The 115,343-nt window shown below is 47.0% G+C and carries 53 protein-coding genes and 1 pseudogene (1 of these 54 running past the window's edge); 50 read left to right on the forward strand and 4 right to left on the reverse strand.

Annotated elements, in window-relative coordinates; translation table 11 throughout:
* The 16 genes from C7R91_RS04055 to C7R91_RS04130 all read left to right on the forward strand — a co-directional run.
* Nucleotides 1-5,813: non-ribosomal peptide synthetase (locus C7R91_RS04055; protein WP_146142140.1), on the forward strand; the 5,813-nt coding region annotated here is incomplete at its 5' end.
* Between the two features lie 4 nt (nucleotides 5,814-5,817).
* The gene (gene lgrC, locus C7R91_RS04060) at nucleotides 5,818-29,031 is read left to right on the forward strand and encodes a linear gramicidin non-ribosomal peptide synthetase LgrC (RefSeq protein WP_047069416.1); all 23,214 of its coding nucleotides are present in this window, start codon (nucleotides 5,818-5,820) and stop codon (nucleotides 29,029-29,031) included.
* A 74-nt stretch (nucleotides 29,032-29,105) separates the two neighbouring features.
* Entirely contained in the window at nucleotides 29,106-44,360 is a 15,255-nt protein-coding gene (lgrD, locus tag C7R91_RS04065) for a linear gramicidin non-ribosomal peptide synthetase LgrD (protein ID WP_047069527.1), read from the forward strand.
* A gap of 104 nt (nucleotides 44,361-44,464) precedes the next feature.
* Complete coding sequence (locus tag C7R91_RS04070) at nucleotides 44,465-44,659, forward strand: PLD nuclease N-terminal domain-containing protein (RefSeq protein WP_007729128.1); 195 nt, start codon at nucleotides 44,465-44,467, stop codon at nucleotides 44,657-44,659.
* Nucleotides 44,660-44,691: 32 nt separating this feature from the next.
* Complete coding sequence (locus tag C7R91_RS04075) at nucleotides 44,692-45,609, forward strand: ABC transporter ATP-binding protein (protein ID WP_047069417.1); 918 nt, start codon at nucleotides 44,692-44,694, stop codon at nucleotides 45,607-45,609.
* Nucleotides 45,609-46,394: an ABC transporter permease gene (locus tag C7R91_RS04080; RefSeq protein ID WP_047069418.1), complete on the forward strand. Its 786-nt coding sequence runs from the start codon at nucleotides 45,609-45,611 to the stop codon at nucleotides 46,392-46,394. Before C7R91_RS04075 ends, C7R91_RS04080 begins: the two co-directional genes overlap by 1 nt.
* 15 nt (nucleotides 46,395-46,409) lie before the next feature.
* Nucleotides 46,410-47,171, forward strand: coding sequence for a CPBP family glutamic-type intramembrane protease (locus C7R91_RS04085; RefSeq protein ID WP_106786167.1), 762 nt, complete (start codon nucleotides 46,410-46,412; stop codon nucleotides 47,169-47,171).
* A gap of 9 nt (nucleotides 47,172-47,180) precedes the next feature.
* Entirely contained in the window at nucleotides 47,181-47,498 is a 318-nt protein-coding gene (locus tag C7R91_RS04090) for a heavy metal-binding domain-containing protein (RefSeq protein WP_015891250.1), read from the forward strand.
* 3 nt (nucleotides 47,499-47,501) lie between these two features.
* Nucleotides 47,502-47,726: a hypothetical protein gene (locus C7R91_RS04095; RefSeq protein WP_047069419.1), complete on the forward strand. Its 225-nt coding sequence runs from the start codon at nucleotides 47,502-47,504 to the stop codon at nucleotides 47,724-47,726.
* A 182-nt stretch (nucleotides 47,727-47,908) separates the two neighbouring features.
* The gene (locus C7R91_RS04100) at nucleotides 47,909-48,583 is read left to right on the forward strand and encodes a response regulator transcription factor (RefSeq protein ID WP_047069420.1); all 675 of its coding nucleotides are present in this window, start codon (nucleotides 47,909-47,911) and stop codon (nucleotides 48,581-48,583) included.
* Nucleotides 48,580-50,400, forward strand: coding sequence for a sensor histidine kinase (locus C7R91_RS04105; RefSeq protein ID WP_047069421.1), 1,821 nt, complete (start codon nucleotides 48,580-48,582; stop codon nucleotides 50,398-50,400). Before C7R91_RS04100 ends, C7R91_RS04105 begins: the two co-directional genes overlap by 4 nt.
* A gap of 120 nt (nucleotides 50,401-50,520) precedes the next feature.
* On the forward strand, nucleotides 50,521-51,207 hold the full coding sequence (locus tag C7R91_RS04110) for a GDSL-type esterase/lipase family protein (protein WP_047069422.1): 687 nt from the start codon (nucleotides 50,521-50,523) through the stop codon (nucleotides 51,205-51,207).
* A 21-nt stretch (nucleotides 51,208-51,228) separates the two neighbouring features.
* Nucleotides 51,229-52,635, forward strand: a complete 1,407-nt coding sequence (locus C7R91_RS04115; protein ID WP_047069423.1) for an MBOAT family O-acyltransferase — start codon at nucleotides 51,229-51,231, stop codon at nucleotides 52,633-52,635.
* Nucleotides 52,636-52,650: 15 nt separating this feature from the next.
* Complete coding sequence (locus tag C7R91_RS04120) at nucleotides 52,651-53,790, forward strand: DHHW family protein (RefSeq protein WP_047069424.1); 1,140 nt, start codon at nucleotides 52,651-52,653, stop codon at nucleotides 53,788-53,790.
* A 5-nt stretch (nucleotides 53,791-53,795) separates the two neighbouring features.
* Nucleotides 53,796-54,269 (forward strand): DUF4358 domain-containing protein, encoded by a 474-nt coding sequence (locus C7R91_RS04125; RefSeq protein WP_047069425.1) that lies wholly within the window; start codon nucleotides 53,796-53,798, stop codon nucleotides 54,267-54,269.
* A 555-nt stretch (nucleotides 54,270-54,824) separates the two neighbouring features.
* A complete protein-coding gene (locus tag C7R91_RS04130) occupies nucleotides 54,825-56,780 on the forward strand; it encodes a GTP-binding protein (RefSeq protein WP_047069426.1) in 1,956 nt (651 codons plus the stop codon).
* Nucleotides 56,781-56,857: 77 nt separating this feature from the next.
* Here C7R91_RS04130 and C7R91_RS04135 read toward each other — a convergent pair whose 3' ends face one another.
* Together C7R91_RS04135 and C7R91_RS04140 are read right to left on the reverse strand one after the other, a co-directional pair.
* Nucleotides 56,858-57,490, reverse strand: a complete 633-nt coding sequence (locus C7R91_RS04135; RefSeq protein WP_047069427.1) for a Crp/Fnr family transcriptional regulator — start codon at nucleotides 57,488-57,490, stop codon at nucleotides 56,858-56,860.
* Between the two features lie 26 nt (nucleotides 57,491-57,516).
* A complete protein-coding gene (locus tag C7R91_RS04140) occupies nucleotides 57,517-58,164 on the reverse strand; it encodes a Crp/Fnr family transcriptional regulator (protein WP_047069528.1) in 648 nt (215 codons plus the stop codon).
* 336 nt (nucleotides 58,165-58,500) lie between these two features.
* Between C7R91_RS04140 and C7R91_RS04145 the strand changes: the two genes are divergently transcribed.
* Genes C7R91_RS04145 through C7R91_RS04185 form a run of 9 tightly spaced genes read left to right on the forward strand, consistent with a single transcriptional unit; the run spans nucleotide 58,501 to nucleotide 67,060 of the window.
* Nucleotides 58,501-59,988 carry a 4-hydroxyphenylacetate 3-hydroxylase family protein gene (locus C7R91_RS04145; RefSeq protein WP_047069428.1) on the forward strand — a complete coding sequence of 496 codons (1,488 nt, stop codon included), beginning with the start codon at nucleotides 58,501-58,503 and terminating at the stop codon, nucleotides 59,986-59,988.
* 28 nt (nucleotides 59,989-60,016) lie between these two features.
* A complete protein-coding gene (locus tag C7R91_RS04150; protein WP_047069429.1) occupies nucleotides 60,017-60,553 on the forward strand; it encodes a 3-hydroxyanthranilate 3,4-dioxygenase in 537 nt (178 codons plus the stop codon).
* Complete coding sequence (locus C7R91_RS04155; protein WP_047069529.1) at nucleotides 60,544-61,548, forward strand: amidohydrolase family protein; 1,005 nt, start codon at nucleotides 60,544-60,546, stop codon at nucleotides 61,546-61,548. Before C7R91_RS04150 ends, C7R91_RS04155 begins: the two co-directional genes overlap by 10 nt.
* The gene (locus tag C7R91_RS04160; protein WP_047069430.1) at nucleotides 61,545-62,006 is read left to right on the forward strand and encodes a RidA family protein; all 462 of its coding nucleotides are present in this window, start codon (nucleotides 61,545-61,547) and stop codon (nucleotides 62,004-62,006) included. The genes C7R91_RS04155 and C7R91_RS04160 overlap by 4 nt, the downstream gene beginning before the upstream one ends.
* 10 nt (nucleotides 62,007-62,016) lie before the next feature.
* On the forward strand, nucleotides 62,017-63,483 hold the full coding sequence (locus C7R91_RS04165) for an aldehyde dehydrogenase (protein WP_047069431.1): 1,467 nt from the start codon (nucleotides 62,017-62,019) through the stop codon (nucleotides 63,481-63,483).
* Nucleotides 63,484-63,515: 32 nt separating this feature from the next.
* Nucleotides 63,516-64,310: a 2-keto-4-pentenoate hydratase gene (locus tag C7R91_RS04170; RefSeq protein WP_047069432.1), complete on the forward strand. Its 795-nt coding sequence runs from the start codon at nucleotides 63,516-63,518 to the stop codon at nucleotides 64,308-64,310.
* A gap of 13 nt (nucleotides 64,311-64,323) precedes the next feature.
* Nucleotides 64,324-65,211: an acetaldehyde dehydrogenase (acetylating) gene (locus tag C7R91_RS04175; protein WP_047069433.1), complete on the forward strand. Its 888-nt coding sequence runs from the start codon at nucleotides 64,324-64,326 to the stop codon at nucleotides 65,209-65,211.
* Between the two features lie 24 nt (nucleotides 65,212-65,235).
* Entirely contained in the window at nucleotides 65,236-66,258 is a 1,023-nt protein-coding gene (gene dmpG, locus C7R91_RS04180; RefSeq protein ID WP_047069434.1) for a 4-hydroxy-2-oxovalerate aldolase, read from the forward strand.
* 13 nt (nucleotides 66,259-66,271) lie between these two features.
* Nucleotides 66,272-67,060, forward strand: coding sequence for a 2-keto-4-pentenoate hydratase (locus C7R91_RS04185; protein ID WP_047069435.1), 789 nt, complete (start codon nucleotides 66,272-66,274; stop codon nucleotides 67,058-67,060).
* 87 nt (nucleotides 67,061-67,147) lie between these two features.
* Here the strand turns inward: C7R91_RS04185 and C7R91_RS04190 are convergent, their stop codons facing one another.
* The gene (locus tag C7R91_RS04190) at nucleotides 67,148-67,402 is read right to left on the reverse strand and encodes a DUF1292 domain-containing protein (RefSeq protein WP_236697843.1); all 255 of its coding nucleotides are present in this window, start codon (nucleotides 67,400-67,402) and stop codon (nucleotides 67,148-67,150) included.
* An 84-nt stretch (nucleotides 67,403-67,486) separates the two neighbouring features.
* Here C7R91_RS04190 and C7R91_RS04195 point away from each other — a divergent pair, with 84 nt between their 5' ends.
* The 5 genes from C7R91_RS04195 to C7R91_RS04215 all read left to right on the forward strand — a co-directional run bounded on the left by C7R91_RS04195 (nucleotide 67,487) and on the right by C7R91_RS04215 (nucleotide 72,798).
* Nucleotides 67,487-67,945 carry a hypothetical protein gene (locus tag C7R91_RS04195; RefSeq protein ID WP_047069437.1) on the forward strand — a complete coding sequence of 153 codons (459 nt, stop codon included), beginning with the start codon at nucleotides 67,487-67,489 and terminating at the stop codon, nucleotides 67,943-67,945.
* Between the two features lie 679 nt (nucleotides 67,946-68,624).
* Complete coding sequence (locus C7R91_RS04200; RefSeq protein ID WP_047069438.1) at nucleotides 68,625-69,587, forward strand: proline dehydrogenase family protein; 963 nt, start codon at nucleotides 68,625-68,627, stop codon at nucleotides 69,585-69,587.
* Between the two features lie 121 nt (nucleotides 69,588-69,708).
* The gene (locus C7R91_RS04205) at nucleotides 69,709-70,560 is read left to right on the forward strand and encodes a helix-turn-helix domain-containing protein (RefSeq protein ID WP_047069439.1); all 852 of its coding nucleotides are present in this window, start codon (nucleotides 69,709-69,711) and stop codon (nucleotides 70,558-70,560) included.
* Between the two features lie 231 nt (nucleotides 70,561-70,791).
* Nucleotides 70,792-71,358: an SLOG family protein gene (locus C7R91_RS04210; RefSeq protein ID WP_047069440.1), complete on the forward strand. Its 567-nt coding sequence runs from the start codon at nucleotides 70,792-70,794 to the stop codon at nucleotides 71,356-71,358.
* A gap of 102 nt (nucleotides 71,359-71,460) precedes the next feature.
* A complete protein-coding gene (locus C7R91_RS04215; protein ID WP_047069441.1) occupies nucleotides 71,461-72,798 on the forward strand; it encodes a hypothetical protein in 1,338 nt (445 codons plus the stop codon).
* A gap of 105 nt (nucleotides 72,799-72,903) precedes the next feature.
* Here C7R91_RS04215 and C7R91_RS04220 read toward each other — a convergent pair whose 3' ends face one another.
* On the reverse strand, nucleotides 72,904-73,410 hold the full coding sequence (locus C7R91_RS04220) for a hypothetical protein (protein ID WP_047069442.1): 507 nt from the start codon (nucleotides 73,408-73,410) through the stop codon (nucleotides 72,904-72,906).
* 279 nt (nucleotides 73,411-73,689) lie between these two features.
* Here C7R91_RS04220 and C7R91_RS04225 point away from each other — a divergent pair, with 279 nt between their 5' ends.
* The 20 genes and pseudogenes from C7R91_RS04225 to C7R91_RS04315 form a co-directional block, all read left to right on the forward strand.
* Nucleotides 73,690-74,244, forward strand: coding sequence for a GNAT family N-acetyltransferase (locus tag C7R91_RS04225; protein WP_047069443.1), 555 nt, complete (start codon nucleotides 73,690-73,692; stop codon nucleotides 74,242-74,244).
* A gap of 208 nt (nucleotides 74,245-74,452) precedes the next feature.
* Nucleotides 74,453-74,613, forward strand: a pseudogene (locus C7R91_RS29640) (class I SAM-dependent methyltransferase); the annotation flags it as partial.
* A gap of 788 nt (nucleotides 74,614-75,401) precedes the next feature.
* Nucleotides 75,402-76,085, forward strand: coding sequence for an LCP family protein (locus C7R91_RS04230; RefSeq protein ID WP_236697844.1), 684 nt, complete (start codon nucleotides 75,402-75,404; stop codon nucleotides 76,083-76,085).
* Nucleotides 76,086-76,276: 191 nt separating this feature from the next.
* The gene (locus C7R91_RS04235) at nucleotides 76,277-77,485 is read left to right on the forward strand and encodes a DUF418 domain-containing protein (protein ID WP_047069444.1); all 1,209 of its coding nucleotides are present in this window, start codon (nucleotides 76,277-76,279) and stop codon (nucleotides 77,483-77,485) included.
* 612 nt (nucleotides 77,486-78,097) lie between these two features.
* Nucleotides 78,098-78,796: a winged helix-turn-helix domain-containing protein gene (locus C7R91_RS04240; protein ID WP_047069445.1), complete on the forward strand. Its 699-nt coding sequence runs from the start codon at nucleotides 78,098-78,100 to the stop codon at nucleotides 78,794-78,796.
* A gap of 2 nt (nucleotides 78,797-78,798) precedes the next feature.
* Complete coding sequence (locus tag C7R91_RS04245) at nucleotides 78,799-80,265, forward strand: HAMP domain-containing sensor histidine kinase (RefSeq protein ID WP_047069446.1); 1,467 nt, start codon at nucleotides 78,799-78,801, stop codon at nucleotides 80,263-80,265.
* Nucleotides 80,262-81,374, forward strand: a complete 1,113-nt coding sequence (locus C7R91_RS04250) for a WD40 repeat domain-containing protein (protein ID WP_047069447.1) — start codon at nucleotides 80,262-80,264, stop codon at nucleotides 81,372-81,374. Before C7R91_RS04245 ends, C7R91_RS04250 begins: the two co-directional genes overlap by 4 nt.
* A gap of 175 nt (nucleotides 81,375-81,549) precedes the next feature.
* Nucleotides 81,550-82,695 carry an acyltransferase family protein gene (locus C7R91_RS04255; RefSeq protein WP_236697845.1) on the forward strand — a complete coding sequence of 382 codons (1,146 nt, stop codon included), beginning with the start codon at nucleotides 81,550-81,552 and terminating at the stop codon, nucleotides 82,693-82,695.
* Between the two features lie 249 nt (nucleotides 82,696-82,944).
* Nucleotides 82,945-83,652, forward strand: a complete 708-nt coding sequence (locus C7R91_RS04260) for an SGNH/GDSL hydrolase family protein (RefSeq protein ID WP_047069449.1) — start codon at nucleotides 82,945-82,947, stop codon at nucleotides 83,650-83,652.
* A 1,142-nt stretch (nucleotides 83,653-84,794) separates the two neighbouring features.
* Nucleotides 84,795-85,127, forward strand: a complete 333-nt coding sequence (locus C7R91_RS04265) for a hypothetical protein (RefSeq protein WP_052773379.1) — start codon at nucleotides 84,795-84,797, stop codon at nucleotides 85,125-85,127.
* Nucleotides 85,128-85,879: 752 nt separating this feature from the next.
* Nucleotides 85,880-90,367: a non-ribosomal peptide synthetase gene (locus tag C7R91_RS04270; protein WP_047069450.1), complete on the forward strand. Its 4,488-nt coding sequence runs from the start codon at nucleotides 85,880-85,882 to the stop codon at nucleotides 90,365-90,367.
* 32 nt (nucleotides 90,368-90,399) lie between these two features.
* Nucleotides 90,400-93,486 carry a cyclic peptide export ABC transporter gene (locus C7R91_RS04275; protein WP_047069451.1) on the forward strand — a complete coding sequence of 1,029 codons (3,087 nt, stop codon included), beginning with the start codon at nucleotides 90,400-90,402 and terminating at the stop codon, nucleotides 93,484-93,486.
* Between the two features lie 109 nt (nucleotides 93,487-93,595).
* Complete coding sequence (locus C7R91_RS04280) at nucleotides 93,596-94,477, forward strand: 3-hydroxyacyl-CoA dehydrogenase family protein (RefSeq protein ID WP_047069452.1); 882 nt, start codon at nucleotides 93,596-93,598, stop codon at nucleotides 94,475-94,477.
* A 49-nt stretch (nucleotides 94,478-94,526) separates the two neighbouring features.
* Nucleotides 94,527-95,555, forward strand: a complete 1,029-nt coding sequence (locus C7R91_RS04285; protein ID WP_174769394.1) for an HAD-IIIC family phosphatase — start codon at nucleotides 94,527-94,529, stop codon at nucleotides 95,553-95,555.
* Nucleotides 95,556-95,591: 36 nt separating this feature from the next.
* The gene (locus C7R91_RS04290) at nucleotides 95,592-95,843 is read left to right on the forward strand and encodes a phosphopantetheine-binding protein (protein ID WP_047069454.1); all 252 of its coding nucleotides are present in this window, start codon (nucleotides 95,592-95,594) and stop codon (nucleotides 95,841-95,843) included.
* A 9-nt stretch (nucleotides 95,844-95,852) separates the two neighbouring features.
* Nucleotides 95,853-96,545: an SAM-dependent methyltransferase gene (locus C7R91_RS04295; protein WP_047069455.1), complete on the forward strand. Its 693-nt coding sequence runs from the start codon at nucleotides 95,853-95,855 to the stop codon at nucleotides 96,543-96,545.
* Nucleotides 96,546-96,624: 79 nt separating this feature from the next.
* A complete protein-coding gene (locus tag C7R91_RS04300; protein WP_047069532.1) occupies nucleotides 96,625-97,785 on the forward strand; it encodes an acyl-CoA dehydrogenase family protein in 1,161 nt (386 codons plus the stop codon).
* Nucleotides 97,782-110,309 (forward strand): hybrid non-ribosomal peptide synthetase/type I polyketide synthase, encoded by a 12,528-nt coding sequence (locus tag C7R91_RS04305; protein WP_106786169.1) that lies wholly within the window; start codon nucleotides 97,782-97,784, stop codon nucleotides 110,307-110,309. Before C7R91_RS04300 ends, C7R91_RS04305 begins: the two co-directional genes overlap by 4 nt.
* The gene (locus C7R91_RS04310) at nucleotides 110,302-114,936 is read left to right on the forward strand and encodes a type I polyketide synthase (RefSeq protein ID WP_047067160.1); all 4,635 of its coding nucleotides are present in this window, start codon (nucleotides 110,302-110,304) and stop codon (nucleotides 114,934-114,936) included. The genes C7R91_RS04305 and C7R91_RS04310 overlap by 8 nt, the downstream gene beginning before the upstream one ends.
* 62 nt (nucleotides 114,937-114,998) lie before the next feature.
* Nucleotides 114,999-115,343, forward strand: the start of a protein-coding gene (locus tag C7R91_RS04315) for a beta-sandwich domain-containing protein (RefSeq protein ID WP_047067161.1). 1,257 nt of this gene lie beyond the right edge of the window; 345 of the gene's 1,602 nt are visible here — the first part of the coding sequence; its start codon is at nucleotides 114,999-115,001; its stop codon lies off the right edge, out of view.

Raw genomic sequence — 115,343 nt, forward strand, 5'->3', positions numbered from 1 at the left:
CTGAAGAAATGAGTGGGGTGTTAGCATCCACTTCTATTTGCTTCGATCTGTCTGTCTATGAAATATTCGTGACCGTAAGCTACGGCGGGAAGGTTATCCTGGCTGACAACGCCTTGCATTTGCCGAGCCTGCCAGCAGTCAACGAAGTGACATTGATTAATACCGTTCCATCTGCCGCTAAAGAACTGGTGCGGATGAACGCGATCCCGTCGACGGTACGAGTGGTCAACCTGGCTGGAGAGCCACTGCCAAACACCTTGGCACAAAGTCTATACGCATTGGAGCATGTGGAAAAAGTCTTCAATCTCTATGGTCCGTCTGAAGATACGACGTACTCCACGTATGTACAGGTCACCAAAGGCGCCACGTCAGAACCGACGATTGGCCGTCCATTGTCCAACACGCAAGCGTATATCCTCGATGCCAACCTGCAGCCTGTACCGTTGGGCTTACCTGGGGAACTGTATCTTGGCGGTGAAGGATTGGCGCGCGGGTATCTGAATCGCCCCGAGCTGACAGCAGAACGATTCTTGTCCAATCCATTCCATGCTGACCCGCACGCACGGATGTACAGCACCGGCGACTTGGTCCGTTATCTCCCGGATGGACAAATCGAGTATTTGGGTCGGATTGACCATCAGGTGAAGATTCGCGGCTACCGGATCGAGTTGGGAGAGTTGGAGGCTGTCCTTCGCACCCATCCGACTGTGAAGGAAGCCGTGGTGATGGCAAGAGAAGACAAGCAGAGTGACAAACGTCTGGCGGCGTATGTGACGACAAAAGAAGAACATAGCGAAGATACTACTCACTTAGCGGTCTGGGCAAAAGCAAAACTGCCGGAGTTTATGGTTCCATCTGTCTTTGTCTGGCTGGACGCTATGCCGCTCACACCGAATGGCAAGATCGACCGGAAGCAGCTGCCAGAGCCCGAGTGGGGGCAGATGGCTTCTACCCAAGAGTATGTAGCGCCACGCAACCAAACGGAGGAGCTGGTCGCCACGATCTGGTCGCAAGTGCTCAGTATCGAAAAGGTCGGGATTCATGACAACTTCTTCGAGCTTGGCGGACATTCTCTCTTAGCGACACGGGTCATTTCCCGTCTTCGTGACACCTTTGCAGGAGAAGTACCGATCCGGACTCTTTTCGAAAACCCAACCATTGCAGAACTGTCCGAAGCACTCGGAAGCTTTTTGCAACACACAACAGGAGCTTCGATCGTACCTGTTTCGCGGGAAGGTCATCTGCCATTGTCCTTTGCGCAGCAGCGCCTGTGGTTCCTGGATCGACTGATGCCATACAGCGCCTTGTACAACATCCCGTCCGCGATGCGATTGCACGGGGATCTCGATATCGAGGCGTGGAACAAGAGCTTGCAGGTCCTGATCCAGCGCCACGAAAGCTTGCGGACAACCTTTGACCACGTGGATGGGCAAGCCGTGCAAATCGTTCACCCATACCAAGAGCAGTCGGTACGTGTAGTCGACTTGCGAGAGCTACCAGCGGACAAGAGCGAAGCAGAAACACAGCGTCTGGCAGGAATCGAGGCAGCTACGCCATTCAACCTGAGCGAAGGTCCGCTGTTCCGTACCACCTTGATTCGCATAAGCGAACAAGAAACGGTCTTCCTTTTGAACATGCATCACATCATCTCTGACGGCTGGTCAATGGGAGTATTCATTCGCGAATGGTTCACTTCCTACGAAGCGATTAGACAATACGACCTACCAGTTTTGGTTGATTTGCCTGTACAGTATGCTGACTACGCGGCATGGCAACGTGACTGGCTCCAAGGTTCGGTATTAGACGAACAGCTTTCTTACTGGAGTAAAAAATTAAGTGGTGCTGAACCGCTTCTCACCTTGCCGACTGACCGTTCACGACCTGCTGTACAAACGTACGAGGGAGCGATTTACTCAACGACACTCGCAGGTGAACTTCTCGACAAATTACAAGCACTTAGCCGTAAAGAAGAATCGACGCTGTTCATGACCTTGCTGGCTGCCTTCCAAACTTTGCTCTACCGCTACAGTGGACAGGAAGACATCCTCGTCGGAAGTCCTGTCGCAGGGCGAAATCGGGAGGAGATCGAGTCACTCATCGGTTTCTTCATTAATACATTGGTGCTCCGTACGAACATGTCAGGGGAACCGACATTCCATGACTTGCTGGCAAGAGTGAAGGAGACGGCGCTAGAAGCCTATGCCCATCAAGATCTTCCGTTTGAAAAATTGGTCGATGAACTGGCGTTGGAGCGTAGTCTCAGCTACTCGCCGCTGTTCCAAGTGATGTTTGTCCTCCAAAACTTCCAGCTAGATTTAGACGAACAGGCTGGTATTCGCGTATCGGAATTCGATATGGACAAACACCTCGTCACCGCCAAATACGACCTGACATTGACGATGGCAGAAAAACCAAACGGATTGATCGCAACATTTGAGTACAACACAGCGCTGTTTGATGAAACGACAATTGTGAGAATGTCACAGCACTTCCATCACTTACTCGAAGCCATCACTCAAATGCCGGAGCAGACCATTAGCCAATTGCCGTTTTTGCCTCAGGCAGAACGGGAGCAGCTGCTGGTGGAATGGAACGACACCACGACTGCTTACCCACGGGATCAACGCGTGGATCAATTGTTCCAGCAGACCGCGATACTTTATCCGAATCGCATTGCAGTCGTATCGGGAGATCAGACACTTACCTACTCCCAATTAGAGACACGAGCCAACCAAGTAGCCAACTACCTGCAAAAGCAAGGCGTTCGCTCGGGTTCACTCGTCGGTATCTGCGTAAAGCGTTCTCTCGAAATGCTGATCGGGGTGCTCGGGATTCTCAAAGCTGGTGGGGCTTATGTACCGCTCGATTCGGACTACCCGAAAGAACGTCTGGCATACATGATGGATGACGCTCACGTCACTGTTTTGCTTACGCAGGAGCAGCTTTTACCGTCACTCCCATCTGGAGAGCATACCGTGATTTGTCTGGATCGGGACTGGGCGATGATTGCCGATGAAAGTGAACAGGCACCTGACATTGACACCACAGCGGAAAGTCTCGCTTACGTGATCTACACCTCTGGCTCTACCGGGTTGCCAAAAGGAACGCTTGTCATCCATCGAGGCATTGTCCGTCTCGTCAAAGAAACCGACTACGTGACGATCACAGAGCAGGACGTTTTCCTGCAAGCATCGACCGTATCATTCGACGCGGCGACCTTTGAGATTTGGGGCAGCTTGCTGAATGGGGCGAAGCTGGTGCTGATGCCGCCTGATCTGCCTTCTCTGGAAGAACTGGGACAAGCCATTCAGACGCACAAGGTTACGACGCTTTGGCTGACGGCGGGACTGTTCACGCTAATGGTGGATCATCACAAAGAGTACCTGACGGGAGTTCGGCAACTGCTCGTTGGCGGAGATGTCGTCTCGGTTCCTCACGTAAGAAAAGCGTTGGAAATCGAAGGGATCACGATTATCAACGGGTACGGTCCAACGGAGAACACGACATTTACCTGCTGCTATCCGGTCACGGAGTTGCCAGAGACGATTAGTTCTTTCCCGATTGGCCGTCCTATCAAGAATACGACTGTGTACGTACTAGATAGCAACATGCAGCCCGTCCCGATTGGCGTAACAGGTGAACTGTACATCGGCGGAGATGGTCTGGCGCAAGGATATTTGCATCGTCCTGATTTGACGGAAGAACGCTTTGTACCAAACCCGTTCTCAACCGATCCGCAGGCACGGCTTTATCGGACGGGTGACCTGGTTCGTTACCTGCCAGATGGTCTTATCGAATTCATCGGCCGAATCGACAATCAGGTAAAAATCCGCGGATTCCGCATCGAGCTGAGTGAAGTAGAGGCAGTTTTAGCCAAGCATCCTGCTCTTGCCGCATCGGTTGTCATTGTCCGCGAAGATGAACCGGGCAAGAAACAGCTCGTCGCTTATGCGGTCAAGCAAGCCGAGCAAGATGTTGACACTGCCGAGCTTCGCCAACACTTCAAAGAACACGTTCCGGATTATATGGTGCCTTCCGCTTTTGTCATGCTGGATGAATTGCCGCTAACGCCAAACGGGAAAGTGGACAGAAAAGCACTTCCAGTCCCTGTCAATGATCGCAGCCAAGATGTTGATTCGTTTACAGAGGCTACCAACCTCATCGAACAAAAACTGGCGGAAATCTGGTGCGGCGTTCTGCGAATGGATCGCATCGGCATTCACGATAACTTCTTTGAGCTTGGGGGCGACTCCATCCTCAGCATTCAAATCGTTGCGCGTGCAAACAAAGCTGGCATCCATCTAACTCCGAAGAATCTTTTTGACCATCAAACGATTGCAGAGTTAGCAAAGGTTGCGGGCCAAAGCACGAAAATGGAAGCAGAACAAGGAATGGTAACAGGCGAAGCTCCACTATTGCCGATCCAAAAATGGTTCTTCGAGCAAGAGCAACCAACACCACATCACTGGAACCAATCGATGCTCCTGCAAGTGAGCGAACAATTGGACGAAGAGCATCTGGAGCAAGCCATTACCCATCTGCTCGCTCACCACGACGCGCTCCGCCTGCGTTATACCTACACAGATGGAGAGTGGAGGCAGACACACGCAGAAGTCGAATCGGAAGCTTTGCTCATCGTGGAGGATCTTAGCATGACCTCGCCAGCTCAGCACATGAGAAGGATCGAAAAACTTTCACACCAAGCACAAGCGAGCCTAGATTTGGAAAACGGACCGACCATGAAGATCGTCTATTTCGATCTCGGGTATGATCGACCGGGCCGTTTGCTGATTGTCATCCACCATTTGGCAGTAGACGGCGTTTCATGGCGAGTTCTGATCGAAGACTTGCAAACGGCATATAGGCAGGCTGCCGAGGGAACAGAGATTCAATTGCCAGCAAAAACAACCTCCTACAAGGCATGGGCAGTAAAAATGAATGAGTACGCATCTTCTGAACGCATTGCCGCTGAAAAGGAGTACTGGATAGCTGCAGCAGACGAGATGGTGTCAACTACACCGCCAATCCATGACGCTGAGTTGAACACAGAAGGAAACTGCCGGACGATTACGATTGCAATGGAGGAAGAAGAGACAGAAACCTTGCTGCAGAAAGTACCGTCCCGTTACCGCGTGCAAATCAATGATGTTCTATTGACCGCGCTAGGATTGGCACACGCCAAATGGACGGGAGAACAAGCCCTGTTAGTCAACCTGGAAGGTCACGGTCGTGAAGAATTGTTCTCGGAGGTAGATCTCTCCCGCACGGTCGGCTGGTTTACGTCCATGTATCCACTCCTGATTCGACTGGATCAGAACATGTCTCAGGAAAATGCGCTGGTAAGAGTCAAAGAGAAGCTTCAACAAATTCCGAACAAAGGCCTTGGATACGGCATTCTGCGCTACCTGACGAAAGATACCGAGGTGTCCGAAAAGCTAGCGGCGATTCCGCAACCACCGATTAGCTTTAACTATCTGGGACAATTCAACCAGGCGGGAGAAGGAGATTCCCTGTTTGGATTTGCGGAAGGAGAAAGAGGCTCCAACATCAGTCCGGATAACAGAAGGGCTCATCTGATTGATGTGGTAGGGGCTGTCACAGGTGGCAAGCTGAACCTCAGCTTCCTTTACAGCGAGACATTGCATAGCGAAGCGAGCATTGAGACTTTCGCTCGTCATTTCACGGAAATCCTGCGTTCACTGATACAAGCGGAGAAACAAAGCTATCGAGCCGAAGACTTCGAGGATGCAGACTTGAGTCAGGCGGCGTTAAACAAGGTTCTCTCCAAGCTGAAGAAAAGAAAGGGGAATTAATCCAATGGGGGATTTTACTGATCTATACACCTTATCCCCGCTGCAAGAAGGGATGTTGTTCCATTCGCTGTACTCTGAGGGTTCAGCCTATATGGTACAGAACATTGCCATTCTTACAGGCGAGCTTGACATCGTCAACTTTGAAAAAGCCTGGAACAAAGTGGTTCAAAGACATTCCATTTTGCGTACTGGATTCCTTTGGGAAGAAGTGGAGAAGCCACTTCAGGTGGTCTTCGAAAGTGTTCCTTTTTCCATACACCAGGAAGACTGGTCACATCACACCGATGAAGAGCAAAAAACCATGCTGACATCGTTCTTGCAAAAAGAAAAAGAGGTGGGCTTCGACTTGAGCGAAGCCCCACTCATGCGGGTGACGGTCATCAAAAAGGCCAAAGATGTGCACCAGTTCATCTGGACCTTTCACCATTTGCTCTTGGATGGATGGAGCAGCCCCATTCTTTTTCAGGAAGTCCTCGATTTCTATGAGGCGTACTGCCAAGGCAAGGACTTGAGACTTCCACAGCCAAAGCCATTCAAGGATTATATCTCCTGGCTTCGCCGTCAGGACAAAACGGAGTCTGAAAAGTTCTGGCGCAAGTTCCTAGCGTCCGTTGAGAGTCCCACACCTCTTCCTTTTGAATCTTATCCCTTGAGAGATTCAGAACAGGAAAAAGGCATTCATGAATCGACACGAGCCTTGACTGATGAAGTCTCGAAAGCTCTCTTAAAATTAGCTCGAACGTATAAGGTTACGATCAACACCATCATACAAGGGGCATGGGCCATTCTCCTCAGCCGTTTGAGCGGGGAAGAAAGCGTGGTATACGGCGTAACCGGTTCCGGGCGCCCGAGCGATCTGCCAGGTGTAGAGCAGATGGTTGGAATGTTTATCAACACGTTGCCGATGAAAACGAAAGTCGAGCCTGAGCAAACGTTGGATCAGTGGTTCAAAGAGTTACAGGATCAGCAATCTAGAGTCCGACAATATGAATACTCGCCATTGGTGGATATCCAGGGCTGGACGGATGTACCACGTGGACTACCACTGTTTGAAAGTATTTTCGTATTCGAGAACTATCCGCTGGGAGAAGGGGAAGAGAGGGAGTTCGGTTTTTCCATCTCTCATGTGGAGCACTTCCAAGAAGTAGATAATCCACTCACGATTGTCGGGATTCCAGGGGAACAGTTTCGCATCAAAATGATTTACAGGACAGACCGCTTTGAGCAAGCGGCAATCGAACGGACACTTGATCAAATGGCATCCATTCTAATGGCCATCGTGGAGAATCCGAAGCAACGCCTGTCCTCTATCTCTTTTCTCAGTCAAGAAGAAAGACAGCATCTACTTGTCGGGCTAAACGATACCGCGAGCGACTACCCTCGGGATAAAACCGTTCCACAACTGTTTGCCGAAACAGCGGCCCAATACCCAGATCGGATCGCCGTCGTTGCGGGGGAAGAACAGTTGACCTACGCCGAGCTGGAGGCAAAAGCCAACCAGCTTGCCAACTACTTGCAAAAGCAAGGAGTAGAAACAGGTACTTTTGTCGGACTATCCGTAGAGCGTTCGTCGGATATGCTCGTTGGTATGCTGGGGATTCTCAAAGCAGGTGGGGCGTATGTGCCACTCGATCCGGCGTATCCCCAAGAACGTCTAGCTTTCATGCTGGCAGATGCCCAGATTTCCATTTTATTGACACAGGAGCATTTGTCTGACAGGTGGCAAGGACAAGAGCTTACCATTCTCAATCTCGATCTTGCTGAGGAAAAGTGGACAGAAGAAAGCACAGTTGCTCCTCAAGTAGATATAAGCGCGGACAGTCTCGCCTACGTCATTTACACTTCGGGTTCAACAGGTACACCAAAAGGAGTGCTGGTCGTCCATCGCGGGATTGTTCGCCTGATCAAAAACACGAACTACGTGACCATTACGGAAGAGGACGTGTTCCTGCAAGCCTCTACCGTATCGTTTGATGCTGCTACCTTTGAAATTTGGGGTGCGTTATTAAACGGAGCGAAGCTAGTGTTGATGCCGCCACATCAGCCTTCACTCGATGAACTGGGAGAGACGATTCAGAATCAAAAGGTAACGACACTATGGCTGACGGCTGGTCTGTTCACGGTCATGGTTGACCACAAGGTGGAGTACTTGCGCGGCGTGCGCCAACTACTTGTCGGTGGGGATGTCGTCTCCGCATCCCATGTACGCAGGGTGCTTTCTCTTGGCGGTACCACGGTGATAAACGGCTATGGTCCGACGGAAAACACGACGTTTACTTGCTGCAATCCCGTCACGGAGCTTCCGGAAAGCGTCAACTCCTTCCCGATCGGCAGACCGATCAGCAATACCACCGTATACGTATTGGACAAACATCAACAACCTGTCCCTCTGGGTGCAGCAGGCGAATTATATATAGGCGGGGATGGTCTCGCGCTAGGTTATTTGAACAATCCAGAGTTAACCGCAGAGCGTTTTGTGGAGAATCCGTTTGACCCACAAGGAGGTTCTCGCCTGTATCGTACTGGTGACTTGGTACGTTATTTGCCTGATGGCACGATTGCGTTTATCGGTCGTATCGACAATCAGGTAAAAATCCGCGGCTTCCGCATCGAATTAGGTGAGGTGGAAGCAGCACTCAGCTTGCATCCGTCTGTGAACGAAGTTGTGGTCATGGTCCGTGAGATTAATCCGGGCGAGAAGCATATAACGGCGTATCTTACTGTTTCAGGAGAGAACACACTCGAAACTTCTGATATTCGTGCATGGACAAAAACGAAGCTGCCAGAATTCATGAGGCCATCATTTTATATTTTCCTTGATGCGATGCCTTTGACGGCAAATGGTAAAATCGACCGCAAACAATTGCCGGAGCCGGAATGGACAAATCCTGCTTCCGATAAAGGCTACATGGAGCCGCGCAATCAGGTAGAAGAGCTGATTGCTAACATATGGTCACAGGTGCTCGGAGTCGAAAAAGTGGGGATTCACGATAACTTTTTCGAGCTTGGCGGACATTCCCTTTTGGCGACACGAGTCATTTCACGCCTGAGAGAGGCGTTTGGAATAGAGCAGACGGTGCGCTCCATTTTTGAACATCCGACCATTGCAGCATGGAGTGAACAGGGAGCAGCACTTCATTTGGGAGAGAAAGAAGCAATTGGTGGATCGATCCAGCCTGTATCGAGACAGCGCAATCTGCCATTGTCTTTTGCTCAACAGCGATTGTGGTTCTTTGATCAATTCATGCCAGAAAGTCCGATGTACAACATCCCATCTGCTCTTCGCTTGCAAGGCGAACTCGACATAGTGGCATGGGAGAATAGTTTACAGGCGATCATTTTGCGTCACGAAAGCTTGCGTACCACGTTCCACGAAATAGATGGACAATCCATACAAGTGATTCATCCGCATCTCGACTGGAAAATGGACATTCTGGACTTGCGCGACCTATCAGCTGAAACGAAAGAAAAAAAGATAGAGCAATTGGCTGAAGCCGAAGCTGCCAGAGCATTTTCCCTCGGACAAGGACCGCTGATACGCGCGACGATGATCCAAACAGATGATCAATCATATGTCTTCTTGATCAACATGCACCACATCATCTCAGATGGTTGGTCGATGGGCATCTTCTATCGCGAGTTGCTTGCCAACTATGAAGCGTTCAGTAAACAAGAAACACCAGAGTTAGCAGACCTGCCGATTCAATATGCGGATTTTGCCACATGGCAGCGTGAGTGGCTGGACGGCGAAATCTTAGAGCAGCAGGTTGCTTATTGGAAAGAAAAACTGAGTGGAGCAGAACCGCTTCTAGCACTGCCGACAGACCGATCGCGCCCTGCGGTGCAATCCTATAAAGGAGCCATTTACACCAAGACCTTTTCTGCGGACTTGCTCGCCAAATTGAAAGTACTTAGCCAGGAGTCCAACTCTACCTTGTTTATGACGTTGCTGGCCGCATTCCAAACCCTTCTATACCGCTATAGTGGTCAAGAAGATATCGTTGTGGGAAGTCCGGTAGCTGGACGCAATCGGCAAGAAACCGAGAATTTGATTGGATTCTTCGTTAACACTTTGGCACTCCGAACGAACGTAACAGGAGATGTCACTTTTACAGAATTACTGGCACGCGTTCGCGAAACAGCGCTGGAGGCCTATGCACATCAAGATTTACCTTTTGAAAAATTGGTCGATGAGCTACAGCTGGAGCGTAGCCTCAGCTACTCGCAGTTGTTCCAGATCATGTTTGTCCTGCAAAACTTCCCGCTGGAGGAAGCAACAACGTCCGGCATTCAGCTCACACCTTTGGATTCTGAGCGACATTTGACGACGTCCAAGTTTGACCTCACATTGACAATGAGAGAGCAGGCAGATGGACTTGTGGCTTCCTTTGAATACAGCACAGATTTGTTTGACAGATCGACGATCGAGCGAATGACTGGACATTTGCAAAATCTGCTTGAGGCTATCATCGCCCAACCAGAGCAGTCGATTGAAAAACTGGATCTTCTAAGGGAGAGCGAACGAAATAAACAGGTAATAGAGCTTAACAACACAGCTAGCGACTACCCTCGGGACAAAACCGTTCCACAACTGTTTGCTGAAACAGCGGCCCAATACCCAAATCGTATCGCCGTCGTTGCGGGGGAAGAACAGTTGACCTACGCCGAGCTGGAGGCAAAAGCCAATCAGCTTGCCAACTACTTGCAAAAGCAAGGAGTAGAAAAGGGTACTTTTGTCGGGCTTTGCGTAGAGCGTTCGTCAGATATGCTCGTTGGTATGCTGGGAATTCTCAAAGCAGGTGGAGCGTATGTGCCACTCGATCCGGCGTATCCCCAAGAACGTCTGGCTTTCATGCTGGCAGATGCCCAGATTTCGATTTTATTGACACAGGAGCATTTGGCTGACAGGTGGCAAGGACAAGAGCTTTCCATTCTCAATCTCGATCTTGCTGAGGAAAAGTGGACAGAAGAAAGCACAGTTGCTCCTCAAGTAGATATGAGCGCGGACAGTCTCGCCTACGTCATTTACACATCAGGTTCTACAGGTACACCAAAAGGGGTGCTGGTCGTCCATCGCGGGATTGTTCGCCTGATCAAAAACACGAACTACGTGACCATTACGGAAGAGGACGTGTTCCTGCAAGCCTCTACCGTATCGTTTGATGCTGCTACCTTTGAAATTTGGGGTGCGTTGCTAAACGGAGCGAAGCTAGTGTTGATGCCGCCACATCAGCCTTCACTCGATGAACTGGGAGAGACGATTCAGAATCAAAAGGTAACGACACTATGGCTGACGGCTGGTCTGTTCACGGTCATGGTTGACCACAAGGTGGAGTACTTGCGCGGCGTGCGCCAACTACTTGTCGGTGGGGATGTCGTCTCCGCATCTCATGTACGCAGGGTGCTTTCTCTTGGCGGTACCACGGTGATAAACGGCTATGGTCCGACGGAAAACACGACGTTTACTTGCTGCAATCCCGTCACGGAGCTTCCGGAAAGCGTCAACTCCTTCCCGATCGGCAGACCGATCAGCAATACCACCGTATACGTATTGGACAAACATCAACAACCTGTCCCTATGGGTGCAGCAGGCGAATTATATATAGGCGGAGATGGTCTCGCTCTAGGTTATTTGAACAATCCGGAGTTAACCGCAGAGCGTTTTGTGGAGAATCCGTTTGACCCACAAGGAGGTTCTCGCCTGTATCGTACTGGTGACTTGGTTCGTTATTTGCCCGATGGCACGATTGCGTTTATCGGTCGTATCGACAATCAGGTAAAAATCCGCGGCTTCCGCATTGAACTAGATGAAATCGAGACGGTATTGCAGAGTCACCCGGCTGTAAAAGAAACAGTAATCATGGTAAGAGAGGATACTCTTGGAGACAAGCGCCTAGCCGCCTACCTCGTTTTTGCAGAAGAAAAAGAGGTTACTCACAACGAGATGCGATTTTATCTCAAGGATAAGCTGCCTGAGTACATGATCCCATCCGCCTTCGTGAAGTTGGACAGCTTCCCGCTGACACCAAACGGAAAAGTGGATCGCCGGGCACTACCAATCCCTGACTATTCTCGAAATGAGGCGGATAGCGGTTATGTAGCACCTACAACAGAAATGGAAATAAAATTGGCGGAAATCTGGAAAAGTGTGCTGGGTGTTGCAAACCTCGGTATCTACGACAACTTTTTCGAATTGGGCGGCGACTCCATTCTCAGTATCCAGATCGTCGCAAGAGCCAATCATTCCGGAATTCGCTTCACACCAAAGCAACTTTTTGAAAATCAAACCATTGCAGAATTACTGCGGGTTGTTACTGATTTTAGCCAAGCAACAGATACAAAATGGAAAAATGAACAGGGCACTGTTACTGGAAATGTGCCGCTTACTCCCATTCAAAAATGGTTCTTTGACTCCAATCAACCGTCGCTGCACCACTGGAATCAGTCGGTACTTCTGACTGTTCAGCAACCAGTAGACCTTGTTGTACTGGAGCAAACTATCAAGTGCCTATTGACTCATCATGATGCGTTGCGTATGCGTTTTTCATATCATGACAGCATGTGGACACAAATGATGAATGGTCTGGAAGAGAATGTTCCATTCCGTAGCGTGGACCTTTCTAAACTCCCTAAACAGGAACAGGAGTCCAGGCTGGAGGAAATCTCACAAGAAGTACAAGCGAGCCTAAATATCACGGAAGGTCACGTCGTACAAGCTGTGTACTTCAACATGGGCGAAGAGCAAGCTGGCCGACTGTTGCTCGTCATTCACCACTTAGTTGTTGACGGTGTCTCGTGGCGTATTTTGCTGGAGGATTTGCAAAATACCTATGATCAAATAGCGAACGGTCAAGACGTACAAATGCCAGCAAAGACGACTTCGTTCAAGATGTGGGCTGAGCAATTAGTCGCGTATGCCAATTCAGACGCCATCCAAAAAGAAAAAGAGTACTGGCTCAAACAAGATCATGAGGCAAGTCTGCTCCCGATTGATCACTTATATGAACCGAGTCAGAACACGGAAGCGACAACCAAACAAGTAACGTTCTCTTTAGATGCAGGAGAAACCCGTGCCCTGTTGCAGGAAACACTTTCTCCTTACCGGTTGAAAATAAACGATGTATTACTCGCTGCCTTAACGAAAGCGATGCACCGTTGGACAGGGAAGCAGACGTTATCTTTCCATCTCGAGGGACATGGACGAGAGGATATTTTGGAAGGAGCAGATTTATCCCGCACCGTTGGCTGGTTCACGAGCATGTATCCTGTACAGCTTACGCTTGACCAGACCAAACCGTGGAGCGAACTGCTGAAAGCGGTCAAAGAAGAGCTTCGAGCCATTCCGCAAAATGGAGTAGGCTATGGTATCCTGCACTACTTGAGTCAGGATGACGAGCTGAAAGAGCAGTTGAAATCTCGAATGAAGCCAGAGATCAGCTTCAACTACCTCGGCCAGTTTGATCAGGTAGTTTCATCTCACTCTAAGTTTGGCATGGCTTCGGAATCGAGAGGCTCGAATCTTGCACCTGATTCCATTCGCGCGCATTTAATCGATGTAAACAGCGTCATTTCCGGAGAACAACTGCATGTCACTTGGTTTTACAACGAAAACATCCACGAGAAAAGTACGGTAGAAGCAGTTGCTCGTGATTATATGGACGCCTTGCGTGAGATTATGGCACATTGCCGCTCCGAAGAAGCCGGGGGCTATACTCCTTCTGACTTCCCATTATCTCGTCTGGATCAGCGTACAATCGACACGTATGTGGGTAGAGATCACTCCATCGAGAACATCTATCCACTGACGCCGTTGCAGGAAGGTATGCTTTTCCATTCCCTGTACGAACAAGAGGGCGGAGACTATGTGGTTCAATTCTCCATGACGATCCATCATTTGCAAGTCGATGCACTCCAACAAGCATGGCAAAAAGTCATCGATCGTCATTCTATTCTGCGTACCTCCTTTATCTGGGATGGAGTAGTCAATCCGCACCAAATTGTCCGCAAGCAAGTACGGGTGGCAGTCGATGAAAGAGATCTGCGACATTTACCGACTGATAGGCAGAAAGCAGCGTTAGACGCATTTTTGGAAGAGGATCGCAAGCGGAACTTCTCAATTACAGAACCACCTCTCATGCGTTTGACTTTGTTCAGGCTTAGCAGCGAAGCGTATCGCTTTATCTGGAGCTTCCACCACGTTTTGCTGGATGGCTGGAGCCTGCCGCTTGTCCTGAAAGACTGGTTTGCCGCCTATCAAGCGCTGGCAGAGGGAAGAGACATTCAGCTAGGGGCTGTACAGCCTTTTTCCCAGTATGTTGCATGGATTCAGCGTCAAGACATGCAAGCTGCGGAACGCTTCTGGCGCAACCATTTGAAAGGGATATACGGGCCGACACCAATCAATCTCGGACAGGCTCTCCAATCCATTGGAGAACCCAAAACCTACGACGAGCGCTTTATCCGATTCTCGGCCGAGTTTACAGAACATCTGCAATCCTTTGCCCGTCAGCATCAGGTAACGCTGAACACCATCATACAAAGTGCGTGGGGCATGATCCTCGGAGCTTACAGTGGTGAAGCAGATGTCGTATTCGGGGCAACTGGTTCAGGTCGTCCAGCCGATTTGCATGGCGTAGAAAATATGGTTGGTCTGTTCATCAATACGCTTCCGGTTCGAATCACGCTAGATCCAACTAAAACCGTTCGGGTATGGCTGCGTGAATTGCAAGAAATGCAATTGGAGATTCGCCAATATGAGTACACGCCGCTGGTTGACATCCAGAGTTGGAGCGAATTCGAGCGCAACACATCTCTGTTCGAAAGTATTTTTATCTTTGAGAACTACCCGATTGACGAATCTGTAAAAGAAGTGGACAACAGTATTCAGATTTCTGATGTAGACTCTGCGGAGCAAACGAACTATCCACTTACCGTAGTATGTGGCCCTGGCAAAGAATTTGTTCTCAAAATCGTTTTTGATCAAAACCGATTCGATCCTGTACGTATCGAACGTGTCCTAGAGCAAATGACTCTTCTGCTCCGATCGATGACAGCCAATCCGGATCAACCTCTGGCTGATGTGTGCATGATCAGCGAAAGCGAACAAGAGCAGGTTTTGGTCGAGTGGAACGAAACGAAGGTGGATTATCCGACGGGGCTTTGCATTCATCAAGCATTTGAACACCAAGTAAAAAAGACGCCAGATGCGATCGGGCTCATGTACAAAGAGATGGCAATGACGTATGCCGAACTGAACCAGCGAGCGAACCAATTGGCGCATCATCTTCTTGCCCAAGGCGTGAAACCAGATACACTCGTCGGTATTTGCATCGAGCGCTCTCCTGAGATGATCGTCGGGATACTCGGTGTGATGAAAGCAGGTGCCGCCTATGTTCCAATCGACCCGGCACATCCGCTAGAGCGTATTGCCTACATGATCGAGGATTCGCAGGCAAACATCGTGTTGACCCAGCAATCTCTGGCAAACCATTTGCTTACAACAAAGGCTCAGGTCATTTGCCTTGATAGTAATGCTCTGGACAATGAACCTGTTTACGATGTAGTGAGTGGGATTACAGAACAAAATCTTGCTTATGTCATTTACACATCTGGTTCCACTGGCTTGCCCAAAGGCGTAATGGTCGAACACCATAGTGCGATGAATATGGCTTATTACCTGATCGAGTTGTTCCAAGTCCAGCCGACTAGCCGCGTCTTGCAGTTATGTTCGTTCAGCTTCGACGTTTCTGTAGCAGAGATCGTCATGGCTTTGATTTCGGGTGCGACCTTAGTCATTGAGGATCGGGAAATGCTCTTGCCAGGCCCTGAACTCATCTCTGTCTTGCAAGAAAAACAAATCACAACGGTGATGACGGTGCCCGCTGTACTTGCGGCATTACCTGACGCCGATCTACCTGATCTGAAAACATTAGTGATCGGTGGCGAAGCACCAAGCTATGAGCTCATCGCTCGCTATGCAAATCATCGTCAATTTTTCAATTGCTACGGACCAACGGAGGCAACCGTTTGCACCACGCTGATGCTTATGGATACGAATCTGACGAACACGCCAATTGGCCGCCCTATCGCCAATGCGACCATCTACGTATTAGATGCCAATTTGAAGCCTGTCCCTATTGGCGTACCAGGTGAGCTGTACATTGGTGGAAAAGGCTTGGCACGCGGTTACTGGAATCGTCCAGAGCTTACAGCGGAACGCTTTATCACTCATCCGTTTGGAGCGGAAGGCGAACGTCTTTACCGCACAGGCGATCAGGTGCGCTACCTGCAAGACGGTAATCTCGAATTCCTCGGACGTATCGATAATCAGGTGAAAATTCGCGGCTTCCGCATCGAATTAGGTGAAATCGAAAACGCATTGAGAAAGCATTCTGCGATTCGGGAAGCTGTCATTACCGTACGCGACAATCGTTTGGCTGCTTATCTGATTGCCATGGGTGAAGAGAAGCCAGCAACAGAGGATATCGCTCTCTATCTGAAAGAGACATTGCCAGATTACATGATCCCAGCAGGCATCGTCTGGATGGAGGCTATTCCGCTTACGGTCAACGGAAAAGTAGACCACCGGGCACTGCCTACACCGGATTGGGGAATTTTGACCACACAACAAGAGTATGTCGCACCTCGCACTCCAACAGAAGAAATAGTGGCGAACATTTGGACACAGGTCCTTTCGGTTGGGCAAGTCGGGATTCACGATGATTTCTTTGAACGAGGGGGACATTCTCTCCTAGCCACCCAAGCGATTTCCCGTATGCGTCAAGCTTTTGGCGTCGACATGCCGCTTCGCATGCTGTTTGATTATCCGACAACGGCAGTAATCAGCGAAAAAATTACGGCGTTGTTACAAGGAGAAGCAAGTCTCACTGACATCCCGCTCGTGCCCGTGTCGCGTGACGAACACTTGCCGCTCTCGTTTGCACAGCAACGTTTGTGGTTCTTGGACAAGCTGTTGCCAGACAGCTCCGTCTACAACATCCCATCTGCTGTCCGTCTGATGGGTGAGCTAGATGTTGAAGCGTGGGATCGCAGCCTGAAGCTGATCATCCAACGTCATGAGAGCTTGCGTACAACTTTCTCCGATATCAATGGAGAAGCCGTTCAAGTCATTCACCCGAAGATCGAGTGGAATCTGGAACGAATCGACTTACGAGACTGGAACGAAGAGGAGCAAGAAACGGAAGCATTGCGTCTCGCCATAGAAGATGCAGAACAATCGTTTCATCTGAATCAAGGGCCGTTGTTACGCGCAAAACTGATTTGCATGGATGAACAAGCGCACGTATTTTTGCTCAATTTACACCACATTATTGCGGATGGCTGGTCCATGAGTGTATTCATGGGTGAGTTAGTCTCCATCTACGAAGCGTTATCTGCTGGGGAAACACCGCAGCTTGCCGAAATGCCTCTGCAATACGCAGACTATGCCACATGGCAACGCAATTGGCTACAAGGTGAGGTATTGGAGCAACAATTGGCGTACTGGAAAAAACAATTAGGCGATGCAGAACCACTTCTGAGATTGCCGACAGACCGTCCACGCCCTGCCGTTCAGAGCCATAATGGGGCGATGCATACGATTAGGCTCCCAGAAAAACTGCTTGCCGATCTAAAAACGCTCAGTCGTGAAGAGGGATCAACCTTATTCATGACCTTGCTAGCTGCCTTTCAGACCCTGCTCTATCGCTACAGTGGTCAAAAAGACATCCTCGTCGGAAGTCCGGTCGCAGGACGAAATAGACAGGAAATGGAGTCACTTATCGGTTTCTTCATTAACACCTTGGTAATGCGTACGGACATGTCTGGGGAACCAACCTTCCGAGACTTGCTAGCAAAAGTGCGAGAGACCGCCTTGGAAGCGTACGCGCATCAAGACCTGCCGTTTGAAAAACTGGTAGATGAGCTGGAGCTGGAACGAAGCCTGAGCTACTCACCGTTGTTCCAAGTGATGTTCGTACTGCAAAACATCCCGATGGACGTACAAGAATTGTCCCAGATTCGCATCGAGCCTTTCCACAGAGGTCAGGAAGGCGTAAGCGCCAAGTTTGACATCACCTTGACCACCGTAGAAGCACCTGATGGACTTATCGCAACATTCGAATACAACACCGATCTTTTTGATCCAGCAACGATCGAGCGCATGGGGAACCATTTCTCCAACCTGCTAGAGGCGATTTCAGTCAATCCGATGCAGCCGGTCACAGCCATACCTCTCCTGAGCGATACGGAAAAGGAGCAGCTTCTCCATCAGTGGAATGATACAAATGTACCGTTTGAACGCGAAACATGCGTGCATGAAAGGGTTGCACAGATTGCACAAGATCTGCCAGACCAATTAGCAGTTGTTTCCGAAGAAGGGCAGATCACCTATGCAGAACTGGACGCCAAAGCAAATCAGGTAGCGAACTACCTGCAAAAACAGGGAGTATCCTCCGAAACACTTGTCGGCATTTGCGTAGAACGTTCCATCGATATGCTCATCGGTCAACTGGGAATACTCAAAGCTGGCGGTGCTTATGTCCCTATGGACACAGCGTATCCGCAAGAACGTCTTGCTTTCATGATGAAAGATGCCAACATGCCAGTCGTATTAACCCAAGAACGACTGTTAGAGCGATTGCCGGAAGGAACGGCATCATTCATCTGCTTGGATCGTGATTGGACAATCATTTCAGAAGAGAGCAGCGAGACACCGAACATGGCAATGACAACAGAGAATCTGGCGTATGTCATCTATACGTCTGGCTCTACTGGAACGCCAAAAGGGGTAGAGATCGAGCACGCCGCCTTGCTAAATCTCATTTTCTGGCACCAACGGTCGTACAGTGTAGATTCAAATGATCGAGCTTCACAAATCGCAGGGACAGCCTTTGATGCATCTGTCTGGGAAATCTGGCCGTACCTGACAAAGGGAGCAACGCTTTATCTCCCATCTGAAGAAATTCGTCTGGTACCAGAGGAGCTCAGAGATTGGCTCGTTGCATCGGGTATCACGATTAGCTTTTTGCCAACGCCATTGGCGGAAAGGCTGCTTACCTTGGAATGGCCTACCGACACGCGGCTGCGCTATATGCTAACAGGGGGCGACAAGCTACACGATTACCCACCAGCAACCATGCCGTTTACTCTTGTGAACCAATACGGACCAACCGAAAACGCGGTTGTCGCCACAGCAGGTGTCGTTCCGACAGTAGCTACTCATGTTTTCGCACCATCAATCGGACGTCCAATAGACAATGTGCAGGTATACGTCCTTGATGAAAAGCGAAAACCTGTGCCGATTGGTGTAGCCGGAGAGCTCTATATCGCAGGAGACAGCTTGGCACGGGGCTATCTGAAGCGCCCTGATCTAACCAAAGAGCGGTTCGTAGCCAATCCATACTCACAAAAACCGGGAGCGCGCATGTACCGAACTGGTGACCTGGTTCGTTACCTGCCAGATGGAAACATCGATTTCATTGGCCGCGCTGACGATCAGGTGAGCATTCGAGGATTCCGGGTCGAACTGGGTGAAATTGAAACGGCTCTGTACACTCATCCGGCGGTAAAAGAAACCATCGTCCTCGTACGTGAGGATATTCCGGGCGTTAAACGACTCGCTGCCTACGTCGTCCTTGGAGAAAAACAAGAGATTCAAGCAAGTGACTTCCGTAGCTATCTGAAGGAAAAGCTGCCTGAGTACATGGTGCCAGCTGCATTCGTCATCATGGATAACCTGCCGCTGACTCCAAACGGTAAGGTAGACCGACAAGCATTGCCTGTACCTGATTTATTACGCAATGAAACAGAAGGCAGTTTTGCTACTCCGACAACTGCTATTGAGGCTGCGCTTGCAGATATATGGAAAAAAGTCCTAGGTATTGACAACGTTGGTATTTATGACAACTTTTTCGAGCTGGGTGGAGACTCCATCTTGAGTATCCAAATTGTTTCTCGAGCCAATCAGGCTGGAATTCGTTTAACACCGAAACAGCTCTTGAGAAATCAAACCATCGCGGAACTGGCAAGTGTCGTGACAGAGACTGGCGGCATACAAGCAATAAAAATCCAAGCAGAACAAGGCATCTTGACGGGAGAGGTTCCGCTCACGCCAATTCAATCGTGGTTCTTCACGACCGAACAACCGTCGATCCATCATTGGAACCAATCCTTGCTACTGACGGTTCAACACCCCGTTGACCTGACTGTTCTAGAGAATGTCATCGAGAATCTGCTCACGCATCACGACGCGTTACGTATGCGTTATGACCATACAGAGCGAGGCTGGACCCAACATATGGAGGGACGTCCTGAGACTATTCCATTCCGCAGTGTGGACCTGTCCGCTGTCCCAGAAGAAGAGCAAGCCGATCGACTTGAGCAAATCGCAAACGAGGTGCAATCAAGTCAACATGTAAGTGAGGGACCCGTTTTCCAAGCCGTTTACTTCCATCTTGGAGCAGACCAACCTGGTCGTCTGCTGATTGTTGCCCACCATTTGGTGATAGACGGTGTGTCCTGGCGCATTTTGCTAGAGGATCTGCAAACTGCTTACGAGCAACTGGTAAACGATCAACCGGTACAATTCCCAGCGAAAACGACTTCATTCAAGTCATGGGCTGAGCAATTGCAATCCTATGCGAATTCCGAAGCGATCGAGCCGGAAAAAGCGTTCTGGCTGGGCCAAAGTGATGAAGTGAGTCCACTTCCCATTGACCGTGCCTTCGAGCCAAGCCAAAACACAGATGCAACCTCCAAGCAAGTCAGTCTTGCGCTTACTATTGAAGAAACTCGCGCGTTGTTGCAGGATACGCTGTCGCCTTACCGCCTGCAAATCAATGATGTATTGCTTACCGCTTTCACCAAAGCAATGAATCGTTGGACAGGTGAAAAAATAGTAGCCGTTCATTTGGAAGGGCACGGACGCGAGGAAATTATCGAAGGAGCAGACTTATCCCGTACGGTTGGCTGGTTTACGAGCATGTACCCGGTACAGCTTTCGATTGACCCGTCGAAGCCGTGGGGTGACGCTTTGAAAGCGGTCAAGGAACAGCTTCGTAGCATTCCTAAGAAAGGTGTTGGCTACGGCATCCTCCAATACCTCAGTCAGGATGAGGAATTGAAAAAACTCCTGAGTGAAAAGCCGAAGCCTGAAATCAGCTTCAACTACCTCGGACAGTTTGATCAGATCGTTCAAGACGAATCTAGATTTGGTATGGCGCAAGAATCAAGAGGCTCCAATCTTGGAAAAGACACAATACGCCAGCATCTGATTGATGTAAACAGTGTCATTACCGGAGAACAACTCCATGTCACATGGATATATAGCGAAAACATTCACGAGGAAAGCACGATTCAAGAGCTTGCTTGCAACTATCTGGAAGCCTTGCGCGAGATCATTGCGCACTGCCAGTCCGAAGAAGCAGGGGGCTATACGCCATCTGACTTCCCACTAGCGCGAATGGATCAGCGGGCTATCGACAAGCATCTGGGACAGGATCGTCTGATCGAGAACGTCTATCCACTCAGTCCTTTGCAAGGTGGCATGCTGTTCCACTCCCTGTACGAGCAGGAGGGGGGAGACTATATTGTTCACTTTGCCATGACGATGGAGGGCTTGCGCGTCGATGCGTTTGAACAGGCGTGGCAAAAGGTAGTGGATCGCCATACGATTCTACGTACCTACTTTGTTTGGGAAGGTTCAGAGGCACACCAGATTGTACGCAAACAAGTAAAAGCATCTGTAGAAAAAATCGACCTTCGTCATCTGACTTCGGAGCAGCAAAAGACGGAACTGGCTCACTATCTAGAAGCTGACCGTAGACGTAATTTCGAGATTGCATCTCCACCGCTCATGCGCTGGACGCTGTTCCACTTACGTGAGGGAATTTATCGCTTTACGTGGAGCTTCCATCACGTATTGCTAGATGGCTGGAGCGTCCCGATTGTACTAAAAGACTGGTTTAGTGCTTATGTGGCCATAGCAGAAGATAGAGAGGTTTCGTACAGCTTTGTCCAACCATTCTCTGCGTACATCGATTGGGTACAGCGCCAAGACTTGAGTGCCGCCGAACATTTTTGGCGCGAACAGCTTAAAGGCTTCCACGAGGCTACACCATTAGCGATGAGTAACCACTCAGGCGGCCAGGAAAATATGCCGAAAGTGTACGAAGAGAAAGAAATTCGCTTATCGGCGGAAATGACCTCACGTTTGCAAGCCTTTGTCCGTACACATCAGTTGACGTTGAATACGCTTGTCCAAGGAGCATGGGCTCTCATCCTGAGCCGATACGGAGCAACGGATGATGTCGTCTTCGGTGCAACAGTTTCCGGTCGTCCGGCTGATCTGCCTACCGTAGAGGGCATGGTAGGTCTCTTCATCAACACCCTGCCGATTCGTGTTTGGATAGATGCGAACAAATCGGTGCGGGAATGGCTGCGCGAGATTCAAGAACATCAAGTGGAGCTTCGCCAGTTTGAGTTCACGCCGTTGGTTGACATCCAAGGCTGGAGTGAAATGGCGCGTAATGCTGCCCTGTTCGAGAGCATCTTCATTTTTGAGAACTACCCGATTGGTGAATCGGTAAAAGATGAACATAATCAGCTGCAATTATCTGACGTGGAGACGATGGAACAAACGAATTATCCAATCACCGTCGTCTGCGGTCCGGGTAAAGAGTTCATCCTTAAGATCAAATACGACCAAAGCCGATTCTCGTCCGAAAATATCGAACGTGTACTGCACCAGATGTCTTACTTGCTCGAATCCATGATGGCAAAACCTGAACAGTGCCTCGCAGAGGTGTCGATGATCAGTGAAAGCGAGCTCCAGCAGGTATTAGTCGAATGGAATGACACGAGCATGGATTATCCGACCCAGCTTTGCATACATCAGGCATTTGAGAAACAAGTGGAAAAGACACCTGATGCGATTGCACTCGTCTACAAAAAGACGGAGTTGACCTATGCCGAGCTAAACAAACGTGCAAACCAGCTGGCACACAGGCTGATTGCAATGGGTGTGCAACCGGATAAGCTAGTTGGCATTTGCGTCGAGCGCTCTTTCGAGATGATCATCGCTTTCCTCGGTGTGATGAAAGCAGGGGCAGCTTATGTGCCTATTGATCCGGCGCATCCGCAGGAGCGCATTGCCTACATGATCGAAGATTCGCAAGCGAACATTTTGCTGACGCAAGTATCGCTGAAAGACATGCTACCAGTTCCTGCTAAACAGGTCATTTGCCTCGATAGTGATGAACTGGCAGATGAACCTACCACAAACGTGGATAGTAGTGTCAATGAGCATCATCTCGCCTACGTCATCTATACTTCAGGATCAACCGGTTTGCCAAAAGGGGTAATGGTCGAGCACCACTCCGTTATCAATTTGACACATGCCCTGATCCATTCGTTCCAAATCGATGCGACGAGCCGAGTTTTGCAATTCACATCCTTTAGCTTTGATGTTTCTGTCTCCGAGATCGCTATGACCCTGCTCGCTGGTGCTACGCTTGTCATAGAGGATCGCGAATTGCTTTTACCTGGTCCGGAGTTGATCCAAGTCCTGCAAGAACAACGCATCACGATCGTGACAATGGCTGCCTCCGTAGTATCGGCCTTGCCACAAGCGGAATTGCCAGACCTGAAGACCCTGATTGTCGGCGGGGAAGCGTTAAGTCGTGAGCTTGTTGCCCGTCACGCCAAGGATCGCCAGTTCTTTAACTGCTACGGACCAACAGAAACAACCGTCACCGCAACTCTCACACGTTGTGAGAATAACGGCCAAAACCCATCAATCGGCCGACCCATCGCCAATGTAGAAGTGTATGTACTGGATGCATACCTCCAACCTGTCGCAATAGGTGTGCCAGGTGAGCTGTACATCGGCGGAAAAGGAATAGCCAGAGGGTACTGGAATCGTCCTGAGCTTACGAAAGAACGCTTTATCAATCATCCGTTCGGCAAGGAAGGAGAACGCCTCTACCGAACTGGGGACCTGGTTCGCTATACGGAAGACGGGCAGCTCGAATTCCTCGGACGAATCGACGACCAAGTCAAAATTCGCGGTTATCGAATCGAGCTGGGCGAAATCGAGAATAGACTCAGACAGCATCCAGCCGTTCAGAATGTGGTCGTTATCGCGCGTGAGGATCGAGAAGGAGACAAGCGTTTGGCAGCTTATCTCGTTGCAGCAAACGAACAACAACCGGGTGATGCTGAGCTTGTCCACTACCTGAAAGAGACCCTGCCGGAATACATGGTTCCTACAGGTTATGTATGGATGGCAGAGATTCCACTCACGGTCAACGGGAAAGTAAATCGCCGCGCCCTTCCAGCACCGGAATGGGGACAAGGGGAGACAGAGAAGGAATATGTGGCACCGCGTACACCAACAGAGGAAATCATTGCCCATATTTGGTCGCAGGTTCTTTCGGTTGAGGGAATTGGAATCTACGATGACTTCTTTCAGCTGGGTGGACATTCGCTCTTGGCTACCCAAACCGTTTCCCGCCTGAAAGAAACATTTGGTGTGGAAGTACCACTTCGTGCCTTGTTTGAAAATCCTAGCGTGGCACAAATGAGCGAAAAATTAACCGGACTACTGGAAGCCAAATCGAATGTTGCCAGCATTCCACTCGTACCCGTTTCTCGCGACCAGCATTTACCACTCTCCTTTGCACAGCAACGCTTGTGGTTCTTGGATCGCTTAATGCCGAACAGCGCCCTGTACAACATCCCGTCTGCCATGCGGATGCAAGGACACCTCAACATACATGCATGGGAACGCAGTCTGCAGATGATTATCGAGCGGCACGAGAGCTTGCGAACAACCTTCACTGACATCAACGGGGAAGCGATGCAAGTCATTCACCCAGAAATCGCGTGGAGCCTGGGCAAGATTGATTTGCGTGATCTACCAGAAGAAGCGCGTGACAATGAAGTACACCGCCTGGAGAGAGAAGAGGCAACCAAGCCATTTGACCTAAGTACAGGACCGTTACTGCGGGCCACGATCATCCAGATCGGCGAAGAGAATTTCGTCTTCCTGCTTAACATGCACCATATCGTATCTGACGGCTGGTCGATGAACATTTTCATACGAGAGCTGGTTGCGATTTATGAAGCGCTTTGTAAGGAAGAAACACCGCAACTCACCGACATGCCACTCCAATATGCAGACTTTGCAGCTTGGCAGCGTGAGTGGCTACAAGGAGAGGCGTTGGAGCAACAGCTTGCATACTGGAAAGCAAAACTGAGTGGCAGCGAACCGCTTTTGGCCTTACCGACAGATCGTCCGCGTCCGCCTGTACAGACATATAACGGAGCTTTATACACGACGAGCTTCCCGACTGAGCTTGTGGAAAAATTACACGCGCTCAGCCGACAAGAAGGCGCCACGCTCTTTATGACCTTGCTCGCTGCATTCCAAATCCTGCTTCATCGCTACAGCGGTCAAGACGACATTATTGTCGGTAGTCCGGTTGCTGGGCGCAATAGACAAGAAACGGAGTCATTAATTGGCTTCTTCATTAACACACTGGCGATGAGAACCGATATGTCTGGCGCTCCAACCTTCCGTGAACTGCTTGCAAGAGTGCGCGAGTCAGCACTGGAAGCATATACCCATCAAGACCTGCCCTTTGAAAAGTTGATAGATGAGCTGGAATTGGAACGTAGTCTAAGTTATTCGCCGCTCTACCAAGTCATGTTCGCTCTGCAAAACTTCGAAATGCAGACTCATGAGCTTGAGGGCATCCGGATTGCTCCGTTTGAAAGCAAGAGCCAAGAAGTGATGTCCAAATACGACATCAGCTTGACAATGGCAGAAATACCAAACGGCCTGATCGCTACGTTTGATTACAATACGGATTTGTTCGACCAAACAACGATGGAGCGAATGGTGAACCATTTCCATCATTTACTGGAGGGTATCGTCGCCCAACCTGATCGATCGATCCTGACGTTACCACTGCTTCGTCCGGATGAACGTGAACAGCTTATACTCACGTGGAACAACACAGCTGCCAATTACACGTATGAGAAGACAGTACACGAGCTAGTCGCCGAAATGACAAGGAAAATGCCGAACCAACTGGCAGTCGTCTCCAAGGAAGGCTCGCTTACCTACGCAGAACTTGATTCGAAAGCGAATCAACTGGCGAACTACTTGCAACAACAGGGGGTTACGACAGAGACTCTCGTTGGCATCTGCGTCGAACGCTCCGTCGAGATGCTGATCGGCCAATTAGGGATTCTCAAAGCGGGAGGCGCGTTTGTTCCGATGGACCCATCTTATCCAAAGGAGCGCCTTGCTTTTATGATGGATGACACGAACATGCCGATCGTATTGACCCAAGAACGTTTACTTGAAGCATTGCCAACAGGTGATGCAACGTTTATTTGTCTCGATATCGATTGGGATTTGATTGCCACTGAGAGCACAGAATCACCCGAAATCACGACGACAACAAACAATCTCGCCTATGTCATTTACACCTCTGGTTCTACCGGAACACCAAAAGGTGTGGAAATCGAGCAACGAGCTCTATTGAATCTCATCTATTGGCACCAGCAAGCTTACAATGTTACGCCAGAAGATAAAGCATCACAAATTGCTGGAACGGCCTTTGACGCCGCTGTCTGGGAAATCTGGCCTTATCTGACGGCAGGAGCCACCCTGTATCTGCCACATGAAGAGATTCGTCTCGTACCGGAAAAACTGCGTGATTGGCTCGTCGACTCAGGCATCACGATCAGCTTCCTGCCAACGCCGTTAGCAGAGAGCTTGATGTCTATTGAATGGCCGTCCGATTCAGATTTGCGCTACATGCTGACAGGCGGTGACAAACTGCATCACTATCCATCGGCTCATCTGCCATTTACATTGGTAAATCAGTACGGGCCAACGGAAAATGCCGTCGTAGCTACAGCAGGCATCGTCCCTGTACAGGCTGGTCAGATCGCTGCACCAACAATCGGACGCCCAATCGACAATGTGCAAGTATACGTTCTTGATGCAAAGCTGCAACCTGTACCGATCGGTGTTGCAGGCGAACTGTACATCGCAGGGAACAGCTTGGGTCGCGGGTATCTAAAACGTCCTGATCTGACACAAGAACGCTTCGTCGAAAATCCGTTCGCTCACATTCGAGGAGCAAAAATGTACCGCACAGGAGACCTTGTCCGCTACCTGCAGGACGGCAACATCGAGTTTATCGGTCGTGCCGACGATCAGGTGAGTATCCGTGGTTTCCGTGTCGAGTTGGGCGAGATTGAAACCGCCCTGTACAATCACCCTTCTGTCAAAGAAACGATAGTTCTTGCCCGCGAAGATATGCCAGGTGTAAAACGACTGGCCGCGTATGTCGTGCTTGAGGAAGGGGAAGAGGACCAAGCAGGCAACTTCGACAGCTACCTCAAAGAAATACTGCCGGAGTACATGGTACCAGCCGCATTCGTCATCATGGATGCTCTGCCACTTACTCCAAATGGCAAAGTAGACCGTCGTGCACTACCTGTACCAGAGTACAAGGTGAGTAATGGAGAATTCGTTGCTCCAGAGACGTTTGTCGAGAGAGTATTGGCAGAAATATGGAAAAAGGTTCTAGGAGTAGAGCAAGTCGGCATTCACGATAACTTCTTCGAACTCGGTGGTGATTCGATTCTAAGCATTCAGATCGTGGCCCGCGCAGCCCAATCTGGAATTCGCTTGTCACCGAAGCTCTTGTTCGAAAATCAGTCGATTGCCGAGCTGACACATGCGATCGGGGAGTCGGTAAACATTTTCGCCGAGCAAGGCATCGTCACAGGAGAAGTGCCACTCCTGCCGATTCAGCGCTGGTTCTTCGAGCAAAAATTGGCAGATCGCAACCACTGGAACCAATCTGTACTTTTAACGGTCAAACCGATCGATCCAGAAATTTTAAGACAAGCTTTCTATCACTTGCTCGGACATCATGACGCGCTCCGCCTTCGCTTCTACCATCAGGATGGAGAATGGAAGCAAATCAACGAGGATTGGACAGATATCATTCCATTTACCGTAGAGGAATTGGGGCATTTGCCGTATGAAGAGCAAGTAAAACGAATCGGGGATATTTCTGAGGAAGCTCAGGCTAGCTTGCATCTCTCGGAAGGTCCGTTGCTCCGTGCCGTCTACTTCGATTTGGGCAGAGACCAGGAGGGCCGCTTGCTAATCGTCATTCACCACTTGGCAGTCGATGGTGTGTCCTGGCGCATCATCACCGAAGACTTGAATAAGGCCAGCACCCAACTGCTACAAGGCAAGCAGGTGCAACTGCCGCCAAAGACCAGCTCCTACAAGTATTGGGCTGAAAAATTGACAGAGCACGCTCAATCGGACAGCCTGCGAGCGGAAGCGGATTATTGGTTAAGCAGCCTCGATACAGAAGTAAACGCTCTGCCAAAAGATTATGAGAACGGAAAGAACCGAGAGCTTACTGCCAAGATGGTTTCTGTTGCACTTACGCAAGAAGAAACCAAAGTGCTCTTACAGGAATTGCCTTCGATCTACCAAACTCAGATCAATGACGTTTTGCTAACTGCATTGGCAGAAGCCATCTTCGTCTGGACTGGAAATCAAACCTCCCTCGTCCATTTGGAAGGGCACGGACGTGAAGAGCTCTTCGACGATGTCGATCTCTCCCGTACCTTGGGGTGGTTCACGAGCATGTATACCATCCTTTTGGACACGAGGGGAACTACCTCACTCAAAGAAGCGCTACAAACGACCAAAGATCAGCTGCGTAGCATTCCGAACAAGGGGATCGGCTATGGAATTCTCCGTTACCTGAACGAGGAAATGACTGATAAGTTCAAGTCTTTGCCAAAAGCAGAGATTAGCTTCAACTACCTCGGTCAGCTTGATCAGGCAGTCGATGATGCAGAATCCTTGTTTGGCTTTGCAAATGAAGCAAGAGGCGACAACTTCAATCGCAACTCAGAACGTCAGCACCTGCTGGATTTCGGCAGCTCTGTCGTTGGGGGACAATTGATTGTAACGATCGCCTTCAGTGAAGAGATTTATCGCAAAGAAACCATCAAAGATTTGGCGGATTACTATGTCAACGCGCTACGACAATTGATCGAGCTAGGTCAGACGGAGACGACCGCATCACAAACAACTAGTGATCTGTCCGAATTCGGTTGGGATGATGAAGAGATTGCCGACTTACTTGATCTCATCCAAGACAAGTAATGAATACCAACTGCATAGAGGCGTCAAACATGGCGCCTCTATGGCAAATTTTTTATGGGAGTGGGCAGGAGAAGATGAATAACATTGAAACGTATTATCCCGTTACTCCTTTGCAGCAAGGTCTCATTTTCCACAGCTTGTTGGAACCAGAGTCCGGAGCCTATATCGTACAGATGGGGTTGAAGCTGCAAGGTCCCTTGAACATTCCGTTATTCGAACAGGCATGGCAATGCCTCGTAGACAGACACGCTATTTTTCGCACCCGATTTGTTGGCGGTAAAGTAAAAGAATACGTCCAGGTTGTCTTGAAAGAGCTGAAGGTTTCCCTGGTGGAACATGACATTATTCATCTTTCCTCCTCCGAGCAAGAGTCGTTTCTTCATACCTTTGCCAAAGATGATCGCAAACGTGGTTTCAATATCGAAGAAGCGCCGTTGATGAGATTAAATCTGTTCCGTTTGAGTAGTAATACCTTTCATTTTTCGTGGACTCTTCACCACGTGCTGATAGACGGATGGAGTATGCCGCTAGTCTTCGGGGAAGTGTTTGCGGCGTACAACATGCTATGCAAAGGGCAGCCTGTACAACTTCCTCCGGTTAAATCTTACCGCGACTACATCGTCTGGCTGAAAAAGCAGGACTTGAAGCAAGCGGAGGCGTTTTGGCGCACGTATCTACAAGGATTTACGGAAACCACGCCACTTTCATTCGGTCGAGCTTATAAAAATCCGTACCTTGATCAGAAAAATTACCGGGAGCTAGATCTGACCGTTTCCGAGACAATTTCCAAATCATTACAGACATTGGCTCGTCAACATCGCCTAACGGTTAACACGATTGTGCAAGGCGCATGGGCACTGCTGTTGAATCGCTACAGTGGACAGGACGACATTATTTTCGGCGCCACTGTATCCGGACGTCCTGCCGATTTGCCTGGGGTCGAGACGATGATTGGTCTGTTTATTAATACACTCCCTGTCCGCGTGCAGGTAAAAGCGGAGGAGAGCGTAATCAATTGGCTCAAATCTCTGCAACAACAGCAAGCCGACTTCCGCCAGTACGAATATACCCCACTCGTGGAAATCCAAGGCTGGAGCGACTTGCCGCGTGGACAATCCCTGTTTGAGAGCATTCTCGTCTTTGAAAATACTCCTGTCGGAAATGCTAGCGGCGGCGGTGGAGAGAGTGAGCTTTCGATCGTGGATGTACATTCCGAGGAGCAAACCAATTATCCATTTACTCTGGTTGCGGCGTCAGGCAAAACAATAGACATCAAAGTCAAATTTGATGAGAGTCAGTTTGAGCTTTCATCTATTGAGCGGGTTCTGGACCAGCTTCATTCCCTCCTGATCTCTATCGCCAAAAACGCCAAGCAACGGATTGCCGACCTTTCGATGATCAGCGAAAACGAGCGTGAACAGGTTCTCGTCCAGTGGAACCAGACGGCGAAGGAATTTCCGAGCGGCCTGTGCGTTCATCAGGCGTTTGAACAACAAGTGGAAAAATCACCAGATGCGATTGCCGTTACCTATAAAAACGTGGAGCTAACCTACAAGGAACTAAACGAGCGAGCAAACCAACTGGCCCATCAGCTCGTAAGCAAAGGGGTAAAACCGGATACACTTGTCGGCATATGCGTGCATCGTTCCCCTGAGATGATCATCGGCATACTCGGCGTTTTAAAATCGGGAGCTGCCTACGTACCGATTGACCCGGCTTACCCGCAAGAACGCATCGCCTATATGATCGAGGATTCTCAAACAAATGTGTTGTTGACCCAGCAGTCTCTCATGGACATCTTGCCAGCAATACAGGCGAATGTCATTTGTTTAGACAGCAATCCGCTAACGAATGAACCTATCGCCAACGTTGCTTGCAAGGTCACAGAGCATAATCTTGCCTACGTCATCTATACTTCTGGTTCAACAGGGCAGCCAAAAGGGGTAATGGTAGAGCACCACAGTGTGATAAACATGGCTCATGCCTTGATCGATGCTTTTGATATTCAGCCAACCAGTCGTGTTCTGCAATTTACTTCGTTTAGCTTTGACGTATCGGTGTCCGAGATTGTGATGGCCTTACTCGCTGGTGCGACCCTAGTCATCGAGGATCGAGAATCCCTTTTGCCGGGCCCTGAGCTGATCCACGTTTTGCAAGAACAACGCATTACCACCGTATCCATGGTTTCTTCCGTATTGGCAGCACTGCCTGAAGCTGACCTGCCTGATCTAAGAACCTTGATTGTAGGCGGAGAAGCTCCGAGCCGTGAACTTGTGGCACGCTATGCAGCGAACCGCCAGTTCTTCAACTGCTACGGTCCAACGGAAGCAACGGTCTGCTCCACTATGATGCGTTGCGAAGCTGGAATGAGCAATCCGCCTATCGGTCGGCCAATTGCCAACGCGACTATGTTCGTTTTGGATGCAAATAGGCAGCCTGTGCCTATCGGCGTACCAGGTGAACTGTATATCGGAGGAAAAGGCTTGGCTCGCGGCTACTGGAATCGTCCGGAACAAACAGAAGAGCGCTTTATCACGCATCCGTTTGGCAAAGAAGGGGAGCTACTCTATCGGACGGGCGACTTGGTTCGCTATCTGGAAGACGGCAATCTCGAATTCCTTGGACGCATGGATGATCAAGTCAAGATTCGCGGGTACCGCATTGAATTGGGTGAGATTGAGAATTCGCTCAGACAGCATCCTGCGGTCCATGAAGCTGTGGTCATCGTTCGTGAAGAAAAGGCGGGAGGCAAACGCTTGGCCGCTTATCTGGTAGCAACGGGAGACACGCCAACCACGGAGGAGCTCGCTCTTTTCCTGAAAGAATCGTTGCCTGAATACATGATACCAGCAGGCTTTGTCTGGCTAGAGACGATACCACTCACGGTTAATGGAAAAGTAGACCGACGGGCACTGCCAGTACCAGATTGGGGACAACTTTCCACGCAGCGTAATTATGTTGCCCCTCGCACTCCAACAGAGGAGCTGGTAGCCAACATCTGGTCGCAGGTTCTCTCGGTAGAACGAGTTGGCAGCTACGACGATTTCTTTGAGCTTGGAGGCCATTCTCTTTTGGCTACGCAAACCATCTCCCGCATAAAAGAAGCGTTTAGCGTTGATTTACCGCTCCGTGCTCTATTTGAATATTCGACAGTCAACCGACTCAGCGAATTGATTGTATCCATGAACGAGGACGAATCTGGACTCTCCAGCATTCCGCTCGTACCTGTTTCACGTGATCGACATTTGCCGCTTTCGTTTGCACAGCAGCGCTTATGGTTCTTTGACCGCTTGATGCCAAACAGTTCGCTCTACAACATCCCAACTGCCGTTCGCTTGCAAGGGGAGCTAAACATCGAAGCGCTCGAGCAGAGTTTGCAAACGATTATCTGCCGTCATGAGAGCTTGCGTACAACGTTCTCCGACATCAACGGGGAAGCCGTTCAGGTGATTCATCCAGAGATTGATTGGAAACTCAGCAAAATGGATATTCGGTCTCTGCCAGATGATAGACGTGATGACGAAGGACAACGCTTGACCAAAGAAGATGCGAACAAGCCGTTTGACCTTGTCACAGGACCGCTCATGCGTGCGACGATTATTCAAACAGGAGAGCAGGATTTCATCTTCCTGCTAAACGTGCACCATATCATCGCCGATGGCTGGTCAGCGGGCGTTTTACTCAGCGAATTATTTACCTGCTATCAGGCATTTAGCAAATCAGAAGTACCGCAACTTACCAACCTGCCTATACAATATGCCGATTATGCAGCATGGCAGCGCGAATGGCTTACAGGAGATGTATTGGAAAAACAACTTTCATACTGGCGGGCAAAGCTGGGTGGAGCAGAACCGCTTCTCGCCTTGCCGACAGATCGTCCCCGTCCTGCTGTTCAGTCCTATGAAGGAAACAGCATCACCCTGATGTATGACAAAGAATTGATGACGAATCTGCTTTCCTTGAGCAAGCGCGAAGGTACGACGTTGTTTATGACGTTGCTCGCCGCATTCCAAGTATTTCTGTATCGATATACAGGCCAAGACGACATCCTCGTCGGTACTCCTGTAGCAGGACGCAGTCACCAAGAGACAGAAGCACTCATTGGATTTTTCATCAACACATTGGCGATGCGAACAGATTTGTCAGGTGATCCGAGCTTCAGGGAGGTACTTAGCCGTGTACGGGAAACAGCCTTGGGAGCTTATTCCCATCAAGATCTACCCTTTGAAAAGCTAGTAGACGAGCTGCAATTAGAACGCAGTCTCAGTTACTCGCCATTGTTCCAAGTGATGTTCGTTCTGCAAAATATTCCGGTTCAGGTAGAAGCACTTGAAGGGATTCGCATTTTGCCGCCAAAAGGTAGTCAACAGGTAGAGACAACCAAGTTTGATCTCACCTTGACGATGGCAGAGACGGCAGACGGTCTGTCCGCTACATTCGAGTACAACACCTCTCTCTTTAACCAAGATACAGTAGAACGAATGATCGAACACTTTACTCAGCTGCTAAAAGCCGTTGCTGCCAACGCAAATCAAGCCATTACCGCTCTCCAACTGATGGGAGAAGAGGAGCAGCAGCAGGTCGTATCTGAATGGAACAACACCGTAGTTGCCTATTCCAAGGATCATTGCGTACATGAACTGGTCGATCAGGTCGCTCGTGAAATGCCCAACCAGCCGGCTGTTCTCACAGGCAACGAATCCATTACCTATGCGGAATTGAATGCCAAAGCGAATCAACTGGCGCATTATCTGCAGAAACAGGGAATCGGCCAGGAAAATTTGGTAGGAATCTGCGTCGAGCGCTCTATCGAGATGCTAATCGGTCAACTGGCTATCATGAAAGCCGGCGGTGCCTATGTACCAATGGACCCAGCGTATCCCAAGGATCGTCTCGCCTTCATGATGCAGGATGCAGGTATGTCGATTGTACTTACACAAGCCAGACTCGCAGAAAAACTCCCTGCTGGCACGAGCCAATTGATTTGCCTGGACTCAGACTGGGAGTCGATCTCTCAAGAAAGTACGACGACTCCAATAAACTTGACTACGACGAACCAGCTTGCTTACGTCATCTACACATCTGGTTCGACAGGTACGCCAAAAGGGGTTGAGATCGAGCACGCGGCTCTACTTAATTTAATTTCTTGGCATCAACGCGTATATCATGTCACGTCCGAAGATCGCGCATCACAGATCTCCGGGACGGCATTTGACGCATCTGTATGGGAAATTTGGCCTTATTTAACAAAAGGAGCCACGCTTTATTTGCCAGAAGAGGAAATTCGACTCGTACCGGAAAAACTTCGTGATTGGCTCATCCATTCTGAGATCAATATCAGCTTTTTGCCGACGCCTTTGACAGAGAGCATGCTGGCTCTGGACTGGCCAAGCCATACCAAGCTTCGTTACATGCTGACAGGAGGAGACAAGCTCCATCACTATCCAAGTGCGAATCTGCCGTTTACCTTGGTGAACCAATACGGTCCAACCGAAAACGCAGTCGTTGCAACAGCTGGGATCGTTCCGATAGGGACGGGACAAAGCTTTGCACCAACCATTGGACGTCCGATTGACAACGTGCAAGTCTATGTTCTCGATACGCATATGCAGCCTGTTCCCGTAGGAGTCACAGGTGAGCTATACATTGGTGGAAGTTCCTTGGCGCGTGGCTACCTGAACCGTCCCGAACTGACACAAGAGCGTTTTGTCCCTCATCCTTTTAGCGAAATAGAAGGAGCGCGTCTCTACCGTACAGGGGACTTGGTGCGCTACCTGGCGGACAGCAATATTGAGTTCATCGGTCGCGCAGATGATCAGACCAGTATTCGCGGATTCCGCGTCGAACTGGGGGAAGTAGAAACAGCCATTCTCGCTCACCCTGCGGTAAAAGAAGCGGTGGTCACTGTCTGCACGGATCATCAAGGAACGAAGCGTCTTGCTTCCTACTTGGTTTTAGAAGAGGACACGGAGCTTGCCACAAGTGACATCCGCAAAGCGCTAAAGGAAGTGCTGCCTGATTACATGGTTCCTGCGTTTTTCATCCCGTTAGCATATCTGCCGCTCACACCTAACGGAAAGGTAGATCGTAAAAATTTGCCTGCACCTGATTTCAATCGTCCTGAGTTGGAGGGGAAATTTGTCTCACCAACAACGGAGAAAGAGCAACACCTTGCCGCGATATGGAAAGAGGTTCTCGGTATTGACCAAATTGGCATACACGATAATTTCTTCGAGCTGGGCGGAGATTCGATTCTCAGTATCCAGATTGTGTCACGCGCCAATCAATCAGGTCTAAGGCTCACACCGAAGCAATTATTCGAGTACCAAACCATCGCTGAATTAGCAGAGGTTGTAGAGGAAAAAGAAGCGATCCTTGCTGAACAGGGGCCTATTATCGGCGAATTGCCACTCTTGCCGATTCAGAAGTGGTTCTTCCAGCTACCGTTGAAGAACAGACATCACTGGAATCAATCCGTGCTGCTCTCCATCCAGGCAGGCATTGATCAGGAAGCACTGAAACAAGCGGTAGGGCATTTACTCTATCAGCACGATGCTTTACGCATGCGCTATACACAGACAGAGCTCGGCTGGAAGCAAGAGATGGATGCGCCAAGTGATACGATTCCATTCCGGATTGAAGTTTTGTCACACCTTACACCAGATGAACAATTCAAGGCCATCGAAAAGATTGCAGATGAGACGCAGGCAAGTCTGAATTTGTTTGAAGGGCATGTAGTTCAGTTCATTTATTTTGATTTGGGTCAAAATCAACCGAATCGTCTGTTGATCGTCGCCCATCACTTAGTCATAGACGGGGTATCATGGCGCATCATTCTCGAGGACTTGCAAAACGCCTACCAACAAATTGCCGCAGGGCAAGAGGTGAAGCTACCAGCGAAAACGACATCCTACAAAGAATGGGCGGATGAACTGGAGCGCTATGCGAATTCAGATGCTTTGGAAAACGAAAAAAGATACTGGTTGACCAAATCCTCTGTCGATTCAGCAAAGCTACCAGTAGACGTAACAGATGCTGGGGAAAATACAGAAGCAACGACAAAGTCCGTCAGCGCTGCATTGACTAGCGAAGAAACCAAAGCACTACTGCAAAACGTCCCGCAGGCTTACCGCACCCAGATCAATGACGTCCTGCTAACCGCTTTGGCGAAGTCACTTACTCGATGGACGGGTAATCGATCTGTATTCGTAAACGTAGAAGGGCATGGCCGTGAAGAATTGTCAGAGAGAATCGATTTGTCCCGTACCATCGGCTGGTTCACCAGCATGTATCCGGTGCACCTTCAATGGGACGAAACATTCTCCGTAGGAAAAGCACTTTTGACGACCAAAGAAGAACTGCGTGCGATCCCGAACAAAGGGCTTGGTTATGGCGTTCTTCGTTACCTCCATGCGGATCAGAATATTGTCGATGAAATTTCCCGGATTCAAGCACAAGTGCTGTTCAACTACATGGGCAAGATCGATCAGATTGTCGATGGCGATTCCTTATTTGGCTGGGCACCTGAGTCCAGCGGTTCCAACCTTAGCCCGGTCGCGGGGCGACACCACTTGATCGACGTAAATAGTGTGGTCGCAGGGGATCAACTGCATGTGACATGGCGATACAGTGAGAAGATTCATCTAGAGAGCACGATTACAGCAGTCGCCAAGGACTTTATGGATGCGCTTCGTGAGATTATTGCCCATTGTGCGACAGAGGAAGCTGGCGGTTACTCACCATCCGATTTTCCTCTGGCTCTATTGGATCAGAAGAACATTGACAAACACATCGGTTCTGACCGAAATATCGAGGATATCTATACACTTTCTCCGCTTCAACAGGGGATGCTGTTCCACTCCCTATATGCAAGCGACAGCGGGGATTACGTCGTCCAATTTGCCATGCATTTCAAGAACCTGAATGTGCCGGTATTCGAGCAAGCATGGCAAAAAGTGATGGACCGCCATTCCATTCTTAGAACGTACTTCGTCTGGGAAGGTTTGGATCAAGCACACCAAATTGTCCGCAAAGAGGTAAACGTATCCCTCCGTCAGGAAGATTGGCGCCATTTGCATACGGATGTACAGGATGAGATGTTTACGGCTTTTCTGGAGGAAGACCGCAGACGAAGCTTCGATATTACACATGCACCTTTGTCACGCTGGGTTGTCTTCCGAACAGGAGAAGAAAGCTATCGCTTCGTGTGGAGCTTCCATCACGTTCTCCTTGATGGTTGGAGTGTTCCTTTGGTACTGAATGAACTGTTTGCCTATTATGCCTCGATCAGCGAAGGACAAGAAGTTAAGCTTGGACATCCGCAGCCGTTTTCCCAGTACATTGCTTGGTTGAAACGTCAGGATATGCAGGAGGCCAAGCTCTTCTGGGTAAACCAGCTAAAAGGCTTCCACGAACCAACCAGCTTGGGAATGAGCAAAGCAGTAGTCACCGCGGGACCGAAGCAATACAAAGAGAAGAGCATCCTCATGGCAGAAGAAACGAGCGAGCACTTGCAAAAATTCGTACGCGAACACCAGTTAACACTCAATACTTTGGTACAAGCGGCTTGGGGCTGGATTCTGGGAAGCTACAGCGGGGAAGAGGAAGTCATTTTTGGTGCGACAGGTTCAGGTCGTCCGGCAGACCTGTCTCATGTTGAGACGATCATAGGCTCCTTCATCAACACCTTACCTGTCCGGATATCCTTGCAGACGAACGCGACCGTGCTAGAGTGGCTGAGAGACTTGCAGCACAGGCAGTTAGAGATACGCCAATATGAATACACCCCGCTGTTCGACATCCAAGGGTGGAGCGAACTGCCGCGTGGATCTGCCCTGTTTGAATCAATACTTGTATTTGAGAACTATCCGGCTGTACAAGCAGGAGGGCAAGAAACAGACGAGTCCAATTCAGCTTCGTCCAGTGTTTCTTTGGAAATTCACGACGTAGCAGCTGTCGAACAAACGAATTATCCACTTACCTTGGTGGCAGCACCAGGCAAGCAAGTGGCCATCAAACTCAAGTACGAACAAAACCGTTTTGATGACGTGATGATCGATCGGGTCTTGAACCAAATTACCCAACTCATGCTCACTATGATCAAGTCTCCGGAGATGCATCTGAGTGACGTCACATTGATAGACGATGTCGAACGCGAGCAGGTTCTCATCGAATGGAATCGTACGGAGAAGGAGTATCCACGCGATCTTTGCATCCATCAGGCATTCGAACAACAAGTCGCGAAAACTCCTGAAAATATTGCACTCGAGTATAAACAACAAGCCATGACTTATGCGGAGCTGAACCAAAAAGCCAACCAATTAGCGCATGTGCTTCTCGCTCAAGGCGTGCAGCCTGATACGACTGTTGCGATTTGTGTAGAACGCTCCATGGAAATGATCATTGGCATTCTTGGTGTGTTAAAAGCGGGGGCAGCCTATGTGCCGGTTGATCCAGCTCATCCCGAAGAAAGAATGATCTTCATTCTGGAAGATTCACAAGCAGCTGTCGTACTGACACAAGCGAGACTTGCAGAGCCGTTCACAAAAACGGAAGCGAACGTCATCTGCCTGGATGAAGAACTTTTCTACGAGCAGATGTCCGTAGAAAACGCACAAAGCGCTGTAGTATCAACCAATCTCGCCTATGTCATCTACACATCCGGTACCACGGGATTGCCGAAAGGGGTAGCTGTTGAGCATCGCAGTGTGATGAATATGGTGCAGGCCTACATGAATTACTTCGAAATAAACGAATCCAGCCGTGTCCTGCAATTTACGTCATTTGGCTTTGACGTTTCCGTTTCTGAGATTTTACAGGCGCTGCTCTCTGGAGGAACGTTAGTCATCGAAGATCGTGAGTCTCTGTTACCAGGCCCAGACCTCGTTCGCACCCTTCGTGAACGTCGCATCACCAAGGTATCGATGGCATCTTCGGTACTCGCGTCACTACCTGTTGAAGAGTACCCGGATCTGATCTGCCTTGAGGTCGGAGGAGACGCATGCAGCCGTGAACTGGTTGCCCACTATGCAAAAGGACGAAAATTTTATAACTGCTACGGACCGACGGAAGCAACAGTTGGTACGGTCATCGCTCGATTAACGGATGCTGACAATGCCCCAACGATTGGTCGTCCATTCCCGAATACCAAGCTGTACGTGTTAGATCGAAATCTTCAGCCAGTCCCTATCGGTGTTCCGGGAGAGCTGTACATTGGTGGTGAGAGTCTTTCGCGTGGTTATTGGAATCGTCCAGAGCTTACAGCAGAGCGTTTTATTCCGAATCCATTCGGTCAACCGGGAGAACGACTCTATCGAACAGGCGACCTCGTTCGTTATCTGCCATATGGCAACATAGATTACATCGGTCGTGTCGACGATCAGGTAAAAATCCGTGGGTTCCGTATCGAGTTAGGGGAAATAGCAGAGGCCTTGAGACAACATGAAGCCATAAAAGAAGCAGTCGTTATTGCGCGAGAAGCTAGACCCGGTGACAAACGATTGGTAGCCTATCTAACCAATGCTTTGGAGCAGGAGACGTCCATAGACGAAATCAAGCTCTGGCTCAAAGAGAAACTTCCCGAGTACATGATTCCGTCGCATTTCATGTGGCTTCCGGAAATTCGACTTACAGTCAACGGAAAAATTGACCGCAAAGCATTACCTACGCCAGATTGGGGCCAGCTAACAGCCGTATATGTCGCTCCGCGTAGCCCCGTGGAAGAAATGGTCGCCAACGTCTTTACTGAAATCCTCTCCTTAGAGAAGGTGGGCGTACATGACAACTTTTTCGAATTAGGCGGACACTCCCTGCTCGCGACGCAGACCGTTTCTCGCCTCCGGGAAATCTTTGGGGTAGAGTTGCAAATTCGTACGTTGTTTGAATACCCAACAGTCGAAGGGCTTAGTGAACAGCTGGTTATGCTCACCAAGCAAACATCCATTAAGATGGCTCCACCGATTGTAAAAGTATCGCGTAAAGAACCGCTCCCATTGTCATTTACCCAGCAACGTTTGTGGTTCCTGGAGCAGTTCACGCAAGGAAGCTCAGTCAACAATATTCCATCCTTCCTACGGATTCAGGGAGACCTCAGCATATCCGCTTGGGAAGAAAGCTTGAAAGCCATCATACAGCGTCATGAGAGCTTGCGTACTCGCTTTGAGGTTCGTGACGGACGACCAGTTCAAGTGATTCACCCAGAGGACGATTGGGTAATGAACCAAACGGATCTGCGGGCTTTGGATCCTGCGAAACGGGAAGCAGAAGTCAAACGCCTTGCTGAAGAGGCCACACTCGAGCCATTTGACCTGACGAAAGGTCCGTTGCTCCGTGCCAATCTGGTTCAGCTCGACGAAAAGGACTTTGTGTTCCTGTTCGTGATGCACCACATTGCTGCAGACGGTTGGTCGATGGGAATTTTGATGAGCGAATTAATGACCAATTACAAAGCATTTAGTCAAGGAGAGGCATCGCCACTTACGGAATTGCCAATCCAATACGCAGATTTTGCCGTCTGGCAGCGTGAATGGTTAAGTGGAGAGGTTCTTGATGGACAGCTTGAGTACTGGAGAGAAAAACTCAAGGGCAGCGAACCATTACTGCAACTGCCAACGGATCGACCGCGCCCACCAGTACAGACATACGAAGGAGAAAAGCTCTCCGTTCAGTTTGGAGCCGACCTCTTGGAAGAATTGCGTAATCTGAGCGGAAAAGAAACGACTACACTCTTCATGACATTGGTTGCCGCCTTCCAAACTCTGTTGTACCGCTATACGAATCAAGAAGATATTCTCGTCGGAACTCCGATTGCCGGACGTAACAAGCAAGAGACGGAGCAATTGATCGGTTACTTCATCAATACACTCGTTTTACGCACAGATATGTCAGGTCAACCAAGCTTCCGCGAATTGCTTGCACGCGTTCGTGAAACAGCTCTGGGGGCATATGCAAACCAAGATGTTCCGTTTGAAAAATTGTTAGATGAGCTGCAGCTGGAGCGTAGCATGAGCTACTCGCCATTATTCCAGGTGATGTTTATTCTGCAAAATATCCCGATGCAGGTAGATCCTGTGGATGATATTCAGATAAGCAGCTTTGACGTCGGTGCTGAGGCCGTCACCTCGAAGTTTGATTTGACGGTGACCATGTTGGAGACATCAGACGGTCTCATTGCTACCTTGGAGTACAACAAGGCGTTGTTTGATCACAGTACGATCGTTCGAATGGTTGATCATTTCCACAAGCTTCTGGAAGAAATCATTGCCAACCCGGATCAGTCAATCACCTTGCTACCGCTCATGCGTGAGGAAGAGGAACAACGACTCATTACTGAATGGAACCGTACAGAAGCGCCATACCCGAAAGAAAAATGCGTTTATGAAATGATTGAGGACATGGTTGCGAAAGCACCGGACAACATCGCTCTCATCGTAGGAGATCAAACGACTACCTACAGAGAGTTGAACACTCAAGCGAACAAGCTGGCTCATTATTTACGCAAGCAAGGAGTAGGACCCGAAGTGCTAGTCGGTGTTTGCGCACAGCGGACAACCGAGATGATGATTGGACTTTTGGCCATTATGAAAGCCGGCGGAGCCTATGTGCCAATCGACCCAAGCTATCCAGCCGACCGCATCGCCTACATCATCGAACACTCACAGGTTCCAGTCCTTTTAACGCAAGAAAATCTGCTGCCAACTCTGCCTGAGCACCAGGCCAAAGTGATCTGCCTAGACAGTGATTGGGGAGCAGTTGCCGACGAAAGCGCGGAGAACCCGACCAAGCTTGGTACTTCCGACAATTTGATCTATGTCATCTACACGTCAGGTTCTACAGGCAATCCAAAGGGTGTAGCACTCGAACATCGCAGTGTAAGCTACTTCCTATCGTGGGCACACGACACATTCACTCCAGAGGAGATGAGCGGCGTACTGTTCTCTACGTCAATCTGCTTTGACTTGTCTGTCTACGAAATGTTCGCAACACTGACAATGGGTGGCAAAGTTATCATGGCGGAAAATGCATTACAATTGCCAGCCTTGCCAGCAGCCAATCAGGTGACACTGATCAATACCGTACCTTCAGCGGCGATGGAGCTGGTGCGCATGAAAGGTATTCCTGCGTCGGTTCGTGTTATTAACCTTTGCGGTGAGCCACTTTCTAACAAGCTGGCACAGGAATTGTACACCTTTGAACACGTAGATAAAGTCTTTAATCTCTACGGACCGACAGAGGACACCGTTTACTCTACGCACTCCATCGTGAAAAAAGGAGCCATCAGCGAACCACTGATCGGACGACCGCAGTTCAATACGCAAGTATTTGTATTAGACAATCATCGCAAACCAGTTCCAGTAGGGGTGCCGGGAGAATTGTACCTCAGTGGTTCAGGCTTAGCACGTGGCTATCTCCACCGACCCGATCTGACCATGGAACGCTTTGTGCAAAATCCGTTCCGTGGGCCAGGAGAGAGGATGTACCGGACTGGAGATCTCGTACGCTACTTGCCAGATGGGAATCTTCAGTTTATGGGACGTGTTGATTACCAGGTCAAAATCCGTGGCTACCGCATCGAGTTGGGCGAAATCGAATCTGTTCTGAGACGCCACCCTGAAGTCAAGGAAGTCGTGCTAGTCGCTCGTGAAGACAGAGAAGGGGACAAACGTCTAGTAGCGTACATCGTGTTTGAAGAGACTCACACAAGTACGTCTAATGACCTGAACCACTTCCTGACTGACAAGCTTCCAGCCTACATGATCCCGCAACACTTTATGATCATGGAGAGCTTACCGAAAACGCCAAACGGTAAACTGGATCGCAAAGCGCTACCGAAGCCGGAATACGACCGCTCGGAGTCAGGCGTCGAATACCAAGCGCCGCAAACGCCAGTCGAGATCATGTTGCATACGCACTGGGCCGCCGTACTGGAAATGGACAAAATCGGAGTGCACGACAACTTCTTCGAGATTGGCGGTCACTCATTGCTCGCTACCCAGCTTATCTTCAAAATTCGCGAAGAGCTACAGCTTGAGGTACCGCTGCGAATCCTGTTCGAGACCCCGACCATTGCGGGTATGGCCAAGACCATCGAGGAAATTCTCAAACACGGTCTTTCTGCTGTCTCCCATGACATCGACGCAAAGGATCTCAAGGATGAAGTCGTACTCGATCCAGCGATTCAGGCTGAACATCCGTACGTGGGTGATCCAAGTCAGTTCCGAGCGGCATTATTGACAGGAGCCACTGGCTTCCTTGGTGCTTTCTTGTTGCGTGACCTGTTACAGATGACAGACGCTGACATTTACTGCCTCGTTCGAGCTTCTGACGAAGAGGAAGGAATGGCGCGACTACGCCAAACATTAGAGCTATATGAGTTATGGAATGAAGAGCATGCGCATCGGATCATCCCTGTAATCGGTGATTTGGCAAAGCCACGACTGAATCTGTCCGAAGATCAGTTCTCCGAGCTGGCCGAAAAGGTCGATGTGCTCTACCACAACGGTGCTCTCGTTAACTTTGTGTATCCGTACGCAGCCTTGAAGAAAGCAAACGTAAAAGGTACGGAGGAAATTCTCCGCCTTGCTGTAGCCAAAAAGACCAAGCCTGTGCATTTCGTCTCCACGATTTTCACGTTTGCGTCCGAAGAAACAGAAGAATCCATGGCCTTCCGCGAAGAGGACATGCCAGAGAACAGTCGCGTCCTCACTTCCGGTTATACACAGAGCAAGTGGGTAGCCGAGCATCTCGTCAATCTCGCACGCGAACGAGGCATTCCAGCGGCGATATACCGTTGCGGACGGATGACTGGGGACAGCGAAACAGGAGCATGCCAGAAGGATGACCTGATGTGGAGAATTGCAGCAGGGATTATAGATTTGGGCAAAGCTCCTGACATGAGTGGCGATCTGGACATGATGCCAGTTGATTTTGCAAGTAAGGGAATCGTTCATCTCTCCATGACTGAGCAGAGCTTGAGCGAAAACTTCCACTTGCTCAACCCGAACGCAACCGATTACGAAGACCTGATTTCAGCGATTGAAAACAGAGGATTTGTATTGGAACGAGTCACCATGGATGAGTGGATTGAGGCGGTGCAAGAGGATACGAAAGAAAAAGGCAATGAGGCCAACTCAGCCGCTCCGCTCGGCAACCTGTTCACAGACGGCCACACAAGCAGAGGTAGTGTAGTCTATGTAGGCAATAAAACGACTCGTTTGCTGCGTCAAAACGACATTGATTGCCCGGAAATAGACGAGGAAGTTTTCGGTAAAGTTCTTGATTACTTTATCAGAAGCGGCCAACTAAAATTACCGGAACAAGCCCTGCAATAAAAAATAAATACCCATCCGTCACCTCATTATCATGGTGGCGGGTGGGAAAATAACCAAAATAGTGATAAACTTTAAAATAACTATAAAAATTGGAGGTTTTATCCATGCCATTTGACATTCAGCTACTTGCACCTATCATTGCTATTCAATTGATCCTGGCAGTTATTGCTTTAATTGACTTGGCTAGACGTGAAGCGTATCGAGTTGCAGGTGGAAAAAAATGGCCGTGGGCTCTTGGCATTATCTTTATCAACACCTTGGGTCCGATCGTGTATTTCTTTGTAGGCAGAAAAGACTAGCTCAAGAGAACCGAGGAAAGGGTTGACATTCTTTGCGAGTTATTGAATGTGAAGGCCTCACAAAGGAATATAAAGACCATAAAGCGTTAAAGAACGTAACCTTTTCCGTCGATGGCATCGGTTGTGTCGGTTTTCTGGGGGGGAATGGTGCCGGGAAAACGACGACCATCCGCATCCTTACCGGGTTGGCTGCACCGACCGGAGGAAAAGTGAGAGTAGTAGGCTACGACGTCGTGACCGACCGCAATAAAGTCACAAGTGAAGTCGGGTATTGTCCACAAATCCCAGCCTTTTATAACTACATGACAGCGACAGAGTGGATGCATTGGGTGGGTAGACTTTATGGATTGGACAAGCGCACAATAGCACAGCGGACAGATGAACTCTTGGAGTTATGCGGCATCAATGAAGCGAGGAACCGCCCAATAAGCGGTTACAGCGGAGGGATGAAACAGCGTCTGGGTATTGCCCAGGCGCTCATCCACAACCCAAAGCTACTCGTTTTGGACGAGCCCGTTTCCGCTCTCGACCCCATGGGCAGATATGACGTTTTATTGCTAATAGAAAAGTTGAAGCAACATATGACTGTCTTCATGTCGACTCACATTTTGGATGACATCGAAAGGATCGCTGACCACATCGTCATCATCAAGGACGGTACGGTGGTGCTGTCGTCGAGTTTGGATCAGCTGCGAGCAAACCATGTGGAGCCATTGATTGAGTTCAAGCTTGATCAACAGGACATCGATTTAACCGATGTATTAAATGGGCTAACCTGGATCAGGGAATGGAACCAAGACGGCGGTATTTACAAAGTTCTTATCAATGACATGGAAAAAGCCAAGGCACTCCTGCCGCACATTCTTTTGGAAACTGGCGGGACACTGGCGTATTATCGCTTATCCGCATCGACCCTTGAAGATATTTTCCTAAAGGTTGTGAATAACTGATGACTTCCCACCCAATGATCAGAAAAGAATTTAATGAATTGGTCAGAACCTACAAGATTCTCATTATTCCGATTGTGTTTATTGCTTTAATGATTACACAGCCGATTACGATGAAAATGCTCCCTGATATTTTGGCCAATTCCACAGGACTGCCGGAAGGGGCAGTCATCAAAATTCCAACCCCGTCTGCTCCAGAAGTACTTTCGACAGCGATTAGCAAATTTAGCTCACTCGGCACGTTTGTGCTCATTCTTATCGTCATGGGGTCCATTGCCGGAGAGAAAGCCTCTGGGGTAGCTTCCATGGTATTCGTCAAGCCCATCAGTCGAGCGAAATACTATCTAGCCAAAGCCATTACCTACTACACGTTAACAATTGCAAGCATGCTAATTGGGATGGGGATAACTGCCTACTATACAGAGATCCTTTTCGGAAAGCTAGATTGGACCCATGTATGGATCGGTACGTTGATGTACATACCGAATCTATTCCTTGTGGTCACAACAACGCTTTGCGCCTCCAGCTATTTTAACAATGCTGTTGGTGCGGGTGGAGCTTCGCTCGTATTCAATATCCTGATCTTCACGGTTCCACAATTTCTCGGTAAATTTTTGGATATGGTATCTCCAGGTGGATTGTCAAATGCGGCTATGATGATGATTCAAGAAAACTCAACGCTTTCGCAAGCATTCATCACAGGTTTGCCGGGTCTTGCAGGTGTCTTTACACTCAACATCGTGTTTTTCTTTATGGGCTGGTACTTTTTAGAACGATCAGAAATCTAAAGAGGAGGCGTAGAAATGGAACATTTTTGGCTAATCTGGTTGGTTAGTGTACTGTGTGCTCTATGCACTATACCTATTCAATCCAACACGATTCGCCAACAAGTACAGCTGCAAATCGCCATCTATTCTACTAAAAAAGTCCCGCCTATTTCTGTCATGGTTACGATTATGATCATTCAGAGCTGTGTCTTTTTGGCTCTGGCGACTGCTATAGGCTTATGGCTCATGCCTTCCACTGGTCTTCGGCTCTGGATTCTCGATCACTGGGTGTCTAGAGTGGAGCTGCCTTTTTCCATCTGGTCGTTTTGGGCCGTATCGATTGGTTCAGGTATCACGGTAGGCCTCTTGGTAAAATGGATGGACCGTTCTTTCTTTCAACAACGCATGACCAAAAGAATGGGTAAAGAACCGATTTCATCACGGTTCTTCGGCTTTCTCTCGTCTTTTTACGGAGGAGTTTGCGAAGAAGTGCTCATGCGTCTTGGGGTTATGACTGTTGTCGTATTTTTGGCACAGAAGATGGGAGGGATGGGAATTTCCTATTGGCTGGGCATCTGTGTCGCCGCCATTGTTTTCGCGATTTCCCATCTCCCAACCAATTACATGACGTACGGAAAAGGTTACGTGGTCACTGTATGGACGTTGTTGCTAAATGGTATCTTGGGCATCTTGTTTGGCTTCCTATATTGGCGATACGGTTTAGAAGCTGCGATCATTAGTCATTTTAGCGCTGACATCGTGCTGCATGTGATCTTCAAAAATAAAAGTAGAAAGTAGGAGAAGCAAATGATCGTTGTAACAACAGAAAACATTCCAGGATATCGTGTCGTTGAAGTGAAAGGAACGACATTCGGCTTAATCGTCCGAGCACGCGGAATTGGCGGAGACATCATGGCAGGCCTTCGCTCAGTAGTAGGCGGAGAAATCAAGGAATACACGGTGCTTCTGGAGGACGCGCGCAAGCAGGCGCTCGACCGCATGATAAAAAACGCAACTGCTATGGGAGCTAACGCTGTGGTCATGTGTCGTTACGACTCTGGGAATATGGGAAATATGGGTGAGGTTGTTGCATACGGTACAGCAGTTGTCATTGAAAAGGTGTAATGAATGATTTATCTCATTTACTACATTGTTTTTCAGATCTTGCTTTTCATCGCCTTGCTCATCATTTCGAAATTCAAGGACAAGCGACTGCACCAAGACCATGGAGAAGTCGTCCCGCCCGGATTTGAGCCGACGAATGAAGTGACGATCGATCCGGTAAGTCAGGAAAAGCGTCGTGTATACTTCAATCCGAAGACCGGAGATCGCTATTACAAAGTTGAAAAATAAGTGATATAAGAGTAGAAACGAGCCAAATCTTGTTAGATGACAAGATTTGGCTTTTCTTGTGCGCCCGGCATGGTCAATAGCTCGAATGTCGATTTGACGCTGTGCCATATTGTGACGATCCCAAAGTCATGATAACATTCTAAAAAATATCTTGGAGAGATAGAGGACGAGAGGTCATTAGCATGTCGAAAACGATACTAGTTGTGGAAGACCAGCAGGTTTTGCGTGAGATTATGAAGGAATACTTGATGGACGAAGGATACGAAGTGCTGGAAGCGGGGGACGGGAGTCAGGGGCTGGCCTTATTTCAAGAGCATGAAGTGCATTTGATCATTCTGGATATTATGCTGCCGGAATTGGACGGGTGGTCAGTATGCAGACGCATTCGCAAAGTTTCTAACGTCCCCATTCTGATGTTAACAGCTCGTTCGGATGAAGATGACACGTTGCTTGGATTCGAGCTCGGGGCGGACGATTATGTGGTGAAACCGTGCAGTCCTCCCATCCTGCTGGCACGCGCCAAACGTTTGCTGGAAAACCGGCAATTGCACGAACCTGGGGATATGCTGTCCGGCGGCGGGATTACGATCCACTTGCCGTCCCGAACTGTTTCGATTGAGGGAAAAAACTATAGTCTAACGCACACGGAATTCGAAATTTTGGCTTACTTGATGAAAAACAAAGGCATTATCCTCACCAGAGAACAGCTCATTACAAAAATCTGGGGTTACGACTTTGTCGGCGAGGATCGCACGCTCAGCAGCCATATTCGAAATTTGCGTTCCAAGCTGGGAGAGCATGCGAAGCATATCGTCACAGTTGTTCGTTCCGGTTATAAATTCGAGGACCGGCCATGAGAACAAGCATTGTACTCAAGCTGTTTCTACTTACTACGGGATTATGCTTGTTTGTGATCGCAAGCATTTTTATTGGACAAACCGTATTTTTCGAGCAGTATTATGTGCATCAAAAGGTAGAAAAGGTGAAGGAAGCCCTTCAATCCTATCGGCAAAACGAGTTGACTCATGCCGGGGCTTCCCAGGATGAAGTCAGGAAGGAACAGGAGTTTTATCAAAAGACGAATGCCTGGTTTGCTCGATTGGATGATAGAGGCCATTTGAAATACTCGGACGATTTCGAGATGGAGGTCCGTCTGGAGTACACGGAAGACACCCCTGCTCTTTCTGGCAAATCGATTGTCGTTCCGCTGTACACGGTCATGGATGTGGAAGATGTAACCGCCGATAACCCCTTCCTCGATACTTATGTGAAAGTGGGACAACAGATTGCCATGGAAGGGATCATGATCGATAATCAATGGTTTGCGCAGCGGATCGGGAGGAGTGTCTCCAATCTCAGAGAGGAAGATCAGCTGGAGAATCAGCAACTCGTCAAAAAAGAGTATGAGGTCGTCCCGAGATTCAAGAGTGGCACCGAATACCATGAGCGTTATCCCAGCGTTTTGATGCGCGGAACCATCACGCAGGTCCGAACACCGCAAGGCGCAGATGTATCCCGCTATACGAACCGCTTATTTCTTGAACGGGTGAAAGCTTTTCAAGCGGATCTTCTATACGGAGATGTTGTGGAGCAAACAAGCACCATAACGGACTTCAAAGAGAACGATATGGAGTACAAAATATTCGTAGAGCGCGTGACCGATCAAACAGGGAAGCCCGCCTATCTGTTCGCCATGACATCCCTGCAGCCCGTAAACGAAGCGGCGGAGGTCATGAAAAGTTATTACGGCTACATCATTGCGGGTACCTTGCTGCTCGTTCTGCTCGCCTCCTTCTATTATTCCCGCAGAATAGCAGCTCCTTTGCTCCGCATGGACGACATGACACAAAAAATGGCCAAGCTGGACTTCTCTGAAAAAATTCCGATCAAGACAGAGGATGAGATCGGCAGCCTGTCACGGAATATTAATCGGCTTTCGGATATGCTGCATGCCCATATTGTCCAGCTGGAGCAGGATATTGAGAAAGAAAAGCGGCTGGAGCAAACGCGTAAAGAATTTATCGCTGGCGTATCGCATGAGCTGAGAACTCCGCTCAGCGTCATGGAAAGCTGCCTTTACATTCTGAAGGATAAGGCGGACAGCCCGAAGCGGGACTATTATTTTGCTGCGATGGAAGATGAAGTGAAGAAGATGAACCTGCTGGTTACGGATATGCTGGAATTGGCAAAATATGAATCTGGTACGTATAGAATGCAGATGGATGCGTTCCGGATTGATGTGCTGCTGGAGCAAATCTGCGTAAAGCTGGTACCGGACCTCGCCGGTAAGCAGTTGCGGTTGCACCACCGCTTAGCCCCAGTCGAAGTCATCGCCAATCAGCATCGAATCGAGCAGGTGATCGTGAATTTCCTGACAAACGCCATACGCTACACGCCTGAACAAGAGGATATTGTCATCTCGACGGTTGAAGCGGAGGATATCGTCAAGATTTGCATCGAAAACAAAGGCGTCCATATTCCGGCCGAGCAGTTGGAGAAGATATGGGATCGTTTCTACCGCGTCGAGCATTCCCGCAACCGTTCGACCGGAGGAACCGGATTGGGTCTCGCGATCTCCAAGCAGATACTAGAACTGCATGGAGCGGTCTATGGGGCAACGAATACGGAGGAAGGCGTCCTGTTCTATTTTGAATTGAAGAAAACAAAAGTGTAGAACTTCGGTTCTGCACTTTTTTTATTGCGTTTCTACCCAATCTGCACACGATCTGCATCTGATCTTGATCTTTGACGGTTACTCTTTACCTTGTTCAAGACGAAAGGGGAAAGATGAAAGATGAAAGTGCAAAAGAAAATGATGGGTATTACACTGTTCGCCATGGTCGCCTTGTCGGCTGCGGCATGTGGCACCAATGGACAACCACCCGCTTCCGAGATTACCAGGCAGGCCGGGGACATCTCCACTCCGGAGCAAACCTCATATGCATCACTGTATCAAACAAGCGTTTTTCTCGGAGATTCCATTACGGAGGGATTGTCTTACCATGATGTGCTGAAAGAGAAGAACGTGCTTGCAGGTGCAGGGAAGACAGCAGAATTCGCACTGGAGGATGTGGACGAATTAGTCAAGCGAAAGCCCGAGCATATTTTTATCCAGCTAGGTTCGGACGACATTTTATGGCCGACCGACCATCCTAAGGAATATTCGTTGTCGTACTACGCTAAATTAATCGATCGCATCAAAGAAAGACTTCCGGAGGCGTCCATCACGATTCTTTCCGTTACCCCGGTTACGGATAAGGCAGAAAAAGCGGAGCCCCGCTATCAAAATATCGGCGACTACAATAAGGGACTGAAGGAGCTGGCAAGCAAGGTACAAGTCGGATACATCGATGTGTCGTCAATTGTGGCCGATCGTCCTGAAATGTACGATGCGGACGGCATTCATTTCCAAGCCCAGTTTTATCCGGTCCTGCTCGATTATATAAAAGATGAACTGGGTCGTAAGAAGATCGCAAAATAGCGGCGCGGGAGGAAACGAACGTTGGTATTCAGCAGTCTGATTTTCCTGTTTCAATTCTTGCCCGCCGTGCTGCTCGTTTATTATATGTCGCCCAAAAAGCTGAAAAATACTGTTCTGTTCGCAGCCAGCCTTATCTTTTATGCATGGGGCGAACCGGTATATATCATCATCATGATTTTTACAACCGTCTTTGATTATTTCAACGGACTCGTGATTGACAAGTACAGTCACCGCAAGCCGATCGCCAGAGCAGTGTTGTTCGGCTCCATCTGCGGCAGTTTGGCGATTCTCGGTTTCTTCAAATATGCCGGGTTTGTCGTCTCGAATGTGAATGATCTATTCGGTCTGCAAATACAGGTGGCTGATCTGCCACTACCCGTCGGTATTTCCTTTTATACGTTCCAAACGATGTCCTATGTAGTGGATGTATACCTTCGTAGGGTGCCGGCACAACGAAATTTCGTCGCTTTCGGCACTTACGTCACGATGTTTCCCCAGCTGGTCGCAGGTCCGATCGTCAAATATGGGGATATCGCGGAGCAACTGGTCATTCGTAAAGTGACGCTGGAGCGGTTCGGAGAAGGAGCGGAATGGTTCATCCGGGGATTGGCCAAAAAAGTACTGCTAGCCAACAATATTGGACTCTTATGGACGAATGTGAAATCGACGCCGATGGAGGACTTGACTGTCCTTTCCACGTGGCTCGGCATTCTGGCGTTTACGTTACAAATTTATTTCGATTTCAGCGGGTATTCGGATATGGCGCGCGGGCTCGGCAAAATGTTCGGTTTCGAATTCCCAGAAAACTTCAAGCATCCGTATATTTCACGAAGCGTTACGGAATTTTGGCGCAGGTGGCATATTTCCCTCGGTTCCTGGTTCCGGGAGTATGTCTATATTCCGCTCGGCGGCAACCGGATGGGTTTGGGCAAGCAGTTCCGCAACCTCTTGATCGTATGGTTCTTAACTGGTCTGTGGCATGGAGCGAGCTGGAACTTTATCGTCTGGGGCTTGTATTTCGGCTGTTTCGTTGCAGTTGAGAAGCTATTTTTGCTGAAGCGGCTGAATCGCTGGCCGAAATGGGCAGGTCATCTCTACACGCTGCTGATTGTCGTTGTCGGGTGGGTTCTTTTTGAATTCGAACATTTACCTTCCGCGTGGATGTTCATCCGTGCGATGTTTGGTTTCGGTGAGCACGATTGGGTGGATGGCCAGGCGCTCTACGACCTGACGACGTATGGGGGATTGCTCGTTCTGTTGGCCTTGTGCGCGACACCGCTCCCTCGGAAAGTATTGGAGCAAATGAAAGCGCGATGGAATTCGGTAGGCATGATCGTTGCTTTGGTGCTTTCTATCATCAGTTTGGTTTTGTCATCAGCTTATTTGGTCTTTGAGGATTACAATCCATTCTTATATTTTCGGTTTTGAGGGGAGGGAGCGGACTTGACCAGATATGACAAACGGACACAAGCCGTGACGGGCTTGTTGTTCTTGCTGTTTATCCTCGTGGTGGCCGTTTTGAACATACTGACCCCTGATCAGGCATTCTCGGAATCGGAAAACAGGGTGCTCGAAAAGAGGCCGTCATTTTCGCTGCGATCACTGCTGGCGGGGAAGTTCACTTCTGATTACGAGACTTATATTACCGATCAATTTGCTTTCCGCGACGTTTGGATCGGGCTAAAAACGGATGCGGATCGTGTTATGGGCAAAAGTGAAAGCAACGGTGTTTATCTGGGCAAGGATGGGTACCTGATTCAACATTTCTCATCGCCGCTGGAAACAGAGGTGAATGATAGAGTTCAGGCCATCCAGTCGATTCACCAGACAACGCCTGACGTTCGCAAGTATATCATGCTAGTACCGACCGCCGCCGCGTTGCTTCGGGATAAACTGCCCGCCAACGCACCAATGGGTGACGAATATGCTGCGCTGAACCGAGTTCGTCAATCGCTTCCGTCTGGCATTCGCTTCGTTGATGTTTATCCCGCGCTGTATGCAGGACGCGAAGAAGCCATTTTTTATAAAACGGATCACCATTGGACGAGCAAAGGCGCTTATGATGCATATCGGGTGTTGTGCAAGCAGATGGGGATTGTTCCAAAAGACGAAGCTGCGTTCAACATTCGGCAGGTAACGGATGCATTCTACGGATCACTCTATTCGAAAAGCGGCTTTCGCCATCTGCAGCCTGATCGTATCGATCTATATCTGCCAAAAGAGGAAAGCAAAAAGAAGGTGGAGTACGTGGACGAAGGCCGTAGTACGGATTCCTTGTACCAGATGGACAATCTGTCCAAAAAGGATAAGTATGCGGTATTCCTGAATGGCAACCATGCACTGGTCCGAATCACAACGGACCATCCGGGTGGGAAGAAGCTGCTGGTCGTGAAAGATTCGTACGCCAATAGCCTGATTCCTTTTTTGGCCGAACACTTCGCAGAGATTGATGTCGTTGACCTTCGCTATAATGAGGAATCTGTAACAAAGCTCATACAAGATCGGCAGTTTCATGAGATGCTATTCCTTTACAACGTTAAAACGTTTTTTGAAGACACCTCTATACTGAACATCATGGAGTGAATGTAATGAAGCGATTTTTGTCTGTCCTGCTTATGTTTGCTATCGGAATGGGAATGTTGGCCGGATGCTCCAGTGACGGCGGGACTACCGAAGAACTATCGGCTGCAAAAGTGGGAGAAAAAATTCAACAAACAATAAGTTTTCAGGATATGAAACAAGGGGATCTGGAGAAACTGCAAAAGTTGTATCACATCGAGGCAGAAGAAGTGGAAGATTTCATCCTGTACACGGCCTCATCGAATGTGAAAGCGGATGAACTGGCTGTTATCAAAGTCAAAAATACAAACGACACTGAAAATATAACAGAGAAAATACAACAACGGATCGAGGCACAAACAATCAAATTTAAAGACTATCGCCCAGAGGAGTATTTTCTCATCGAAAAGCATGTATTGAAAACGAAAGGGCAGTTTGTTTTATTCGCGGTGTCGAAAGAGGTTGATCAAATAGAATCTGTGTTTGATGGAGCTCTGAAGTAAAAACATGAAAGGACCTGTCCTGAAATTGTGTATGAAGGAGCCCCAGAAATACGTTTTGATAAATAGGAAAATAAAAAGACACTCCTCGAATAATTTAGGAGTGTCTATGAAGTCCAAGATTGATGTTGGGACTATACTTACGCAATTTGTTTGAAGACAATGATCGTTCTATTTAGAGGATGGTCACATTATTGGGGGGTGGCTAGGGCAACAATAACCGCAGCCATCATCCCAGCAACAAGGGAAACAGCGTCTAGCACGTGATTGATATTGCCCATGGGATTCATATGGTTGATATCGCACCAATTGACCTTTTACTTTCTTGAATTTCTTTGATTTAGATTTCTTCTTTTTCATGAGGTACTTCCTCCTTTATAACGATCTAAGATAACTTATTAACAAAATTCACCTCCTGATTGGACGAGTGCTTGGATTTGTAAAAAAATGGACGTTAAAAACTGCAGGCGCATGTTTCAACCTGGCAAGCCTATTCTTCTTCTCACTTCTTATGTTTTAATGGAAAAAGAAGTCGAGTAGCTATGGAAGAGGGATTACATGAAGCGTCTAACGATCGGCTTGTTTGCCCATGTGGATGCGGGCAAGACTACTTTCGCCGAACAGTTGCTATACCATACGAACAGCATCCGGTCGCGGGGCCGGGTGGATCATCAAGATGCCTTTTTGGACAGCCACGATATCGAGAAGAAAAGAGGCATTACCGTGTTCGCCGATCAGGCGGTTATGCACCATAAGGGCGACGTTTATTATTTGATCGACACGCCTGGACACGTCGATTTTTCTTCCGAGATGGAGCGGGCGATCGGGGTCATGGATTACGCGATCGTGATTGTCAGTGCGGTAGAAGGTGTTCAGGGTCATACCGAGACAGTCTGGCAGTTGTTGCGCAAACATCGGATACCGACATTTTTCTTCATCAATAAAACAGATCGGATCGGTGCGGATGCCAGCAGGACGGAAGAGGAGATACGCAGTCAGTTGACTCGGGATGTCTGTTGCATCAAAGACAACTTCGCCAACGGTATGGTCAGCGAAGGGCTACGAGAAATGATGACAGAGCGGAACGACTCACTGCTGGAAGCATTTTTAGAGGAAAGGGACGATCAAGAATTCTGGCTGGGTGCCTTGCAGGAGATGATACGAGAAGGTCGACTTTTCCCTTGTACCTACGGCTCGGCACTACAGGATGATGGTGTGGTAGATTTCCTGAATCAGCTGTCCTTATTGACAACTGCATCATATGACGAGACGACTCCGTTCGGGGGGCGCATTTATAAAATTCAACACGCAGCAAACGGGTTGAGACTAACGTTCGTCAAAGCGTTGAGCGGCAAGCTGAAGGTACGGGAGCTGCTTGGCTATGAGAGCGGTGGACTTCGATACGAAGAGAAGATTACCCAAATCTTATTGTTTACTGGTAGGAAATCACACTCGGTAGAACAAGTAGCTGCCGGCGATTTGTTCGCGGTCGTGGGCTTGTCCGAGGCCGAAGCTGGACAAGGGGTGGGGCTCTACTCAGACAAGTTCGCTTATGAGACGGAGCCGACACTACAGTCCAAAGTACAGTTTGAGGAATCACTTCATGTGCAGCAAGTGCTCGGTGCGTTTCGCATTCTGAATGCGGAGGACCCGTCTCTCAATGTGGTTTGGGAAGAGAGTTTGCAAGAGATTCACATTCGCGTCATGGGAATGATCCAATTAGAAGTGCTGGAGCAGGTGGTGAAGGAACGCTTCGGTTTCGTTGTCTCTTTCGGCCAACCGGAAATCTTGTATAAAGAAACGATACAGTCTGCTGTGACGGGGTATGGACACTTCGAGCCGCTCAGGCATTACGCGGAGGTGCACCTCCTGCTTGAACCGGGAGAGCGAGGCAGCGGAATCCACTTCACTAGCGTATGTCATCCTGATGAATTGAGTTTTAACTACCAGAATCTGGTTCAGTCTCATCTCTACGAACGGGAGCATCATGGGCTATTGACAGGAATGCCGGTCACCGACATGAAAATTACACTCCTAAGAGGTCGTGCGCATAACGAACATACGCATGGGGGCGACTTTCGTGAGGCCACCTTTCGCGCGTTGCGGCAAGGGCTGGAGAAAGCGGAGAATATGCTGTTAGAACCATATTATGACTTCAAAATAAAGGTGGGAATGAACGAGATGGGGAGGGTACTCTCGGATATTCAGCGCGCCTCAGGTTCGTTCGAGCCACCGCAGATGTCGGATACGCATGCGGTCATTACGGGAAGGGTGCCCGTAGCAACATTCATGAATTACAGCACCGAATTCGCTTCTTTCACGCATGGACGAGGCAGCATCCGCTGTGTATTTGGCGGGTACGATCGCTGCCATAACGCAGAGGAAGTAATGAAAAGGAAACGCTATGAAAAGGATGCAGATCCGGTTTATACCTCCTCCTCGATCTTTTGCGCCAAAGGGGCAGGCTACTCGGTGCCGTGGGATGAGGCAGAAGCCAAGATGCATCTGCTCTAATCAGAACCGGACAGGGCTGTATCAAGAGTTTCAAGAGTTATTTTCAATACAGAGGGGCGAGCTGATTAGGCTTCGCCCTATTTACATTGGAAGCGAGAATAAATCCCACGCAATCCCTCTACATCCACAACTCGAATGGCACTGCGCTCAGATAACTCAATCAAGCCTTGCTGTCGCCATTTCTGCAAAGTCTTGTTCACCGTCATGCGAGACGTATCAATATAGCGTGCAAAAGACAACTGATCGATAGGGATATGATTACTCCCGTGCACAGTTATTAGTTTGAGCAGATAATTAGCCATCGCAAGCTCAACTGGACTGTCAGTGAACGCGATGATTTCAGCCAGGAGACGGAGCTTATAGATTTGTGAATTGGTGAAGATCACTGCCGACTGCGGGTGATCTTGGCATATGCGGGATAGGACCTCGTCGGAGAAAAAATAAATGACGGAAGGCGAAGTCGTTATGGCTGATGTGAGGTATGTGCCGTTGTAGGCGCCGTGCTCCCCAAACAACCCACCTGTGGGAATGTAATCAATAGACCTCTCATGCCCGTTCTCAGATAAGAGAGTGATCTTTACACTCCCTTTGTCTAAATAATAAAATCCTGTTCCCACCTCGCCTTGATGATAGATCGTTGTGTGTTTTCCCATTTCGATCTTCTTGCCATATAGGAGGTACGGAGTCCACTGATAGCGGAGACAGGCCATTGTAACCACCTTTCACATTGATAGGCTTACACTGTGCGAGCAGTCTGTGCCGTGAGTTGTGAATGCTTCAGCATATCTGGGCGTTTGACGATAAAGGATCGGTTTCTGATTTCAATGATGCCCTGTTCCTTCCAAGCCTTCAGGATCTTGTAGACAGTAATGCGGGTGAGGCCAGCACATTCAGCTAGCTCTTGTTGAGTGAGGGGAACCTCGTGGTTTTTAAAGTCTTCGCAAATGTTGAGGAGGAGACGAGCGATTTGCTCTTCTGAAGTCAGTGCCTTCATGTTGATGGCGGTTAGAAGAATCCGCATTTTTTGATTGATTGTTTGGGTGAAAAGAGACAAGAGTTCAGGGCGTGCCTTCAGCATTTCGAGGAATTGCAAACAGGAGAAATGGTAGACGACTGCATTCTTTACAGCAATTGCCGTGGTGAAATGAGGTTGTTGATCCATCGTTTGCAGTCCCATGATTTGACCAGGGACTACGATGTTCACCAAGCGATCTTTCCCCTTGAAGGTAGAGGTCACAATCTTCACCAATCCCTTATGAAGATAATAAAAACCTTCTCCCATCGTCTTTTGTTTATAGATTGCTGTTTTTCCTTTCACAAATTGGCGGGTGCCGTATTCTAAAAGGGTTTCCCATTTCAAATCAGTTTCAAAAGGGGATACCATCATCACCGCTCCTTTCCTCATTCATGATCTTGCCTCTTCCAATCACCCACCGAAAATTAAGTCTTAATTTTCTGAACTCGATACTCTTGATTATATGAAAATAAAAAGCTCCTTACCAATATTTCAACGTGAAAATGACGTGCATTCGAAAGAAAAACAGAAATGATGTTAAATCGTTTACATAAACTCAGTTGCTTATCAATTAGGTGAGCGGCATTTTTTTATTTTTCAGCCGTGATGTTAAGTGGGTTACATTTCTCTGAAAAGACAGACATTATAATGCGGTTTAAGAACAAAAACGGCTCAACCAACAAAAATCCACAGGGAGGAATTGTAGTGGGAATCCGCACAGGTGACCAATACATTCAGGGCTTGAGATCACGGCAACCGGAGATTTGGCTGCAAGGAAGAAAGGTGACAAATGTATGTGAGGAAGCCGTTTTTCGGCAGCCGATTCAGGAAATAGCCAAACTGTATGACATGCAGTATGACGAGAAGTACCAGGACAAGATTACCCATATTTGTCAGGAAACCGGTGAGCGTGTGAACAACGCCTTTCTCGTTGCAAAGACCCCTGAGGAATTGCGGGCGAAACGAGCCGTGTACGAAGCTTATGCGGAAGCCACTTTTGGCTTGATGGGAAGAACGCCGGATTTTCTCAATGTCGTCTTGACGTCGCTATACAGCAATGCGTCTTTTTTGGAAAGGTACAATCCGCAGTGGGCGGAAAACGTGAAAACTTATTACAAGCATGTGCGCGACCAAGACCTGTTTTTAACGCATGCGATTATCAATCCGCAAAATGACCGCAGCAAGTCCTCGCATGAACAAAACGATGTGTACACTCATTTGGGAACAGTAGAGGAGACGCCAGAAGGGCTGATTGTCAAAGGTGCGAAAATGCTCGCGACACTGGCGCCGATCACGGATGAAGTCATCATTTACTCGTTCCCTGGGTTCCAGCCAGGAGATGAGCGTTACGCCTTGGCATTCGCCATTCCGATTAACACGCCGGGCTTGCGCATCATTTGTAGAGAGCCCATGCAGGATGGAATTCGTTCCGTTTATGACCATCCGTTGGCATCTCGCTTCGAAGAAATGGATGCTGTTCTTGTCTTTCATGACGTACTCGTGCCTTGGGAGCGCTTATTCCTGTACAACAATGTAGAAGCAGCCAACCTGCTTTATCCAAAGACAGGCATCGGACAGCAGCCGGCGCACCAGTCAGGGGTGAGAGGTCTGGTGAAGCTCCAATTTGCCACAGAAGTTGCCATGCGGCTGGCAGACTCCATCGGGGTAGACATCTATCCGAATGTCCAAAACAATCTCGGGGAGCTAGCACAATCGCTGGAATCGGTCAGAGCGCTGCTGAAGACAGCTGAGCTGGAATACGAGACCTTGCCTTCGGGCGAGCTCATGCCGGGTTACATACAGCTCGAAACCATTCGTGGACTTCTTCCGAAGCTGTACCCGCGGGCGATCGAAGTCATGCAAATTATTGGAGCAGGCGGATTGCTCATGTCCCCGACAGACAGTGATATGGAGCATCCCGAGTTGGTGGAGGATATGGAAAAGTTTTATGCCGGGCGGAAGGGTATCTCCGGTACAGATCGGGTTCGCCTGTTTAAGCTCGCTTGGGACCTGTGCGGGGAAGCTTTCGGACAGCGTTTGCTGCAATACGAACGATACTATACCGGTGATCCGGTGCGCAAATTAGCGATTTTTTACAACAACTATAAGAAGTCTCATGCCTGCACGATGGTGGATGATGCGCTCAGCGTTTATTCTGCCAAATCGGCATCACAGACGGAGCAGGTTCTTTAAACAAGGTAAAACAGGGAGGGAATAGAGCATGCGGACATTGTCACCTATCCATTTGTGGAAGTTTATCGAGGATCACATCGATCAGCTCAAGCCACCGGTGAATAACAAGGTAATTTGGAAAGATGCAGAACTGATGGTCATGGTAGTGGGAGGGCCGAATAAGCGGCGAGATTTTCACATAGATCCATCCGAGGAAGTCTTTTACCAGCTCAAGGGTGATTGCTTCGTAGAAATCATGAATGAGGATGGCAGGCGTGAGATCATCACGGTAAAAGAAGGCGAAATGTTCCGTCTTCCTGCGAATGTCCCACATTCCCCACACCGGATCGCAGATACCATCGGGATCGTGATTGAGCGCAACAGAAATGAGGGAGAACTAGAGGACTTTGCTTGGTTCTGCGAAAACTGCGACCACGAAATGCATCGCGTACGGATTCAACTGACCAACATAGAGGTGCAGGTAAAAGAGGCGATCGAAGGCTTCAACAGCAATCTGGAGCTGCGTACATGCCAAAAATGCGGGCACGTCATGCCTCCGGAAGCGAGTGAGTGGAAATGCGAGTAGACTTCCATACCCACATTATTCCAGAGGATATTCCCAACCTGGCTGAACGATTTCATGGAGAGCGTTGGCCAGTTCTGCATCGCACTTGCACATGCGGGGCAACTATCATGGTCGGGGGAAAGGTCTTTCGCGAAGTGACGAATCAAGTGTGGGATCCCCAAAAACGGATCCATGACATGCAGCTAGAAGGCGTGGATATGCAGGTGTTATCACCTATTCCGGTCACGTTTTCCTACTGGGCCCCGACAGCCGAAGCGGAAGTGATGGCGCGGATTCAAAACGATTTTATCGCAGAGACGGTCAACCAACATCCGAATCATTTCCTTGGATTGGGTACCGTTCCCTTGCAAGACACGGAGGCGGCTATTCGGGAAATGGATCGCTGCATGCACGAGCTCGGCCTGAGAGGGATCGAAATCGGCACCAACGTAAACGGCAACAATCTGGACGACCCGGGTCTGATTCCTTTTTTTGAAATGTGTCAGGCATGGGATGTGCCGCTCTTCGTCCATCCATGGGAGACATTGGGCAGAGAACGGATGCCGCGGCACAACCTGATGTACACCGTCGGGATGCCAAGCGAGACAGCGCTTGCCGCAGCAAGTCTTATCTTGGGAGGCGTGATCGAGAAGTTTCCGCGCCTGAAAATCTGCTTTGCCCATGGTGGCGGCTCTTTTCCTTATATTCTGCCCAGGCTGGATCAAGGCTGGAAGGTATGGCCGCATCTGCGTCTGACCGATCAACCGCCTAGTGTGTACGCAAAACAATTCTACTTTGATTCCTTGACGTACGACCCACTGAACATCCCATACATGATGAAGCGATTTGGCGAAGATAAAATCATGATGGGCTCGGATTATCCCTTTCTGCTTCGTGAAAAACCTCCCGGGGAAGTCATCGATCACACGTTGGAACTGACGGACGGACAGAAGCGGGCGTTGCTGGGTGAAAACGCGCTTCGCTTCCTGAACATAAAGGAGATGAAAATACTGTGAAACATCAGACTGAAACACCGGAACAACGTCTACAGGCTATGGGCCTAAATCTGCCCGAACGTAGACAGCCGGCCGGTAATTATGTCGGTTGTGTCCAATCGGGCAATCTCCTCTTTCTGGCAGGCCAAGGGACAAACGAATATCGAGGGAAGCTGGGACAGGATGTCACGATAGAGGAAGGCTACCTCGCAGCCAGGCAGTGTATGCTCAATCTGCTGGCTGTTGCCAAACATGAGCTAGGGGAACTGGGGAGAGTCAAACGAGTGGTCAAAATACTCGGATTCGTTAACAGCGATCCAGCTTTCATCGATCAGCCTACAGTCATGAATGGGGCATCCGATTTGTTGGTGGAGCTATTCGGCGAGAAAGGCAGGCATGGGCGATCCGCTGTAGGGATGGCCCAGCTCCCGCTAAACAACGCCGTAGAGATAGAGATGATCTTGGAAATCAAGAATTAGGAGGATTCCCATGAGTCAGACTGCCAAGGAAAACCATGTTCGAAAAGACGCCAAGCTATTCATAGACGGTGCTTACGTGGACGCTGTTTCTGGTGAAACCTTCGATACGATCAACCCAGCGACAAATCTCAAGCTGGCGTCTGTGGCCAATGCAAGTGAGCAGGATGTAAAAAGGGCGATCGACGTGGCGCAGCGTACATTTGAGTCAGGCGTTTGGAGTGAGATGTCTGTAGATGAGCGTGCCAAGATTCTATGCAAAATGGCTGATCTGGTGATGGAGCGTGTAGATGAACTCGCTTTGGTGGAAACGCTCGATGTCGGCAAACCGATCAAAGAAAGCCGGGGCTTCGACATTCCGAGAGCGGCAGCCAATTTGCGCTTCTTTGCCGAAATGGCAAAATATATGGTCCATGAGCATTATGAAATGCGCCATTTTATGTCCTATGTCAAATATGCTCCAGCAGGTGTGACAAGTCTGATCATTCCATGGAATTTGCCCTTCATGCAGATGACCTGGAAAGCATCGGCGGCTTTAGCGGCGGGAAATACCGTTGTTGTAAAACCAGCCTCGTACACGCCTCTCTCGGCGGTGATGCTCGGAGAGATTGCCAATGAAGCAGGTCTTCCTCCAGGAGTGCTCAACATCATCACTGGTCCGGGCGGGACTGTCGGGACGGCGATGACGACGCATCCCCAAGTTCGCCGGATATCTTTTGTGGGAGAATCGAACACCGGCAGGACGGTCATGCAGAATGCCGCTTCGCATCTGATTCCGGTATCACTCGAATTGGGAGGCAAATCAGCCAATATCGTGTTTGAGGATGCCGATCTTAATGAAGCGGTAAAAGGGTCGATCGAGGCGATATTCCGCAACCAAGGCGAGATTTGTCTGGCAGGATCGCGTTTGTTGGTACAAGAAAGCGTATACGATCATTTTCTGGACAAATTTGTAGCGGCTGTTCAAAGGATCAAGGTGGGAAATCCTCTGGAATCAGAGACAGATATGGGAGCGTTGGTATCCCGCAGTCACTTGGAGACGGTGGAGCACTACATTCAGATCGGATTGGAAGAAGGAGCCAAGCTCGGTTACGGCGGAAAACGGATCTGCGGGTTGGGTGACGGCAATTTCCTGGAGCCAACCGTCCTCTATGATGTAGACAACCGAATGAGGGTGGCCCAGGAAGAGATTTTCGGTCCGGTCATCGTGATCATTCCATTTCGTACAGAAGAGGACGCTATTCGGATCGCGAATGATTCGGCTTACGGCCTGGCAGGAGTGGTTTGGACCAACGACCTGCGGCGTGCGCATCGCGTGGCTGATCGAGTGAAGTCAGGTCTTTTATGGATCAATTGCTGGTATGTGCGTGACTTGCGAACTCCGTTTGGCGGTGCCAAGGACAGCGGGATTGGCCGCGAAGGCGGGCGTCACAGCTTCGAATTCTATTCCGAGGTCAAGACAGTCACCATGAAATTATAGCGATAAGGACAACAAATCAGGGAGGGAGCCGTGTGGACATAGAAAAAATCACGCGATTCGCCGATCATTTAGCGGCGGCGAGTCGTGAAGGGGTGGGAGTAACGCCGCTCACTTTACTGGACCCGCAATTCAGCGAGATAGAGGCATACCACGTTCAATTGAAGACGATTGAACGAAAAGTGAAAGAAGGCGCGAGGATTACAGGGAAGAAAATCGGCCTGACCTCTCGGGCCATGCAGACACTGCTTGGCGTGGAACAGCCTGACTATGGACATCTATTGGACGACATGGTCGTGGAAAACAACGGAGAGCTGCCTTTCGAGCATGTCCTTTCGCCAAAGGTAGAAGCAGAAATTGCCTTCCTACTGAAGCGCGATCTGGAAGGGCCACATGTAACCACCTATGACGTCTTGATGGCAACGGAATATGTAATGCCTGCTTTGGAAATCGTGGACAGCCGTATCGCCAACTGGCAAATCAAACTAGAAGACACAGTTGCCGACAATGCATCCTCGGGCTTCTATGTGCTGGGTGGACATCCCGTGAAACCGCAAGATCTGGATCTTCCTCTGGTAGGAATGGCGCTTTATAAAAATCAGCAGCTAGTCAATACCGGTGTTGGTGCCGCGGCATTGGGCAATCCCGCATCCTGTGTGGCGTGGTTAGCGAACAAGCTGTACGAATTAGGAATTACACTCAAAGCAGGAGAAATCATCTTGTCCGGTGCGTTATCGGCAGCGGTTGAAGCTAAGCCTGGCGATGTATTTCACACACAGCTTGCTGGACTTGGTTCTGTAGGAGTCAGATTCGGCGAGAAAAAAACATGAAAGGAGTGCATGTATGAAGAAAGTAAAAGTAGCCATACTGGGGTCGGGTAACATCGGGACAGACCTGATGATCAAGCTGGGAAGGTCGCCATTTCTTGAACTGACCTCCATGGTTGGAATCGATCCTGATTCGGATGGTCTGCGTAGAGCAAAGGCAGCTGGATACTACGCATTCGACGGCGGATTACAACCGTTTTTGGAAAGCGGTGCGGATCTTGCGGATATCGTTTTTGACGCTACTTCAGCCAAAGCCCATATTCGGCATGCCAAGGCGCTCCGGGAGGCTGGAAAGTTCGCCATCGATCTGACGCCTGCTGCTGTGGGGCCCTATGTAGTACCATCTGTGAATCTCGGTGCGCATTTGAATGAAAAGAACATCAATCTCATCACATGCGGCGGCCAGGCTACTATTCCGATCGTTCATGCGATAGGGAGTGTGAGTCCGGTCAGCTACGCAGAGATCGTAGCCACTATTTCTAGTAAAAGCGCGGGACCTGGCACACGTTCCAACATCGACGAATTTACGGAGACGACCGCACATGGTATCGAAGCGATCGGTGGAGCGAAGAAAGGCAAGGCGATCATCATCCTAAATCCGGCAGAGCCGCCGATCCTGATGAGAAATACGGCCTATGCAGTTGTGGAGGAAGGTGCGGACCGACAGGAGATCGTGGAGGCTATTCACCAGACCGTTGCTTATATTCAATCGTACGTGCCTGGGTACCGCCTGCGCTCAGAGCCAATCTTTGATGAAAACAAAATCACCGTTTTTTTGGAAGTGGAAGGCGCGGGCGACTACCTCCCTACTTATTCAGGCAATCTGGATATCATGACGGCGACAGCGGTGAAGGTAGCAGAGGAATATGCCAAGCATGCTGTCGGTATCGGCACGGGTATATAGCAACGATGAAAGGAGGAATCGCAAATGACTCGTGATATTGTGATCACCGAGGTAGCGCTTCGAGATGGGAGCCATGCGATCAATCACCAGTTTACCGTGGAGCAAGTAGTCGAAGTGGCGCGTGCATTAGATGAAGCAAACGTACCGTATATCGAAGTCTCCCATGGAGATGGATTGGCTGGATCGTCCCTGCAGTATGGGCTGTCCAGGACCCCTGAACTGGAGCTGATCGAGGCTGCCGTTTCTGTTTGTAAACGAGCGAAAGTGGGCGTGCTCTTGCTGCCGGGAATTGGCACGATCAAAGATTTGAAGACGGCTGCAGCGTTAGGGGTAGGCATGGCACGAATCGCCACACATGCGACCGAAGCGGACGTCTCCGCTCAGCATATTTATCAGGCGAAAGAGCTTGGCTTGACGACAGTTGGCTTTTTGATGATGTCGCATATGGCTGCTCCGGAAAAATTGGCGGAGCAAGCTGGACTCATGCAAAGCTATGGAGCCGATGTCGTGTACATCGTTGATTCTGCTGGCGCTCTGCTACCTGATCAAGCAGGAGAACGAGTCCGGGCGTTGAAGCAATGTCTGAATATTCCCATTGGTTTCCATGCACACAACAATTTGTCTTTAGCCATGGCCAATACGCTCGTTGCCATTCAAGAGGGCGCCACCTGGATTGACGGCAGTGTTCGGTGCTTGGGTGCAGGTGCGGGCAATACACAAACCGAGGTTCTCCTTGCTGTACTGGATCGTATGGGCATTCAGACAGGCGTCGATCTGTACAAAATGATGGACCTGGCAGAGGAAATCGTGTCGCCGATTCTTCAAGTACCACAGGAAATTACCAGAGACGCTCTGGTTCTCGGATACGCGGGTGTCTATTCCAGCTTCCGGCTTCATGCCGAGCGTGCAGCCAGGAAATTCGGCATCGACTCCCGGGATATTTTAATCGAGCTGGGAAGACGAAAGGCCGTGGGGGGACAAGAAGACATGATCGTGGATGTCGCAGCGGAAATCGCCCAACTAAACAGCACTACCAAAATTAGATAGGGGGGTGACTAGCGTGCAATCGGAACTATTGTACAAACGGTTGGCGCAGAAGCTGGTGGATGCGGAGTTGAATAGAGAGGTGGTCGTGAAACTGACGGCTGAATACCCCGAGCTGACCGTGGAAGATGGATATCGTATTCAAAATGAGCTGGTCTCCCTCAAGCTTGAGCAGGGACATCGAATTTTTGCCTCTAAAATGGGTTTGACCAGTCAGGCAAAAATGAAGCAGATGAATGTGCACGAACCGATTCGGGGCTACATTTTTGACTATATGAATATCGAGGACGGCATTCTGCCGATCAATGAATTGATTCATCCCAAGGTGGAAGCGGAAATCGCCTTTGTTTTGCATGAGGATTTGGAAGGACCCGGCATCACGGAGGCTCATGTCCTGGCAGCCACTGACTATGTGGTTCCCGCACTGGAGATTATCGACAGCAGGTACGTGCAGTTCCAGTTTGCCTTGCCGGATGTTATTGCCGACAATACATCGTCTTCCCGTGTGTTTATCGGATCGACGTGGAGAAAGCCTAATGAACTTGAAATCGATTTGGTTGGTGTTACTCTTTCGATCAATGGCGAGCTCAAAGACTTGGGGGCTGGTGCGGCCGTTCTCGGTCATCCAGCCCGCTCGGTCGCGATGCTGGCGAACATGCTTGCTCGCGAAGGGCGCAAGCTGCACAAGGGAGATTTGATTTTGTCTGGGGGCATTACCGGTTCCCACCAGCTACGAGAAGGGGATGTCGTAAGCGCCAAATGGGGTGGTCTCGGAAGCATTGAGTTTGTGGTAAAGACGCGATAGATTCGTAAGGAGAAAAGCCGAGAAGAATGCGTGGGGTTATCTCGTATTCTCTCGGCTTCTTTTTACGTTGAATGGAAAACACCATTATCAATCTGGAATTTCTTCATCTGCTTCCAATGCAATTTGATACGCGTCCAATATAGATGCTGCTTCCTCGGGATCATCAATCCCCACCAAATATTGGTCTTCCCCCTCCTCGTCTACGACTCGCATAAGAATTCGATCCTTATCTGATGTTAAAAGGGCGTAGAATTTTTCGTTCATATCGAATAAAGCTTCAACTGCATACTCTTTTTCATGACCTTGCTCATCCTCAACTGTAATACGATCATCAATTTCCACGATACAAGCCCTCCTGCACTCTTAAGTCTCGCTTATTATGTACGTGGACAGATCGCTTTATTTGATTGAATTGGAGATGACATGATGAACAGTCCACAACAATCGAGGAAAGATGAAACGTTCGCACGGATGATGTCCTGGGTTGAAACCCATTATGATTGTGAAGTTTATTTTTTAGAGCAGCCTAGGCAAACAAATGGCTTTGTGGAATTTCGAAACGGAAAAAACATTATATACATATTGGCGGACAAGGAGGACATCAGCCTCGATACGTTCTCTGACATACTGGCGCATGAGGTAGGCCATGTTATCTATAATCAGCGTATGATGCGAAAGGGTTTGTCCTACAAAGAAATTGTGAAGCGGACGCAGGACAAACTGGATTGTTTTTATCAGTTGTTAATGAGAAAGGTTATTACGGTGGAAGAATACGAACGGCTTTATAGCGCTATTGAAGAAGAATGGGATAGCAATCAAGAAAAGGAGCGAATTATCCCTGAGTTACGAAAACTGGTTCATACAGAAAAGCTGCTGTCCACCTAGATAAAATTTGAATGGCTGATCTTTTGTTCCAAAAAAATGAAATATAGATGTAAGCATCTCGGTTCATTATAAAAAGCGAGGGGAATAATCACCCCTACGCTATGTAAGGTTGGTAATAGGATGCTCGACAAGGAGTTATTAGTGGACAGGCTGAAAGCAGAGGGCTTCGCCAAAAGTGCAAAGAAAGTACAGAATGAACCCGAAAATAAAAACGCTGAAATGAGAAAGGAAATCCCAGGGGTCGGCAAAAATCCTGAAAATTGATGGGATGTTTTGAACAAATACCGTGTTTTTCTGCATAACTCTCCCCATATCTAGGGGCTGGACCACGCGACAGCTTCATGTTGGCGCGTGGTGGTTTTATACATCGATAGAACCTGATGAAAGCAGAAGTCATATAGCCAGTACATAATCATCTTCTGGTAAGCGTCCGGAAACGGGGCTGGCGAGCACCTGCGATTAGCTAAGGCGAGGATGTCTGTTACCATACAGAATCTGAAGGAAGTCCGAAGCAAAAGCCCAGGGCAGGATACACTGTATCTGACGCAGGAATAATTGTATACGTTGTGTAAACACACTGATGAGCAGGAGCATAAGCCTGTTTTGAGCAACATCATGCAAGAATCTCCCTTATTTTTTTCCTACAATAAATAAAACATGAACGAAATGAGGGATATTAGTGACTCTTCTATCAATCGAAAAGCAATTTTCCCATTCCTTGAAATCCATTGCCCGAAATTTAAAGTTTAAGGCGTACATTCAACAATCCTCGGAACTGAATCGGATATTCAAGGGTGCAGCTAAGCGATTTGTAACAGGTGATTATAGAGAAGATGGGGTATCGGTTGGTAATCAACTAATACAGAAGGGATACCGTATTTCTCTGGAATTCATCGGAGAAAACACAATAAACAAAGAAGAATGCTTACAGGCCAAAGATGAATTTATAGCATTGATAAAAGAATGTGGAGATCGTAGACTAAATGCTCGGATTTCTTTTGATTTATCTCATATTGGTTTATCGATAGAGCCTGAGCTTGCTTATCAAAACTTGATGGAAATGGCGAAAGAAGCACAATCCCATGGCCTTTCTCTAATGATTAGTATGGAGGAATCAGCTAAAACAGATCCGATCCTTGCCATATATAAAAAAGTCTCTGCGGACTATTCCAACGTAGGGATTACGCTGCAAGCACAATTGCATCGAACAGTTGAAGATCTTAATGAATTACTTCATTATCCCGGGGCAATTAGGATTGTGAAAGGAGCGTATCAAGAGCCGTCAGATATTTGTACTCCTCGTTCTGAAAAGCTGGATCAACGTTATCTTGAATTGGTGGAGATATGTGTGAAAGCCGGTCACCAAATATCAATTGCTTCTCATGATAATGCTATATATGAACAAGTCATCGAGCGTGGGTTTTTACGACATCCGTATGTGGAAGCAGAAATGCTTTATGGAATTCGCCCCGAATATTGCAAAAAACTTAAAGAAGATGGACTGCCTGTTCGGGTTTATCTTACCTATGGTGTAGAGTGGTACTTATACCTTTGTCATAGAATAGCTGAATATCCGCCAAATATTTACTCTGCCATTACAGATATGATTTGTAGAGAGCGAGAGTATTCCCAACTTTATTGAAACTTTACTGGAGATTTAAAAGTTGAAGCGTGTAACTTTGAAGCGTTCAACGAATCCCTAATCCAGTCATAAATCTGTGTGTTATGTTCTCACTAATTTTGGAAGATAAGGAGGGGGTCTAATGGCTAAAGAGGTTCGAACGGTCTGTTTTGATAAAAAATTAAAAATGGAGGCATACTGCTTTAAAGGAATTATGCAGAAGTTCCCAAATCATTTTCATGATTATTACGTTTTGGGCTTTATCGAAAAGGGGAAGCGTTTTCTATTATGCAAAAATCAGGAATATATCATAAACGCTGGCGATGTGATCATTTTTAACCCACGTGATGCTCATACTTGTGAACAAGTGGACGGGAAAACGCTGGACTATCGAAGTCTTAACATTCCTGAAAGTACTATGCGACAAGCCGTTCGGGAAATCACAGGAAGGGAATATCTTCCCCGTTTTACACAAACAGTTCTTTATCGGAATGAACTCGCAACATCCCTGCGGGAGCTTCATCTGATGATTTCCGAGGGAGACACTGACTTCAAGAAGGAGGAGCTGTTTCTATTTCTCATCGAGCAGCTCATACAAGAATATTCCGATGCTGTACCCGAACATTGCACACAAGAACCCGCCTCTGAAATGAGAATGATCTGTGATTACTTGGATTCCAACTACGCAAATACAATTACGCTTGACCAGTTGAGTGATTTAACGAAAGTAAGCAAATATCATCTGCTGCGTTCTTTTACCAAACAAAAAGGCATCTCTCCATATAGTTATCTTGAAACAATTCGGATCGGAAATGCCAAAAAATTGTTAGAACAAGGGATTCCACCGATGGAAGTCGCTTTTCAAACTGGTTTTAGCGACCAAAGTCACTTTTCTAATTTTTTCAAAAGACTGATCGGTTTAACACCTAAGCAATACATGAAGATATTTGAACCTGTAACAGAATCGCATATGTCGGATGACAGGGAAGATTAGTAATGAAGAGTTGGCGTAATCGCGGTCTTCGCATCCATTTTCCGTTTAGCTAAAGGCGATTGCCACTTCTATCCAATGTCGTTTTGAAAAGAGAAACGAATCATCCGCTTTATCCTGAGGCATTCCAATTTGTGATAATATAAGAAAAAATGAGACAAACAGTAATGAATAGACAGCAAATGAAAAGAAATCTATTTTCTGCTAGCGTTCTTTTAATTTAGAGGTGGCAACATGTTAAAGCGTTTATTTGTTTCAGGATACAAGGCTCACGAGCTTGGCATTTTCAATGAAAAAAATCCGGGTTTAGCGATTATTAAGAAAGCACTGAAGCGGGAACTCGTAAGATTCCTTGAAGAAGAATTGGAATGGGTCATCATATCAGGTCAACTTGGGGTCGAAATGTGGGCAGCCGAAACTGTTCTGGAATTAAAAAAGGAGTATCCACATCTAAAACTGGCGGTAATTACTCCATTTTTGAATCAAGAGGAGAAGTGGAAAGAAGAAACCCAGGATTACTACCGAAATATCGTGATGCAAGCCGACTATATCAATAGTGTCTATCAAACACCTTACCAAGGAGTTTGGCAGCTTGGAGAGAAAGACAAATTCTTGCTATCCAATTCAGACGGTATCTTGTTAGTTTACGATGAAGAAAACGAAGGCTCCCCGAAATTTTTAAGTAAGCTAGCCGAAAAAAAGGCGGATATTGGCGATTATCAGTTGTTTCGGATTAATGCATATGACTTACAGACCATAGCAGAGGAACAGCAGCAAGAATTATACAATGACTACTTCTAATCAAACAGCGGCAAACCTAGGATATTTAATCCCAAACTTCCTATCCCCAAAATTTGGCGTGCTACTATAAAAGAAATAGTCAGGTTGAGGGGGAACCCAGTAATGTCAGATTATAATCAGCTAGTTTTCGATGCATTGCCGCCCAAAGGGAGTAGCAGAGAGAAGGCTATCTCGGAGCTCGGAGCTAATGAGGCACCTGAGCTGTTGCATCTGGCCAGTACAGAGCGCGGGAAGAGTAAGCTTGCCGCTCAGAGGGCACTGGCAAAGATTGATTATGAACCAGCTGCAGCTTATTGGAAAAAGCTATTAAAGTCGCCTCAAAAATGCGAAAAAATATTAAACCACACATTCTCGAATACAGTGTCGGAAGTGCTTGCGGATCGATTACTAGCTTTTTTGCAGACGTTTCTGGAGAAGAAGCCTGGCAGCAAGATCAGCTGGGAAGAGCATGAAACACTGCTTGCCTTTCTTGGCATGATGCCGGGCAAAGCGAGTGAGAAGATGTGCGAGGTGTATGAGCTTGCAGCAGAGCACATCCAGAAGATCTCATCATATACGTGCGACAGCGAGGTTCTAAAGTTAACCTACAGAGATACTTCTATCTTTCATATAAGTGATACTTTGGATGGGGTGACTTTAGAGCAAGCCTTTCCTATGATTTTGGTTGGATCTGTTTTAATGAATGGAGATAGTAGGCTGCAAGCGCGGGCTTGCAAGCTCTATGAGCAATATGGGGGAGCCTGGCTGTCTCCTGTCTTCGCTTCTGCGCTTCTAACCAAGCCTGCTAGCGATGTTTTCGAGGCGTTTTCACCGTATTACAAAGATCCGGTAGCCCAGCGTTTTATTTTGAACGCGTTAGGCACGGTGAAGTTTGATACTAAGCAAAATCGGCATACGTTTATGTTTGGCTGGGGTCATATGCTTAGGGATGATACATATTTTTCACTTACACCGCTACTGTTTGAGGATTTGGATGTGCGCTGGATAGAACTTTTGGCAGCTGATCCGGAGGAGAAAAAGCCAAGCGGTCTTATCAAAACGAGCTATTATGTAGGAAAAGTAACTGGAGAATTTGATGACGTTCTGGGTGATCTGCTTCCGCTACATAATGAAATTTGCTGCCAAAAGGTGCAATCGTATTTTCTGAAAAGAGCAATTCTGGATGATGGAATTGGCGCCACATATGTTGGCATTTTGTATCGGATTGGTTATGAGGATGTTGAATCGATTCTTATGAAAAAATGGTCCCAAAAGGAAAATGCAACCTCTATTTGGAATGTGTCCAGTGATTTGCAGTCCTTTACCCATTGGCCAGCTCAGAGGAGAGCAATGCTTTTTGAACAGGTTGGACAATTGGTTCAGGAGAAGAAATTAAAATTAAGCTATTGGAAGCCGGACACGGCTGAGGAGCTGAAGAACGAGCTGCTTAAGTATCAATAGAAGGAGCGGAGCGGGGACATCAAATCAAAAATGAACCGCAAAATTAAAGTCCAAAAAGCCTTTCTACTGGAACACCGGATGGAAAGGCTTTACGGACATTTTATTTTACTTAATACACTGGATACTTACACATTCAAAGTATAAATTCCTTTTTTCATCCTCTTGAATGGATGGTTCTAGTTCCTTGAACCAATCTTCTTGCATGTCAGATTCCTTAAGGATGTTTGGTCTCCAAAAAGAAAGTCCTAATTCGGGATAATAATAAGTCCAACCAAGCTCACGGTGATTTCGGTCATAGTTCGATATCTCATCAATTTTTTCTACCAGTTCCTCGGTTTTTGTGTTAAATACATCCAAATGATGAAATACGCAGTTAAGTACATCCTTTATAGCAGATGGTATTTGAATGAAGTTGACCTTACCGTCAAAATCATATTCCAATTGAAAAAAGGATTGAATAGCACCCTTCGTATGATAACATAGTGGATTTTTCGCATATGTTATATCGTATTTTTCCGTGTAATATTGCAGACATTCATCTACTTCGGTTTTAGTCATACCAAGTAGTATTTTGCCAATTCCCTTCATAGGTTCAATTATTAGTTTATCCATTTTCCGTCCTCCCATTTTAAATTGTATATTCTCGATTGGGTATATGAAAGCAGATATACCCAAATGTTGGAACCCTTTACAATGTAGCACATATTTACACTAACCAGCTTAACAATAAATATGTTGTAGCACCTGCCAAGCAATGATTGTACAATTATCTAGAAAGTCCTAAATAATACCAGGAGGTTATAAATATGGCGGAGCAATATGTATTCCGTTAAGTCCGTGGTCCTCCTTTATATCCCTATTCTCACCTTATAAAAATATAGGAGGACGAATATGGATATTTTCATTAGAGAACTGAGGGCTGGGGACGATGAATGTGGTACAAACATTGATGGGAGCTTTATCGTGGACTCTACCCTTGTCTTGCAACTAATGGGAGAGCGAATCGGATATACGGTGAAGGAAATTCCTCTTAGAATTAAAAGCTACGATGATGAACAGCTTGAGGAAGACACTGTTGAGGATTATTCGAACTATATCGGCAATCCCAATCAAATCATTTATGTAGCGCTCGCAAATAATCAAGTTGTGGGTCAAGTTGTTTTGAAGAGAAATTGGAACAATTATGCCTATGTGGAAGATATCAAAGTCGATAAGCAATATAGAGGATACGGTGTCGGTAAAAAACTAATCGAACAGGCTAAACGCTGGGCGATGGATGGCGGTATGACGGGAATCATGCTGGAGACACAAAATAATAATGTACGCGCATGTAAATTCTACGAAAGTTGTGGTTTTGTCATCGGAGGTTTCGATTCCTACGTCTACAGAGGTCTAGATAAAAATAGTGATGAAATAGCAATTTATTGGTATCTCATGCTTGATTAATAAGTGATTGGTCCTCAGCAAAAAGGTGACTGCATGAAATGAGGGGAGCACTTCTATGCGATCGATCGAGCACGAGTACTAAGTCCTATCTCCTTATGCGCGTGGCCCACTGGACGGTATCTGTAAATGGAGTAGATTCGATTTGCAGATCACGATTTTGGAGGGACTTGTAGATGAGAAGGAAGAAGACAAGCAGTTTGAACGTTGGATAAGGCAAGCGAATTAGCTATTTGGGGATGGGATTTTTCCTATATTGTAGAAACAGGGCGAATGAATAGCCACTGCTTGGCATGATCATACGGAAGCATGGCCATCCCTCTCATTCAGAATGCCGAGTCGAAGCTCGATATGGGAACCGGCGGCGGGGAGTGCAGATTCCGGATTTCGAATTCGATAAATACAGAGAAGAGCTATACAGCATAATGGTTTTCAAGGAGCTTGTCGCGTCGCGATAGCTCCTTCTGTATTTTTCGCCGATAGCACGTGTTTAACACGTAATTCTTAAATATCAGGGGAGAGACCTGTTCAAATACTTGAATGATAACCGTTGGCATAGAAGATATCATTTTCATGTGGCTTGGATAGGAAAAGGATTTCAAGTGTTTATAAGCCGTAACTTTACGCATAAAGATCGCGAGAGGTTCAATGAATTGAGTCAAATAAGTGAGTTCAAATAAAACAACATTTCATGAACTGAATAAAAACGAAACATTCACTTGGAGAGACATAGTCACCATAGTAAGTAAGAATGAAAATTACTTTGGTGTTCGTCGACATTTGTTGGATTATGTGGACTTTAAGACCTTCCATGAGATTTATTCGCAATATTCACGTATGCTATAGCAGTATGTTTGTGTCCAAATTAAACATACAGCTAAACACTAAAATCAAACCTGAATTGTAATCGATATGATTTAAAGCTACTTCGCGGGTGATGTCAGCGACGCTGGTACTACCCCTGGTAACCAAATTTCAGCAACCACGTTTCGTTATTCAAGCGAAATATGGTTGTTTTTTATGATAAGAAATATCAACACAATAAATACTTATCTTTAACCCAATATTAACAATTTGTTTGCAAGTAAGCCAAACTTTCGTGACATAAGAGCTATATATTCGGAGTGGTCAGGGGGTGTAAGTAATTCAATCAGTCGATTTTGTCTTTATGTACATTGCATAACATAGCTTTTCAATTAACAGAAACGGGTGAAACGCTCGTCAAAAAGACACTCACTGGCGTGCTTGAAATTCCAATAGAGCATTACATAAGCATTGACTTTGAAGGGTTCCGATCGGTGATTGACGAGCTGGATGGCGTTGAAGTGGATGTAGACCGCAAGTTGTACTACAACGACCCAACCGACGGCACCTATATCGATCTTACCCCCGGGTTGCAGGTGCTAAACGGCGATCAAGCGTTAGACTATGTTCGCCACCGTGAAGACAATCGCGGTGTCAAATATTATTCTAGCGACTACGACCGTAACCGCCGCCAGCAAGAGGTGATTAAAGTAATGACTGATAAGCTGGCTTCTCTTGGCGAACTGACAAAGCTATTCAAGCTGCTGGAAGTGGCTGGTGAACATCTCCAGACCGACCTGTCGAAAGGTCAAATAATGGGTCTTGCTATGGACTTGAAAGATATTTCACCTTCTACCCTAGTCTCTCTAGACAACGGTGGCTATTGGAAAGATGGATATACGTATTTGGATAGGGAGAAATTCCTTACCGTTCGCACTACACTTCAAAGAGAAATGGATGTGAGGAGCGATCAAATTTCCGAATTAAACAACTCTCCGATCCATGCCAGCGATAAAGGGACTACTAGCACAAATCAATAACCAATCTCTTGCCTTATTCCGGTCATCGGACTGGAGTAAGGTTGTTTTTGTTTGATCGTAAAATAGGCATTCGTCCGTTGTGACATTTTGTTTACATCTTGATCAAATTTTAGCGACATCTCCCCTTTATAGTGGAATGTGCATGACAAGCACACACCTAAAGAAATATCCATTTTGAGGAGGAATGCTAATTGTCAGTCAATAGAAAGCTGCTGGACGAGTCTGGCAGTGAATATGAAACGGGATCATGCATCGAGGATGTTGTGTCTTCCCAAGAAAACAGATTAAGAAATAATGCGGTTGCAGGCAAATCAATGGGGCGTCTTGTGGCGCTTGATGCAGCGCGGGGATTGGCAGTCATAGGGATGTATTTGCAGCACTTTGGGCAAAACGAGAAAATTGGTGCGATCGTCTCTGGAAACACAACGCTACTCTTTGTACTCTGCGGTGGCATTTCCTACTCGATCATGGCGCAACGCATGAAGGATCGAGAAGCGGAGATGACCTCGTTCCGCGCAAGAATGCTCTCGCGCGCGGTATTCATCGATGTGATTGGGTATCTGCTCATCATGCTGAATACGGGGTTCGGGGTAATCTTGCCCGCCTATGCGGCAATGTTCGTGCTGGCACTGTTTCTGGTTCATCGTTCAACACGCGTGCTAGTTACGACATCAGTCGCTTTGACCGTTGTAGCCCCACCACTGATGATTCTTGGTATGAGCCTTCTATCGAAAGCGTACCTTCTTTCTGATATTGCGGGCGGCCCGATGTCTGCTCTTGCACTCGCCCCCGCTTTCGTCACAGGCATGGCGATCGGGCGCCTCGAACTTACCAAGATACGTACTGCACTCTCGCTCGTGGTCGGCGGTATCGCCATGTTCGTCAGTGGTAAGATACTAGAAGCTTTCGTTCTTCCTGAACTACGAACTTCCTTTGAGGCGTGGCTTGTTAGCATTCAAGGCGCGGTAGTCGAACAGCCGGATCCGTATGCAATTTGGCCACTCAACGTAGAACTGCCACTGTGGCACATGCTTCTCTATTCAGCTCCGCACACTGCGACGACATTTCAGACGTTGATTGGGCTGGGGCTCGGAATTCTGGTACTGGGACTGGTATGCCTCGTGCCGAAGAAGACCTCTTCCGTGCTAATGCCTCTCGCCGCAGTCGGAAGAGTGGCGTTGACGATGTATACGGTACAGTTCATCGTGATATGGTGTCTCAAAATCGCGGGGATCGAAAATGGTCTTGATGGAATCCCTTTCAGTGACCTACTCGTCTTGGCCGTAACGCTGGTGACTGGATGGTTGATTGCGGCGCTGCCAACCGGTCCGCTTGAGTCATTGATGCGATATTTCGATCGGGTGTTCAGCGACTCCCGAATAATACCGGTTTACAGGTAAATGGTCGTCCTCGACATTCTGACCTATATACTAATCTTGCCTGAGAAAAATACTTCGTTGCATCGTAGAAGTTTAGAGTCTGCTAGAAAAGCGCATCATTGGGTGGGATTTATTTGAGTTTTAAACATTCCAATGAGCACTCATATTGGAATGCATCACTATTTAGAAAGCAAAATCGAATGAGAACTGAAGGGGATCAAAACTGCACAGGAAGACACACCCCATTAAAACTTAGGGGGCAGTTTTAATATTTTTCCCACTGATCTTCGCATTAAGTGGGTTCGATTGTGAGGAGCTGCCCAAGGATAGCTCCTCTTTGATGTTCATTGATGCATCAGGCAGAGGAGTTGAATCTCTACAAATTTTATCAGTAGGGTAGGCCTTAAATATTAATAATGGCACCAGCTTGCCATAAGAATCCACTGAATCATTTGTCTCTGCCAAAGGTTGACCATTGCTTCAATCGCATGTTTTATAGGAAACTCGACGATGCTGGATACTCCACTTGCTGTCATCCATTGGAATTGATTATTCTCAAATAAATCTTTAACATTAGTATCAATGTCATGAAACTTACTAGGCATTCGTACAAGAAAAGAAATAGGAGAAATTATGAATAACGCCAAAATTCTCATTATCGAAGACGATACTCCGATTGCGGATTTACTTTCATACGGACTTTCAAAAGAGGGATTTCTAACGCGTATCGCGACAAATGGAGCAGCAGGAATGAGAGAACTCCAGTTGTTTCAACCCGATTTATTGCTGCTTGATTGGATGCTACCTGACCAAAGCGGTCTGGATATTTGCAAGAAGGTAACCGCAGAATATAACATTCCGATCTTTATGATTACAGCGAAATCAGACATAACAGACAAAGTTCTAGGTCTTGAATTCGGTGCAGATGATTACATTACAAAACCTTTTGATCTTCGTGAAGTGCTTGCACGCATCCGGACGATTCTTCGACGAGTTGACCAAGCAAACAGTGGTGATAAGGTCGAGGTGAATAAAGACGTCATTTGTTTTCAAGATATCGAAATCAATGTACAGGAACGACTCGTCCAAAAAAACAAGCAAACGGTTGAATTAACACCTAAAGAATTTGACTTGCTCTTGATATTGATCAGGAATCAAGGAAAAACCTTTACTCGCTCGGAATTGCTTGACATAGTATGGGGATATCATTTTGTCGGAGACACCCGTACCGTTGATACTCACATACAAAGACTTCGTAAAAAGCTGGATGCTTCCGAATTCATTACGACTGTATTTGGAATTGGATACAAGCTCAAAAAAATGGGTGGATAAGAATGATGCGTAAAATCAGCATTAAATTTCTTGTTGGATTTCTTGTGATTTTTTCCATTTCTTTTCTTGTACTTAATCAAACGGTCAAGGAGCTCATACGGACAAATAATCAAAATATCATTACATCTGAATTAGAGGGGCTTAAAAGTAACAGCAACGTGTACGTACGTCAAGCGTTCCTTATTAACCATTTCACGAGTGATGAACTATACTTTGGCGAGATGGCTGAGGAAATGGGAAACACCTTAAATCATGCCACTGGTAGTAGCGTCGGCGTTTACACAGTCGATGGCGAATTACTGTATGCTACGGACAAATCCAAGTTTGCACAGTTAAATAAAAATGATTTACAAGAGGCGATTCATGGCAAAACAGCCTATAGTATTACTTATGGTGATGATAAAACCTCCGTCCTTTTTTCTTATCCCGTTGTCATTGATGGATCAAAAGTTGGTATATTACGCTTTTTTAAAGATTTTAGCCTGCTTTATCAACAAAGTGGACAAATCTTGGAAAGTACTCTCTACATCACGCTTGCGATTTTCGCGGCGGCATTTTTGTTTTCGTATATTCTTTCAAGACATATCACCCTTCCACTTGGCAAACTTACCCGGGCCTCTACCGAGGTGAAAAACGGAAATCTGGACGTTCGCATCCGGTTTAAACGAAAGGATGAAATTGGTCGACTAGCTGCCAATTTTAATGACATGATCGATCAAATCAGTAGACAAATCAACGTTATCAAAAAGGATCGCGATCATCTCAAGGAGCTCCATAAACAGGAGAAGCTTTTCTTTGACAATGTTACCCACGAGCTCAAGACGCCATTAACCTCGATTCTAGGATATGCCGAGTTAATTCGAGCAAACGGTGAGAGTGACCGAATCTTCTTTGAAAAGGGAATCAATCATATCATAGAAGAAAGCAAGCGACTACATGCGATGGTATTGAAATTGCTTGAAGTCTCACGTAATAATGTCACGAAGAATGAGTTAGACAAAGTCGATGCTGGACATATCCTTCAGGACGTCTGTGAATCGATGAGCATTCGCGCTCAACGATACAAAAAAAGTATAACGTATGACATCGATAAAGAAATAATCGTATTCGCTCAAGGAGACAGGATACGCCAACTCTTTATTAACTTGCTTGATAATGCGATCAAATACAGTTTATCCTTCTCGAAAATAACGGTGAAGGGACTTCATGTTGACGGGAAAATCCGTTTTATTTTTGAAAATCCAAGCGATCCAATCGACTCTGAACAGCTTTCCAGACTTTTTCAACCCTTCTACTTAGCTCACTCAAAGGATTTGGAAAAGGGCAGCGTAGGGCTTGGATTAAGCATTGTCAAGTCCATTGTTGACGAATGTAATGGTTCGATTTCCATGGTAAGTCAACATGAACATACGATTGTTACTGTGGAATTTGACTGTTTGAAAACGATGGAAGCGGAGAAGAGCTTATGACTAATAAAAAATTGATAGTATGGTCAGGGACTCTGTTTTTGTTAGTTACGCTGCTGTCAGGATGTAGTGCAGGACCGCAAACCGAAACCATTATTATTTCCAGCAAGGAGGAAGTAAATAATGCAGATCAGACTTCCGGTCCATTTCAAGTCAAGAAGATTTATCGGCTCCCTCATGAATATACTAGCTCGGGTCACTTCTTAGGTTGGTCATCATCTGATTCGGTCGTTGCTTCCTTCAAAACGGGAAGCATACCAGAACGTCTACAGTTGAAACGATTGACCTATCCATTTGAGCAAAACCAGATCATCTCCGAGGTCAAAATTGATGACTCTCAAATGATTCTTTCTCCGGATGGAAAACATCTCTGCGAGATTTCCAGCTCCAATTCGGGCGTTAACTTGAAGCTTCTATCTTTGGAGGACGGGAAAGAAACGGAGATAGCCAAATTCAATTACCCGATATATGTGCAAGATATATCATGGTCTGATAATAGTAGGTACCTGGGGTATTTAAAAATAGATCCTTCTGGAAGGGAGAAAAACAATCTTCTACTATATGATATGGAGTCAGGGACATCCAAGGTCTATGAATTAAAGGATTTTGCTAGAAAAGATACCCCCATCAGTATGAATGTTTCAGATGATGGCCGCGGCGTATTATTTACAATGTTTCCTGAACATATTGATCAAAGTAGAAAAAGATCTATTCTATTGGGAGAAATCACTGATAATAAAGTGGAGAAACGGTTCACTCGTGAGTTCGGAGGAAAGCAGAATGCATGGATTAGTAACGATCAGTTTGTATTCCTCGGATATGATGGAACATTATACGAATATGATCGGCGAAACGGCGCACTCTCCGTAATTTTAGAAAGAATTTCTACATTTAGACTCTCCCCTGACAAAAAAAGCATTGCTTACTCATTGGATGCTGAAAATATCATTTATGTAGGAAAATTGCAGGGAAGAAATGTTTTGTATAATGAACCCGTTTACCATGGGATTGTGCCGACAAATATGTACTGGAGCCTCGACAATAAAAAACTATTTATTCAGGGGCAAACCGATTCCACGGAAGGGCAGTCATTTATCTTAGAGTTTGAATAACCTCGTTCACTCCAAAAAACCTTATTTCGGACCATCATCCGGATAAGGTTTTTTTGTCATCTAAGTCATCCATTCGTTGACATCTTGTTTACATCTTTATCAAACCTTAGCGACATCTAGTAGCTATATTGTAGTAGAGAAAGGCACAAGCCAATAAACAGACAAGGATTGAATCATGATGAATAGGGAGCAAAACCGACCGTTGAAACGCTATATGCCTGGCTTAGACGGCTTAAGAGCAATGTCTGTCCTGGCTGTGATTGGTTACCACCTCGATTTGGAGTGGGCTAAAGGTGGGCTGCTGGGAGTAGGGATGTTCTTTGTACTATCCGGCTACCTTATTACGGATCAGATCATATTTGAGTACAAAACAAAAAATAAATTATCTATCTTGAAGTTCTGGATGAGAAGATTACGTAGACTGTTGCCTGCGATGGTTTGCATGCTTCTGTTGGTAGCATTATGGCTGAGTATGACCGACTTTTCCAGACTGCAAGCATTGGAGGGTGATTTTCTCTCCTCACTTTTTTACATGAATAATTGGTACCTCATATTTAATGAAGTTTCCTATTTTGAGAGTTTCGGTCCAGCTTCGCCAATTGGACATCTTTGGTCGCTTTCCATTGAGGAACAGTTTTACTTGGTTTGGCCAATTGTTTTCTTGATCGGCATAAAACATGTGCCACGACGAGGAAAACTAATGCTGCTCATTCTTTTATTGGCTTCCATATCCGCCCTTGCAATGGCAGTAATGTATGAGTCGGGAATGGATCCAAGTAGAGTGTATTACGGGACGGACACCCGAGCATTCGCTATCCTGATTGGAGCAGCATTGGCGGTCGTCTGGCCGAGCTGGAAGTTGAGTGACAGGATTTCCCCTTTTGCTCGAGCGTTGCTTGATATAAACGGTGTGCTAGGCATCCTTATCTTACTTATCCTGATAAGTCGTTCGAATGAATACGATGATTGGCTATACCAGTTCGGTTTTCTTTATGTGTCTTTTGTCACCGCAGCAGTCATTGCAGTGTTGGCGCATCCAGCCAGCCGACTAGGGAAAATCGTGGCGTGCCGACCCCTGACCTGGATTGGGAAACGATCCTATAGTCTCTATATATGGCATTATCCAGTCATTGTTCTATCGAGTCCGACAGTCAACACTGAGGGGCTTGGCTTCACACAAATTCTGTTGCAATCAACCATGAGTGTAATTCTGTCAGCTCTATCATACAAGTATGTCGAAGAGCCGATCCGCTGGGGAAATGTTCAGGCTCATCTTAATCTCGTTCGCAAGCGTAACATGGGCAAGACTTTTAGCGGATAGCATTGATGATCCTCGTCTTTATACTCGTATCATGGAGTCTGAACACAACTAAGCTCCAGCCTGATTCGATATACCTGTCATCAATCAGGAAACAATCCAATCGGACGACTCTTCTGGTAAAGACGGGAATTCGTAACAGGACACTAACCAGTTCACCTTGCAATAGGGTCCAAAAAATTGGAGAAAGTCCGAGAATAATAGCCTGAGAGAAATATCGAATGAATTCCAAAATGAAAGGATGAAATGGAAATGAAGAAAAGAAAAGGAGTGAAGAGAAGAAAAGTGTGGAAGATATGGGTGTTCTTCATCTTAATGTTTGTTGTTGGTTTTCTGGTTCTCCGAGCACAGACCTCAGAAACTCCCGAAAAGGTAGAAATAAAAGACCAACAATCTGAATCATATCAGTATGCTGCCATACATTCCCCAACCCCGCAGAACTCTGTTATGAATTCGAACGAGACTGAAATAAAGAAAGCGGAGCCACTCAATGGGGAAGGGATCACTGTCATCGGGGATTCCGTAATTATGGGAGTCGAGCCGTATTTGAAGGAAAAGCTCCCTAAAATCACGGTGGATGGAAAGGTCGGCAGACAAATGTCTCAAGCCAAGGATGTCGTAAATGAATTAGAACAGCAAGGGAAATTAGGTGACCACATCATTATTGAACTCGGGACAAATGGTCCATTCAAGAAAGAACACCTGCGCAATTTGTTAACATCACTTTCTGAGGCTGAAAAGGTGTTGGTGGTAACAACTCGAGTTCCAAAAGGATGGCAAGATACGGTTAATTCGACTATCAAGGAAGTCGTCAGTGAATTCAGTAATACTAAAGTTGTAGACTGGTACGCAGCCAGTGAAGGGAAAGGTGATTATTTCTATAAAGACGGGGTACATTTAAAGCCGGATGGCAGCAGGTATTATGCTTCCCATCTCATAGAAGCCTTACAAGAAAAGTAAGGCAGTCTTCAAATTTACTACGATGAAAGGCCAAACCAAGTGAGGCTAAAAACTGAAACGACAAAAGCTTTACTATCGTCAATGGTGACCTTTGTTGTAGCTTTTGTTCTTTATTATTTCATTGCTAGCTCATGAAGGCTGGATAGTTTGAATAAAACTCAGGATAACCCTCAATGGGGGTAAAGTTTGCTTTGCTTGAAGCATAAAGTCGAGAAAAGAACTAGCAATAAGAATAAAAGCAGAATTACCCCATGGCAATCCGGCTTTTATTCTTATTTAAGCTTAGCGTTGAGAATTTACACTTTTCAAGGGTACCCTCTTAGGGGATCTTATAGAACAAAATTTCGTGAATAATATGCTAAAAAGGGTATGTCTTCACAGATCCTTGGTAAGCAATTTGCAATTCCGCTACACTATTATGGGTTTAAATTAAGCAAAATAGAATTAATTGAGTTTTTAGGAGATCTGGGGGTATGGGAAGATTTTTCAGGTGGAGGAATAGTAGATCAACGGGACTCACATTACAGAAGAAAATCCCAGTATCATAAAAATCTCAAGAAGTACTTATTGAAAAATAATTAAAAGCTTTTTAGAGAAACAATAACATGAATTTTAATAAATACATTATTAATGAACAAAAAAGAACCCATAAAAAACGGATTCTTTTTTGTCTGTTTTCAGTTCATGAAATGGAAGTTTTATGAACTGAAATGAAAAAACACAAAAACTCACGCTAACGTTTTTAAGATAGTGCTGTATGGATTGAATTAGCGTTGTTAGGTATATTCTGGTCCGGTACTTATAGATAACTTCATTATGTTATTATGCTCGTGTTATAAACAATAAAAAACTGTGACACAAACAAATATACTAATGATCTTAATTTAGTGTACTTGTTTGTGTCACAGTAACCGCAAAGAAGTGTTAGTCACTAAACAAGAAAAATCCCATTATATTAACACCTAGCCGATTTCTGCTCTTTTTATCAGTTTACATAATATATATTCTGTAATGGGAAAAGGAGAGTTATAGAGTCGGTCCGATAATTATAGGGGCGTCTGGGGAAGTTATTCGGACAGAGTGACCAACGGAAAACAAGCGGCTATTGTCGGATTTACGATAAGGCATTGGAGTTGCTGGAAGTGCAGGACACGGTTATTGACGGCGAGTTGACCCGCATAGAGATTGTTGACAAGCCCGAGGGACGGATACCCTTAGCAGAATTACTGCATCATCCACCAGAACAGAACAAGCGATACTTTGCACCGGTGGTTACAGATTGGGATAGTTTTCCGAAGAAGCGAGCAGAACAGGCACGCCAATTAAGAGATGGGGTAGAAATTGAGAAGAAGAAAGATTGTAAGAAAGCACTAATTAAGCAGCCTGATAATGTTTATTATCGGGATTTTTACTTTTTTGGTTCTGTTCTTAGAAAGGAGGAAATCGAAATAAAAGGGAAAAGTGAAATGAGCTAAGCTAAGCTTGAGCAGGTTTACTTATGCACATAATAATATTTTGAAAATTAAAACAACAGATAAGGCGATTGATATTAATACTTAATATTAAAATCGGCACTGTTAAGGCGATTGATATTAATACTTAATATTAAAATCGGCACTGTACCGGTTTTTGCTATAATCTCGGATGATTATTAGACATTCATTCATGGGGATGCATCGTTCCAATAAAGCCACCTATTATAGGATATCAAATGCATGGCAAACAACCGAGTCAACAGGAATGCCCACATCACTTTCAGTCCTGCTGATGGAACTTTCGAAATTGTTGAGATTGAGAGTAACGAAAACTGAAGAAATCAAAAGCAGTTAGAGAGTAACCGATCACAAGAGATCGATTCTCGAAGAATGGAATCATGTAAAAACTGCCAATGGCATTGGAATTTATATAGAAATGTGGAAAAAGCTTGAAAAAAGTTGCCTGACCCATTAAAATGTCGTTAAAAGAAACACGGACACTTACTCGCAAAATGAGAACATAGGATGAAATGAGAGATTTATTAGTGCAGATAAGCCCTATTTCAATCTAAAAAATATAGCAACCTGAGTGAATCTATTGAAGCTTAGGCACATTAGAGGAATGAAGGGGTCATACGGGAAAGTGAGCGCGAGTGTATTATCTGGATAATACACGAAGTGGCGAAGCTTTGCCGTTTTTTTGCTGAATCGAAAACCAAAAAGGTTTTCACGAGATGGAGGAATTGCTATACATGGATTCATTATGTTTTTACCAGTTAACCCATCCCCAGAAGAGAATTTGGTTGATCGAGCAGATTTACCCCCAAACACCCTTGCATAATATTGGTGGAACCGTAAAAATAAAAGGGCCTGTTCAATTTTCACAACTTGAAAAGGCTATACACCTCTTCATTCGTAGGCATGAAGGATTGCGTTTAAGATTTGTTAACCAAATGGGGGAGATCCAGCAATTTGTGAGTCATATTGAGGATATCCCATTAGATTTTAAAGATTTCACTGTGTACAATGAGCCACATAAGGAATTTGAGAATTGGGTAGAAACGGAAGCGAGAAAGCCATTCGTCATCGAAAACGAAAGGCTTTTTTATTTTGCCATGTTTCGAATTTCAGACAGTGAGAATGGATATTTGGCCAAGTTTCACCATATAATCGCAGATGGATGGTCGATCAATATTATGACCGATCATATTCAAGAAATCTATAGCAAACTTTTGCGCGAAGAGGAAGTAGGGGAGCATCTAGCTCCTACTTACTTGACGTACATCGACCACGAGCGAGATTATCTTTCGTCGGACCGGTACCGGAAAAACAAAGTATTTTGGAATGAGAAGTTTCGAGTCCTGCCTGATTCGTTTTTGGAAAAAAGCTCTGACGACTTAGCGGGAAACCGCATCACATATGAATGGAACCCTAATCTTTCTGCTCAAATCAAAGCGTGGGCCAAAGCCAATAAGTGGTCATTGAATACAGTTTTGGTAGGCTTGTATTTGCTATATGTCTACAAGATGACCGGTCATGACGATCTCGTGATAGGCACACCTGTACTCAATCGATCTGGTAAACAGCAAAAGAGCATGTTTGGCATGTTTACCAGTACGATGCCGTTTCGTTTAACGATTAAGGCTGGCTGGTCAGTTACGGACATGATGGATGAGGTCAACAGCGAACTGCAGGATTGTTTTTTTCATCAACGCTATCCGTATGACCTGTTGATCCAAGACATGGAGCTGAAGAAGAAGGGTTACAACCAATTGTTTGATGTATGTGTCAATTATTACAACACGACACTCGATACCGAATGGGAAGGACATCCGGTCGAGAATATTGAGTTCTACAGCGGGTCCCAGATTTATTCCATGCAAATGGTGATAAAGGAATGGTCGGATTCAGGCAGCATCAGCATTAGCTTTGACTACAAAATGAACGATTACACCGAAGAGCAAATCCATGATCTGTTCGTTCGTCTGACTACGCTGATCAAAAAAATTGTGACGAATCCCAATGAAGAAATCAGGCAGCTTACGATTTTCTACGAGGATGAGTATAAAAAACTAGTTGAAGACTATAACGATACCGCTGCACCTTATCCGAGGGACAAAACAATTTACCAGCTGTTTGAAGAACAAGTGGAAAAATCACCAGACAAGATCGCGATTCAATATGGCAAAGAGTGGCTGACTTATCGGCAACTGAACGAGAAGGCCAATCAGCTTGCCAGATATTTGAGGGAACAAGGGATCGGACCAGAAAAAATTGTGGGCATGCTGACCACACATTCTATGGAAACCATGATTGGGATTATCGGCATTGGAAAAGCCGGCGGAGCCTTCATGCCAATTGATCCTGATAATCCAACTGAGCGGATACGGTATATTTTGCTAAACTCCGACACAAAAATCTTGCTAACGAATGTGGCTGTCATGGACGAGTTTGGTTTCGACGGACAGATCATCAGCCTAACGGACGTCAACTACGATCATTATCCATCATCCAATATTCTAGTAGAGAGTAAGCCTACAGAGTTGGCTTACATGATCTATACATCTGGTTCTACCGGAAGGCCGAAGGGAACGATGGTTGAGCACCGCGGGCTTGTCAACTATATATACTGGGCGAAGAAAATGTACGTCAAACACGAGGACGAGATGTTCGCGCTCTACTCCTCCTTAGCATTCGACCTGACAATTACCTCTGTTTTTACTCCATTGATCTGTGGAGGAACAGTTCTGGTTTATAGCCAAACAGAAGACGAGTATGTGCTGTTCCGCATTTTAAAAGAAAACAAAGCGTCGATCATCAAGCTTACGCCTTCTCATTTGTCCTTGGTGCTGGATCGGGACAACAGGAATAGCTCCGTGAAAAGATTTATTGTTGGCGGCGAAAATCTGAAGGTTAGCCTTGCCAATAGCGTATATGACAGCTTTGGAGGCAATATAGAGATCTTGAATGAATATGGGCCAACCGAGACGGTGGTTGGATGTATGATTCACTCTTATGATGTTGAGAGTGACACGAGAGTATCGGTGCCAATTGGCAAGCCTGCCGATAATGTCTGCATTTACGTATTGGACAAAAACATGGACCCTGTTCCGACATACGCTGTGGGTGAAATCTATATTTCAGGAGATGGAGTGGCTAGAGGGTACCATCACAATCCTGAACTTACCAAGGAGAAATTCTTGAACGATCCATTCGCTATCGGCAAGCGGATGTATAAGACGGGAGACCTGGGAAGATTCTTACCGGATGGCAAGCTGGAGTACTTGGGGAGGGGCGACCTGCAAATCAAGATCAGGGGACATCGGGTTGAGCTAGGAGAAATAGAAACCCAGTTGATCCAGCACCCGCAGGTAAAAGACGCTGTTGTCTTGGAGCGGGAGGACAAGAACAAGAATGTCATCCTATGTGCCTATTACGTTGCAAAAGGTAATATCTCCACTGATGACTTGAAGCAGCATCTGGGACAACAATTGCCGAATTACCTTATTCCACAGCATTTTATAGAAGTAGAAGAAATCCCGCTAACAGCAAATGGAAAGGTCGACACGCGTTTATTGGCAGAAACAGAACTGCCATTGATGCAAAATACAGAATATACGGCTTATTCAACCGAAAAAGAAAAGCAGTTCATCCAGACAGTAGAAGAAGTCCTAGGAGTTGAAAAGATAGGAAGGAAGCACAACTTCTATCATTTGGGCGGGGACTCTATCAAGGCCATTCAGATAGCGTCGAAACTGAATGTCAAAGGCTACCGGATAAAAGTAAAAGAGATGCTGTCAACCCCCATTCTGGAAGAGATGGCGTTGCTCGTTGACGAGGTTCCGCTGGTTGTTATTGATCAGGGATTAGCCGAGGGAAATATTTCACCTGCGCCTATCGTATCGTGGTTTTTTTTCCAGAAATTCCCCAAGCCGCATCATTATCATCAGTGTGTCTTGGTGGAAATCAATCAGGGGATTACGGTTGAGATCCTAGAAAGAACACTCTTCAAGCTAATCGAACATCATGACGGCTTGCGAATAAACGCCAAGGCTAATCATGGCGAGTTGTTTTACAATAATAACCACCTCCTTGGTCTGCCTAGGATCAAAGAGCTCGATTTCACAGGCTTTTCTCATTCCGAGCAGTCAGACAAGCTGATGGAAGTAGCCTACGAACTCGCTGATAGCGCTGATATATTCCAGGATCTTTTGTTAAAAGCATGTGTAATCGATGTTGGAAGCTCGAGGAATATTCTGCTTGTGGCCCATCACTTGTTGGTAGACGGCGTGTCCTGGCGAATCATTGTAGAAGATTTAAACACGTTGCTAAAACAAATCAGTCTTGGACAAGATGCGTTGCTCCCTCCAAAGACACATTCCTATCAAAAATGGACGGAGTTCCTTCAGAGCTATTGGAGAGAAGAGGGCGAAAAAGAATCTGGGTATTGGCAGACTATACTGCAAAAGTTCACTCCTTTTCCTGTTGACCATGATCTCGGTGTAGATAGTATAGCGAGCAGTTGTACGCTCTCAGCCGAGATCAGTAAGCAGGAAACGCTTGCCCTCTTGTCGGAAGCCAATGTTTCCTTCAATACAGAACCGATCGATTTGTTGCTTGCGTCTTTGCTGTTGACCATCAAAGAAAATACGAGAAGGACGGATATCCTGATCGAGACGGAAGGGCATGGGCGAGAACAGATAGAGGACACGTTGGACATTACCAGGACGGTCGGATGGTTTACCAGTCTCTATCCATTGGGCATCTCCTTAACCGATGGTAGTCTGTCCCAACAAATCAAGCACGTCAAAGAGGAACGGAGAAAGGTACCAAATAACGGCATCGGTTATGGAATATCACGCTACCTTGCAAAGTCTATCCGTTATCATGCACCCAAGACGATCAGGTTTAATTATCTGGGGGAGTTTAAGCAAGAGTTTGAAGGTGGATATGTAAAATTGTTGGGGGGTTCTGTCCAGCAAAGCACAAGTCAAGACAATCCGCTGACTTGTTTAATCGATTTGAATTGCTTTATTTTGGATAGCCGTTTGCAAATACGGCTGACCTTTAGCCGGAATAAATATAAGGATATCAGCATGGAACAATTTTTGGCTCATTTTAAAAGGCAGCTTGGTGAGATCATCCTGTACTGCAACCAGAAAGAGTCGAAAGAGTTTACTCCTTCCGATTTTGAAACGGTAGAAATTTCGCAGGAAGAGTTAGACAATCTCTTCATTTGAGGGCGGAAAATTTGTGATGAGAGGTTAATTTTATGAGAAAAGGGATCTCGGCATGGCTTATTTTGCTTCTGCTCACCATGATTTTCCCCCTGCAGCTACAGGCAGAAACGACAGTAGAAGGTAGTTTGAGTAAAGAAGAAATCGCATCAATCGAATCGTGGATTGACCAAAAAATGCAGGATGGCAAGATACCGGGAGCCTCCGTTGTCATAGTAAAAGGGGAACAAACCGTCTACAACCGCGGGTTTGGTTATGCGGATTTGGCAGCAAAGAGCCCGGTGACCACACAAACTTTATTCGAGCTTGGGTCCACCACCAAGGCGTTTACGGGTCTGGCGATATTGTCGCTGGAGGAACAAGGATTACTCAATCTGAAAGATCCTGTGCAAAAGTACCTCCCTTGGTTTCAGGTGAAGGATGCAGAAGGACATACGCCAGAAATCACATTGGAGCAACTGCTCCATCATACAAGCGGAATTCCTTTTCATACGATTGGTGAAATTCCAGTGGGCGAAGAGTCTGATGCGCTGGAGCGAACCGTCCGCAAAGTGGTAGGGCAGACATTGGACTTTTCCCCCGGAGAAAGATTTCTTTATGCTTCCATGAACTACGATGTACTAGGTTTGGTCATTGAAAAAGTAACGGGTGAGCCTTTTGAACAGTATGTGAAAGACAACGTGTTGACGCCGGTTGGACTTACTCATTCGTTTTTGTTCCGAAATGAAGCCGAGCGGCATGAGATGGCAAAAGGTTATAAAATCGGTTTCTTGGGGGCGAGAGAATACCAGGCTCCTGTGTATCGCGGCAATACGCCTGCCGGATATATCATTTCCAATAGCGAGGACATGGCAATCTGGCTCAAAAGTCAGCTAGGCTCGATTACAAATAATAATGTGAGCAGCGGGTTGATTAATCGGTCCCATCAGCCGGATCGATCCGTTTTGCCGAATATAGATAGTTCCTCGTATGCAGCGGGTTGGTTCGTCTACCAAAAAGGCAGCGGCGAACTCTCTCATGGCGGAAGCAATCCGAATTACTCTTCCTCAGTAGTAATACGTCCGGGAGAGAAACTCGGAGTAGCGGTATTAACGAATATCAACTCTGCCCATACGCAGGCAATGGGCCAAGGAATCATGGAAATCCTGCGACAAAAGAAACCACCGGAAAATGTTTCCGATCTCTACAGCAGTGTGGATAATGTGTCGGTTGCCATCCTGTGCATTGCGATACCGTTGATCCTGCTTACTGCATGGTTTGCCATTGTTGCGCTTGGCGAAATCGCCCGAAAAAAGAGGATGCGATCCGGGGGATTCGGGAAAAATGCGTATCGATTTGTGCTGTTGCTTCTGTGTCTGGGGCTGTCCGGGTATTGCTTTTATCAAATTCCTTCGGTTTTATTTGACGGGGTCTCATGGGACTTCGTCGATGTTTGGGCACCTTCAAGTTTTGTTATCGCCATTCAAAGCTTATTTGTCGGGATTGTTTTGTTTGCGTTCTATTACTTCATAACGGTGGTCTTTCCAAAATCGCATGATCGTACCTTTTTTCCCATTATCGTCCTTAGTACGGTGAGTGGATTGGGCAATGCCTTGATAATTTTTATCATAAACGAGGCGCTTAACCATACCGACCGGTTTCAGGGCGGATTGCTATCCTTTTTTGTGATGGGAATCGTCATCTATGTTTTTGGACAAAGATTGGTACGGGCAAAACTGATTACGATTACAAATGAGATGGTTTTCCAAAAGAGAACGGAGTTGATTGATAAAATACTGAAATCTCCGTATCAAAATATTGAAACCATTGAAAAAGAACGAATTTATTCCGTGTTGAACAACGATACAGAAACGATCAGCGGTGTGTCCAACATCCTGATTTTCGGGGTCACCAGTTTGGTTACGTTGCTGTGCTGTTTCATCTATTTAGGGATGGTCAATATTTACGGATTGCTGATTTCCATTTTCGTTATTATGGTCGCTGCCGGCCTTTATTTTATGGCAGGAAGGTACGCTAATCGCGTCTGGGAAGAAACCAGGGATATTCAAAACACGTTTTTCAAGTTCATTAATCATATGATTGGCGGTTTCAAGGAGCTTAGCATCCACAAAGGTAAAAAAGGACAATTTCAGGAGGAGCTACAGGAAAGCTGTGACACGTACCGGACTAAACGGATTCAGGGAGATTTGAGCTTCGCCAATGTATTTGTTTTGGGCGAACTTCTGTTTACCTTTGTGATCGGGGTCGTTGCGTTTGTTTTTCCTGTCGTCTTTGATGACATTGCAAACAGTTCCTTAAGAGCGTATATCTTTGTGTTTTTGTATATGACAAGTCCTGTTCACGGCGTTTTGGACGCGATCCCTAATTTTATTCGGGTCAGGATTAGCTGGAACCGATTAAACGAATTGTCGAGGCAGTTGGAAACAGGTGAGACAACACAATCAGAGCGAGTCAAAGAGGCATCGCCTGCAAGCGAGATCATTCACTTAGAGGCCAAAGATGTTGAATATCATTATAAAAACCAAGAGGGAGAACAGTTTACAGTCGGGCCCGTTAATCTGAGCTTCCATTCTGGGCAAGTCACCTTCATTACAGGAGGAAACGGGAGCGGAAAATCGACTCTGGGTAAACTGTTAGTAGGGTTGTACAAACCTGACCAAGGTGAAATTTTAATGAATGGTCAGCAGCTTGAAGAGTTAAGTCAAAATTTTGCGGCCATCTTCAGCGATTTTCATCTCTTTGAAAAGATGTATGGAATCGACGTGAAAATGAAAGAACATGAAATTCAAGAATATTTGCTGAAATTAGGCATGGACCATAAGTTGCAAATCCAACAGGGAGGATTCAGTACCGTCAATTTGTCCACAGGACAAAGAAAAAGATTGGCCTTGCTTATCAGTTGTATGGAGGATCGACCTATCTATTTCTTTGACGAATGGGCTGCCGATCAGGACCCTGAGTTCAGAGAATATTTCTACTATAACCTCATCCCTGAGATGAAACAAAAAGGAAAATGCGTCATTGCCATTACGCATGACGACAGGTATTTCCATGTAGCCGATCAACTTTTAAAAATGGAAGTTGGTCAAGTTACCCACGAACAGTTGAAACAACATGTGTAACAGAACAGAGGATCTCCTAATCTGACAAGGGAGAGGAGAGATAGAAAAAGCCATAGGATTGAATGATTTCGTTAAGCACTCCACTACAAAAAAAGGATGATTGTTGAAGATGAAAACATTCGAATCGATTGGGATTATCGGAGCAGGGATTATGGGATCGGATTTGACCTTGGACCTGGCGAGTCATGGATACCGTGTCATTTTGAAGGACCTGCATCCCGACATTTTGGAAAAAGCAAAACAGAAGATGAGAGAAGATTTTAAGCTTGTAAAGCTGATGAAAAAAGAGATTCCAGTAAAAGACATTGATCAGGTGCTTTCCAATGTTGTGTTTACTACAACTTACGACGATTTTTATACCGTTCCCTTCGTGATTGAAAACATCACGGAAAATTGGGAGGCAAAAAAGCAAGTCTACCTAGAATTGAAAGAACATTGCCCTCAAGACACGATATATGGAGTCAACACAAGCTGCATCTCCATCACCAAGGTTGGCTCACTGCTTCCCAAGCCGGAAAATGTGATCGGGATGCACTTCATGAATCCTGTGCCACTTAAGCAGATGGTAGAGATCATCAAAGGCTACTATACCTCCGAACAAACCATCCAAACGATCAAAAACTTTCTGGAGTCGATCGACAAAAAGCCTGTGCTGGTCAATGATTCCCCGGGTTTTGTGACGAACCGCGTGCTGATGCTGATGATCAATGAATGTATTTGGGCGATTCACGATCAAGTGGCGACGCCTCAGGACCTCGACAAAATATTCCGATTAGGATTTAGCCATAAAATGGGACCGTTAGCGACTGCTGATTTGATCGGATTGGACACTATTTTACACTCGATTGAAGTTTTGTATGAGAGCTTTAACGACCCTAAATATCGTCCATGCCCACTGTTAGTCAAAATGGTAGATGCTGGACTACTCGGAAAGAAAAGCGGAAAAGGGTTCTTTGATTACACGACTGCATTGGCACAATCTACCAAGTAGTTTTAAGCGGATCACATCAAAATTCGAGTAAAGGAACATGCAGATGGATATTAAAAATGGGATTAAATGTGTTGTCTGGGATTTAGACAATACGATTTGGAATGGCGTTTTATCGGAAGGGGACGATGTAGCCTTAAACCCTCGGATCAAAGAAATATTGGAACAACTCGATCAGAGGGGCATTTTGCAGTCGATTGCGAGTAAAAATAATTACGATGACGCGATGCGCAAGCTGAAAGAGTTTGAGATTGACCGCTATTTTCTTTACCCGCAAATTCATTGGGAGCCCAAGTCAAAATCCGTAGGGATTATCCAGCAGTCGATTAATATTGGGATGGATACTCTTTTGTTTATCGATGATCAGCCCTTTGAACTGGATGAAGTGAAAAGCGTGCATGATTCTATCAATTGTGTCCACGTCGACCAATATACGGAGTTGTTGTCCCACCCTTCGCTGACTCCAGCTTTCATTACAGAAGATTCGAAAAAAAGGCGGGAAATGTATCTACAAGACATTCAGCGCAAGCAGGAGGAGGAATCCTTCACAGGGACAAACGAAGAATTTTTAAAAACGTTAGACATGAAGTTTATCATCAGCGAGGCGCAGGAAGATTGCTTGAAACGCGCAGAAGAGCTAACGGTTCGCACCAATCAATTGAACTCGACGGGACGGATTTACAGCTATGATGAACTCAATTATTTCCGAAATTCACACGACCACAAATTATTCGTCTGCGAGCTCACAGATAAATACGGGTCATACGGGAAAATAGGAATCGCATTGGTTGAAATAACCGAAACCCATTGGCATATCAAATTGCTTATTATGTCCTGCAGAGTGATTTCCAGAGGCGTTGGAACCGTATTGCTAACCCATATCATGCAGCAGGCACAGCTAGCCAACAAGAGGCTCCTCGCTGACTTTAAAAATACGGAGAGAAACAAGATGATGTATGTATCCTATCGTTTTTCCAATTTCAAGGAGGTCTCGAAAGAAGAAGACGGCTTTGTCATTTTGGAAAACGATTTGACCCAGATACAAAAGTTTCCCCCTTACATCAATGTTCTCGTTCAGTAATCACAATGAAACCCCCAAAAAAAGGAGCGTTTACTTATGCAACTTCATGAACAAATTCGTGAGTTTATTCTGGCTAATCTGGTCGTATTCGATGATGATGTTGATTTCACGAATGACGACAATATTTTTGAGCTAGGCTTCGTCAATTCATTGTTTGCCATGAAACTCGTCACTTTCATTGAAAGCGAGTTTCGCTTGACCATCGAAAGCGACGAAATGGAAATTTCGAATTTTAATACCATTAACAATATCGTGAACTTTATCCAGTCAAAATCGGTTTATAAATGAGTGAAGAAAATGATTTATACGACGAAAAATACAAGTGCAGATTTTGATTGGACCGAGTACTTTACCAGGTTACACAACGGGGAGATCCCAAGTCTCGATACGCATATCTATTTTCAAAACATCCGTCATTTGTTAAGTGAAAATGCTCACTTATTAGGATTGGTGCTCGGTGACGTGCTGCGAAAGCTTTTAAAAGGCGTTCAGATCAAGACTGATCCAAGAATGCTTGAGCTTGGTGCGGGCACCGGATTTTTGACGCGTCTTTTGCTTACCATGTACCAAGGGAGCGGGGTTTTGGTAGATAATTGCCAAACCTCCTTCGACGCCTATAACAAGATAGCGGATAAACATGCCGATCATATTACTTATGTACTCCAAGATCTGTTTACGTTAGAGCTGGCAGAAACGTTTGATGTTGTTTGCAGTTTTGGCTTGATTGAACATTTTAAAGAGAAGAACGAAATCTTGTCCGTACATAAACAATTTTGTAAAGAAGATGGACATATGATTTTGGTCGTTCCCATGGATAGCTTTTTGACTCGGGCCTATTACGAGGTTCACCCTGAACTCAACTTGGGATACAGAGAGCTATTGACCAAAAAGACTGCACTGGAGCAGCTCAGAGCCAGCGGTTTGGAGCCGATTCGCGCAGAAGTCAGTCAGGGCTATGTCTACGATTTTTTGGCGATTTTATGTAAATGATAGAAGGTTTTCTTTTTCGAAAGGATGCGGAAGTAGACTCAGTCATAATCACATTTTATATGATGGGGATTGAATGAAAATGAAGATAACAAGCCCGCATAGCATTCTTGAAGAAGTAAGACAATTTATAGACGAAGAAATTAGGCCATATGCTGCTGATTTTGAAAAGCAACAAGCACTCCCAAGGGAACTAATCAAAAAAATGGGGAACAAACGATATTTGGCTGCAAGCTTTTCTGAGCAATATGGGGGCTTGCAGCTGCACCCGCTTGAATATGGGAGCATGGTTGAAGAGATTGGCAAAGGCGCTTTGTCTGCTGCAATGCTCCTGACGGTTACAACCGGATTGGTAGGCGAAACACTCATTCGCTGGGGGACCGAGTACCAAAAAGAACAGTACGTTCTTCCTATCGCGAGGGGGGAGAAGATCGGTGCTTTTGCGTTGACTGAGCCGGGCGTGGGAAGCGGTGCGAAGGATGTGCAAACCTCTTACGAAAAAGTAGGAGACAAATATCGGATAACGGGGCGCAAGAAATGGATATCGTTCGGAGAGATTGCCGACTTTTTTATTGTCATAGCGTCGGACTCATCGGGGAATGGCATCAGTGCCTTTATCGTCGACTGTGAACAAGAGGGAGTTCGCGTTCAAAAGATACAGGGGCTGCTCTCTTGTGCAGCTTCACAGCTTGCGGATATTGAATTGACGAACGTAGAAGTGGGCAGCGAGAGGCTGATCGGCAAGGAAAGAATGGGCTTCACGGGTGTTGCCAACTTCGCTCTGGATCAGGGAAGATTTAATGTCGCCTGGATGGGTGTCGGGTTGGCACAGGAGGCGTTGGAAGTAATGGTTACGTACGCGAGAAAAAGAACCCAATCCGGAGAGAAAATCTTTAACTTTCAACTAATCAAAGGCATCATTGGCGACGCCACTACGAACGTTCATGCTGCCCGTTCGCTATGCAAGGAGGCTGCTCGGATGCGTGCGGATAATCACCCGGATGCGATCGTACAAACGACAATGGCGAAATACTTTTCGTCAGTGGTGGCCAACAAGGTTGCCTCCGATGCAGTTCAAGTCCTCGGCGCTAACGGTTGCTGCAACCTCTATCCGGTAGAACGGCTTTTTCGAGAGGCGAAAGTACTGGAGATCATTGAAGGCTCTTCGCAAATTCAGCAGCAAATCATTGCGATGCATGCCGCAAATAGACATTATCAGCCTAAGAGGGTTACGGGACTATGAAAAAATTAGATGCCAACCAAGTCAGCGACATCATTTCTCTTAGTCCGATGCAAGAAGGAATGTTGTTTCATTACTTAAAAGAACCAGACAGCTCGCTATATTTTGAACAAATCAGCTTGCATATTTCCTCAGCTATAAATATTTCTGCTTTTCAACAGGCTTGGCGGCACGTCGTCTCAGTAAATGAGATGCTACGTGCCGTTTTTCGATGGGAAGGGGTAAAAGAGCCTCTTCTCATCATCGTAAAAGAGGTGCAAGACTTTCTGCGAGTCATTGATGTATCGGAACAGAAGCGAGAGGACCGTAACGCATTTGTGGCAAAAATACTGGACGAGGATCGAGAAAACAAGTTTGATCTGAGGGAAGGCGCGTTTCGAATCAGCCTGTACAAATTGGGTGACGAAGACTTTCAACTGATCATGAGTCATCACCATATTCTGTTTGACGGATGGAGTACGGGCATCCTTTTGACTGAATTTATAGAGGCGTACCAACAACTGCTGGATCAGCGTCAGCTGTCCGTTCCCTCGAAAAGGAAAGGTAAAGACTATATCAAATGGATCCAGAAAAAAGACAAAGCTGAGCAAGAAAGCTTCTGGACCACATATCTGCAAGACGTAAATCCGGTCTGGCTTCAGGAGATCATTCCAGCGAATCGCGCTAGCAGTCAGGATGATGAGGGGAAAAAACAGGTCCGTCTGGCACTACCTCAGTCCCTACACGATGAAATCAAGCGTCAAGGAAAGCACTCAATCGGTTGTTATCTGTATGGGGCTTGGGCGTTGCTGCACTATTTTTATACAGACAACAAAGACGTAGTTTTTGGAACGACCATCTCAGGGAGGGAAGAGTCTCTCGAGGGAATCGGTGAGATGGTGGGTTTGTTTATCAATACGTTGCCACTTAGAATTGCGATCGATCCAGATGAATCTCTCCAGGCATTTTTGGAAAAGGTGTTTGCCTCCATGAATGCTCGAAAACACTTTGGTTCTACCCCATTGCGGGATATAAAAAAATACAGTGCGTTGCCTTTTGAAAAAGAGCTATTTGATGCAATTCTTGTCGTTGAAAATTATCCGCTTCAACATCATTCGAATAATCGGAATATTGTTATTGATTCCTTTTCATATAGAGAAGAAACCAATTATCCGCTCACGATCTTTATCACGCTGTGGAATTCGATTCAGTTTGTTGTCGACTATGACAATCGCATCTATAGCGAGACATTCGTAGAGGAACTATGTGCGCGCTATCAGACGATACTTTCTTGGCTTGTAGAACAGCCGCTTGCAAGCATTCGCGCTGTTGACTTTCTCTTTCCCGAAGAAAAACAGAAGCTGCTGTATGAGTGGAATGATACAAAAGTGTGGATGCCATCCGAGAAAAGCATCTCACAGTTATTTGAAGAGCAGGTATGTAAAACACCGGATCGTATTGCACTTATATACCAAGACCAATGCTTCACGTATCGGCAAATCAATGAGCAAGCGAATCAGTTGGCAATTTTATTACGGGATGTGGACATTCACTCCAACCAGTGCGTGGGTCTGTTCATGGACAGGAGGCCAGAACTGTTAATCGCCATGCTCGGAATATTAAAAGCCGGCGGCGCCTATGTGCCAATTGATCCGATGCTGCCACTCGAACGTTGCTCGACGATGCTTGACGACGGGCATGTAAAAGTAGTGATTTCCGAGCAGAAATACGGCGATATACTAGCTGCTCTTCAAGCGAAGTGTCCAGCTTTCCAAACCGTTGTGTGCATGGATCATACAGAGAGCGAAGGGTATTATGGCTTGCAAGACATACAGCAACGCGCGCGGGAAGTGACAATTGCTCCGCCTTCGTCGGATGATCTGGCTTATGTGATTTATACATCCGGATCGACAGGGGTTCCCAAGGGTGTGATGATCACACACGAAAACGTCGTTAATTTCATCTACGGAATGGAAAAAGAGATCGGTTTTGAGCCTGATCATGCCATACTCGCTCTCACTACTTATTCTTTTGATATTTTTGTCCTGGAATCATTGGCGCCGCTATGTCTTGGAATGAAAATCGTATTGGCGAACGATATGGCGTTAAAGGACCCAGATGAAATAATGCGATTGATCGAAGCAAATTCGGTTACGATTCTCCAAGCGACTCCATCTCGGATGAAAATGCTTGTGAATTCATCACGTGCTAACAGCCTGCAGCAATTGAAAAAGATATTGATCGGCGGAGAAGGACTGTCGGAACATTTATATCAATCTTTGCGCAAAATAACTAAGCAGCCGATTTACAATGTCTATGGCCCGACTGAAACGACTGTGTGGTCTACTGTCCACCTGCTTGATGAATCGATTGCCATCGGAAAACCTATTGCCAATACGGGAATCTATCTCTTGTCGAAAGAGAGGACATTGCGCCCGCTCGGGTACCCGGGTGAACTGTGCATCTCAGGAAAAGGAGTAGCGAAGGGATACTTAAACCAGCCTCTACTCACTGAGGAAAAATTTATACCTCATCCATTTCAACCAGGCGAAAAATTATATTGTACGGGTGATTATGCCTATTGGCTGCCAGATGGAACGTTGCAGTTTGTTGGACGAAAAGACGATCAGGTCAAAATCAGGGGACATCGCATAGAAATTGCCGAGGTTGAAAGCACCCTGAAAAAATTTCCATCAGTAAAAGATGCCGTTGTCATAGAGATAAAAGAAAAGAATGATTCGTCTCTGGCTGCGTATATGGTCATCGAAGGCGATTTCAACTGGGCAGATTGTAAAGATTTTCTAAAGGACAAGCTGTCTTATTACGCCATTCCGTCTTTTTACTACCGTATACAAGCAATTCCGTACACCAGCAATTTGAAAGTGGATCGAAAAGCTTTGGTACAACTCCAAAAAAATCCATTGAATGTTTCGGAAAAAACAGTTGAACCAAGGAGCGAGCTGGAAACAAAGATTGCTCATATATGGAAAAAAGTACTGAAAATCGAGCGAGTGGGCATACACGACCGATTCTTTGATGTCGGAGGCGACTCGATCAAAGTCATTTATTTATGTAATGAATTGAAAGCCGAATTCAATACGGAAGTTTCGATACAGACTATTTTCACCTATCCGACGATTTATGATTTTGCAAAATACTTCCATGCGAAAACCAAGGTTCACAGCATGACTACCCATACAAAAGATGAAAAGCCTAAAATCGTCCCGCTTCAAGCCATAGACAATCAAGACACGGATGTTGCCATCATTGGGATGGCTGGCCGATTTCCAGGAGCGGCTGACAAAGAGCAGTTTTGGAGCAACCTGGTGAACGGAACGGAAACAATCAAGTTTTATACGGATGAAGAAATGCAAGCATTCGGCATCGATCGCGAGTTGTTGAACAACCCCCATTTTGTTAAAGCAAAGGGGAAACTGGAGGATATCGATTGTTTTGATGCAGATTTCTTTGGATATACGGTTACAGAGGCCAAGCAAATGGACCCACAAATTCGCTTGCTTCATGAATGTGCTTGGCATGCCTTGGAAGATGCAGGATATGAACCTGAAGCCTACCCAGGCTCCATCGGTTTGTATGTCGGCTCCTCCTACAATATTTACTGGGTACCCGAAAAGTTTTCACCGTCTCTTTATGCCTCCGATCAATATCAAATTTATCATGTTAACAGCAATTCATTTGCAACACTGATTGCGTATCGCATGAATTTGAGGGGTCCAGCTATCACGGTCCAAGCAGCTTGCTCCACTTCGCTGATTGCCGTCGATCGTGCCTACAAAGATTTGCTTTTTGGAGAGTGTGACATAGCAATAGCAGGAGCGGCTACAGTTTCTTTGCTGGACGAGATGGGGTATATCCACCAGGAGGGAATGATTTTATCAAGGGATGGACATTGCAGAGCCTTTGATAAAAAAGCATCAGGCACGGTGACCGGAAATGGCGTGGGACTTGTCGTATTAAAACGATTGAAGGATGCACTTGCAGATGGGGATCATATCTATTCGGTTGTGAAGTCTTCTGCGGTAAATAATGATGGAAACCGTAAAGTGGGGTACTCCGCCCCGAGTGTTGAAGGACAAGCAGCTGTCATCCAGAAAGCAATCCAACGCTCCGGACTCGGGTCTACACAGCTCCATTATATTGAAGCTCATGGGACTGGAACGATTTTGGGTGATCCCGTTGAAATCGAAGGACTCAAAATGGCCTTTGATACGGATAAGAAAAACTATTGCGGAATTGGCTCCGTCAAGACGAATATCGGACATTTGGAAGCAGCGGCAGGGATTGCGGGTTTAATGAAAACATCCTTGTCGCTGAAGAATCGGATGATTCCGCCTACCATCAATTTTGATGAGGTCAATCCGCAAATCGATTTTCAGAATTCTCCTTTTTACCCGCACACGCAACTTCGTGACTTGCGAACAGAAGATTTGTTCCCTCTTCGGGCTGGTGTGAGTTCCTTTGGACAGGGGGGGAGCAACGCCCATGTGATTCTGGAAGAAGCTCCGCCCGTTATAAAGACGCCGACCAAAAGACGATTCCAAATCATAACGTTATCCGCGGAAAACGATACGGCGTTGAAGAAGATAAAAGGGCAGATTCGAGAGAATTTCCAGCGCAACCACAACATTCATTTAGCCGATGCAGCTTACACGTTGAAGGTAGGACGGAAGCGTTTTTCGCACCGCTCTGTATTCCTTTGTTCGGAAGTGAGACAGGCTATTGAAATATTAACGGAGAAGGATTCACGCAAGTCATTGGATTTCGTGGCTTCCGAACAAACGCCTTCTATTGTATTTATGTTTACGGGTCAAGGCGCGGAATACGTGAATATGGCCCTGGATCTTTACCGACACGAGACGATTTTTCGAGAGAAGCTGGATGAATGCTTCACGATTTTGCAAAAAATCTCGGGTGTCCGGTATCAAGACTATCTGTATCCAGAAAAGACTGACAACCAAACAGGAACGGATATTCATAGACAGAGCATTTCCCAGCCTCTTCACTTTGCCGTTGAGTATTCTATGGCTTTGATGCTGATGGAGTGGCATATAACTCCTCTAAGCATGATCGGATACAGCATAGGGGAGTATGTGGCAGCGTGCCTAGCTGGAGTTTTCTCGCTGGAAGAGGCCCTGTTTTTAACCTATCACAGGGGACGTCTGATGGAGGGACTGCCTGAAGGGACTATGCTAACGGTGCCGTTGCCGGAATTGGAATTGCTGGGCATGCTTCCAAATGAACTGTCGATCGCAGCAGTGAACGATGAGTCTTGTGTTGTCTCCGGGAGCAAGGAGGATATTGCCAAATTCGAATCTTCGCTGAAGCAAAACAATATCATAAGCATGCGGCTTGCTATTTCGCATGCCGGTCATTCCAAGATGCTGGATTCCATGATGGCAGACCTAAGTGAATACGTTCGCAGCATTTCGTACCATCCACCTGTTATTCCGTTTTTCTCCAGTTTAACAGGTAATGCAATCACACCTGAGGAAGCTGTCGATCCCGAATATTGGCTTCGTCATTTGCGCGAGCCTGTTCGTTTTGTGGAAGGGATTAAGAAGCTGGCGATGCATGAGCATACCTTATTTATCGAGATAGGGCCGGGACGAAATCTGTGCACGCTTGCGAAGAGGTTCCTGTATCCTGAGCGCAATCAACAGATTCTCGATACGATTCGAGTTGAGCAAATGAAAGTAGCGGATGATGAATTCTTTTTAAAGACAGTTGCGCAATTATGGTTATATGGAATCGACATTGACTGGAAACGGTTTTACGGCGAAGAAAAGCGTAGGAGAGTTTCTCTGCCAGGATACCCGTTTGAAAAAAAGCGTTACTGGATAAACAATTTCCGTTTCGACACAAGCAGCCACGGCAAGCGGGTGAGTGCCAACGAGAAGCCGTTGCTTGGACAAGACCCCGTTTCGATTCAAGCCGTGCACAAGTTTACAACGAAAGAAGGAGCCATCCTTTCTCAGGTAGTATCCGAAATCATCGGAGGACCTCATGTTGGGGAAGATGATGATCTGTTTGAATCAGGATTTGATTCGCTTAAAGTCATTTCACTTGTCTCCAAAATGACAGATACGTTTCAAGTGCATTTGACGATGCAAGAGGTGTTCGAGCATCCTACGATCCGGGAACTGGTGCCGCTAATCATGCAAAAAACGCCGCAGACGGCAGTCGTCATTCCAAAAGCACAGGAAGCGCCACATTACCCGGTATCATCCCAGCAAAAAAGACTGTATGCTCTACAGCAATTTGATGAGAGCAGTACGGCATACAACATCCCGGGTGTGTTCCTCCTGCATGGATTGGTCGATCGGGAACGATTGCAGGCTGCATGCGATGGATTGCTGCAACGGCATGAAGCTCTGCGGACGTGTTTTGAGCTGATCGGACAAGATCTGGTGCAAAAAATCGTACCCGATGCATCTTTTGCCATTGAATATGCGGAGATGTTGGGAGCAAGTGTAGATGAAACGCTAGAAGGCTTTGTTCGTCCGTTTTCGCTGGACCAAGCACCGTTGTTGCGAATTCGCCTGGTCTGCGTAGAAAAAGAACGCCATGTCATGCTGATCGATATGCATCACATCATTTCTGACGGACTGTCGAGTGAACGGCTGGTTAGTGATTTTCTGGCCTATTACGATGGGCAGACCTTGGGGGACCCAAAGATTCAATACAAAGACTTCGCTGCATGGCAGCAAAGCAGGGACACAGCATTTTGGCAAAAGGAAGCAGATTTTTGGTTACAGCAATATAAGGACGGCTACGAAACACTTAATTTGCCGACGGATTACCGCCGGCCGTCTATCAAAAATTTTGCCGGGTCGATTAGTCGGTTTGTTTTGGCGGATGAGAAGGCTGCTGCACTCCGGGAGTTTTGCCGCACGCAACAACTGACGCCGTATATGCTGCTGTTTGGTTGCTTCTCTATCCTGCTGGCCAAATATAGTGGTCAAAATGAAATCATGATCGGAACCCCGGTTGCCGGTCGTTTCGGTGTGGAGACGGAGGAGACTGTCGGGGCTTTTGTTAATACGCTCGCACTGAGAAGCTACCCAGAGGGGGGCAAGCGCGTCGTTGATTACTTGCAAGAGCTGAAAGCTTACTGCCTGCAAGCATTTGAGCATCAAAGCTATCCTTTTGAGGAGCTTGTGCAACAAATCGAGAAGGAACGAGATCTCAGTCGCAATCCTCTGTTTGACACGATGTTTACGTGGGAACAGCGGGATCGCAGCCAATTGATTATCCATGGAGTAGATGTGCAACGTTATGATTTCCACAGCGGCATCGCCAAGTTTGACCTGATGATGCAAACGTGGGAAGAGCAAGAGGAGTTAGGATTTGCCATCGAGTACGCGACCACGCTGTTTACTGCCTCCACAGTTGAGCGCATGGGCAGACATTTCCAGCAGATCGTCGACGAAATTTTGCAGTTCCCTGACCAACAAATCAGGAAGATTCGCTTGATTTCAGCGGAAGAAGAGCACCTGCTTCGAGAAGGGTTCAACCAAACGCAGGTGAATGAGGACTGGAGCCAAAGCGTCATTGCTCTTATCGAGGAACAGGCCAGCGTGCGGGGCCATGAAAGTGCAGTTGTGTGGGAAGGGCAGAGCCTGACATACCGCGAGTTGAACGAACGGGCGAATCAGGTCGCTCGATTCCTGCTCGAACAAGGCTGCGAGAAAAATCAGATTGTGGGCATCATGGCAGAACGCTCCTTTGCCATGATCATTGGACTGCTCGCCATTGAAAAGGCGGGATGTGCTTATCTGCCCATCGATCCCGCTACCCCAGCGGAGCGAATCCAGTATATGGTCGAAGACAGTGGAATCCGCATCGTCTTGAGCCACGCGGGACTTGTTGGCATAGTAAACGCTGCGGGGGCAGTCGTCTATGATTTGGAAGATGCCACGCGATACGCGGGTTATGAGTGTACCAATCCAGGCATACAGGTTCATCCCGAGGATTTGGCCTATGTGCTCTACACATCGGGCTCCACAGGTAATCCGAAAGGCGTCCTTTTGACCCATGGCGGTATGACCAACCGATTGCGCTGGATGGCCGATCAATACGGGATGGATGACAAGGAGGTCGTGCTGCAAAAGACCACCTATACGTTTGATGTTTCTGTGTGGGAGCTGTTTCTCCCGCTCATGATCGGCGGGGTATTATGCTTGGCGAAGCCGGGGGGAGAAAAAGATCCCGATTATCTCTACAACCTCATCTGCGAGCAGGAGGTTACGACGCTGCATTTTGTGCCTTCCATGCTGGCAGGGTTCCTTCATGCGCTGCCGGAAGAAGCTTCCTTTTCCCGATTGAAGCGCTGCATCTGCAGTGGTGAAGAGCTGAGCATCGAAGTAAAGGATCGCTTCTTCCGAAAAATGCCGGGAGTGGAATTGCACAATCTGTACGGCCCTACCGAGGCGTCAATTGACGTCAGCTATTATGAGGTCCAAGAAGAAGACCAGCTCATCCCTATCGGCAAGCCAGTGGCAAATACCCGCTTGTACATCGTCACGGAAGAGGGCGGATTCGCACCGATTGGCGTTCCGGGAGAGCTGTGCATAGCAGGTGTCCAGGTGGCGAAAGGCTATCTCAACCGTCCAGAGCTGACAGCGGAAAAATTCAAGGAGCTGCCGATTCTTCCAGGAGAGCGGCTGTACTTCACGGGAGATTTAGCCCGTTGGCTAGAAGACGGGAACATTGCCTATTTGGGCAGAAAAGATACACAAATCAAGCTGCGGGGTTTCCGGATCGAATTGGGCGAAATTGAATCGGCTATCCAAGCTTATACCGACAAAATCGAAACGGTTGCAGTACTTAGCCAGGGGACGCAGGCTGAGTGCAAGGTCCTGTGCGCGTTTTTTAGCGCCAAGGACAAAATCGATACAGGGAAGCTGAAGACACATTTGCAACGGCATTTGCCGGCGTACATGGTTCCCGTCCATTACCAACAGCTCGATGCACTGCCTTATACCTCCAGCGGAAAGATCGATAGAAAAGCGTTGCCGCATATAACAGTTAGCGACAACATAGAAATGCCATCTCCTGAAATCTTTAGGAGAAAAGAAGGACAGCTTCTGGTTTCTATTTTTAAAGAGACGCTAAACATTGAGAACCTTTCCTCCACAGATCATTTTTTTGAATTGGGAGGCAATTCGTTAGCAGCAATTGTATTAAAATCAAAAATTTCCGCCGCCTTCCAAGTACAGTTGACGATGCAGGAGGTGTTCGAGCATCCTACGATCCGGGAACTGGTGCCGCTCATTCTGCAAAAAACGCCGCAGACGGCAGTCGTGATTCCAAAAGCATCGGAAGCGCCGTACTACCCGGTATCATCCCAACAAAAAAGGCTGTATGCCCTACATCAATTTGATGAGAACAGTATGGCATACAACATCCCCGGTGTGTTCGTACTGGAAGGAAAGCTAGATCGGGAACTAGTGCAGGCTGCGTGCGAATTATTGCTGCAACGGCATGAAGCGCTGCGGACGTATTTTGAGCTGATCGGACAAGATCTAGTGCAAAAAATCGTACCCGATGCATCTTTTGCCATTGAATATGCGGAGATGTTGGGAGCAAGTGTAGATGAAACGCTAGAAGGCTTTGTTCGTCCGTTTTCGCTGGACCAAGCACCATTGCTGCGAATTCGCCTGGTCTGCGTGGAAAAACAGCGCCATGTCATGCTGATTGATATGCATCACATCATTTCTGACGGGCTGTCGATTGAACGGCTGGTGAATGATTTTCTGGCCTATTACGATAGTCAGACCTTGGGGGAACCAAAGGTTCAGTACAAAGATTTCGCTGTATGGCAGCAAAGCAGGGACACGGCATTTTGGCAAAAGGAAGCAGATTTTTGGTTACAGCAATACAGAGACGGCTACGAAACCCTTGATTTGCCGACGGATTACCGCCGGCCGTCTATCAAAAATTTTGCCGGGTCGATTAGTCGGTTTGTTTTGGCGGATGAGAAGGCTGCTGCACTCCGGGAGTTTTGCCGCACGCAGCAACTGACGCCGTTTATGCTGCTGTTTGGCTGCTTCTCCATCCTGCTGACCAAATATAGTGGTCAAAAAGAAATCATGATCGGAACCCCAGTTGCCGGTCGTTTCGGTGTGGAGACCGAGGAGACTGTCGGGGCTTTCGTTAATACACTCGCACTGAGGAGCTACCCGGAAGGCGACAAGCGCGTAGATGATTACCTGCAAGAGCTGAAAGCGTACTGCCTGCAAGCGTTTGAGCATCAAAGCTATCCTTTTGAGGAGCTTGTGCAACAAATCGAGAAGGAACGAGATCTCAGTCGCAATCCTCTGTTTGACACGATGTTTACGTGGGAACAACGGGATCGCAGCCAATTGATCATCCGTGGTCTGGATGTCCAACGTTATGACTTCCACAGCGGCATCGCCAAGTTTGACCTGATGATGCAAACGTGGGAAGAGCAAGGGAAGATAGGATTTGCCATCGAGTACGCGACTGCGCTGTTTACAGCATCTACGGTTGAGCGCATGGGCAGACATTTCCAGCAGATCGTCGACGAAATTTTGCAGTCCCCTGACCAACAAATCAGGGAGATTGGTTTGATTTCTATGGAAGAAGAGCACCTGCTTCGAGAAGGGTTCAACCAAACGCAGGTGAATGAGGACTGGAGCCAAAGCGTCACTGCTCTTATCGAGGAACAGGCCAGTGTACGGGGCCATGAAAGTGCAGTTGTGTGGGAAGGGCAGAGCCTGACATACCGCGAGTTAAACGAACGGGCGAATCAGGTCGCTCGATTCTTGCTCGAACAAGGTTGCGAGAAAAATCAGATTGTGGGCATCATGGCAGAACGCTCCTTTGTCATGATTATTGGACTGCTCGCCATTGAAAAGGCGGGATGTGCTTATCTGCCCATCGATCCCATTACTCCAGGAGAGCGAATTCAGTACTTGCTCGAAGACAGTGGAATCCGCATCGTCCTGAGCCATACAGAGTTGATTGACAAAGTCCGTGCTATGGGAACTACAGAGATAGCCGTCTATGATTTGGAAGATGCCGCGCGATACGCCAGTTATGAGTGTACCAATCCAGGCATACAGCTTCATCCCGATGATTTGGCCTATGTGCTCTACACATCGGGCTCCACAGGTAATCCGAAAGGGGTCCTTTTGACCCATGGCGGTATGACCAACCGATTGCGCTGGATGGCCGATCAATACGGGATGGACGACAAGGAGGTCGTGCTGCAAAAGACCACCTATACGTTTGATGTTTCCGTGTGGGAGCTGTTTCTCCCGCTCATGATCGGCGGGGTATTATGCTTGGCGAAGCCGGGGGGAGAAAAAGATCCCGATTATCTCTACAACCTCATCTGCGAGCAGGAGGTTACGACGCTGCATTTCGTGCCTTCCATGCTGGCAGGGTTCCTTCATGCGCTGCCGGAAGCAGCTTCTTTTTCCCGATTGAAGCGCTGCATCTGCAGTGGTGAAGAGCTGAGCATCGAAGTAAAGGATCGCTTCTTCCGAAAAATGCCGGGAGTGGAATTGCACAATCTGTACGGCCCTACCGAGGCGTCCATTGACGTCAGCTATTATGAGGTCCAAGAAGAAGACCAGCTCATCCCTATCGGCAAGCCAGTGGCAAATACTCGCTTGTATATCGTCACGGAAGAGGGCGGATTCGCACCGATTGGCGTTCCGGGAGAGCTGTGCATAGCAGGTGTCCAGGTGGCGAAAGGCTATCTCAACCGTCCAGAGCTGACAGCGGAAAAATTCAAGGAGCTGCCGATTCTTCCAGGAGAGCGGCTGTACTTCACGGGAGATTTAGCCCGTTGGCTAGAAGACGGGAAAATTGCCTATTTGGGCAGAAAAGATACACAAATCAAGCTGCGGGGTTTCCGGATCGAATTGGGCGAAATTGAATCGGCTATCCAAGCTTATACCGACCAAATCGAAACGGTTGCAGTACTCAGCCAGGGGACGCAGGCTGAGAGCAAGGTCCTTTGCGCGTTTTTTAGCGCCAAGGACAAGATTGATACAGGGAAGCTGAAAACACATTTGCAACGGCATTTGCCGGTGTACATGGTTCCCGTCCATTACCAGCAGCTCGATGCGCTCCCTTATACCTCCAGCGGAAAAATTGACAGAAAATCGCTTTCACGTATCCAGGTGGGCTTGGAAAAAGAGAAAGTGGTTCTGCCCAAAACCGAGATGGAAAAGCAATTGTCACTGCTCTGGAAAGAAGTACTGCAAATCGAAAAGGTCAGCATACGTGATGACTTCTTCCAGATTGGAGGCAATTCCCTCAGTGTCATCCATTTGCATAAGCTGCTGATGGAAAAGATTGATCGAGACATTTCGATAGCCAATCTGTACAGATATCGAACCATCGAATCTTTCCTTACTTATATAAGTCAGAAAACAGATGCAGACAGTCTGCAATCGATTCCAGAGCCAAGACGTAGAGAGTTGTTGCTTCAGGGCAATGCCAAAAGATCACAACGATTATCAAAAAGAAAAGGGATAAATAGTGATGAGTAAACAACTAAACGGACTCGAGATTGCCATTATTGGCATGGCGGGAAGATTCCCGGGAGCGCAGGACATCGAAGGCTTTTGGAGCAATCTGGTAAATGGTAAAGAAACGATCACGTTTTTTTCCCAGGAGGAACTGGCAGATAGTGAAATGGACCCGGAAATGCTTTCTCGTCCAGACTATGTTCGGGCAAAAGGCTACCTGGAGAACTGTGAACGTTTTGACGCTTCCTTTTTTAACTATTCTCCTCTTGAAGCTGAGGTAATGGACCCACAAGTTCGTATTTTTCATGAATGTGTCTGGGAAGCACTTGAGGATGCAGGGTATTGTGCTGACACTTACTCGGGCTTGATCGGGATGTATGCGGGAGCTGCCAGTAATCTTTATTGGCAGTCCCTTTCTTTTTTATCCGACAGCTCCAAGTTGCTCGGACCATTTTCGGCTAACCAGTTAGCGAACAAAGATTTTATGTCCATGCAAATCTCGCATCGGCTGAATCTAAAAGGACCGAGTATTACCGTCAATACAGCCTGCTCCACATCGCTGGTGGCTGTCCATCTTGCCGCACAGGCATTGTTAAATGGTGAATGCGATATTGCCTTGGCAGGAGGTGTCAGCGTCTCTTTGCCATTGAAGTCGGGTTATCAGTATCAGGAGGGCATGATCTTGTCTCCGGATGGACATTGCAGGCCGTTTGACGAGGATGGCCAAGGATCAGTACCAGGCGATGGGGCGGGAGTCGTCGTTTTGAAACGATATGAGGAAGCAGTTGCCGATGGAGATCATATCTATGCGGTGATAAAGGGCTCCGCGATTAATAACGATGGAACCCGAAAAAGCGCCTATACTGCTCCGAGTGTCGAAGGGCAAGTTGAGGTGATCCAAACGGCGCAGCAACTGGCTGAGGTTGATTTTGAGAGCATTCAGTTTGTAGAGACACACGGCACAGGTACCATACTGGGGGACCCGATTGAACTGGAAGCGTTACGTACGGCCTTTGGCAGCGGTGAAGGGGTATGCAGGATCGGTTCGGTAAAATCTAATATCGGCCATCTGGATGTTGCTGCAGGGGTAGCGGGCCTTATCAAAGCAACGCTAAGTTTGCAGCATAAATTGTTGCCTCCTACCCTGCACTTCAAAAAGCTGAATCCAAAAATCGATTTGTCCGATTCTCCCTTTGTGATTAATTCCAAGCTGATCGATTTATCCACGGTCAGCGACACAGTGCGGGCAGGAGTGAGCTCGTTCGGGATAGGGGGCACCAATGCGCATGTCATTCTGGAAGAAGCACCCGCTTTAGTAAAGTCGTCAAAGGGCAGAGGATCTCAGCTCATCCTGATTTCAGCTAAAAGCGAAAGTGCTTTGGATCAGTCCAGCAAAAATCTGGCCGACTATATCCGCAAAAACCCCGATGTTTCATTGGCTGATTTGGCGTTTACCCTTCAGATTGGAAGAAAAGCCTTCGAGCACAGACGCTTTATCGTTGCCAACCATACCGATGAATTGGTTGACATTTTACAAACGATTGGAGACGAAAAAGGGAAGCGTTCACGGAAAATTTTTACCAGTGCTATCGATCAGACAGATAAGAAAATCGTCTTCATGTTTCCAGGGTTGGGCAATCAATATGTAGAGATGGGACTCGGATTATATCGTTTCGAGCCTATATTTAAGAAAGAGCTGGATCACTGCTTTGAAATTTTGGACCGTTACCTGGATGTGTCCATAAAAGAATGGATGTTTCCGCAAACAGATTGGGAACAAGCCAGCCAAAAAATCAAGCAGATCGATATCAGCCAACTGGTTGTCTTTATTTTTGAATACGCGCTTGGAAAGTATCTGATGGAGCTTGGCGTCAAACCTGCTTATATGATCGGCTACAGCTTTGGGGAATTTGCCGCCGCCTGCTTGGCAGGTGTTTTTTCACTGGAAGACGCCATTCGCGTGATTATTAGAAGAGGGCAGCTCATAAAGCTGACGGAAGAGGGAGCCATGCTCAGTGTCCCGATGACAGAAGCAGAGTTGGTGCCATTGCTTCCCGCGAATCTCTCCTTATGTATCGTCAATGGACCTTCGTGCGTAGTGGGGGGAACCAAGGAAACAGTAGAGCAGTTTGAGGAACAGCTAAAAGCGTTGCGGCAAATATGTATTCGGTTGGACACTTCCCATGCGCTTCACTCCGATTTAATGAAGCCGATCAAGCAAGCATTCGCAGAGGAGATGAAGCAGATTTCGTTACATCCGCCACTCATCTCTTTTATTTCCAACATGACCGGTGACTGGATTACTGCCGAGGAGGCAACAGACCCGGACTACTGGGCGAGACAACTGACTGATCCAATCCGATTTGCTCGCGGCTTGCAAGAAATTTTGCAAGAAGACGCGCTAACCTTTATTGAAGTGGGACCTGACCGGAACCTAAGTGCGCTTCTGCGTTATTTTATTCAACGTGATTCGTCACATACGATTCTTAATATAATTCGAAACCCACAGGAAAAAGTAGACGATTTGTATTACCTGTACACCCGTTTGGGTCAGATTTGGGGAGCAGGTCATGCCATTGATTGGATGAAGCTGTACCAATATGAGAAGCGAAATAGATTATCTTTGCCAACCTATCCATTTGAGCGCGACTATCATTGGTTGGATGGTAATCCGTTTCACATGTTGAACGACAAGCAAATCGCCAGAAAATTGATAATGCAAAAAAAGCCGCACATCGAGGATTGGTTTTATGCCCCTCTTTGGCAGCAGAAGGTATTGCCTCCCAATGCCAAGCTGGCTGATCAGCAGACTTTTCTTGTGTTTGCCAATCGGGATTCGTTAAGCAATGAGGTCATTTTGGAGCTGTCATCTACCGGTCAAATCCCAATCGTCATCTATGAGGGTGTTGAATTTGCAATCGACGAACGTGCTTATACGGTGAATCCGACTTCCTCTTCGGATTACGAAAAACTATTTGTCAGCCTGACAGAGAACAACATTCAAATCGATCATGTACTCCATTTGTGGAGTGCAGGGCATAAATCAAGCGCACCTTTGGATGTTTTAGCTTTTCACAAGACGCAGCAAACTGGTTTTTATAGCATCATGTATATCGTTCGTTGCATACAGCGTTATGACAGGCACAGACTCATCCGAATAGCTGTTGTGACGAATGAAGCGATGGCCGTCACCGGGCAGGAAACGTTGTTCCCGGAGCATTCTCCGCTCATTGGGTTGGGCCATGTCATTCCACAAGAATTGCAAAACATTCGTCATTTGACTGTCGATATTCAGTCCGCTGCGCTTGAAGCTGCGGAAGATGCAAAGCGGATGGCACAAATGGTGGTGGAAGAGTTTGCACACGAGGTTTCGGACAGATTGATTGCTTATCGCCATTTCCAGAGATGGGTTCCCAGCTATCAACCGATCAAGCTGACAGAAGCGAAGACTGATCCTTTTCGAAAAAACGGCGTGTATGTCATTACTGGCGGAGCAGGCATGATCGGTTGGATCATAGGCAGTTATCTGGCCAAACAGTATCAGGCTACGATTGCAATTATCCAAAGGTCGTTCCCATTGAAACAGGAGTGGACAGAGTGGCTGAAGAACCATCCGGAAGATGACCCGCGGAGCATGAGAATTCGCGAAATGATGGAAGCAGAGCAACTGGGAGCCACCATAGAAGTTTATAGAGGGCAGGTCGATGACTACCCGCAGATGTCCCATATTATTACTGAGATCGAAGCAACTCATGGAAGTATTCATGGCGTCTTCCATTGTGCAGCAAACATGGGGGATCAATTTTTGAATCCGATCGATCAGTTAAATGCGGACCTCTGCCAAACCATTTTTCAGCCCAAAATAGACGGATTGCTTGTACTCGACCAAGTCTTGGAACAAAAATCACTTGATTTCTGTCTACTCATGTCTTCGACGGCAGCTGTGTTGGGCGGATATGGCTTTGCCGCGTACTCGGCAGCGAATGTCTTCATGGATTCCTATACGAATAAGAGAAATAAGCAACGCAGTGTGAAATGGAAAACCATTGATTGGGAGGCTTGGCGGAATCACGAAAAGGTCGAGATAGGGTATCAGTCATCGATCGGTGATCTGGCCATGACCCCGGAAGAGGGGATCGAAGCGCTTCGTCGGGTCCTGTCAGTCGATCGCTATCACCATCTTGTCCACTCTCCCGGTGATTTGGAAATGCGGCTGGATCAATGGATTCGGTTTCAGGGGAGTCCTGAAGGAAATGCTGTATCGGTCAAAAGCGCACGTAAAAAACGGAAAAATACTTCTTCCATGGTTGATTATGAAAAGCCGTCCAATCAACTCGAGCAAAGAATAGCGGAAATTTGGGAGGAGTTTTTGGGAATCCAGGAGCTCAGCACCCATGATAATTTTTTTGATTTGGGAGCCACCTCCTTAACTCTGATACGCATGAAATCTATATTGGACGAAGAATTCAATAGACAAATCCCGATTGTCGATCTTTTTGCCAATCCTACTATTTCTAGTTTGGCGAAAAGAATCCAGCAAGACGAAAACGATGCAAATGATGAATTCGAGGAAAAAAGGTTGAAAGAACGGGAAGTCGTTGGAAGAGACCTTTTAACCAAACAATTACATTTGAGGAAGAAGGAGTGAGGTGATCCATGGATAATTAAATGGCAAGACAGTTCCCCATAAACTAAAAAAGGTGATCAATTGTGAACGCAATCTTAGACCTAGACATTACCCCCCTTCATCATGAATCGAGAAATTGCAAAGAGGACACCATCGTTACAGTCGCTTCTTGGTGGAAGCGTGACTATGAACTTATGTTTTTAGAATCGTGGGGGTTTACATTCGACTTATCACAATGGAAAAATTCAGGGAAGCTATACCAGAGCATTACGTCAGGCATTGGAGACATGCTGACTTTGTTGAAGCAAGTTCATGGCATCGAAATCATTGTTATGGGGAATAAGTCCTTGCAGGATACAGTCGCTATTGTGGAAAGCGAGCTGAAAGAATCTAGGCCGGTTGCCTTTGATTTGGATTCCTATTATTGT

The organism is Brevibacillus formosus (assembly GCF_003013405.1).
GTDB classification, from domain to species: domain Bacteria; phylum Bacillota; class Bacilli; order Brevibacillales; family Brevibacillaceae; genus Brevibacillus; species Brevibacillus formosus.

What these genes read in the sequence shown, in the direction of transcription:
- lgrC (WP_047069416.1), top strand. Translation starts at nt 5,818, where the DNA reads ATGGGGGATTTTACTGATCTATACACCTTATCCCCGCTGCAAGAAGGG.
- lgrD (WP_047069527.1), top strand. Translation starts at nt 29,106, where the DNA reads ATGAATAACATTGAAACGTATTATCCCGTTACTCCTTTGCAGCAAGGT.
- C7R91_RS04070 (WP_007729128.1), top strand. Translation starts at nt 44,465, where the DNA reads ATGCCATTTGACATTCAGCTACTTGCACCTATCATTGCTATTCAATTG.
- C7R91_RS04080 (WP_047069418.1), top strand. Translation starts at nt 45,609, where the DNA reads ATGACTTCCCACCCAATGATCAGAAAAGAATTTAATGAATTGGTCAGA.
- C7R91_RS04085 (WP_106786167.1), top strand. Translation starts at nt 46,410, where the DNA reads ATGGAACATTTTTGGCTAATCTGGTTGGTTAGTGTACTGTGTGCTCTA.
- C7R91_RS04090 (WP_015891250.1), top strand. Translation starts at nt 47,181, where the DNA reads ATGATCGTTGTAACAACAGAAAACATTCCAGGATATCGTGTCGTTGAA.
- C7R91_RS04095 (WP_047069419.1), top strand. Translation starts at nt 47,502, where the DNA reads ATGATTTATCTCATTTACTACATTGTTTTTCAGATCTTGCTTTTCATC.
- C7R91_RS04100 (WP_047069420.1), top strand. Translation starts at nt 47,909, where the DNA reads ATGTCGAAAACGATACTAGTTGTGGAAGACCAGCAGGTTTTGCGTGAG.
- C7R91_RS04105 (WP_047069421.1), top strand. Translation starts at nt 48,580, where the DNA reads ATGAGAACAAGCATTGTACTCAAGCTGTTTCTACTTACTACGGGATTA.
- C7R91_RS04110 (WP_047069422.1), top strand. Translation starts at nt 50,521, where the DNA reads ATGAAAGTGCAAAAGAAAATGATGGGTATTACACTGTTCGCCATGGTC.
- C7R91_RS04125 (WP_047069425.1), top strand. Translation starts at nt 53,796, where the DNA reads ATGAAGCGATTTTTGTCTGTCCTGCTTATGTTTGCTATCGGAATGGGA.
- C7R91_RS04130 (WP_047069426.1), top strand. Translation starts at nt 54,825, where the DNA reads ATGAAGCGTCTAACGATCGGCTTGTTTGCCCATGTGGATGCGGGCAAG.
- C7R91_RS04135 (WP_047069427.1), bottom strand. Translation starts at nt 57,490, where the DNA reads ATGGCCTGTCTCCGCTATCAGTGGACTCCGTACCTCCTATATGGCAAG.
- C7R91_RS04140 (WP_047069528.1), bottom strand. Translation starts at nt 58,164, where the DNA reads ATGGTATCCCCTTTTGAAACTGATTTGAAATGGGAAACCCTTTTAGAA.
- C7R91_RS04150 (WP_047069429.1), top strand. Translation starts at nt 60,017, where the DNA reads ATGCGGACATTGTCACCTATCCATTTGTGGAAGTTTATCGAGGATCAC.
- C7R91_RS04155 (WP_047069529.1), top strand. Translation starts at nt 60,544, where the DNA reads ATGCGAGTAGACTTCCATACCCACATTATTCCAGAGGATATTCCCAAC.
- C7R91_RS04165 (WP_047069431.1), top strand. Translation starts at nt 62,017, where the DNA reads ATGAGTCAGACTGCCAAGGAAAACCATGTTCGAAAAGACGCCAAGCTA.
- C7R91_RS04175 (WP_047069433.1), top strand. Translation starts at nt 64,324, where the DNA reads ATGAAGAAAGTAAAAGTAGCCATACTGGGGTCGGGTAACATCGGGACA.
- dmpG (WP_047069434.1), top strand. Translation starts at nt 65,236, where the DNA reads ATGACTCGTGATATTGTGATCACCGAGGTAGCGCTTCGAGATGGGAGC.
- C7R91_RS04195 (WP_047069437.1), top strand. Translation starts at nt 67,487, where the DNA reads ATGAACAGTCCACAACAATCGAGGAAAGATGAAACGTTCGCACGGATG.
- C7R91_RS04205 (WP_047069439.1), top strand. Translation starts at nt 69,709, where the DNA reads ATGGCTAAAGAGGTTCGAACGGTCTGTTTTGATAAAAAATTAAAAATG.
- C7R91_RS04210 (WP_047069440.1), top strand. Translation starts at nt 70,792, where the DNA reads ATGTTAAAGCGTTTATTTGTTTCAGGATACAAGGCTCACGAGCTTGGC.
- C7R91_RS04215 (WP_047069441.1), top strand. Translation starts at nt 71,461, where the DNA reads ATGTCAGATTATAATCAGCTAGTTTTCGATGCATTGCCGCCCAAAGGG.
- C7R91_RS04220 (WP_047069442.1), bottom strand. Translation starts at nt 73,410, where the DNA reads ATGGATAAACTAATAATTGAACCTATGAAGGGAATTGGCAAAATACTA.
- C7R91_RS04225 (WP_047069443.1), top strand. Translation starts at nt 73,690, where the DNA reads ATGGATATTTTCATTAGAGAACTGAGGGCTGGGGACGATGAATGTGGT.
- C7R91_RS04240 (WP_047069445.1), top strand. Translation starts at nt 78,098, where the DNA reads ATGAATAACGCCAAAATTCTCATTATCGAAGACGATACTCCGATTGCG.
- C7R91_RS04245 (WP_047069446.1), top strand. Translation starts at nt 78,799, where the DNA reads ATGATGCGTAAAATCAGCATTAAATTTCTTGTTGGATTTCTTGTGATT.
- C7R91_RS04250 (WP_047069447.1), top strand. Translation starts at nt 80,262, where the DNA reads ATGACTAATAAAAAATTGATAGTATGGTCAGGGACTCTGTTTTTGTTA.
- C7R91_RS04255 (WP_236697845.1), top strand. Translation starts at nt 81,550, where the DNA reads ATGATGAATAGGGAGCAAAACCGACCGTTGAAACGCTATATGCCTGGC.
- C7R91_RS04260 (WP_047069449.1), top strand. Translation starts at nt 82,945, where the DNA reads ATGAAGAAAAGAAAAGGAGTGAAGAGAAGAAAAGTGTGGAAGATATGG.
- C7R91_RS04270 (WP_047069450.1), top strand. Translation starts at nt 85,880, where the DNA reads ATGGATTCATTATGTTTTTACCAGTTAACCCATCCCCAGAAGAGAATT.
- C7R91_RS04275 (WP_047069451.1), top strand. Translation starts at nt 90,400, where the DNA reads ATGAGAAAAGGGATCTCGGCATGGCTTATTTTGCTTCTGCTCACCATG.
- C7R91_RS04280 (WP_047069452.1), top strand. Translation starts at nt 93,596, where the DNA reads ATGAAAACATTCGAATCGATTGGGATTATCGGAGCAGGGATTATGGGA.
- C7R91_RS04290 (WP_047069454.1), top strand. Translation starts at nt 95,592, where the DNA reads ATGCAACTTCATGAACAAATTCGTGAGTTTATTCTGGCTAATCTGGTC.
- C7R91_RS04295 (WP_047069455.1), top strand. Translation starts at nt 95,853, where the DNA reads ATGATTTATACGACGAAAAATACAAGTGCAGATTTTGATTGGACCGAG.
- C7R91_RS04300 (WP_047069532.1), top strand. Translation starts at nt 96,625, where the DNA reads ATGAAGATAACAAGCCCGCATAGCATTCTTGAAGAAGTAAGACAATTT.
- C7R91_RS04305 (WP_106786169.1), top strand. Translation starts at nt 97,782, where the DNA reads ATGAAAAAATTAGATGCCAACCAAGTCAGCGACATCATTTCTCTTAGT.
- C7R91_RS04310 (WP_047067160.1), top strand. Translation starts at nt 110,302, where the DNA reads ATGAGTAAACAACTAAACGGACTCGAGATTGCCATTATTGGCATGGCG.